The 114484-nt window shown below is 56.1% G+C and carries 114 protein-coding genes and 1 riboswitch (2 of these 115 only partly in view); of the genes, 41 read left to right on the top strand and 73 right to left on the bottom strand.

The window, feature by feature from the left end; all coding sequences use genetic code 11:
* Together nhaB and dsbB are read left to right on the top strand one after the other, a co-directional pair.
* A protein-coding gene (gene nhaB, locus I6L58_RS22520) for a Na(+)/H(+) antiporter NhaB (protein WP_088208286.1) crosses the window boundary here: on the top strand, positions 1 to 852 show its 3' portion. 687 nt of this gene lie to the left of the window's left edge; the window shows 852 of its 1539 coding nt (coding positions 688-1539); the start codon falls outside the window, past its left edge; it ends in the stop codon at positions 850 to 852.
* A gap of 143 nt (positions 853 to 995) precedes the next feature.
* Positions 996 to 1526: a disulfide bond formation protein DsbB gene (gene dsbB / locus I6L58_RS22515; RefSeq protein ID WP_088208285.1), complete on the top strand. Its 531-nt coding sequence runs from the start codon at positions 996 to 998 to the stop codon at positions 1524 to 1526.
* Between the two features lie 115 nt (positions 1527 to 1641).
* On the opposite strand, the gene I6L58_RS22510 is transcribed toward dsbB, so the two are convergent.
* From I6L58_RS22510 to I6L58_RS22500, 3 genes are all read right to left on the bottom strand, one after another.
* Positions 1642 to 2082, bottom strand: a complete 441-nt coding sequence (locus tag I6L58_RS22510; RefSeq protein ID WP_042320017.1) for a YcgN family cysteine cluster protein — start codon at positions 2080 to 2082, stop codon at positions 1642 to 1644.
* Between the two features lie 93 nt (positions 2083 to 2175).
* Positions 2176 to 2835 (bottom strand): fumarylacetoacetate hydrolase family protein, encoded by a 660-nt coding sequence (locus I6L58_RS22505; RefSeq protein WP_058610221.1) that lies wholly within the window; start codon positions 2833 to 2835, stop codon positions 2176 to 2178.
* Between the two features lie 47 nt (positions 2836 to 2882).
* Entirely contained in the window at positions 2883 to 3158 is a 276-nt protein-coding gene (locus tag I6L58_RS22500) for a YcgL domain-containing protein (protein ID WP_058610254.1), read from the bottom strand.
* Positions 3159 to 3282: 124 nt separating this feature from the next.
* Here I6L58_RS22500 and minC point away from each other — a divergent pair, with 124 nt between their 5' ends.
* The 3 genes from minC to minE are packed head-to-tail and all read left to right on the top strand — an operon-like array spanning position 3283 to position 5096.
* The gene (minC, locus tag I6L58_RS22495; protein WP_058610220.1) at positions 3283 to 3990 is read left to right on the top strand and encodes a septum site-determining protein MinC; all 708 of its coding nucleotides are present in this window, start codon (positions 3283 to 3285) and stop codon (positions 3988 to 3990) included.
* Positions 3991 to 4013: 23 nt separating this feature from the next.
* The gene (gene minD, locus I6L58_RS22490; RefSeq protein WP_006175954.1) at positions 4014 to 4826 is read left to right on the top strand and encodes a septum site-determining protein MinD; all 813 of its coding nucleotides are present in this window, start codon (positions 4014 to 4016) and stop codon (positions 4824 to 4826) included.
* A gap of 3 nt (positions 4827 to 4829) precedes the next feature.
* Positions 4830 to 5096 (top strand): cell division topological specificity factor MinE, encoded by a 267-nt coding sequence (gene minE / locus I6L58_RS22485; RefSeq protein WP_003859937.1) that lies wholly within the window; start codon positions 4830 to 4832, stop codon positions 5094 to 5096.
* An 85-nt stretch (positions 5097 to 5181) separates the two neighbouring features.
* On the opposite strand, the gene rnd is transcribed toward minE, so the two are convergent.
* The 5 genes from rnd to I6L58_RS22460 all read right to left on the bottom strand — a co-directional run bounded on the left by rnd (position 5182) and on the right by I6L58_RS22460 (position 11563).
* Positions 5182 to 6309 (bottom strand): ribonuclease D, encoded by a 1128-nt coding sequence (gene rnd / locus I6L58_RS22480; protein WP_088208411.1) that lies wholly within the window; start codon positions 6307 to 6309, stop codon positions 5182 to 5184.
* Between the two features lie 71 nt (positions 6310 to 6380).
* Complete coding sequence (gene fadD, locus I6L58_RS22475; protein ID WP_140418804.1) at positions 6381 to 8066, bottom strand: long-chain-fatty-acid--CoA ligase FadD; 1686 nt, start codon at positions 8064 to 8066, stop codon at positions 6381 to 6383.
* A gap of 203 nt (positions 8067 to 8269) precedes the next feature.
* Positions 8270 to 8851 carry a Slp family lipoprotein gene (locus I6L58_RS22470; protein WP_058610218.1) on the bottom strand — a complete coding sequence of 194 codons (582 nt, stop codon included), beginning with the start codon at positions 8849 to 8851 and terminating at the stop codon, positions 8270 to 8272.
* A 39-nt stretch (positions 8852 to 8890) separates the two neighbouring features.
* Positions 8891 to 9586 carry a tRNA (adenosine(37)-N6)-threonylcarbamoyltransferase complex dimerization subunit type 1 TsaB gene (tsaB, locus tag I6L58_RS22465; protein ID WP_006175962.1) on the bottom strand — a complete coding sequence of 232 codons (696 nt, stop codon included), beginning with the start codon at positions 9584 to 9586 and terminating at the stop codon, positions 8891 to 8893.
* Between the two features lie 66 nt (positions 9587 to 9652).
* The gene (locus tag I6L58_RS22460) at positions 9653 to 11563 is read right to left on the bottom strand and encodes an ATP-dependent DNA helicase (RefSeq protein ID WP_088208283.1); all 1911 of its coding nucleotides are present in this window, start codon (positions 11561 to 11563) and stop codon (positions 9653 to 9655) included.
* A gap of 132 nt (positions 11564 to 11695) precedes the next feature.
* On the opposite strand from I6L58_RS22460, the gene I6L58_RS22455 reads away from it, so the two are divergent.
* The gene (locus tag I6L58_RS22455; RefSeq protein WP_088208410.1) at positions 11696 to 12040 is read left to right on the top strand and encodes a RidA family protein; all 345 of its coding nucleotides are present in this window, start codon (positions 11696 to 11698) and stop codon (positions 12038 to 12040) included.
* 6 nt (positions 12041 to 12046) lie between these two features.
* Here the strand turns inward: I6L58_RS22455 and I6L58_RS22450 are convergent, their stop codons facing one another.
* Positions 12047 to 12232 carry a YoaH family protein gene (locus I6L58_RS22450; protein ID WP_088208282.1) on the bottom strand — a complete coding sequence of 62 codons (186 nt, stop codon included), beginning with the start codon at positions 12230 to 12232 and terminating at the stop codon, positions 12047 to 12049.
* A 60-nt stretch (positions 12233 to 12292) separates the two neighbouring features.
* On the opposite strand from I6L58_RS22450, the gene pabB reads away from it, so the two are divergent.
* The 4 genes from pabB (at position 12293) to I6L58_RS22430 (ending at position 17501) form a co-directional block, all read left to right on the top strand.
* Positions 12293 to 13642, top strand: coding sequence for an aminodeoxychorismate synthase component 1 (pabB, locus tag I6L58_RS22445; RefSeq protein ID WP_088208281.1), 1350 nt, complete (start codon positions 12293 to 12295; stop codon positions 13640 to 13642).
* A 36-nt stretch (positions 13643 to 13678) separates the two neighbouring features.
* Positions 13679 to 14224: a CoA pyrophosphatase gene (locus I6L58_RS22440; RefSeq protein WP_153681881.1), complete on the top strand. Its 546-nt coding sequence runs from the start codon at positions 13679 to 13681 to the stop codon at positions 14222 to 14224.
* A gap of 183 nt (positions 14225 to 14407) precedes the next feature.
* The gene (gene sdaA / locus I6L58_RS22435) at positions 14408 to 15772 is read left to right on the top strand and encodes an L-serine ammonia-lyase (RefSeq protein ID WP_042320025.1); all 1365 of its coding nucleotides are present in this window, start codon (positions 14408 to 14410) and stop codon (positions 15770 to 15772) included.
* Between the two features lie 130 nt (positions 15773 to 15902).
* Entirely contained in the window at positions 15903 to 17501 is a 1599-nt protein-coding gene (locus I6L58_RS22430; RefSeq protein WP_088208280.1) for an EAL domain-containing protein, read from the top strand.
* Between the two features lie 6 nt (positions 17502 to 17507).
* Here the strand turns inward: I6L58_RS22430 and yoaE are convergent, their stop codons facing one another.
* Positions 17508 to 19067 (bottom strand): CNNM family cation transport protein YoaE, encoded by a 1560-nt coding sequence (gene yoaE / locus I6L58_RS22425; protein ID WP_088208279.1) that lies wholly within the window; start codon positions 19065 to 19067, stop codon positions 17508 to 17510.
* Entirely contained in the window at positions 19055 to 19213 is a 159-nt protein-coding gene (locus I6L58_RS23075) for a protein YoaL (protein ID WP_390881734.1), read from the bottom strand. The genes yoaE and I6L58_RS23075 overlap by 13 nt, the downstream gene beginning before the upstream one ends.
* A 316-nt stretch (positions 19214 to 19529) precedes the next feature.
* Between I6L58_RS23075 and manX the strand changes: the two genes are divergently transcribed.
* From manX to mntP, 5 genes are all read left to right on the top strand, one after another.
* Positions 19530 to 20492, top strand: coding sequence for a PTS mannose transporter subunit IIAB (manX, locus tag I6L58_RS22420; protein ID WP_088208278.1), 963 nt, complete (start codon positions 19530 to 19532; stop codon positions 20490 to 20492).
* Positions 20493 to 20538: 46 nt separating this feature from the next.
* Positions 20539 to 21339: a PTS mannose transporter subunit IIC gene (gene manY / locus I6L58_RS22415; RefSeq protein ID WP_006175977.1), complete on the top strand. Its 801-nt coding sequence runs from the start codon at positions 20539 to 20541 to the stop codon at positions 21337 to 21339.
* A 12-nt stretch (positions 21340 to 21351) separates the two neighbouring features.
* Positions 21352 to 22203: a PTS mannose transporter subunit IID gene (locus I6L58_RS22410; protein ID WP_006175979.1), complete on the top strand. Its 852-nt coding sequence runs from the start codon at positions 21352 to 21354 to the stop codon at positions 22201 to 22203.
* Between the two features lie 53 nt (positions 22204 to 22256).
* Entirely contained in the window at positions 22257 to 22715 is a 459-nt protein-coding gene (locus tag I6L58_RS22405; RefSeq protein ID WP_006175981.1) for a DUF986 family protein, read from the top strand.
* 197 nt (positions 22716 to 22912) lie between these two features.
* Positions 22913 to 23102, top strand: a riboswitch (yybP-ykoY riboswitch).
* A gap of 10 nt (positions 23103 to 23112) precedes the next feature.
* Positions 23113 to 23679 carry a manganese efflux pump MntP gene (gene mntP, locus I6L58_RS22400; protein ID WP_137848812.1) on the top strand — a complete coding sequence of 189 codons (567 nt, stop codon included), beginning with the start codon at positions 23113 to 23115 and terminating at the stop codon, positions 23677 to 23679.
* Here mntP and rlmA read toward each other — a convergent pair.
* The 7 genes from rlmA to mgrB form a co-directional block, all read right to left on the bottom strand.
* Complete coding sequence (rlmA, locus tag I6L58_RS22395; RefSeq protein WP_088208276.1) at positions 23676 to 24491, bottom strand: 23S rRNA (guanine(745)-N(1))-methyltransferase; 816 nt, start codon at positions 24489 to 24491, stop codon at positions 23676 to 23678. The genes mntP and rlmA overlap by 4 nt on opposite strands.
* Before the next feature lie 69 nt (positions 24492 to 24560).
* Positions 24561 to 26261: a peptidoglycan glycosyltransferase FtsI gene (gene ftsI / locus I6L58_RS22390; RefSeq protein WP_006175988.1), complete on the bottom strand. Its 1701-nt coding sequence runs from the start codon at positions 26259 to 26261 to the stop codon at positions 24561 to 24563.
* A gap of 236 nt (positions 26262 to 26497) precedes the next feature.
* Entirely contained in the window at positions 26498 to 26707 is a 210-nt protein-coding gene (gene cspE / locus I6L58_RS22385; RefSeq protein WP_001062678.1) for a transcription antiterminator/RNA stability regulator CspE, read from the bottom strand.
* Between the two features lie 39 nt (positions 26708 to 26746).
* The gene (locus I6L58_RS22380) at positions 26747 to 26863 is read right to left on the bottom strand and encodes a DUF2627 domain-containing protein (RefSeq protein WP_042320041.1); all 117 of its coding nucleotides are present in this window, start codon (positions 26861 to 26863) and stop codon (positions 26747 to 26749) included.
* 525 nt (positions 26864 to 27388) lie between these two features.
* Positions 27389 to 28378 (bottom strand): MBL fold metallo-hydrolase, encoded by a 990-nt coding sequence (locus I6L58_RS22375; protein WP_088208409.1) that lies wholly within the window; start codon positions 28376 to 28378, stop codon positions 27389 to 27391.
* 22 nt (positions 28379 to 28400) lie between these two features.
* Positions 28401 to 28691: a YebO family protein gene (locus I6L58_RS22370; RefSeq protein ID WP_006175993.1), complete on the bottom strand. Its 291-nt coding sequence runs from the start codon at positions 28689 to 28691 to the stop codon at positions 28401 to 28403.
* A 74-nt stretch (positions 28692 to 28765) separates the two neighbouring features.
* A complete protein-coding gene (gene mgrB / locus I6L58_RS22365) occupies positions 28766 to 28909 on the bottom strand; it encodes a PhoP/PhoQ regulator MgrB (RefSeq protein WP_006175995.1) in 144 nt (47 codons plus the stop codon).
* A gap of 159 nt (positions 28910 to 29068) precedes the next feature.
* Between mgrB and I6L58_RS22360 the strand changes: the two genes are divergently transcribed.
* Complete coding sequence (locus I6L58_RS22360) at positions 29069 to 29308, top strand: YobH family protein (protein ID WP_042320581.1); 240 nt, start codon at positions 29069 to 29071, stop codon at positions 29306 to 29308.
* A 61-nt stretch (positions 29309 to 29369) separates the two neighbouring features.
* Here I6L58_RS22360 and kdgR read toward each other — a convergent pair whose 3' ends face one another.
* Positions 29370 to 30161 carry a DNA-binding transcriptional regulator KdgR gene (gene kdgR, locus I6L58_RS22355; protein WP_088208275.1) on the bottom strand — a complete coding sequence of 264 codons (792 nt, stop codon included), beginning with the start codon at positions 30159 to 30161 and terminating at the stop codon, positions 29370 to 29372.
* A 178-nt stretch (positions 30162 to 30339) separates the two neighbouring features.
* On the opposite strand from kdgR, the gene I6L58_RS22350 reads away from it, so the two are divergent.
* Positions 30340 to 31713 (top strand): MFS transporter, encoded by a 1374-nt coding sequence (locus tag I6L58_RS22350; RefSeq protein ID WP_088208274.1) that lies wholly within the window; start codon positions 30340 to 30342, stop codon positions 31711 to 31713.
* 51 nt (positions 31714 to 31764) lie between these two features.
* On the opposite strand, the gene htpX is transcribed toward I6L58_RS22350, so the two are convergent.
* The 4 genes from htpX to I6L58_RS22330 all read right to left on the bottom strand — a co-directional run bounded on the left by htpX (position 31765) and on the right by I6L58_RS22330 (position 36188).
* Entirely contained in the window at positions 31765 to 32646 is an 882-nt protein-coding gene (gene htpX, locus I6L58_RS22345) for a protease HtpX (protein WP_006176001.1), read from the bottom strand.
* 193 nt (positions 32647 to 32839) lie between these two features.
* Positions 32840 to 34888, bottom strand: a complete 2049-nt coding sequence (gene prc / locus I6L58_RS22340; protein ID WP_058610205.1) for a carboxy terminal-processing peptidase — start codon at positions 34886 to 34888, stop codon at positions 32840 to 32842.
* 19 nt (positions 34889 to 34907) lie between these two features.
* Positions 34908 to 35594: an RNA chaperone ProQ gene (gene proQ / locus I6L58_RS22335; RefSeq protein ID WP_014170612.1), complete on the bottom strand. Its 687-nt coding sequence runs from the start codon at positions 35592 to 35594 to the stop codon at positions 34908 to 34910.
* 96 nt (positions 35595 to 35690) lie between these two features.
* A complete protein-coding gene (locus tag I6L58_RS22330; protein ID WP_088208273.1) occupies positions 35691 to 36188 on the bottom strand; it encodes a GAF domain-containing protein in 498 nt (165 codons plus the stop codon).
* Positions 36189 to 36320: 132 nt separating this feature from the next.
* Between I6L58_RS22330 and yebS the strand changes: the two genes are divergently transcribed.
* The 4 genes from yebS to I6L58_RS22310 all read left to right on the top strand — a co-directional run bounded on the left by yebS (position 36321) and on the right by I6L58_RS22310 (position 42071).
* A complete protein-coding gene (yebS, locus tag I6L58_RS22325; RefSeq protein ID WP_088208272.1) occupies positions 36321 to 37604 on the top strand; it encodes a membrane integrity lipid transport subunit YebS in 1284 nt (427 codons plus the stop codon).
* Entirely contained in the window at positions 37573 to 40206 is a 2634-nt protein-coding gene (locus tag I6L58_RS22320; protein ID WP_088208271.1) for a PqiB family protein, read from the top strand. Before yebS ends, I6L58_RS22320 begins: the two co-directional genes overlap by 32 nt.
* A 56-nt stretch (positions 40207 to 40262) precedes the next feature.
* Complete coding sequence (rsmF, locus tag I6L58_RS22315; protein ID WP_088208270.1) at positions 40263 to 41726, top strand: 16S rRNA (cytosine(1407)-C(5))-methyltransferase RsmF; 1464 nt, start codon at positions 40263 to 40265, stop codon at positions 41724 to 41726.
* A gap of 105 nt (positions 41727 to 41831) precedes the next feature.
* Positions 41832 to 42071, top strand: coding sequence for a YebV family protein (locus tag I6L58_RS22310; protein WP_006176013.1), 240 nt, complete (start codon positions 41832 to 41834; stop codon positions 42069 to 42071).
* 34 nt (positions 42072 to 42105) lie between these two features.
* On the opposite strand, the gene pphA is transcribed toward I6L58_RS22310, so the two are convergent.
* Positions 42106 to 42750, bottom strand: a complete 645-nt coding sequence (pphA, locus tag I6L58_RS22305; protein ID WP_088208269.1) for a protein-serine/threonine phosphatase — start codon at positions 42748 to 42750, stop codon at positions 42106 to 42108.
* A gap of 169 nt (positions 42751 to 42919) precedes the next feature.
* On the opposite strand from pphA, the gene I6L58_RS22300 reads away from it, so the two are divergent.
* Entirely contained in the window at positions 42920 to 43861 is a 942-nt protein-coding gene (locus tag I6L58_RS22300) for a VirK/YbjX family protein (RefSeq protein WP_058610200.1), read from the top strand.
* Positions 43862 to 44269: 408 nt separating this feature from the next.
* Here I6L58_RS22300 and I6L58_RS22295 read toward each other — a convergent pair whose 3' ends face one another.
* From I6L58_RS22295 to yobA, 3 genes are read right to left on the bottom strand one after another with little or no spacing between them, the layout of a single operon-like run.
* Entirely contained in the window at positions 44270 to 44608 is a 339-nt protein-coding gene (locus tag I6L58_RS22295) for a YebY family protein (protein ID WP_006176023.1), read from the bottom strand.
* A 14-nt stretch (positions 44609 to 44622) separates the two neighbouring features.
* Complete coding sequence (gene copD, locus I6L58_RS22290; RefSeq protein ID WP_088208268.1) at positions 44623 to 45492, bottom strand: copper homeostasis membrane protein CopD; 870 nt, start codon at positions 45490 to 45492, stop codon at positions 44623 to 44625.
* A 1-nt stretch (position 45493) separates the two neighbouring features.
* Positions 45494 to 45865, bottom strand: a complete 372-nt coding sequence (yobA, locus tag I6L58_RS22285; RefSeq protein ID WP_088208267.1) for a CopC domain-containing protein YobA — start codon at positions 45863 to 45865, stop codon at positions 45494 to 45496.
* A 137-nt stretch (positions 45866 to 46002) separates the two neighbouring features.
* On the opposite strand from yobA, the gene I6L58_RS22280 reads away from it, so the two are divergent.
* The 3 genes from I6L58_RS22280 to exoX all read left to right on the top strand — a co-directional run bounded on the left by I6L58_RS22280 (position 46003) and on the right by exoX (position 47680).
* Positions 46003 to 46233, top strand: coding sequence for a DNA polymerase III subunit theta (locus I6L58_RS22280; protein WP_006176029.1), 231 nt, complete (start codon positions 46003 to 46005; stop codon positions 46231 to 46233).
* Positions 46234 to 46343: 110 nt separating this feature from the next.
* Entirely contained in the window at positions 46344 to 46994 is a 651-nt protein-coding gene (locus I6L58_RS22275; RefSeq protein WP_088208266.1) for a carbon-nitrogen hydrolase family protein, read from the top strand.
* A gap of 23 nt (positions 46995 to 47017) precedes the next feature.
* On the top strand, positions 47018 to 47680 hold the full coding sequence (gene exoX / locus I6L58_RS22270) for an exodeoxyribonuclease X (RefSeq protein WP_088208265.1): 663 nt from the start codon (positions 47018 to 47020) through the stop codon (positions 47678 to 47680).
* On the opposite strand, the gene ptrB is transcribed toward exoX, so the two are convergent.
* Both ptrB and I6L58_RS22260 read right to left on the bottom strand, forming a co-directional pair.
* Positions 47677 to 49737: an oligopeptidase B gene (ptrB, locus tag I6L58_RS22265; protein WP_088208264.1), complete on the bottom strand. Its 2061-nt coding sequence runs from the start codon at positions 49735 to 49737 to the stop codon at positions 47677 to 47679. The two genes, exoX and ptrB, sit on opposite strands and share 4 nt — an antisense overlap.
* Positions 49738 to 49824: 87 nt before the next feature.
* Entirely contained in the window at positions 49825 to 50481 is a 657-nt protein-coding gene (locus I6L58_RS22260; RefSeq protein ID WP_058610195.1) for a tellurite resistance TerB family protein, read from the bottom strand.
* Positions 50482 to 50652: 171 nt separating this feature from the next.
* Here I6L58_RS22260 and purT point away from each other — a divergent pair, with 171 nt between their 5' ends.
* On the top strand, positions 50653 to 51831 hold the full coding sequence (gene purT / locus I6L58_RS22255) for a formate-dependent phosphoribosylglycinamide formyltransferase (protein ID WP_088208263.1): 1179 nt from the start codon (positions 50653 to 50655) through the stop codon (positions 51829 to 51831).
* Positions 51832 to 51872: 41 nt separating this feature from the next.
* Here purT and kdgA read toward each other — a convergent pair whose 3' ends face one another.
* The 3 genes from kdgA to zwf all read right to left on the bottom strand — a co-directional run bounded on the left by kdgA (position 51873) and on the right by zwf (position 56074).
* The gene (gene kdgA / locus I6L58_RS22250) at positions 51873 to 52514 is read right to left on the bottom strand and encodes a bifunctional 4-hydroxy-2-oxoglutarate aldolase/2-dehydro-3-deoxy-phosphogluconate aldolase (protein ID WP_020883402.1); all 642 of its coding nucleotides are present in this window, start codon (positions 52512 to 52514) and stop codon (positions 51873 to 51875) included.
* A gap of 39 nt (positions 52515 to 52553) precedes the next feature.
* Complete coding sequence (gene edd / locus I6L58_RS22245) at positions 52554 to 54365, bottom strand: phosphogluconate dehydratase (RefSeq protein WP_088208262.1); 1812 nt, start codon at positions 54363 to 54365, stop codon at positions 52554 to 52556.
* A 233-nt stretch (positions 54366 to 54598) separates the two neighbouring features.
* The gene (gene zwf / locus I6L58_RS22240; protein WP_006176038.1) at positions 54599 to 56074 is read right to left on the bottom strand and encodes a glucose-6-phosphate dehydrogenase; all 1476 of its coding nucleotides are present in this window, start codon (positions 56072 to 56074) and stop codon (positions 54599 to 54601) included.
* Between the two features lie 358 nt (positions 56075 to 56432).
* Here zwf and I6L58_RS22235 point away from each other — a divergent pair, with 358 nt between their 5' ends.
* Together I6L58_RS22235 and pyk are read left to right on the top strand one after the other, a co-directional pair.
* The gene (locus tag I6L58_RS22235; protein WP_006176039.1) at positions 56433 to 57302 is read left to right on the top strand and encodes a MurR/RpiR family transcriptional regulator; all 870 of its coding nucleotides are present in this window, start codon (positions 56433 to 56435) and stop codon (positions 57300 to 57302) included.
* A 122-nt stretch (positions 57303 to 57424) separates the two neighbouring features.
* Positions 57425 to 58867, top strand: coding sequence for a pyruvate kinase (gene pyk / locus I6L58_RS22230; RefSeq protein ID WP_006176040.1), 1443 nt, complete (start codon positions 57425 to 57427; stop codon positions 58865 to 58867).
* A 59-nt stretch (positions 58868 to 58926) separates the two neighbouring features.
* Here pyk and lpxM read toward each other — a convergent pair whose 3' ends face one another.
* From lpxM to znuA, 3 genes are all read right to left on the bottom strand, one after another.
* The gene (lpxM, locus tag I6L58_RS22225) at positions 58927 to 59898 is read right to left on the bottom strand and encodes a lauroyl-Kdo(2)-lipid IV(A) myristoyltransferase (RefSeq protein WP_058610194.1); all 972 of its coding nucleotides are present in this window, start codon (positions 59896 to 59898) and stop codon (positions 58927 to 58929) included.
* 118 nt (positions 59899 to 60016) lie between these two features.
* A complete protein-coding gene (gene mepM, locus I6L58_RS22220) occupies positions 60017 to 61336 on the bottom strand; it encodes a murein DD-endopeptidase MepM (protein ID WP_088208261.1) in 1320 nt (439 codons plus the stop codon).
* A 15-nt stretch (positions 61337 to 61351) separates the two neighbouring features.
* The gene (gene znuA, locus I6L58_RS22215; protein WP_042320059.1) at positions 61352 to 62296 is read right to left on the bottom strand and encodes a zinc ABC transporter substrate-binding protein ZnuA; all 945 of its coding nucleotides are present in this window, start codon (positions 62294 to 62296) and stop codon (positions 61352 to 61354) included.
* A 77-nt stretch (positions 62297 to 62373) separates the two neighbouring features.
* On the opposite strand from znuA, the gene znuC reads away from it, so the two are divergent.
* Positions 62374 to 63129 carry a zinc ABC transporter ATP-binding protein ZnuC gene (gene znuC, locus I6L58_RS22210; protein WP_088208260.1) on the top strand — a complete coding sequence of 252 codons (756 nt, stop codon included), beginning with the start codon at positions 62374 to 62376 and terminating at the stop codon, positions 63127 to 63129.
* Entirely contained in the window at positions 63126 to 63911 is a 786-nt protein-coding gene (znuB, locus tag I6L58_RS22205; protein WP_006176045.1) for a zinc ABC transporter permease subunit ZnuB, read from the top strand. The genes znuC and znuB overlap by 4 nt, the downstream gene beginning before the upstream one ends.
* Before the next feature lie 94 nt (positions 63912 to 64005).
* Here the strand turns inward: znuB and ruvB are convergent, their stop codons facing one another.
* The 6 genes from ruvB to aspS form a co-directional block, all read right to left on the bottom strand.
* The gene (gene ruvB / locus I6L58_RS22200) at positions 64006 to 65016 is read right to left on the bottom strand and encodes a Holliday junction branch migration DNA helicase RuvB (RefSeq protein WP_058610192.1); all 1011 of its coding nucleotides are present in this window, start codon (positions 65014 to 65016) and stop codon (positions 64006 to 64008) included.
* Between the two features lie 8 nt (positions 65017 to 65024).
* On the bottom strand, positions 65025 to 65636 hold the full coding sequence (ruvA, locus tag I6L58_RS22195; protein ID WP_006176047.1) for a Holliday junction branch migration protein RuvA: 612 nt from the start codon (positions 65634 to 65636) through the stop codon (positions 65025 to 65027).
* Between the two features lie 203 nt (positions 65637 to 65839).
* Entirely contained in the window at positions 65840 to 66361 is a 522-nt protein-coding gene (ruvC, locus tag I6L58_RS22190; RefSeq protein ID WP_006176048.1) for a crossover junction endodeoxyribonuclease RuvC, read from the bottom strand.
* Positions 66362 to 66398: 37 nt separating this feature from the next.
* The gene (locus I6L58_RS22185; protein WP_006176049.1) at positions 66399 to 67139 is read right to left on the bottom strand and encodes a YebC/PmpR family DNA-binding transcriptional regulator; all 741 of its coding nucleotides are present in this window, start codon (positions 67137 to 67139) and stop codon (positions 66399 to 66401) included.
* Positions 67140 to 67166: 27 nt separating this feature from the next.
* Positions 67167 to 67610 carry a dihydroneopterin triphosphate diphosphatase gene (gene nudB / locus I6L58_RS22180; protein ID WP_006176050.1) on the bottom strand — a complete coding sequence of 148 codons (444 nt, stop codon included), beginning with the start codon at positions 67608 to 67610 and terminating at the stop codon, positions 67167 to 67169.
* Between the two features lies 1 nt (position 67611).
* On the bottom strand, positions 67612 to 69384 hold the full coding sequence (gene aspS, locus I6L58_RS22175; protein WP_006176051.1) for an aspartate--tRNA ligase: 1773 nt from the start codon (positions 69382 to 69384) through the stop codon (positions 67612 to 67614).
* Positions 69385 to 69648: 264 nt separating this feature from the next.
* Between aspS and I6L58_RS22170 the strand changes: the two genes are divergently transcribed.
* The 5 genes from I6L58_RS22170 to cmoB are packed head-to-tail and all read left to right on the top strand — an operon-like array spanning position 69649 to position 73229.
* Positions 69649 to 70215 (top strand): hydrolase, encoded by a 567-nt coding sequence (locus I6L58_RS22170; protein WP_088208259.1) that lies wholly within the window; start codon positions 69649 to 69651, stop codon positions 70213 to 70215.
* Entirely contained in the window at positions 70212 to 71030 is an 819-nt protein-coding gene (locus I6L58_RS22165) for a DUF72 domain-containing protein (protein ID WP_088208258.1), read from the top strand. The genes I6L58_RS22170 and I6L58_RS22165 overlap by 4 nt, the downstream gene beginning before the upstream one ends.
* A 51-nt stretch (positions 71031 to 71081) precedes the next feature.
* Positions 71082 to 71477, top strand: a complete 396-nt coding sequence (locus I6L58_RS22160) for an MAPEG family protein (RefSeq protein WP_006176055.1) — start codon at positions 71082 to 71084, stop codon at positions 71475 to 71477.
* A gap of 40 nt (positions 71478 to 71517) precedes the next feature.
* Positions 71518 to 72261 (top strand): carboxy-S-adenosyl-L-methionine synthase CmoA, encoded by a 744-nt coding sequence (cmoA, locus tag I6L58_RS22155; protein WP_006176056.1) that lies wholly within the window; start codon positions 71518 to 71520, stop codon positions 72259 to 72261.
* Positions 72258 to 73229 (top strand): tRNA 5-methoxyuridine(34)/uridine 5-oxyacetic acid(34) synthase CmoB, encoded by a 972-nt coding sequence (cmoB, locus tag I6L58_RS22150; RefSeq protein WP_088208257.1) that lies wholly within the window; start codon positions 72258 to 72260, stop codon positions 73227 to 73229. Before cmoA ends, cmoB begins: the two co-directional genes overlap by 4 nt.
* Positions 73230 to 73498: 269 nt before the next feature.
* On the opposite strand, the gene cutC is transcribed toward cmoB, so the two are convergent.
* Both cutC and I6L58_RS22140 read right to left on the bottom strand, forming a co-directional pair.
* Positions 73499 to 74242: a copper homeostasis protein CutC gene (cutC, locus tag I6L58_RS22145; RefSeq protein WP_088208256.1), complete on the bottom strand. Its 744-nt coding sequence runs from the start codon at positions 74240 to 74242 to the stop codon at positions 73499 to 73501.
* A gap of 69 nt (positions 74243 to 74311) precedes the next feature.
* Positions 74312 to 74881, bottom strand: a complete 570-nt coding sequence (locus I6L58_RS22140) for a VOC family protein (protein WP_006176060.1) — start codon at positions 74879 to 74881, stop codon at positions 74312 to 74314.
* A gap of 239 nt (positions 74882 to 75120) precedes the next feature.
* Between I6L58_RS22140 and argS the strand changes: the two genes are divergently transcribed.
* Positions 75121 to 76854, top strand: coding sequence for an arginine--tRNA ligase (argS, locus tag I6L58_RS22135; RefSeq protein WP_088208255.1), 1734 nt, complete (start codon positions 75121 to 75123; stop codon positions 76852 to 76854).
* A 52-nt stretch (positions 76855 to 76906) separates the two neighbouring features.
* On the opposite strand, the gene bglB is transcribed toward argS, so the two are convergent.
* The 16 genes from bglB to I6L58_RS22055 form a co-directional block, all read right to left on the bottom strand.
* Positions 76907 to 78046 (bottom strand): beta-galactosidase BglB, encoded by a 1140-nt coding sequence (gene bglB, locus I6L58_RS22130; RefSeq protein WP_088208408.1) that lies wholly within the window; start codon positions 78044 to 78046, stop codon positions 76907 to 76909.
* A 4-nt stretch (positions 78047 to 78050) separates the two neighbouring features.
* Entirely contained in the window at positions 78051 to 79634 is a 1584-nt protein-coding gene (locus I6L58_RS22125) for an MFS transporter (protein WP_006176064.1), read from the bottom strand.
* A 261-nt stretch (positions 79635 to 79895) separates the two neighbouring features.
* Positions 79896 to 80288 (bottom strand): flagellar protein FlhE, encoded by a 393-nt coding sequence (gene flhE, locus I6L58_RS22120; protein WP_088208254.1) that lies wholly within the window; start codon positions 80286 to 80288, stop codon positions 79896 to 79898.
* Positions 80288 to 82366 (bottom strand): flagellar biosynthesis protein FlhA, encoded by a 2079-nt coding sequence (flhA, locus tag I6L58_RS22115; protein WP_006176067.1) that lies wholly within the window; start codon positions 82364 to 82366, stop codon positions 80288 to 80290. The genes flhE and flhA overlap by 1 nt, the downstream gene beginning before the upstream one ends.
* The gene (gene flhB, locus I6L58_RS22110; RefSeq protein ID WP_006176068.1) at positions 82359 to 83507 is read right to left on the bottom strand and encodes a flagellar biosynthesis protein FlhB; all 1149 of its coding nucleotides are present in this window, start codon (positions 83505 to 83507) and stop codon (positions 82359 to 82361) included. The genes flhA and flhB overlap by 8 nt, the downstream gene beginning before the upstream one ends.
* Positions 83508 to 83656: 149 nt before the next feature.
* Positions 83657 to 84301 (bottom strand): protein phosphatase CheZ, encoded by a 645-nt coding sequence (cheZ, locus tag I6L58_RS22105; protein WP_058610183.1) that lies wholly within the window; start codon positions 84299 to 84301, stop codon positions 83657 to 83659.
* A gap of 10 nt (positions 84302 to 84311) precedes the next feature.
* Positions 84312 to 84701, bottom strand: coding sequence for a chemotaxis response regulator CheY (gene cheY / locus I6L58_RS22100; protein WP_088208253.1), 390 nt, complete (start codon positions 84699 to 84701; stop codon positions 84312 to 84314).
* Positions 84702 to 84717: 16 nt separating this feature from the next.
* Entirely contained in the window at positions 84718 to 85767 is a 1050-nt protein-coding gene (locus tag I6L58_RS22095) for a protein-glutamate methylesterase/protein-glutamine glutaminase (RefSeq protein WP_006176073.1), read from the bottom strand.
* Positions 85764 to 86630: a protein-glutamate O-methyltransferase CheR gene (gene cheR / locus I6L58_RS22090; RefSeq protein ID WP_088208252.1), complete on the bottom strand. Its 867-nt coding sequence runs from the start codon at positions 86628 to 86630 to the stop codon at positions 85764 to 85766. Before cheR ends, I6L58_RS22095 begins: the two co-directional genes overlap by 4 nt.
* A 19-nt stretch (positions 86631 to 86649) precedes the next feature.
* Positions 86650 to 88257 (bottom strand): methyl-accepting chemotaxis protein IV, encoded by a 1608-nt coding sequence (gene tap, locus I6L58_RS22085; RefSeq protein WP_088208251.1) that lies wholly within the window; start codon positions 88255 to 88257, stop codon positions 86650 to 86652.
* Between the two features lie 44 nt (positions 88258 to 88301).
* Entirely contained in the window at positions 88302 to 89969 is a 1668-nt protein-coding gene (gene tar, locus I6L58_RS22080; protein ID WP_088208250.1) for a methyl-accepting chemotaxis protein II, read from the bottom strand.
* 83 nt (positions 89970 to 90052) lie between these two features.
* Positions 90053 to 91015, bottom strand: coding sequence for a Csu type fimbrial protein (locus I6L58_RS22075; protein ID WP_088208249.1), 963 nt, complete (start codon positions 91013 to 91015; stop codon positions 90053 to 90055).
* Positions 91012 to 93396, bottom strand: a complete 2385-nt coding sequence (locus I6L58_RS22070; protein WP_006176078.1) for a fimbria/pilus outer membrane usher protein — start codon at positions 93394 to 93396, stop codon at positions 91012 to 91014. The genes I6L58_RS22075 and I6L58_RS22070 overlap by 4 nt, the downstream gene beginning before the upstream one ends.
* Positions 93372 to 94133 carry a fimbrial biogenesis chaperone gene (locus tag I6L58_RS22065; RefSeq protein ID WP_088208248.1) on the bottom strand — a complete coding sequence of 254 codons (762 nt, stop codon included), beginning with the start codon at positions 94131 to 94133 and terminating at the stop codon, positions 93372 to 93374. The genes I6L58_RS22070 and I6L58_RS22065 overlap by 25 nt, the downstream gene beginning before the upstream one ends.
* 16 nt (positions 94134 to 94149) lie before the next feature.
* Positions 94150 to 94698 carry a Csu type fimbrial protein gene (locus I6L58_RS22060; RefSeq protein WP_006176080.1) on the bottom strand — a complete coding sequence of 183 codons (549 nt, stop codon included), beginning with the start codon at positions 94696 to 94698 and terminating at the stop codon, positions 94150 to 94152.
* 12 nt (positions 94699 to 94710) lie between these two features.
* Entirely contained in the window at positions 94711 to 95283 is a 573-nt protein-coding gene (locus I6L58_RS22055; protein ID WP_006176081.1) for a Csu type fimbrial protein, read from the bottom strand.
* A gap of 427 nt (positions 95284 to 95710) precedes the next feature.
* Between I6L58_RS22055 and I6L58_RS22050 the strand changes: the two genes are divergently transcribed.
* Positions 95711 to 96970 (top strand): dicarboxylate/amino acid:cation symporter, encoded by a 1260-nt coding sequence (locus tag I6L58_RS22050; RefSeq protein WP_088208247.1) that lies wholly within the window; start codon positions 95711 to 95713, stop codon positions 96968 to 96970.
* A gap of 95 nt (positions 96971 to 97065) precedes the next feature.
* On the opposite strand, the gene cheW is transcribed toward I6L58_RS22050, so the two are convergent.
* From cheW to flhD, 6 genes are all read right to left on the bottom strand, one after another.
* Positions 97066 to 97569 carry a chemotaxis protein CheW gene (cheW, locus tag I6L58_RS22045; protein WP_006176083.1) on the bottom strand — a complete coding sequence of 168 codons (504 nt, stop codon included), beginning with the start codon at positions 97567 to 97569 and terminating at the stop codon, positions 97066 to 97068.
* 19 nt (positions 97570 to 97588) lie between these two features.
* On the bottom strand, positions 97589 to 99619 hold the full coding sequence (cheA, locus tag I6L58_RS22040) for a chemotaxis protein CheA (protein WP_088208246.1): 2031 nt from the start codon (positions 99617 to 99619) through the stop codon (positions 97589 to 97591).
* 4 nt (positions 99620 to 99623) lie between these two features.
* Positions 99624 to 100553, bottom strand: coding sequence for a flagellar motor protein MotB (gene motB / locus I6L58_RS22035; protein WP_006176085.1), 930 nt, complete (start codon positions 100551 to 100553; stop codon positions 99624 to 99626).
* Positions 100550 to 101437: a flagellar motor stator protein MotA gene (gene motA / locus I6L58_RS22030; protein WP_008500417.1), complete on the bottom strand. Its 888-nt coding sequence runs from the start codon at positions 101435 to 101437 to the stop codon at positions 100550 to 100552. Before motA ends, motB begins: the two co-directional genes overlap by 4 nt.
* Positions 101438 to 101559: 122 nt before the next feature.
* Complete coding sequence (gene flhC, locus I6L58_RS22025) at positions 101560 to 102138, bottom strand: flagellar transcriptional regulator FlhC (RefSeq protein ID WP_006176087.1); 579 nt, start codon at positions 102136 to 102138, stop codon at positions 101560 to 101562.
* A gap of 3 nt (positions 102139 to 102141) precedes the next feature.
* Entirely contained in the window at positions 102142 to 102492 is a 351-nt protein-coding gene (flhD, locus tag I6L58_RS22020) for a flagellar transcriptional regulator FlhD (RefSeq protein ID WP_088208407.1), read from the bottom strand.
* 803 nt (positions 102493 to 103295) lie between these two features.
* On the opposite strand from flhD, the gene uspC reads away from it, so the two are divergent.
* Positions 103296 to 103724, top strand: a complete 429-nt coding sequence (gene uspC / locus I6L58_RS22015) for a universal stress protein UspC (protein WP_006176089.1) — start codon at positions 103296 to 103298, stop codon at positions 103722 to 103724.
* A 15-nt stretch (positions 103725 to 103739) separates the two neighbouring features.
* Here the strand turns inward: uspC and otsA are convergent, their stop codons facing one another.
* From otsA to I6L58_RS21985, 6 genes are all read right to left on the bottom strand, one after another.
* Positions 103740 to 105164, bottom strand: a complete 1425-nt coding sequence (otsA, locus tag I6L58_RS22010; protein WP_006176090.1) for an alpha,alpha-trehalose-phosphate synthase — start codon at positions 105162 to 105164, stop codon at positions 103740 to 103742.
* The gene (gene otsB / locus I6L58_RS22005) at positions 105139 to 105942 is read right to left on the bottom strand and encodes a trehalose-phosphatase (protein ID WP_088208245.1); all 804 of its coding nucleotides are present in this window, start codon (positions 105940 to 105942) and stop codon (positions 105139 to 105141) included. The genes otsA and otsB overlap by 26 nt, the downstream gene beginning before the upstream one ends.
* 176 nt (positions 105943 to 106118) lie before the next feature.
* Positions 106119 to 107099 (bottom strand): arabinose ABC transporter permease AraH, encoded by a 981-nt coding sequence (araH, locus tag I6L58_RS22000; RefSeq protein WP_042320084.1) that lies wholly within the window; start codon positions 107097 to 107099, stop codon positions 106119 to 106121.
* 14 nt (positions 107100 to 107113) lie between these two features.
* Positions 107114 to 108628 carry an L-arabinose ABC transporter ATP-binding protein AraG gene (araG, locus tag I6L58_RS21995; RefSeq protein WP_006176093.1) on the bottom strand — a complete coding sequence of 505 codons (1515 nt, stop codon included), beginning with the start codon at positions 108626 to 108628 and terminating at the stop codon, positions 107114 to 107116.
* 71 nt (positions 108629 to 108699) lie between these two features.
* Positions 108700 to 109689, bottom strand: a complete 990-nt coding sequence (gene araF / locus I6L58_RS21990; RefSeq protein ID WP_006176094.1) for an arabinose ABC transporter substrate-binding protein AraF — start codon at positions 109687 to 109689, stop codon at positions 108700 to 108702.
* Between the two features lie 317 nt (positions 109690 to 110006).
* Positions 110007 to 110564 carry a DJ-1/PfpI family protein gene (locus I6L58_RS21985; RefSeq protein ID WP_058610172.1) on the bottom strand — a complete coding sequence of 186 codons (558 nt, stop codon included), beginning with the start codon at positions 110562 to 110564 and terminating at the stop codon, positions 110007 to 110009.
* Positions 110565 to 111082: 518 nt separating this feature from the next.
* Here I6L58_RS21985 and I6L58_RS21980 point away from each other — a divergent pair.
* Together I6L58_RS21980 and I6L58_RS21975 are read left to right on the top strand one after the other, a co-directional pair.
* Complete coding sequence (locus I6L58_RS21980) at positions 111083 to 111586, top strand: non-heme ferritin-like protein (protein WP_042320087.1); 504 nt, start codon at positions 111083 to 111085, stop codon at positions 111584 to 111586.
* A 156-nt stretch (positions 111587 to 111742) separates the two neighbouring features.
* Entirely contained in the window at positions 111743 to 113086 is a 1344-nt protein-coding gene (locus tag I6L58_RS21975) for an anaerobic C4-dicarboxylate transporter (protein ID WP_088208244.1), read from the top strand.
* A gap of 81 nt (positions 113087 to 113167) precedes the next feature.
* On the opposite strand, the gene I6L58_RS21970 is transcribed toward I6L58_RS21975, so the two are convergent.
* Together I6L58_RS21970 and azuC are read right to left on the bottom strand one after the other, a co-directional pair.
* On the bottom strand, positions 113168 to 113419 hold the full coding sequence (locus tag I6L58_RS21970; RefSeq protein ID WP_006176098.1) for a DUF2766 family protein: 252 nt from the start codon (positions 113417 to 113419) through the stop codon (positions 113168 to 113170).
* Positions 113420 to 113524: 105 nt separating this feature from the next.
* Positions 113525 to 113608, bottom strand: a complete 84-nt coding sequence (gene azuC / locus I6L58_RS21965; protein WP_014832437.1) for a stress response protein AzuC — start codon at positions 113606 to 113608, stop codon at positions 113525 to 113527.
* Positions 113609 to 113820: 212 nt separating this feature from the next.
* Between azuC and I6L58_RS21960 the strand changes: the two genes are divergently transcribed.
* Positions 113821 to 114484, top strand: partial view of an MFS transporter gene (locus tag I6L58_RS21960; RefSeq protein ID WP_088208243.1) — the start only. 761 nt of this gene lie beyond the right edge of the window; the window shows 664 of its 1425 coding nt (coding positions 1-664); it begins with the start codon at positions 113821 to 113823; the stop codon falls past the right edge of the window.

The raw sequence follows: 114484 nt of genomic DNA, 5'->3' as shown, positions 1-114484 counted from the left end.
GCGGGCTGGAATTTCAGCGAATTCTTCCTGCGAATGGCCCCGGTAAGCGTCCCGGTGCTGGTCTGCGGTTTTGTCACCTGCATACTTCTGGAGAAATTCCGCGTCTTTGGCTATGGCGCCCAGCTTCCTGAGCCGGTTCGCCGCGAGCTGCAAAAATTTGACCAGCAAAGCCGCAGCCAGCGCACGCGTCAGGATAAATTGCGTCTGGTGGCACAAGGGATTATCGGCCTTTGGCTTATCGCCGCGCTGGCGTTCCATCTCGCGGAAGTCGGCTTGATCGGTTTGTCGGTGATTATTCTGGCGACCACATTCACCGGCGTCACCGACGAGCATGCTATCGGCAAAGCCTTTACCGAGGCACTGCCGTTCACCGCCCTGCTGACCGTATTTTTTGCGGTCGTGGCGGTGATTATCGATCAGGAATTGTTCTCCCCGATTATCGCCTACGTTCTGAGGGCAGAAGCGGATGCGCAATTGACCTTGTTCTACCTGTTCAACGGGCTACTCTCGTCCATCTCCGATAACGTATTTGTCGGGACGGTGTACATCAACGAGGCAAAAGCGGCGCTGCAACACGGGGCCATCAACGCTGAACAGTTCGAACTGCTGGCCGTGGCTATCAATACCGGCACCAACCTGCCGTCGGTAGCAACCCCTAACGGGCAGGCCGCATTCCTGTTCCTGCTGACCTCCGCCCTCGCGCCACTCATACGACTTTCGTATGGCCGAATGGTGTGGATGGCGCTGCCTTACACGCTGGTGCTGACGCTTGTCGGGTTGCTATGCGTCAAAATTACCCTCATTCCCTATACGCAGTGGTTAATACAAGCGGGTATACTGGCCGCGCACTAAGCAGGTTTTAACGGGCAGCGCGCTGCCCGTTTACCTTTTCGCATGATAAACATCCAATTACGTTTTATTTCGTCAGGTACAGGTGGCGCATGAAACGAATTCGTTTACACTGCGCTTTCTAAGCATGTCCCAGGGAAATGATTATGTTGAGATTTTTAAACCAGTGCTCTCGCGGTCGCGGAGCGTGGTTACTGATGGCCCTGACCGCCTTTGCGCTGGAAATGGTCGCGCTGTGGTTCCAGCACGTCATGGGGCTTAAACCCTGCGTGCTGTGCATCTACGAACGCTGCGCACTGTTCGGCATTATGGGCGCAGGCCTGGTGGGTGCGATTGCCCCGAAAACGCCGCTGCGCTATGTCGGGATCGCCATCTGGCTGTACAGTGCCTGGAAAGGGATTGAGCTTTCCTGGCAGCACACCGTGATGCAGCTGCACCCATCACCGTTTATGACCTGTGATTTTGCCGCCCGCTTCCCGAGCTGGCTGCCGCTGGATAAATGGCTGCCGCAGGTGTTTGTGGCATCCGGTGACTGCTCCGTTCGTCAGTGGGAGTTCCTGACGCTGGAGATGCCGCAGTGGCTGGTGGGTATTTTTGTCGCCTACTTCGTGGTTGCGCTGCTGGTGCTGATTGCACAGCCGTTCAAGCCTAAAAAACGCGATCTCTTTGGGCGCTAATTTGCCCGGCGGCGTTTCGCTTGTGCGGCCCTGCAGTTCTGTAGGTCGTGTAAGCGCAGCGCCACCCGACACACCCGCGCACACTAAAAAACCCGCCTCGGCGGGTTTTTTAATATCAACGGTTAGGATGATTCATAATGTGGTCTTCCCAGTCGCGCACCTCGGACTCTTTCACCGCGATGTGCCGTACGGAGATACGCTCGCCGTGCATCGCCGCTTTCGACCCGGTCAGTAAAGGATGCCATTTGGGCAGGTCATGGCCTTCCGCCAGCAGGCGATACGCGCAGGTGTGCGGCAGCCACTCAAAGGTGGGCAGGTTTTCACGGGTTAACTTGATGCAGTCCGGCTCATACTCGAAGCGGCGCTCGTAGTTGCGGCACTGGCAGGTTTTGATGTTCAGCTGCTTACAGGCGACGTTGGTGAAGTAAATTTCGTCGGAATCCTCATCCATCAGCTTGTGCAGGCAGCACTGCCCGCAGCCGTCACACAGCGACTCCCACTCTGCGTCGGTCATGTCGTCGAGCGTTTTAGTTTGCCAGAAAGGGATGTCGTTCATCAGGATGTCCACACGTCAAAAGAAAGCGCACCTTATAACGAGTCTGGCACGTTGATGCAAGTTTTGCCGCCCTTTTAAGGCGGCAAGAGGCTTTTACAGTACGCGGGTTTTCAGTGACAGGCCGTTAAAACTGACCTCGAGTTCATCCCCACCGTTCAGCGGGCCAACGCCTTCCGGCGTGCCGGTGAGAATCACATCGCCCGGCTTCAGGGTGAAGAAGCGGCTCATGTAGGCGATCAGCGGAACGATCTTGTGGATCATATCTGCGGTGGTACCCTGCTGGCGGATTTCGCCGTTTACCTTCAGGCTAAGCGGCGTGTTCTGCGGATCGTCGGTGAATTCGCTTACCGGGACAAAACCGGATATCGGACAGGCGTTATCAAAGCCCTTGGCTTTTTCCCACGGCTGCCCCGCTTTCTTCATCTTGCCCTGAACGTCGCGCAGGGTCAGATCGAGCGCCACGCCGTAACCGGCAATCGCCTGCTCCACATGCGCTTCGGAAGCCTGACGCAGCGTTGCGCCAATCAGCACGGCCAGCTCCACTTCGTGATGCACCGACCCCAGCCCCTGGGGCAGCGCCAGCGGCTGACGAATGTCGCACAGCGCGGTTTCAGGCTTAATAAACAGCACCGGTTCTTCTGGCGTGGCGCTGCCCATCTCCTGAATGTGTTTTGCATAGTTGCTGCCCACGCAGACCACTTTGCTCACGGGATAATCCAGTAATGCACCTTGCCAGTTATGATGTTGATACATGGTCGCTCCCTAAACGGTTGATGTGTTGTTCCCGAATGCCTTCGGGATTATTTCTTTCCGTTCACCTCAAGATGCTGTTTTAATAAATTCTCGGGTGGGGGTGGAAGTTGTAAATAATAGCCCTGCTCGGTTAATGCTGTTTTCACTTTTTCCAGATCCGCATTAACCAGCGTCTTACGTCCATCCAGCGGCAGCAGCATAGCCAGCTGCGGGCGGCCAAAACTTTTCATTAATTCTTCCGGTACGCGGGAAAAATCGTCTTTCTTTTCGACATAAAGGTAAGTCTGGTCACGACTTGAACTTCTGTAGATCACACAAAACATGTTTTTACTCTGAATTAATGGGTGGTTGCTTGCCTCAATATACTCCTGACTATAACATGCCTGATACTCTTCGGAATATCGCAACGGCGGTGTTGCGGTTAATAGCAAATTGAGTAAGGCCAGGATGTCAAACACGCCCATCGAGCTTAAAGGCAGTAGCTTCACCTTATCAGTGGTTCATTTGCATGATGCAAAACCCGAGGTTATTCGTCAGGCGTTAGAAGACAAAATTGCGCAGGCTCCTGCGTTTCTGAAACATGCCCCCGTTGTCGTCAATGTGAGCGACCTTGAAGCGCCGGTGAACTGGAAATTGCTCCAGCAGGCCGTTGCTTCAACCGGGCTGCGTATCGTGGGTATCAGCGGATGTAAAGACGCGACGCTGAAAGCCGAAATTGATCGGGCAGGACTGCCGCTTCTGAACGAAGGCAAAGAAAAAGCCCCCCGTCCAGCTCCGGAAGCCGTGCCAACGCCCCCGCCAGCCGCTCAGAACGAAACGCCTGTCACAAAAACGCGATTGATTGATGTGCCGGTTCGTTCCGGTCAGCGCATTTATGCGCCAAACTGTGATCTGATTGTTACAAGTCACGTCAGTGCGGGCGCTGAACTGATTGCCGATGGCAACATTCACGTCTACGGTATGATGCGAGGACGCGCGCTCGCGGGCGCAAGTGGCGACAGGAACGCACAAATCTTTTGTACTCACCTGACGGCGGAGCTGGTTTCCATCGCAGGGGAATATTGGCTGAGCGACAAGATCCCAGCCGAATTTTATGGCAAAGCGGCCCGCCTGCTCCTGGCAGAAGACGCTTTGACTGTTCAACCGTTGAATTGATCCCTTTTTAACAAGGAATTTCTATGGCACGCATTATTGTTGTGACTTCGGGTAAAGGAGGCGTTGGCAAGACCACCTCCAGCGCGGCCATCGCTACAGGTTTGGCCCAGAAGGGAAAGAAAACCGTCGTTATCGACTTCGATATCGGCCTGCGTAATCTGGACCTGATCATGGGTTGTGAGCGTCGCGTCGTGTATGACTTCGTTAACGTCATTCAGGGCGATGCCACGCTTAACCAGGCGCTGATTAAAGACAAGCGCACCGAGAACCTTTACATTCTCCCGGCATCTCAGACCCGTGATAAAGATGCCCTGACCCGTGAAGGCGTTGAGAAGGTTCTCGACGAACTGAAAAAAATGGAGTTCGACTTTGTGGTCTGTGACTCCCCTGCCGGTATCGAAACCGGTGCCCTGATGGCGCTCTACTTTGCGGATGAAGCGATCATCACCACCAACCCTGAAGTCTCTTCCGTGCGTGATTCTGACCGCATTCTGGGCATTCTTGCTTCCAAATCCCGCCGCGCGGAAAATGGTCAGGAGCCGATTAAAGAACACCTGTTGCTGACCCGATACAATCCGGGCCGTGTGAGCAAAGGTGATATGCTGAGCATGGAAGACGTACTGGAAATTCTGCGCATCAAACTGGTTGGCGTTATTCCGGAAGATCAGTCCGTATTACGCGCGTCTAACCAGGGCGAGCCAGTCATTCTGGATGCAACCGCAGATGCAGGTAAAGCTTACGCCGATACCGTTGACCGTCTGCTGGGAGAAGAACGTCCTTTCCGCTTCATTGAAGAAGAGAAGAAAGGTTTCCTCAAACGCCTGTTCGGAGGATAAGTTATGGCATTACTGGACTTTTTTCTCTCGCGGAAAAAAAGCACCGCCAACATCGCTAAAGAGCGTCTGCAAATTATCGTTGCGGAGCGTCGTCGTAGCGACGCCGAGCCACACTACCTGCCGCAGCTGCGCAAGGACATTCTGGAAGTGATCTGTAAATACGTGCAGATTGACCCGGAAATGGTCACGGTACAGCTGGAGCAGAAAGACGGGGATATTTCGATTCTGGAGCTGAACGTGACGCTGCCGGAAGCGGAAGAGTCACGTTAATTACTTTGTGGTTTTGTAGGCCGGGCACGCAACGCGCCGCCCGGCACGTTCCCCGGTGGCGCTGCGCTTACCGGGGCTACATTTCTTAGCGCGGATAACCTTCCAGCAGCGTCTTCAGACGTTCGGCCAACAGTTCCCCACGCCAGCCCGACACCATTTCGGGTAAACCATTCTGCTGTTTCAGCTTCCAGTGCCAGTTCAGCAACTGGTTAATCTGACGACGGGACGCCAGCAGTTCTGCACTCAGCTTGCTTTCGCTCGCCACCGTCTGCACCAGGGCTTTGATATCTTTGAACGCCTTACGATAGCCCGGCATGTCCATCAAATTGAGCAACGGCTCCGGCAGTGCGTCGTCCGGCATGTGCTGCGCTTTTTCCACCAGCGCCAGCAGCGTCTTGCCGTGGAAGCGAATTTCACTGCCCGAAAGCCCAATGCTGTCCAGCTCGCCCAAGCTGCCCGGCATGTAGCGTGCTACCGCCCAGAGATGCTCTTCGCGCACCACAAAGTTAACGGCCAGATCGCGCTCACGCGCTTTACGCAGACGCCAGTCGGCGAGCAGCTGCAAACAGGCCAGCTGACGGGTGCGAAGCTGCCAGGCGTTGCTGATATCGCGCCAGGCTTCTTTCGGGTCGACCACTTCCTGACGACGCTGCTGTGCCTTGCGGCACTCGTCCAGCGCGGCAGAGAGCCAGCCTGAGGCTTCCGCCTCTTTCATCAGCTGTCCGGCAATCGGCAGCAGATAAAACACGTCGGCTGCCGCATACTCAAGCTGGCGAGCGGTCAATGGACGGGCCAGCCAGTCCGTGCGCGACTCGCTCTTGTCCAGCGTAAGCCCGGTGTACTCTTCGACCATCGCCGCAAATCCCCACGAGAGCGGGCGGTTGCTGAACGCGGCAAGGATCTGCGTGTCAATCAGCGGCTGCGGCATGATGCCAAAGGTGTTGAGAAACACTTCCAGATCTTCACTGCCCGCATGCAGGTATTTCGTGACGGCGGTATCAAGCAGCAGGTCGCGCATTGGCGTCCAGTCGGTAATGCCGAGCGGGTCAATCAGCGAGACGCGCTTGCCGTCGTACATCTGAATCAGCCCCAGCTGCGGGTAGTAGGTCCGCGTGCGGACAAACTCGGTATCCAGGGCGATAGCAGGGAAATCGCGCGTCACTTCGCACAGCGAAGCCAGCTCGTCGTTGGTCGTGATCATCTGGTAATTCAAAGCAGTTTCTCTTTTGTTTGCGCCCATAAAAAACGCCGGCTTAACCGGCGTCTGGGCGATTAGCGTGAAGCTCAGGCCTTATTGTCCACTTTGGCACGGGCTTCGTCACGTAATTCTCGTCGTAATATCTTCCCGACATTGGATTTTGGCAGTTCATCGCGGAATTCAACCAGCTTAGGCACTTTATAACCGGTGAGCTGGCGACGGCAGAAGGTAATAAGCTCTTCGTCAGTCAGCGACGCATCTTTCTTAACCACAAATATCTTCACCGCTTCACCGCTGCTGCCGGAAGGAACGCCCACGGCCGCCACCTCCAGCACGCCGCTGTGCTGCATCACGACGTCTTCGATTTCATTCGGATAGACGTTAAAGCCCGAGACGAGGATCATGTCTTTTTTACGATCGACAATCCGCAGGAAGCCTTCGTCATCCATCACCGCGATATCGCCGGTATGCAGCCAGCCGTCTTTGATGATTTCATCGGTGGCGTCCGGACGCTGCCAGTAGCCCAGCATCACCTGCGGCCCTTTCACACACAGCTCGCCCGGCTCGCCGTGAGCCACTTCCTTATCCTCATCATCGACCAGTTTGGCTTCCGTCGACGGCACCGGCAGACCGATGCTTCCGCTGTGATAGTCAATGTCGTGCGGGTTAACGCTTACCAGCGGCGCGCACTCCGTCAGGCCGTAGCCTTCCAGTAAATACTGGCCCGTCAGTTTTACCCAGCGCTCGGCGACCGCCTGCTGGACGGGCATGCCGCCGCCGGCAGAGAGGTGCAGCGTGGAAAAATCAAGCTGCTGGAACTCTTTGTTATTTAACAACGCATTAAACAGGGTATTCACGCCCGTCATGGCGGTGAAGGGGTATTTCGCCAGCTCTTTCACCAGGCCCGGAATATCTCGCGGGTTGGTGATCAGCAGGTTTTGCCCGCCCAGCTCAATAAACAGCAGGCAGTTCATGGTCAGGGCGAAAATGTGGTACAGCGGCAGCGCCGTGACCACCAGCTCTTTACCCGGATGCAGCAGCGGCCCGTAGGTCGCGTTAACCTGCTCAAGGTTAGCCAGCATGTTGCGGTGCGTCAGCATCGCCCCTTTGGCCACGCCGGTGGTGCCGCCAGTATATTGCAGGAAGGCGAGATCGTCCGACACTACTTCCGGTTTGACATACTGCATACGGTAGCCCGCATGGAGCGCACGACGGAAGGAGATGGCATCCGGCAGGTGATACTTCGGCACCAGGCGCTTCACGTACTTCACCACGAAGTTCACCAGCGTGCCTTTGGCCGTCGAAAGCTGATCGCCCATTCGCGTAAGAATGACGTGCTTAACCTGCGTACGCTCGACCACTTTTTCGAGCGTGTGGGCGAAGTTCGATACGATGACGATTGCCGCTGCACCGCTGTCGTTCAGCTGGTGCTCCAGCTCGCGCGGGGTATACAGCGGGTTGACGTTCACCACGATCATCCCGGCGCGCAGAATACCGAACAGCGCCACAGGATATTGCAGCAGGTTCGGCATCATCAGCGCGACGCGGTCCCCTTTTTGCAGCCCTAACCCTTCCTGCAGATAAGCAGCAAACGCCCGGCTACGCTCTTCCAGTTTGCGGAAGGTCATGACCTCGCCCATGTTCACAAAGGCGGGCTGGTCGGCGTAGCGCCGTACCGAGTGTTCAAATAATTCAACCAGGGAATGATAACGGTCAGGATTGATCTCCGCAGGAACATCCGCGGGATAACGGTTTAGCCAAACCTTTTTCAATGCATCACCTCTGAAATGAGCGTTCGTCGTCATCACAACCCCGATAATAAACAGTTCGTTAACATTATATTAACTCAGCGTACCAGTTTATTAATTACCCAGATTTAAGGTTGCGAAGCGCGTCACTCTTTTTTTTCGTTTTATCCGTAAAAAAACAGAGACAGCGGCTGAGCCGCTGTCTCTTTCATAATTAAAACAGTAAGTTACTCAGTTACGATCGTTTGAACCTGTGCCGGACCTGGGTTGTACCAGCCCCAGCCGCCGTAGCCATAGCGGTACGGATGTGGACCCCACATCCACGGATCGATCGGCTGCGGAGGCATGACAACCTGTTGGGCAATGCGCCAGCGTTTATAGCCGGTTACCTGCATGGTCATAAATTTGTACGGCGTGCTGCCGATTTTACCCTCAACCGTGCCGGTAATCGGCCCCACCACCGTCACCAGCTGCCCGCGGAAGTCGACCGGATCGAGGAAGCCGCTGACGTCAGCGTAGATGCGCCCACGAGAAGGCTCACCTAAAATCGGACGTGCGCCGCTGTCCAGTGGCACGGTGGCAATTTCCAGGCGGGTTTTACCCTGCTGGTTCACCATCTCAACCACCTTGCCACCGAAGCGCGCTTCCTGTCCCACGTACAGCTCAGGGGCATTCATTACACGCACCAGATCCTGCTGAGGCACCGGGCTGCTGCCTTTGATCGCATCAGGAACGGTTACGCAACCGCTCAGTGCTATGGCAACCGCGCCTGCCAGTAAAAGGCGTACTACGTTACTCTGAACCGCCATGATGCGACTCCTTTTTTTCTCAGTTCCTATTACTGAGATTCACTCGCGGCCAGGAAGTTTCTTCCACGCGACGGTGTTTCGTAAATAAACAGGTTCTGCATGCTCAACGGCCACGGTTTTTCCCGCCGCGAGAAGCTGACAGGCGATGGGCAGCATGTCTTCTGCAGCAGGCAGGAGCATGTTGCCCTCGACCAGCGTGATGCCCGTATTGCTTGCCATCTCCGGCCAGGCGGCCCAGCCCGTGCCGACCGTTGCCCACTCGCCGGAGAGCTGCGTCAGGCGCTCGGTCACGGCCTCGGGCTTAAGCACCGCCTCCGTCTCTTCGCCGTGCCACACGCCCTGCTCGTCGCGGGTATATTCAGCCCAGTAGACTTCGCCCATGCGGGCATCAATGGCTGCCAGCACGCGCGTTGCGCCGGTCATACGGTATGCGCCCTGCGCCATGGTCATCAGCGTGGAGACGCCAATCATCGGCAGTTCTGCACCCAGCGCCAGGCCCTGGGCAATACCAATCCCGATACGCACGCCGGTAAAACTGCCCGGCCCACGGCCATAGGCCAGCGCATCAAGATCGGTTAAGGCGGTGTGTCCCTGGTTCAGGATCGCCTTAACCAGAGGAAGAATACGTTGGGTGTGCTCTCGCGGGCACTCTTCGAAATGGGCACCGATCGCGCCATCGTTCCACAGGGCAACAGAACAGGCTTCTGTTGCCGTATCAATAGCCAGAATTCGCATTAGTCGTCGCGCTCTCGCAAGGGTCAGTCACAAAATGGCGCGCATTTTACCATACTCCGGGGCGAATTACTCCGCCGTCGGGTTCGCCAGGAAGCGAACCGCGCGTTTAATATCCCGCGTTCGGGGTGCGGGCGGCAGGCTGGCGAGAAAGGTCGCGCCGTAAGGGCGCATAACAAGGCGATTGTCGCAAATCACCAGCACGCCGCGATCGGAGACGTCGCGGATCAAACGCCCTACCCCCTGCTTCAGCGTAATGACCGCATCCGGGAGCTGAACGTCATCGAACGGATCGCCCCCGCGAAGGCGGCAATCTTCCATTCGCGCCTTGATCAGCGGATCGTCCGGCGAGGTAAACGGCAGCTTGTCGATAATGACCAGCGAAAGCGTATCACCGCGCACGTCCACCCCTTCCCAGAAGCTGCTGGTCGCCACCAGCAGGGCGTTACCCGCACTGACAAACTGCTGCAAAAGCTGCCCTTTGCTGGTCTCGCCCTGCAACAGTACCGGCAATGTCATGGTGGCGCGGAACTGCTCCGCCAGATCGCGCATCATCGCGTGGGATGTGCAGAGCATAAAGCAGCGGCCATTATTGGCCTCGATCATCGGTTTTAACATCGCCGCCAGATGACGGGCCGCCCCCGGCTGGTTGGGGAGCGGCAGGTTACGCGGCACACAGAGCAGCGCCTGTTTTTGGTAATCAAACGGGCTGGGTAACAGCAGAGATTCGGCCTGCTCAATGCCCAGGCGTTCGGTGAAGTGGTGCAGATCGTCATTCACCGACAAGGTTGCCGAGGTAAAAATCCAGCTGCCTGGCTTTTGCGCCATCACCTCCTTGAACTTGTCCGCCACGGTCAGCGGCGTCAGGGCCAGGGTGAAGTGACGCGAGGTGCATTCGTACCAGTAGCTGTATCCCGGCTGGTTGATCTCTTTGAGTCTTTTGAGCCGTGTACGATAGACCGTCGCGCGCTCAAAGGCGGCATCCAGCAGCGCAGAGCGGCCCAGCGACAGCTTCGCGACGTCGTAGCACAGCTCCAGCGCATCATCGAGCAGCAGCAGCGCACGCTGAATATTGCTGTCAGCCAGCAGTTCACGCAGGTTGCCGCGATAGCCCGGCTCACCCAGCTGCAGGCGGAAATCCTGGGCGCTTTGCGCCAGTCGATCGGCACACTTTTGCAGCTGCTGGGTATCTTTCAGTTCGGTGCGGTAGGCAATGGTGAAATCTTTTGCCAGATCCTGCAACTGGCGGCTGGAGAGCGACTGGCCGAAATACTGGCTGGCAATATCCGGCAACTGGTGGGCTTCATCGAAAATCATCACCTCGGCTTCAGGGATGAGTTCACCGAAGCCGCTGTCTTTCACCACCATATCGGCCAGAAACAGATGATGGTTGACCACCACCACGTCTGCGTCCATCGCGGTTTTACGCGCCTTGACCACAAAACACTCTTTATACAGCGGGCAATCGCTGCCAAGGCAGTTATCGTTGGTGCTGGTTACCAGCGGCCAGGCCGGGGAATCTTCCGGCACGCTCGCGCAGGTGCTGATATCCCCCTCCTCGGTCTGGTTCGCCCAGGCGCGAAGAATAATGACATCGCTCAGGGTCTGTACCGGCAGATCGCCCCCCGCCAGCGCCTGCTGCTCAAGCCGCTCGAGGCAGAGGTAGTTTGAGCGCCCTTTCAACAAGGCCAGCCGCCCTTTGTATTTCAGCGCTTTTGCCACCGTCGGCAAATCGCGGCTGTAGAGCTGGTCCTGCAGCGCTTTCGACCCGGTCGAGACGATCACCTTCTTCTTTGCACGCAGCGCAGGTGCGAGGTAAGCGTAGGTTTTCCCCGTGCCGGTACCGGCCTCAACCACCAGCGGCTGCGCCTGTTCAATTGCCTTTGCGACGGCGTGCGCCATCTGCCGCTGAGGTTCACGCGGGTTAAAGCCGGGAATGGCCTTTGCTAACTGGCCTTCTGGGGAAAAATCGTCTGCCACGGTGCTCTCTCACTGTATTTTTGCACAGGGATTATGTCAGCCCATCCCTTCCTGTGCCACCCCAAATAGTGACGAAGGGGGAACAATATGGCAGTCTTGCCGCCTGATATGAAAAATAACGAGGAAACGTTTATGTCAATTTTGCGCATTGATGCCGAAGCCCGCTGGTCTGACGTTGTGATCCATAACCAGACGCTTTACTACACCGGCGTGCCGGCCAACCTGGACGCAGATGCCTATGAGCAGACGGCTAACACCCTGGCACAAATTGATGCCGTGCTGGAGAAACAGGGCAGCGACAAATCCCGCATTCTGGATGCCACTATTTTCCTGGCGAATAAAGAAGATTTTGCGGCGATGAACAAAGCCTGGGATGCGTGGGTTGTGGCGGGTCACGCGCCTGTACGTTGCACCGTACAGGCCACGCTGATGAAACCGGAATATAAGGTTGAGATTAAGATTATCGCGGCGGTTTAAGCCCGATTACTCTTCGTCTTCTTCATCCTCGAAACGCGCCACGATCCGCTCACCGGTATGGGTGGCGCGAAGTTCTTCTGCCACCTGAGAAATAGCCTGTCCGCTGCTCATCCCCTGGGACATCAGCTCCTGAATTCGCTCAACCGCTTTCTGCTGCTGGTCGTGGCTTAGAGAAGGTAAACCTGCAAACATCGTCAACTCCTGCTAAATTATTCGCGCTCATTATTTCACGCTGCCGGTAGTATGCCACACATGAACACGCGCTTGCCCACTGTTATTACCCTGCCCTGGCGTGCTGACGCCGCCGAATTCTGGTTTGCCCGCCTGAGCCACCGTCCGTACGCCATGCTGCTGCACTCCGGCCATGCTGACCATCCTTATAGCCGGTTTGATATCCTGGTTGCTGACCCGCTGGAAACCCTGGTCACGCGGGGAAACCTCACCACGGTGGGAGGGCTGGAATCCAGCGACGATCCGCTCACCCTGCTCCAGCTGCGCCTTGATGCCCTTGGCTTATCTGCTTCGCCCCATCCTGACCTGCCCTTCCAGGGCGGCGCGCTCGGGCTGTTTGGCTACGATCTCGGGCGTCGGTATGAAACGTTGCCTGACATCGCGCAGCGGGATATTGCCATTCCGGATATGGCGGTAGGGTTGTACGACTGGGCGCTGATTGTCGATCACCACCGGCAGCGCGTCTTGCTCCTGAGCCATGCGGACGTCCACGCCCGGCTCGCCTGGCTTGAGGCGCAGACACCCGCGACACCACAGCCTTTCAGCCTGACCTCAGGCTGGCGGTCCAACATGACCGCCCCGGCGTATGCCGAGAAGTTCGCCCGCGTTCAGGCCTGGCTGCAAAGCGGCGATTGCTATCAGGTTAACCTTGCCCAGCGGTTCCAGGCGACCTATGAGGGCGACGAGTGGCAGGCGTTTTGCCATCTTAATGCCAGCAATAAAGCGCCCTTTAGCGCCTTTATCCGCCTGGACGAGGGGGCGATCCTGAGCCTTTCGCCGGAGCGTTTTATTCATCTGGCCGATCGGACTATTCAGACCCGCCCCATCAAAGGCACGCTGCCGCGCGTTGCCGACCCGGTTGCCGACCGCCAGCAGGCGGAGAAACTGGCGTCATCCCCAAAGGACCGCGCCGAAAATTTGATGATTGTCGATTTGATGCGCAACGACATTGGCCGCGTGGCCGAGCCGGGCAGCGTGCGCGTGCCTGAGCTGTTTGTGGTTGAAGCATTCCCGGCCGTTCACCATCTGGTGAGCACCATCACTGCACGACTGCCCGCTTCACGCACCGCCTGCGACCTGCTGCGCGCCGCATTCCCCGGCGGGTCGATTACCGGCGCACCAAAAGTCCGGGCGATGGAAATCATCGACGAGCTGGAGCCGCACCGCCGCAACGCCTGGTGTGGCAGCATTGGCTACATCAGCCTGTGCGGCACCATGGACACCAGCATCACCATCCGCACCGTGACCGCCTGGGACGGCAGCCTATACTGCTCTGCGGGCGGCGGCATTGTTGCAGACAGTGAGGTACAGTCGGAATATCAGGAAACCTTTGATAAAGTTAACCGTATCCTGAAGCAACTGGAGAAGTAACGGGTGAAGAATGAGAACCTGACGCTCGATGCGTTTATGTCACGCTTTCAGCTTTTGCGCCCGCAGGTGAGCCGCGAAACCCTGAATCAACGTCAGGCCGCGGTGCTGATCCCGGTGGTACGTCGCGAACAACCCGGTCTTCTGCTGACCCAGCGCTCGCCGCATATGCGCAAGCATGCCGGTCAGGTCGCGTTCCCCGGCGGGGCCGTCGACAGTACCGACGCCTCGCTGATTGCCGCTGCGCTGCGCGAAGCGCACGAAGAGGTCGCCATCCCGCCTGAGGCCGTGGAAATCATCGGGGTGCTGCCGCCCGTTGACAGCGTCACCGGATTTCAGGTCACTCCCGTCGTCGGTATTATCCCGCCCGACCTTCAGTATCACGCCAGCGTCGACGAGGTAGCCGCGGTGTTCGAAATGCCGCTGGAAGAAGCGCTGCGTCTTAGCCGCTATCACCCTCTGGATATTCAGCGCCGTGGGCACGAACATCGGGTGTGGTTATCCTGGTACCAGCATTATTTTGTCTGGGGCATGACCGCAGGCATCATTCGTGAGCTGGCTCTGCAAATCGGCCTGAAGCCTTGACTATACTTTACATTCCTGGAAACGGTGACGGTTTGCGAGGCGCGTCTCAGCATTAGTAATTCAGAGGTTAAGCATTAGTTTAATTCATGTGAATAGTTAAGCCGACACCGACGTTCCCTCATACACTATGCGCAGTTATAACATCGTTACTGGAGACCCGGTAACCCTGTCAGGAGTGTAAACGTGATTAGTATATTCGACATGTTCAAAGTGGGAATTGGTCCTTCTTCTTCCCACACTGTAGGGCCGATGAAGGCCGGTAAACAGTTCGTCGATGATCTGGTCGAAAAAGGATTACTGGAAAGCGTTACCCGTGTCGCCGTGGATGTTTACGGTTCACTGTCATTAACGGGTAAAGGCCACCACACCGATATCGCCATTATTATGGGTCTGGCAGGTAACATGCCGGACACCGTAGATATTGATGCCATTCCGGCATTTATCCGCGACGTGGAAACGCGCGGTCGCCTGCTGCTGGCCAATGGTCAGCAGGAAGTGGATTTCCCGCAAAACGACGGCATGCGTTTTCGCAGCGACAACCTGCCGCTGCATGAAAATGGCATGACCATTCACGCCTGGAGCGGTGAAAAAGAGATTTACAGCAAAACCTATTACTCCATCGGCGGTGGTTTCATCGTGGATGAAGAGCATTTCGGTAAAGATACCGCTGGCGACGTGAACGTGCCGTATCCGTTCAAGTCAGCCACTGAGATGCTGGGCTTTTGCAAAGAGACCGGCCTGTCGCTGTCCGGCATGGTGATGCAGAACGAACTGGCGCTGCACAGCAAGAAAGAGATTGAAGACTATTTTGCTAACGTCTGGCAAACCATGCGCGCCTGTATCGATCGCGGGATGAATACCGAAGGGGTGCTTCCTGGCCCGCTGCGCGTTCCGCGTCGCGCCTCTGCCCTGCGCCGCATGCTGGTTACCACCGACAAGTTCTCCAATGACCCGATGAACGTCGTGGACTGGGTGAACATGTTTGCCCTCGCGGTAAACGAAGAGAACGCCGCCGGTGGTCGCGTGGTGACGGCACCTACCAACGGTGCGTGCGGTATCGTGCCTGCCGTTCTGGCCTACTACGATCACTTCATCGAACCGGTCACGCCGGATATTTACATCCGTTACTTCCTCGCCTCGGGTGCGATTGGCGCGCTGTATAAGATGAACGCCTCAATTTCCGGTGCTGAAGTGGGTTGTCAGGGTGAAGTGGGCGTGGCCTGCTCGATGGCCGCTGCCGGTCTTGCAGAGCTGCTGGGCGCAAGCCCTGAGCAGGTGTGCGTGGCGGCAGAAATCGGCATGGAGCACAACCTCGGTCTGACCTGCGATCCGGTTGCAGGTCAGGTTCAGGTACCGTGTATTGAGCGTAACGCGATTGCTTCGGTGAAAGCGATCAACGCCTCGCGCATGGCGATGCGCCGTACCAGCGAACCGCGCGTATCGCTGGATAAGGTTATCGAAACCATGTACGAGACCGGCAAAGATATGAACGCGAAGTACCGCGAGACCTCCCGCGGCGGCCTGGCCATCAAGGTTCAGTGCGACTAATACTCCCTTACGCCCATCTGCAACAGATGGGCGAATTTTTGTCTCCCGTCTCGTCTCCTCCCGCAATCCCCACTACACTTTCTCTGTTGCTTCCGGCTTTTGGGGCTGGCAGCGTATCGGGCGACCGTTCATGCAAACTGCACAGACGATCATTAAAGACTATCGCCGAAAACGCGTTATCGTCTGTGTAACGGTTGCGCTCCTTACGCTCATCCTGACGCTGGGCATCCGGTTTATTTCCCAGCGGAACGTCAATCAGGAACGCATTCTGGACTTTACCCGCCATACCGTCGTCTCTCTCGATAACATCCTGATAGCCCTGGACAATCACCGTGAGGTGCTGCAATCCCTGGTGGGCGAACCCTGTCCGCAGGCCCATCTGGTGCTGCGCAAGCAGGCTGCGATGCTTCAGACCGTTCGCTCCATCGCCCTTGTTCAGGACGGGGTGGTCTATTGCTCCAGTATTTTTGGCAGCCGAAACCTCCCCGTGCGCGAGGTTCAGCCGATGCTGCCGGCCAGCGAACCCAGGCTGATTTTGTCCACCGACCGCTGGCTGCTGCTCGGCAGCCCGATCCTGATCCAGTGGTATCCGGTTTCTGGAAACGGCGAAAACGGGCTGATGGAAGTCGTCAATATTGAACTGCTCACCCGAATGCTTCTGGAGCCCCAGCGCCCACTGATCACTGACGTGGTGCTGACCGTAGGCGACCAGTCATTGCGTTACGGCCAACAGGTGACCGATTCGCTGATCTTTGATGATAGCGACGTACTGCTGACGCAAAATTCAGCTCGCTACCCTTTCAGCATCACCGTGAGCGGCCCCGGCCCCGGTGTCATGGCGTTGAAAAACCTCCCTACCCAACTCCCGCTGGCGTTGATGTTGAGCCTGCTGGTGGGGTACATCGCCTGGCTTGCCACCGCCCGCCGGATGAGCTTTACCTGGGAGATCAATATGGGGCTGGCGGCGCGTGAATTTGAGCTGTTCTGCCAGCCGCTGGTCAATGCCAGAACGCAGGAGTGCGTGGGCGTTGAGATCCTGCTGCGCTGGAATAACCCGCGTCAGGGCTGGATTTCGCCCGACGTGTTTATTCCCCTGGCCGAGGAGCACAACCTGATTGCCCCCCTCACCCGCTACGTCATTTTTGAAACCGTGCGCCAGCTCGGGTATTTCCCGGCGACGCCCGGTTTTCACATCGGCATTAACGTGGCTGCCAGCCATTTCCGCCGGGGCATCCTGCTACAGGATCTCAACCGCTTGTGGTTCCATTCGCACCCCATTCAGCAGCTGGTGATCGAGCTAACGGAGCGCGACGCTCTGCTGGATGTTGATTACCGCATCGTGCGCGAGCTCCACCGCAAGGGCATTAAGCTGGCGATTGATGATTTTGGTACCGGCAGTAGCTCGCTGTCATGGCTGGAAAAACTTCACCCGGACGTGCTGAAAATTGATAAGTCGTTCACCACCGCCATCGGCACTGACGCCGTAAATTCGACGGTGACGGATATTATTATCGCGCTGGGCCAGAGGCTGAACATTGAACTGGTTGCGGAAGGGGTTGAGACAGAAGAACAGTCGCGGTATCTGCGCCGTCACGGGGTGCATATTTTACAGGGGTATCTTTATGCGCGGCCAATGCCGCTGAGGGAGTTTCCGAGGTGGCTGGCGGGGAGTAGCCCCCCGCCAGCGCAGCATAACGGGCACATTGTGCCCCTGATGCCGATGCGTTAAACAGCCTTACTCTTCTTCGTCATGCGCGGACTGCTCTTTAACAATACGCACCATATCCACACGATAGTCGTTGGCTTCGACAATGGTGATATGCAGCGGCGGCAGCTCGATAACGTCACCGACGCGCGGGATTTGCCCGTTAACGGCAATCACCAGCCCGGCAACCGTTGCAGAATCGTCCTCGTCGTTGACCACGTTTTCAACGCCCAGCATGTGCGAGAGCGTATGCAGATCGGTGGTCCCTTTGACCAGCCAGCCTTCGCCGTCGTTCACGATCTCCGGGGTTTCATCCGCATCCGGGAATTCACCGGCAATCGCTTCCAGTACGTCCAGCGGCGTGACCAGCCCCTGCACCACACCAAACTCGTTGGTGACGATGACAAAGCTGCCGCGTGCGCGACGCAGTACGCCCAGCAGGTTGATCGGATCCAGCGTTTCCGGCACCACGATCGCCGGGGAGGCGGCAGCCACCGCTTCAACGTTAACCCCATCTTCCAGCGCTACCAGCATCTCTTTTGCTCGCACAACGCCAATAATTTCATCCAGTTCACCACGGCACACCGGGAACAGACTGTGCGGCGAAGAGAGCAGTTGCTGGCGAATTTCGTCGACGCTCAGGTTGGCATCCACCCAGCTGATTTCACCGCGCGGCGTCATAATACCGCGCAGAGAGCGGGAGGCCAGCGAGAGCACGCCGTTGATCATGTAGCGCTCTTCTTCAACAAACGCCCCTTCCGGGACCGGCACCGGGTTACGGTTTTCGCTGTCAGACTGCACGTTCACCTGGCGACGACCGCCCATCAGACGCAGAATGGCGTCGGCGGTGCGGGCGCGCAGCGGCAGGTTCGACTGCTGCTTGATAAAGTTCCGGCGCGCAATCTGGTTAAACAGCTCGATAATGATCGAGAAACCAATCGCGGCGTACAGGTAGCCTTTCGGAATATGGAAGCCAAAACCTTCTGCCACCAGGCTGAGACCAATCATCAGCAGGAAGCTCAGACACAGGACCACCACCGTCGGATGCTGGTTGACGAAACGCGTCAGCGGTTTAGACGCCAGCAGCATGACCGCCATAGCAATAACAACCGCCGCCATCATCACCGGCAGGTGGTTCACCATACCGACCGCCGTGATCACCGCATCCAGGGAGAAGACCGCATCCAGCACCACAATCTGCAACACCACGACCCAGAAGCTGGCATAGCCCTTCCCGTGGCCATCGTCGTGCTGGCGATTCTCCAGCCGCTCGTGAAGCTCGGTAGTCGCTTTGAAGAGCAGGAAGATACCCCCGATGAGCATAATCAAATCACGCCCGGAGAAGGTGTAGTCCATCACCGAGAATAGCGGTTTGGTCAGCGTAACCATCCACGAGATCACGGACAGCAGGCCCAGACGCATGATCAGCGCCAGCGAGAGGCCAATCAGACGTGCCTTATCGCGCTGCTTAGGCGGCAGCTTGTCGGCAAGGATGGCGATAAACACCAGGTTATCAATACCGAGAACGATTTCGAGCACGACAAGCGTGAGTAATCCTACCCAGATTGACGGGTCCATTAAGAATTCCATGACAAGCTCCTGCTAAAGGAATGACGAAACGGTGCCCCACTCAACGAGGGCAAATCAAAGGCAGACAGAGTCGGTGCGTGGCAAGAATTGCCGGTGAAAAAGGCGCAATGTGGCCTGGAGGATGACTGACGTCGGTGACGGTCCATATAGTGGGCTGCTGCCCTATACTCCTGATCGATTAAACGGAGGCTAAACATATCAGAGACAATAAGATTTTGGCAAAGATTTACTTTCTTTTGCAAAAAGGTGTTACGACTAAATTTTCGACGCGTAATTTCTCTTTTTCGAAAGCTAAATTACGGATCTTCATCACATAAATTATTTTTTCACTGTCTAAAATAAATCGCGGAAGTCTTAGTTAATTTAACTCTAACCCTTATCTGAATCGATTCGGTACACGTAAGACGATTCTCAGTACGCCTGCACCGTGGGCGTATCAATGATAATAAAAGGAGGTAGCAAGTGACCATTGCTATTGTCATAGGCACACATGGTTGGGCTGCAGAGCAGCTACTCAAAACGGCAGAAATGCTGTTGGGTGAGCAGGAAAACGTAGGCTGGATCGATTTCGTTCCCGGTGAAAACGCCGAAACGCTGATCGAGAAATATACTGCTCAGCTTGAGAAGCTGGATACCAGCAAAGGCGTGCTGTTTCTCGTTGATACATGGGGCGGCAGCCCGTTTAATGCTGCCAGCCGCATTGTCGTCGATAAAGAGCATTATGAAGTTGTCGCCGGGGTAAATATCCCGATGCTGGTGGAAACCTTCATGGCGCGCGACGACAACCCTGATTTTGACGAACTGGTCGCGCTGGCGGTTGAAACCGGCCGCGAAGGTGTGAAAGCACTGAAAGCGCAGCCGGTTGAAAAACCCGCGCCTGTTGCCGCGGCCCCTAAAGCTGCCGCACCGGCGAAACCGATGGGTGCTAACGATTACATGGTCATCGGCCTTGCGCGTATCGATGACCGCTTAATCCACGGCCAGGTCGCGACGCGCTGGACCAAAGAGACCAACGTTAAGCGCATTATCGTTGTCAGCGACGAAGTGGCCGCGGACACCGTTCGTAAAACCCTTCTCACCCAGGTAGCTCCGCCGGGCGTCACCGCCCACGTGGTGGATGTCGCCAAAATGATCCGTGTTTATAACAACCCGAAATACGCGGGCGAACGCGTGATGCTTCTGTTTACTAACCCGACAGACGTCGAGCGCATTGTTGAAGGCGGCGTGAAAATTACCTCCGTTAACATCGGTGGCATGGCTTTCCGCCAGGGCAAAACGCAGGTCAACAACGCGATTTCAGTCGATGAGAAAGATATCGAGGCGTTCAACAAACTGAATGCCCGCGGTATTGAGCTGGAAGCCCGTAAGGTTTCCACTGACCAGAAACTGAAGATGATGGATTTGATCGGCAAAGTCGGGAAATAACCCGCGCCGGTTTTTCACATAAAGCTTATGTAATAGGAGAAGTACAATGGAGATTACCACTCTTCAGATTGTGCTGGTGTTCGTCGTCGCATGTATTGCGGGTATGGAATCCGTACTTGATGAATTTCAGTTCCACCGCCCTTTGGTGGCCTGTACGCTGATTGGTGCCGTTCTCGGTGATATGAAAACCGGTATCATCATCGGGGGTACCCTGGAGATGATCGCCCTCGGCTGGATGAACATCGGTGCCGCCGTTGCGCCTGATGCCGCGCTGGCCTCTATCATCTCAACCGTTCTGGTTATTGCCGGTCATCAGAGCATCGGTGCGGGTATTGCCCTGGCGATCCCACTGGCAGCAGCAGGCCAGGTACTGACCATCATCGTTCGTACTATCACCGTGGCCTTCCAGCACGCAGCGGATAAGGCGGCGGATAATGGCAACCTGACGGCGCTCTCCTGGATCCACGTTTCGTCCCTGTTCCTGCAGGCGATGCGTATCGCGATCCCGGCGGTTATCGTTGCTATCTCCGTCGGTACCAGCGAAGTGCAGAGCATGCTGAACGCCATTCCAGAAGTGGTCACCGGTGGTCTGAACATTGCAGGCGGCATGATCGTTGTGGTCGGTTATGCGATGGTTATCAACATGATGCGTGCGGGCTACCTGATGCCGTTCTTCTACCTCGGCTTCGTGACTGCGGCCTTCACCAACTTCAACCTGGTTGCACTGGGTGTGATTGGTGCCGTCATGGCGATTCTCTATATCCAGCTGAGCCCGAAATATAACCGCGTTGCGGGTGCGCCGGTGCAGGCCGCTGGTAATAACGATCTCGATAACGAACTGGACTAGCAGGTGAGCGACATGGTTGATATGACAAAAACTACCCCTGAGAAGAAACTGACTCCGGGTGATATTCGTGGCGTGTTCATCCGTTCTAACCTGTTTCAGGGTTCATGGAACTTCGAACGTATGCAGGCGCTGGGCTTCTGCTTCTCCATGGTACCGGCGATCAAACGCCTCTACCCTGAAAACAACGAAGCGCGCCGTCAGGCGATAAAGCGTCACCTGGAATTCTTCAACACCCATCCTTACGTCGCCGCCCCGGTACTGGGCGTGACGCTGGCGATGGAAGAGCAGCGTGCAAACGGCGCAGAGATTGACGATGGTGCCATCAACGGTATCAAAGTTGGTCTGATGGGGCCGCTGGCAGGCGTGGGTGACCCTATCTTCTGGGGAACCGTGCGTCCGGTCTTTGCGGCGCTGGGTGCCGGGATCGCGATGAGCGGTAGCCTGCTCGGCCCTCTGCTGTTCTTCATCCTGTTCAATGCCGTCCGTCTGCTGACCCGTTACTACGGTGTGGCTTACGGCTACCGTAAGGGTGTGGACATCGTGAAGGACATGGGCGGCGGCTTCCTGCAGAAACTGACCGAGGGGGCGTCTATTCTCGGCCTGTTTGTCATGGGGGCATTGGTTAACAAATGGACGCACGTGAACATCCCGCTGGTGGTCTCAACCATCACCGGCCAGGATGGACAGACTCGCGTGACCACCGTGCAGACTATCCTGGACCAGCTGATGCCGGGCCTGGTACCGCTGCTGTTGACCTTCGCCTGTATGTGGCTGCTGCGCAAAAAAGTTAACCCGCTGTGGATCATCGTTGGCTTCTTTGTCATCGGTATCGCGGGCTACGCGGTCGGCCTGCTGGGTCTGTAAGAACGTGTTATAAGCCGGGGGCTTGCCCCCGGTTTTTTTTATCTGGAGGATGAATGACTGTCACGGACATCGTACTGGTTTTGTTTATTGTTGCCCTTCTGGCTTACGCGATCTATGACGAATTCATCATGCCTCGCCGTCACGGCGAGACGCTGCTTGCCCTACCCCTTTTGCGCCGTGGACGCGTTGATGCGTTTATCTTCGCGGGCCTTATCGTCATTCTTATTTACAACAACGTCATGAGCCACGGTGCATTATTAACCACATGGTTATTATGTGCGCTGGCATTGATGGCCATTTATCTTTTCTGGATCCGTACGCCTAAAATCATCTTCAAACGCAGTGGTTTTTTCTTCGCCAATGTATGGATAGAATATAACCGTATTAAAGAGATGAATTTATCCGAAGACGGCGTACTGGTGATGCAATTAGAACAGCGCCGCCTGCTTATTCGCGTGAAGAATATTGACGACCTGGAAAGAATATATCAATTACTCCTTAAAACTCAGTAAGTTATCTATATAGCCATGGCTATATCCTGTCTTTATTTCAGGACGTAAATATAGCCAAAGCTATATTCATCGCGTTATTTCCCTTATATTTATTAACGATAAATTCACTAATAAACCTAAATGAAAATCGTTATCAACAAGTTAATAAATTAATAGCGCGCCGTTGTTGTTTTATATTCTCAAATTATGTTAAGGTTGCGCCCGTCGTTGGGGAGTAGCTAATTTTCTGTTTTCAGAAAATGTACGTGTCAACATACTCGTTGAAAAACGTGGCGCGTACGGATCGTTTGTAGCACGGTTTACGTGCGTCACGGTCAGGCGAGACCATAGATACATCAACTGCTGTTTACTGGGGGCAGTGATGTGTCATATGGATATCCCCGGTCTGGATGCTGTCATGAATATCTCCGCCACAATTCTTCTCGCTTTCGGCATGTCTATGGACGCATTTGCGGTTTCCATCAGCAAAGGTGCCACGCTCCACAAACCTAAATTCTCTGAAGCACTGCGCACGGGTCTGATTTTTGGTGCTATCGAAGCGCTCACGCCGCTAATAGGCTGGGGGCTGGGTATGCTTGCCAGCCAGTTCGTGCTGGAGTGGAGCCACTGGATTGCCTTTGTCCTGCTGGTCTTTCTGGGTGGACGCATGGTGATCGAAGGCGTGCGCGGAAACAGCGACGACGACGCAGAGCCTCAGCACCGCCACGGTTTTTGGCTGTTAGTCACCACCGCGATTGCCACCAGCCTTGATGCAATGGCGGTCGGGGTGGGTCTGGCCTTCCTGCAGGTGAATATCATTGCCACCGCGCTGGCTATCGGCTGTGCGACGCTCATTATGTCTACCCTGGGCATGATGGTTGGTCGGTTTATTGGCCCGCTGCTGGGCAAGCGAGCCGAAATTTTGGGCGGGATCGTGTTGATCGGCATTGGTGCCCAAATCCTCTGGGCACACTTCGCGGGTTAATCTTCGCGCTGCCAGCAGTGGATACTGAAATCCGTCTGGCAGCAAAAGGTCGTCTGTTGCGCTAATTTTTCCCACACATCCGGCTTTGCTCGCCAGGCAAACGGCGTCATCTGCAGTAACGCCACAGCCTCTTCCCCGTTCAGGTTCATCTCATACGCTACCGCGAGCTCGTCTTTGAGCGTAAAGCCACCCAGCTGTTCCGAGTGCGGCGCATGCAGGCGCACGTCGTCATAGATGAGTCCCTTTAATTCCATGAGATGACGCGGGCCAGGCGTGACGGTTATCACCCATCCCCCCGGTTTCACCACGCGCGCCAGCTCCTCCGCCTTACAGGGCGCGTAGATTCGCACCACGGCATCCATACTCGCATTTTCAAACGGCAGGCGATGGCTTGATGCTACGCAAAACGTCACGGCCATATAGCGCTTCGCCGCGGCCCGAATCGCCACCTTTGAGACATCCAGCCCCCAGGTTTCTGCCCCTTTTGCCTTAGCTACGTCCGCAAACGCCCTCGTGTAATACCCTTCCCCGCAGCCAATATCCAGCACAGCCGTTGCGCCCTGCATCAGGTTTGCTGCCAGCAGCTGTGAAACGGTATCGCGCAGCGGCTGATAGTGTCCGGCATCAAGGAATGCACGGCGGGCCTGCATCATCTCCGCGCTGTCACCCGGATCGCGGGAGCGTTTGTGCTGCACCGGAAGAAGATTCACATACCCTTCTTTTGCCATATCAAATTGGTGTCCCTGCGGACAGGCAAAACTTTTCGCTGAGCGTGTCAACGGTGCGTGGCAAAGGGGACAGCTGAAAGACATGGTGACTCCGGGGGCATTCATCAAAGGGCGAAAGTGTACCGCTATTCGCCCTTGTAGAAAACGGCTGGGTTAACGCATGACGATCAGATGGTCAGAATCTGCCGCCAGGCCATCCGGTTTAACATTTTCGAGGCGCAGGACATTGCCCATGATTTCGCTAAACACCGGGGCTGAGACCGCCCCGCCGTAATAAGCCCCATTTTGAGGATCGTTAATCACAACGACCAGCGCAAAACGCGGATTGCTGGCGGGGGCGACGCCTGCGGTGTAGGCAACGTATTTATCGACATATTTACCGCTTTCATCAATTTTCTTCGCCGTGCCGGTTTTCACCGCCACGCGGTAGTCGCGTACCGCCGCCTTCACGCCGCCTCCGCCCGGAAGCGCAACGCTCTCCATCATATGCTCGACTTCATGGGCAATCTCTTCCGGCATCACCCGTTTGCCGATAACGGGCGGATCGATGCGGGTGATCGACAGCGGGCGTTCAAGTCCGTAACTTCCGATAGTGGCATAAACATGGGCCAGCTGCAGCGGCGTGACCATCAGTCCATAGCCAAAGGCAAACGTCGCGCGATCGAGCTGGCTCCAGTACTTGCGATTTGGCAGAAGGCCGGAACTCTCGCCGGTTAAGCCAAGGCCGGTGCTGGTGCCAAAGCCAAAGTTTTTGTAGGTATCAAGCAACCGCTGAATGGGCATCGCCAGAGACAGGCGGGATACGCCGGTATCGCTGGACTTTTGCAGGATCCCGGTCATGGTCAGCTCCGGGTAATAACCCACGTCGCGGATACGGTGACCGTCCAGCGTGTAGGGATGGGTGTCGATCACGCTGTCCGGCTGAACCAGCCCCTGCTGGAGGGCGGTCATGAGCACCAGCGGCTTGACGGTGGAGCCGGGTTCAAAGGTGTCGCTGATGGCGCGATTGCGGAAATCATTCAGCGTCGCCCCCTCGCGGTTGTTGGGGTTGAAGTCCGGGAAATTCGCCATCGCCAGAATTTCGCCGGTCTGGATATTAATCAGCACCGAAGCGCCCGATTCGGCTTTGTTCCAGGCGACGGCGTTGTCCAGCGCGTCTTCAGTGATGGTTTGCAAACGCTCATCGATACTCAGCTGGATGTTATGCGCGGGCACCGGAGCGACTTCCGTGAGGTTTTCGATAACATGGCCGTAGCGGTCTTCCCGCACCTGCCGGACACCGGGCTTGCCCGTCAGTTGCGCATTGAAGCTTTTTTCTACGCCTTCAATACCCTGACCATCAATATTGGTAAAACCGATAAGATTCGCCGCGACGTGCCCGGCGGGATAAAAACGCCGCGACTCATCACGCAGGTTAATACCCGGTAAATTGAGCTTATCGATCCACTGCGCCTGAGACGGGTCCACCTGGCGGGCGAGATAGATAAACCGCCCATGAGGATTGCTGTTAATTCGGGAGGCAAGCGTCCCGAGAGACAGATGCAGCGCTTTCGCCAGCGCCTGCCAGCGTTCATCGAACCCGACGCCGCCTTTTGCCAGCACCGTTTTCGGATCGGCCCACACGGCTCTGACAGGCACGCTCACGGCAAGGGGCCGTCCTTCGCGATCGACAATCATGCCACGCGGCGCGTCGATCGCGAGCTGTCGCAGGGAGCGCATATCTTCCTGCTTAACCAGATTATCGGGTTTGATAATTTGCAGCCAGGCCACGCGGCCCAGCAGAAAAACGAGACTACCCAGAATGGCGAGACACAGCAGAGCAAAACGCACCGGCGTGAAGTTTCCGGTGGTCATTATGGTTTTCTTTTTCACCTGAACCCCAGGACAATGAATCAACGCCCTGATTTAACGGGAAAACTTTGTCGTGAGGGGGAAAAACAATGCTAATAATGTCGAAGCTTTGCAACAAGTTGCGAACAAGGTCGCCGTCAGTCATATTCTGAAAGAAACGGCGTAAAAAAGCCCCGCACGGTGCGAGGCTTTATGTCTGATGGTGAAGCGCGATAGCACTTCTGTCAGCAGTGGTTCGATCAGATAGCAGTTACGTTAACTGCAGCTGGGCCTTTCTGGCCGTCCTGAATTTCGAACTCAACGTTCTGGCCTTCAGCCAGAGTTTTGAAGCCATTACCCTGGATTGCAGAGAAGTGTACGAACACGTCTTTGCTGCCGTCAGCAGGAGTAATGAAACCAAAACCTTTAGACTCGTTGAACCACTTAACTTGACCTTTAATCTTTGCCATTTGCAAAATTCCTTAGAGTGTTTTCTTTGCCCGCGGGCATTACCTAGATAAAACTGAGACATTACTGCATGAGGCACTAATATAAGGTTCGGCAGAGAAGCGGTATTCAACGACAACGTGTTTACTCAGGACTTCTATACTGAAAATGCCACACATAAACAGAACTGTACCTCGTTTGACCCAAACCGTGTTATCACATACAACGTTTAATATGGCAAGCCATTTTTAAACGCGTCTCGATCCGCCGCACAAATTCTGGCTCTGTCCCTGGCCATTCTGCAAAAATATGCGTCCGGCTATGGACAATGTTGCCAGCCTATACTACCGCGCCGTTGTATTCACAACCGCTGTAACCAAAGACTTTTTTAACATAGTTCACGCGTTTCGATACGTCCAGATTTCAGCCTGTTTTTCTTCATTGCAATGATTGAGTTAGAACATATTGTGAAAAGTTATGCCGAAATGATTGCAACGTACCTGAAAAGTTACATTTTAAAAACAGCTTTAATTGCCTTTGGCAAACTGTATTAAAAACCACCGTTTAATAAAAATACGTTGCACTAAAATAATGAAATATTTATGACGCTGCATCAAAAGAAGGCAAGCAAAACGTTTCGATATAATTAAAACATTCCCGGGCGATGCTCCATACCGAATATAGATAACGAACCGGCGCACGCTTTATACGGATAAATATTCGCCAATTTTCAGTATCCTGAATGAATTATTAACGGGTGCTACATTATCAAGCGCCCTTCGTAACGCCTGCACGGGTTCATCAAGAGATTCATCGGCCAGTTCGAACACGCCCCAATGAATGGGAAAAGCAGTCGGACACCCGAGGCCTTGCCACAGCGCCACGGCAGAATGGGGGTTCATATGGTGCACTGCCATGAACCATTCGGGTGCATATGCGCCAATCGGCAGTGCGGCAAAATCAATTGCGCCAAGCCGCTCCGGGATTAACAGCAGTTCCGGCGAATACCCGGTATCCCCGCTAAACCAGAACCGATGCTGTCGCCCCTCGACAACCCAGCCGCACCATAATGAACGATTACGATTCCACGGCGTGCGCATGCTCCAGTGCTGCGCCGGTACGGCGGTCAGGGTTATTCCCTGCCAGTTGGCGTTCTGCCACCAGTCGAGTTCAACCACATTTTTTGCCCCCCGCCTGAGGAACCAGTCCCCCAGGCCCAGAGGGACAAATACGATCAGGCCCGGAAAGCGCCGCAAGAGCTTTCGCACCGTTGCGGCATCAAGATGATCATAATGATTATGGGAAATCAGCAACGCATCCAGTGTCGGAAGGCTTTCGACGGTGATAGCGGGCGGGGTTTTTCGCTGTGGTCCAAGAAAGGGCACGGGTGATGCGCGATGGGAAAAAACCGGATCGGTCAGGAGGTACTTGCCGTCCATGCGCAATAACACGCTGGCATGCCCAAGCCACCATGCCCCATCCTCCGGGCGTGCGTTGAGTTCAACAGGCTGCCACCAGGTCTGGATAAAGGCGTCGTATCCAGAAGACGGGGGCTTCGGCAGGCCAGCGGCTTTACGCTCTTTCTGCCAGCGATCGACATCGCCGGGCTGATGTCCTGTGGAATGGGTATTGCGAAAACCATCCGGCGTGTGGTGTTTCAGGGAGGGGTCATACCAGGGATTTTTCCAGACCACGGCCACCTCCCATCATTGCAATCTAGCGTTCGGCCACCAGACGAATGAAATCGTCTTCATCGTCTTTAGCGTCTGGCGCACTCTCTTTCACTACCGCTTTCTCTTCAGGCTCGTTGGCTTCACACAAACGACGCAGCAGCGCATTCTGACGCTTTTGCAGATCGAGCATCGCTTCCAGCAGTTCAATCTGCTCGTTAGTCCGGGAGCTGGCACGGTTGACGAAAAACCATATGACAAGCCCTACCACCATAACAATCAACGAGATTGCCAGGGACGCCAAGCTTAGCAGCCCTGAATTCAGTAACTCACCCATTTCACCACCTCAATAAAAACGGCTATTTTACCACTGGCGCGAAGGAAGGGCATCACATTGAGAAAAAATGCGGTCTACCACGGGATAAACTTATTGATTGCGCAAACGCCGCTAAAAAACTGTACATCCTGATCGCACATCACATTGATAGTCTGCGTCCACAATACGACGCATGCTATCAGCACAATAATCAGAATCACCCAGCGTATTTTTTTCACTCCACACTCCGTCTTATGACCGTATGTTACCAGGTTAGCACGCTAATCTTAAACAGCGGCTAACTGTAACCGCATCAAATCCTTTTCGGAATAGTTCACTTGTTTCACACCGTAAACCGTTTAGGCTTAGTGCATGACAACAAAGATAAAGAGGTAATGATGCATTTTATCATTCGAACAACTATTGCACTGGCCGTTGTGTGGATTGGCCTTTTATTAACCGGATATGGTGTGCTTGTGGGGAGCACCGAAAATGCAGCGGGATTAGGCATTCAGTGTAAGTACGTCACGGCACAGGGTATGAGTACCGCCCAGTATCTGCACTCCGACAGCGGTATCATTGGATTAACCAACTGCCCGGTACTGCGTAAAACGTCCGTGGTCATCGATAACGGCTAACCGTTTAACAGTATAAAAAAAACGCCGCAGACGATGCGGCGTTTTTTATGCCTGACAGCAATCAGAACGGGTAGTCGTTGTAACCCATCTGCTCAGAGATTTTACGCGCCGCAGTGTGCAGGATAGCAACATATTCATGCAGGCGTTCTTCCGAGAAGCGCAGCGTCGGGAATGAGATACTCAGGCCCGCAATCACGACGCCAAAGCGATCAAAAACAGGTACGCCAATGCAGCGCAGCCCCTCTTCCTGCTCTTCGTTATCTTCCCCGTAGCCCTGCTCGCGAACGGTATCGAGTACCTTAAGCAGCTCATCGGTACTGGTGATGGTGCGGTTGGTGCTGCGTTTATACTCCACGCCGTCCAGAATTTGCGTCACCTCTTCGCGATCGCGCCAGGCCAGCAGCACTTTACCGATTGCCGTACTGTACAGCGGGTTACGACGTCCGATACGCGAGTACATACGTAGGTTATACATCGAGTCGATTTTGTGGATGTAAACGATACTGTCTTCATCCAGCGCGCCCAGGTGGACCGTCTCTTTCGTCAGGCGTGACAGTTCACGCATCTGAATATCTGCGCTGCGAATAAGATCCACGTTTTGTAACGCGCGGGCACCCAGCTCGAACAGCTTCAGCGTGAGAGAGTATTTCTCAGACTCGCCTTCCTGAGCGACATAGCCCAAAGACTTCATGGTCTGCAAAAAGCGATAAACGGTGCTTTTCGACATCATCACGCGCTGCGACAATTCTGTAATACCAATTTCACGCTCTTCTCCGAGCGCCTGCAAGATGCCAAACACCTTCAGCACGGAAGAAACAGAATCTGGCTGCTTATCCAAATCTGCGATTGCCATTTATCACCTCATACAGAGTGTTTTATAAAAATCAGAACCGGTTTTTATTATAAATTCGAGTCATGCTGCCTGCAATCAATCTGCGTTTACTTCGTTACAAATCTGCGACATAAAACCGAAATAACGATGCTAAAATAGTTACCCTGAGAATAATTTCATCCTGAGCATTTCATTTCCCATGGAAAAACACGCTTCCGATGGCCTGCCGTTGCCCCAGCGGTATGGTGCTATCGCCACCATTATTATTGGTATTTCGATGGCCGTCCTCGACGGCGCGATTGCCAACGTCGCATTGCCCACAATCGCCAGCGACCTCAACGCCTCTCCTGCCAGCTCCATCTGGATTGTGAATGCGTATCAAATCGCGATTGTGATCTCCTTACTTTCGCTCTCTTTTCTGGGGGATATGTTTGGCTACCGGCGGGTCTATCAGTGTGGCCTGGTGGTCTTCACGCTGACCTCGCTTTTTTGCGCCCTGTCGGACTCACTGCATACCCTGACGCTGGCCCGTATTGCTCAGGGCTTCGGCGGCGCGGCTCTGATGAGCGTGAATACGGCATTGATACGGCTTATCTATCCCCAGCGCCAGCTAGGCCGGGGGATGGGCATCAACTCGTTTATTGTGGCGGTTTCCTCGGCGGCAGGCCCCACGATTGCTGCCGCGATCCTGTCTGTTGCTTCATGGCAGTGGCTTTTTGCGATAAATGTGCCGCTCGGGATTGTGGCTATTTTCTTCGCCCTGCGTTATCTCCCGGCTAATGGCCCCAAAAGCAACAAGCCGCGCTTCGACTTACCCAGCGCGGTGATGAATGCGCTAACCTTCGGTCTACTTATCACGGCCCTGAGTGGCTTCGCGCAAGGGCAATCTCTGACGCTTATCGCAGCAGAAGTCGCCGCCATGCTGATCGTGGGTTTCTTCTTTGTCCGTCGTCAGCTGGCGCTGCCGGTGCCGTTGCTGCCGGTAGACCTGCTGCGTATTCCGCTGTTTTCGCTTTCTATTTGCACCTCAATCTGTTCGTTTTGCGCCCAGATGCTGGCGCTGGTCGCGTTGCCGTTCTTTTTGCAGAGCATCGTGGGTCGTTCCGAGGTGGAGACAGGGCTGCTGCTGACGCCATGGCCGCTGGCAACCATGGTGATGGCCCCGCTGGCAGGCTATTTAATTGAACGGGTCCATGCGGGGCTGCTGGGTGCGTTAGGGCTGGTAGTGATGGCGAGCGGCCTGTTTGCGCTGGCGCTGCTCCCCTCCACGCCTTCCGACATGGATATCATCTGGAGAATGGTCCTGTGCGGAGCCGGTTTTGGTCTGTTCCAGTCACCCAATAACCATACCATTATGACCGCTGCCCCACGCCATCGCAGCGGCGGAGCCAGCGGCATGCTGGGAACGGCGCGTCTGTTAGGGCAAAGTACCGGTGCCGCGCTGGTTGCGCTGATGTTCAACCTTGCCGGGCAGAACGGCACCCACGTTGCGCTGCTTACGGCCGGAACACTGGCGACGACTGCGGCCATTGTCAGCGGATTGCGGATCACGCAACCCCGCGCGCAGGCATAAAAAAACCGGGCGGAGGTTTACCCCGCCCGGTTTATCTTTAAACGCTCTGCGTTACTTCAGGTATTCCCCGCTGCGCAGTGCTTCGATACGCTTATCCAGCGGCGGGTGAGACATAAACAGCTCGCTCAGCGATTTTGATTTACCGTTAATGCAGAAGGCCATCATGCTGTTCGCTTCCTGCGGCTCATAGCTGGTTTTCAGACGCTGCAGGGCGGCAATCATCTTCTCGCGCCCCACCAGTTTTGCCGAGCCGGCATCCGCGTGGAATTCACGGTGACGGGAGAACCACATGGTAATGATGCTCGCCAGAATACCGAACACCAACTCCAGTACCATCGACACCGCAAAATAGATCAGCGGGTTACCGTTGCTCTCTTCACCTTCGTCACGGTTGCCGCCCATAAATCCTGCCGCAATTTGCGCCAGAATACGGGAAATGAAGATCACGAAGGTGTTCACCACCCCCTGAATCAGCGTCATCGTCACCATGTCGCCGTTAGCGATGTGGCTGATCTCATGGGCGATAACCGCTTCGGCTTCATCGCGGCTCATGTTCTGCAACAGACCGGTACTGACGGCAACCAGGGAAGCGTCACGACGCGCGCCCGTTGCAAACGCGTTGATATCAGGCGCGTGGTAGATAGCCACCTGCGGCATAGCGATGCCCGCCTGCTGTGACTGTTGGGCCACGGTGTTCATCAACCAGCGTTCCATGTCGTTACGCGGTTGTTCGATGACCTCGCCACCCACGGATTTGAGCGCCATCCACTTCGACATCAGCAGAGATATAAAGGAGCCACCAAAACCAAACAGCAGCGCCATGATCAACAAGCCTTGAACGCTGCTCGACTGAATTCCTGTCAGGCTTAGCACAAGCCCGAATACCACCATCACCGCCAGGTTGGTGAGCAGGAAGAGCGCGATTCGCATCATAATTTTCTTTTAACCTCAGTTTAACAAAGCGCACTATGCGATTACCCACATCGTATGGGTATTGTGGCTATTTTCAAGGATTCGGGGGGCGTAAGTCACCAGAAAGACACAACTTTACACAATTGAAGGTCAGTTTGACGGGAGGTTGCAGAACTAAAAAAAACAGGCACAATTTCTTGTGCCTGTTGGGTATTTATTTCGCCGGTGTCGGCTGCAGTGCTGGCTTGCCTTTTTCCAGATTCGCCAGGTCGAGCGCGATATGCACCGTCTCGTCCAGATACGGATCCGGCTCCTGGTAATCTTTCGGCAGATCGTCCAGTTTCTTAAGCAGCGGTTTGCCTTCTCGCTTGAAGCGATCGTTAACCCGCGCCAGACGCGTCGCGTCATCCTCGTTGTTCTCTTTCTCACGCTGAGCGTAGTTCAGAGAGACAATATTCCGTTTTTCTTTCAGGGCATTGAAGCGCGCAATGTCCTTCATGATGTACTGGAATTCCGGATCTTTGGCGATGCGTTCCTGATGGTCCTTAAGCAAGGCCGGGCCAAACTGCGTCATGTCGCCAGACTTGACGAAGGTGGCAGCGTTGATGCTATCCCACGGCAGCGCGTTATCCTCAAACTTCTCACCCGTTTCCGTCTCTTCCGTACCTGTTGGCATCAGAATGTCCGGCGTAACGCCTTTACGCTGCGTACTGCCGCCATTCACACGGTAGAACTTCTGGATGGTGTATTGAACCGACCCCAGTGCAGGCCATTCCGGGCGCAGCATTTGGTCGTAAATACGGTTGAGAGAACGGTACTGCTGTACGGTGCCTTTCCCGAAGGTCGGTTCACCCACAATCAGCGCACGGCCATAATCCTGCATCGCAGCGGCAAAGATTTCAGATGCAGAGGCACTGAAGCGATCCACTAAGACCACCAGCGGGCCTTTGTAGTACACCACGCCATCGGTATCGGCGTCTTCACGCACTTTACCGTTGTTATCGCGCACCTGAACCACCGGACCAGACGGAATGAACAGGCCAGACAGTGAAACGGCTTCGGTCAGCGCCCCACCGCCATTGCTGCGCAGGTCGATGATGACGCTGCTGACATTCTGCTTCTCAAGCTTTTGCAGCTGCACTTTCACATCGTCGGTCAGCCCAACATAGAAGCCCGGGATATCAAGCACGCCCACCTTCTCTTTCCCGACGGTTTTCACCGACATTTTCACCGCACGGTCTTCCAGACGAATGCGCTCGCGGGTCAGGGTAACGATACGGGTTTTGGTGCCTTTCCCGGCAGGCAGGATCTCAAGGCGCACTTTGCTGCCTTTCGGTCCCTTGATCAGCGCGACGACGTCATCAAGACGCCAGCCGATCACATCAACCATTTTTTGTCCGGTTTGACCCACGCCCACGATGCGATCGCCAACGCTAATGGCTTTGCTCTTCGCTGCAGGGCCGCCCGCCACCATGGAGTTGATCATGGTGTAATCATCGTCCATCTGCAGCACCGCGCCGATACCTTCCAGAGACAGGCTCATTTCGGTATTGAACTGCTCGGTATTACGCGGGGAGAGATAGTTGGTATGCGGATCGATTTCATGGGCAAACGCGGTCATCGCCAGTGAGAACACATCTTCACTGTTGGTCTGCGCAAGACGACGGATAGCAAATTTGTAGCGACGGTTTAACGTCTCACGAATCTCTTTCTCGTCTTTACCCGTGAGTTTGAGGCTCAGTTCGTCGTATTTGACTTTACCGTCCCACAGCGCATTCAGCTCGGCTTCGTCTTTCGGCCATGGCGCTTTGCTGCGGTCCAGATTAAAGGTGTCGTTGCCGGTAAAATCCATCGGACGTTCCAGCACTTTTAACGCGTATTGATAGCGTTCAAAACGGCGCTGCTGCGACAGATTATACAGATCGTAAAACAGGTCCAGCTTGCCGGAACGCAGTTCATCACCCACTTCGGATTTACGTTTGGCAAACTTTTCGATGTCGCTGGCCAGCAGCACGTTATGGCTGTAATCCAGCAAGTTCAGATAGCGGTCGAAAATTTTGGCCGAAAAGGCCTGATCGAGATCGAACTGACGATAGTGCGACCGAGTGAAGCGCGACGTCACGCGCTCACTCACCGTCGCGTGCTGCGTCTCTTCCTTCAACACCGGAATTTGATCAGCACGCGTAATATCGTCCACTGCGAAAGCGTGACCTGCTATAGCAAACAGGCCCGCTAACGCGGTGAGCTTAAAAAAAGTGTTCATGCCAGGCTTGGCCTCCGTTTCAGAACAACAAGTGTTCTGCGCGTACAATCATTGACATACCAGAAGTCAGCTGCACACGAACGCCATCTTTGGTGATTTCCAGAACGGTGGCATCCATTGCATTGTTACCCGCTTTCACTTTCAGTGCCTGACCCACGCTCAGCGCGTTGATGTCCGAAACCGGAGTGTGGCGCGGCTCTTCGCGAGGCGCACGCGGGGCTTTAGCTGCTGGTTTATCAGCACGCGGTTTGCGATCGTTATTATCATTGCGACGCGGTGCCGGACGCGGTTTACGCTCACGACGAGGCGCTTCTTCCTGGCCGTTTGCCGCGGCGGCTTCGCGTTTTTTCGCTTGCTGCTCAGCACGCTGTGCCTGAACGCGAGCTTTCGCTTCTTCCAGCTGTTTACGCGCGTGTTCTACGTGCTGCTCGTCCAGCTCACCGCAAGGGTTGCCGTCGAGGTCGACACGGGTAGCGCCCGCTTTGATACCGTACAGGTAACGCCAGCTCGAAGTATAAAGACGTAAGGCAGAGCGAAGCTGGGTTTTGCTGAGGTTCATCTCACCCTCAACGCGCGCGACTAAATCCTGAAAAATACCGACTTTCAGGGGGCGAGCTTCACCTTCAGCGCTGAAGCACTGTGGGAAACGCTCTGCCAGAAATGCGATAACTTCTTTACTGCTATTCAACTTAGGTTGATTTTCCATGAAATTTCCTGATTACAACGGACGTTGCCAACAAGCGCAGGCATGAACAGGCGTCATTATAATGACGCTATCAGTAAATGCTACGTTATCCGTTGATTATCCTGCGACGCTCGCAAAGAATTTTTGATAATCGGTTGTTGCCAACACGTTTTCCAGGTTCGCGACCAGCTCGCGCAGCCCCTGCTCGTCCTCAGCGCTAAAGCGGCCAAAGTCGGTACTGTCGATGTCCAGGACACCCATAATCTGCCCCTTCACGACCAGCGGAAGGACGATTTCAGAATTACTGGTAGCATCGCAGGCAATGTGGCCATCAAAAGCATGGACATCTTCTACGCGCTGGACCTGGTTTGTCGCGACCGCCGTCCCGCATACGCCACGGCCAACCGGAATACGCACACAGGCGATTTTTCCCTGGAAGGGACCCAGCACCAGCGTGTTATCTTCAAGAAGATAAAAACCGGCCCAGTTCACGCCAGAGAGACGTTCAAACAGTAATGCACTAGTATTTGCCAGAGTGGCTAAGAAGCTGGTTTCACCTGCCATCAATGCCTGAAAATCGCGATTAAGATCCGCGTAGAATTCTGATTTGTTCATTATTCAATCACTTAGTTGTCTTACAAATTTACCGCATAGGCTATTAAAATAAGCATTAAATGCGCTCATGCTCAAGATGAATCAAATCATGAGTTAATATAACGTTCAACAATACTTATCCGTGCGCGACAGATGGCCATAAAAATACCCAGGATTACGCCGACAAGAAAGATCACCGTCCATACGGTAAGCGAAGCTTTGCCCCGTGCACATTATCAGCGTTGCCCCCAGTGCGATACGCTTTTTATGCTGCCGAAGATGAAATCGCATCAAAGTGCTTTTTGCCCCCGCTGCGATGCCAAAATCCGTGACGGGCGCGACTGGTCGTTAACCCGACTCGCGGCAATGGCGACGGCCATGCTGCTGCTGATGCCGTTTGCCTGGAGCGAGCCGCTGCTGAAACTGTACCTTCTCGGCGTGCGTATCGATGCAAACGTGGTGCAGGGTATCTGGCAGATGACCCGTCAGGGCGACCCGCTCACCGCAGCGATGGTGCTGTTTTGCACCATAGGCGCCCCGCTGGTGCTGGTGGCCGCCATTGCGTATCTGTGGTTCGGCAACATTCTCGGCATGAATCTGCGGCCCGTGTTGCTCATGCTGGACAAGCTGAAAGAGTGGGTGATGCTGGACATTTACCTCGTCGGCATTGGCGTTGCTTCCATCAAGGTGCAGGATTACGCGTTTCTGCAGCCCGGCATTGGGCTTTTCGCCTTTATCTCGCTGGTACTGCTGAGCATTCTGACCCTGATTCACCTGAACGTTGAGCAGCTGTGGGAACGCTTTTATCCCCAGCGCCCCGCAACACGGGCTGATGAAAATCTTCGCGTCTGTCTGGGCTGCCATTACACCGGCCTGCCGGATGCGCGCGGTCGTTGTCCGCGCTGCCACATCCCGTTGAGGCTGCGGCGCAACAACAGCCTGCAAAAATGCTGGGCGGCGCTGATTGCCTCGATCGTGTTTTTGATCCCGGCAAATATGCTGCCTATCTCCGTGATTTATGTGAACGGTGCCCGTCAGGAAGATACTATCCTTTCCGGTATTATCTCTCTTGGCCACAGCAACGTCGGGGTGGCGGCGATTGTCTTTATCGCCAGTATTCTGGTGCCGTTTACCAAGGTGATGGTGATGTTTACGCTACTCATCAGCATTCACTTCAAATGTGAACAAGGATTACGTACGCGCATCTTGCTCCTGCGTTTCGTTACCTGGATTGGCCGCTGGTCGATGTTGGATCTGTTTGTGATTTCGTTGATGATGTCGCTCATCAATCGCGATCAGCTCCTTGCTTTTACTATGGGACCCGCAGCTTTTTATTTCGGCTCTGCGGTGATATTGACTATTCTTGCAGTGGAATGGCTGGACAGCCGCTTACTTTGGGACGCACATGAGTCAGGAAACGCCCGCTTCGCAGACTGAAGCGAGAATTAAAACAAAACGCCGTATTTCGCCCTTCTGGCTGCTGCCCGTCATCGCGTTGATGATTGCAGGCTGGCTCATCTGGACGAGTTATGAAGATCGCGGCAATACCATCACCATTGATTTCCAGTCCGCCGACGGCATCGTGGCCGGGCGCACCCCGGTGCGCTTCCAGGGGGTGGAAGTCGGAACCGTTCAGGAAATCAAGCTCGGTAAGGGGCTGAATAAAATTCAGGTCAGCGCCAGCATCAAGTCCGATATGAAGGATGCCCTGCGCAGCGAAACCCAGTTCTGGCTTGTCACGCCGAAAGCGTCGCTGGCCGGCGTATCCGGCCTGGATGCGCTCGTTGGCGGGAACTACATCGGCATGATGCCGGGCAAAGGGGAACCGCAGGATCACTTCGTCGCGCTGGACACGCAGCCGAAATACCGTCTCAACAACGGCGATTTGATGATCCACCTGCAATCCCCGGATTTGGGTTCGCTGAACAGCGGCTCGCTGGTCTATTTCCGCAAAATCCCCGTGGGCCGGGTTTACGATTACGCGATTAACCCCAACAAACAGGGCGTCACCATTGATGTGCTGATTGAGCGGCGCTTTACCAATCTGGTTAAAAAAGGCAGCCGCTTCTGGAACGTCTCTGGCGTGGATGCAGATCTGAGCCTGAGCGGCGCAAAGGTCAAACTCGAGAGTCTGGCGGCGCTGGTCAATGGCGCGATCGCCTTTGACTCGCCGGAAAACTCCAGCCCCGCCGCCGCCGATGACACCTTTGGCCTGTATGCGGACCTCGCCCACAGCCAACGCGGGGTGATCGTCAAGCTCGCCCTGCCGGATGCTAAAGGGCTGAAAGCCGGTTCCACCCCGCTGATGTATCAGGGGCTGGAGGTGGGCCAGCTCACCAAAATGACGCTCAATCCGGGTGGCTCTGTCACCGGCGAGATGACCGTCGACCCAAGCGTGGTCGATCTCCTGCGGGAGAAAACCCGTATCGAAATGCGCAGCCCCAAACTGTCCCTGAACGATGCCAGCCTCAGCAACCTGCTGACGGGCAATACCTTTGAGCTGATCCCGGGTGAAGGCCAGCCGAGCAATAACTTTGTTGTCGCTCCTGCAGATAAAGCCCTTCTGCAAAAGCCGGGCGTGGTGACGGTGACGCTGACCGCTCCGGAAAGCTACGGGATCGAAGCGGGCCAGCCGTTGATTTTACACGGCGTGCAGGTCGGTCAGGTCCTGGAGCGCAAGCTCACCGAAAAAGGCGTCTCGTTCTCTGCCGCCATCGATCCGAAGTACAGCGACCTGGTGCACGGTGACAGCAAGTTTGTCGTTAACAGCCGCGTGGACGTGAAGGTCGGCCTCGACGGCGTTGAGTTCCTTGGCGCCAGCGCCAGCGAATGGGTTAACGGCGGGGTCCGGATCCTGCCGGGTAACAAAGGGCCGCTGCGCGACAGTTATCCTCTGTATGCCAACCTGGATAAAGCCATTGAAAACAGCCTGAGCGATCTGCCGACCACCACGCTGACCTTAACGGCAGAAACCCTGCCAGACGTGCAGGCCGGCTCAGTGGTGCTTTACCGTAAGTTTGAAGTGGGCGAGGTCATTACCGTACGTCCCCGCGCCGAAGCCTTTGATATTGAACTGCACATCAAGCCCGAGTACCGCAAACTGCTGACGCCAAACAGCGTGTTCTGGGCCGAAGGCGGGGCTAAGGTGCAGCTTAACGGCAGCGGGCTGACCGTGCAGGCCTCCCCTCTTTCGCGTGCGCTACGCGGGGCAATCAGTTTCGACAATCTGACGGGTGCCGGGGGCAATTTACGCAAAGGTGACAAACGTATTCTCTTCCCGTCCGAAACGGCTGCGCGCGCCGTGGGGGGCCAGATTACGCTTCACGCTTTTGATGCGGGCAAGCTTGCCGAAGGCATGCCGATCCGCTATCTCGGCATCGATATCGGGCAGATCCAGAAGCTGACGCTGATTACTGCGCGAAATGAAGTACAGGCAACCGCCGTACTCTATCCGGAATACGTGCAGACCTTCGCCCGAACCGGCACCCGTTTCTCCGTGGTGACACCGCAAATCTCGGCGGCGGGCGTTGAACATCTTGACACCATTTTGCAGCCGTACATCAACGTCGAACCGGGGCGTGGAAATGCGCGTCGCGATTTTGAGTTGCAGGAAGCCACCATCACGGACTCCCGCTACCTTGACGGGCTGAGTATCGTGGTTGAGGTGCCGGAGGCCGGATCGCTGAACATCGGTACCCCGGTCCTGTTCCGCGGCATGGAGGTAGGCACCGTGACCGGCCTGACGCTCGGCTCGCTTGCCGATCGCGTGATGGTGACGCTGCGCATCAGCGAACGTTATCAGCATCTGGTGCGCAACAACTCGGTGTTCTGGCTGGCCTCAGGCTATTCGCTGGACTTCGGGCTGACGGGCGGCGTGGTGAAAACCGGCACCTTCAACCAGTTCATTCGTGGCGGTATTGCCTTTGCAACTCCGCCAGGCACGCCACTGGCACCGAAAGCGCAGCCGGGTAAACACTTCCTGCTGCTGGAGAGTGAACCGAAAGAGTGGCGCGAGTGGGGAACCGCTCTGCCGCGTTAATCCTGCAGGCTCCGGTGTCAACGCGCCGGAGCCTTTATGTTACACTGCGCGCCTGAATGTTTCCCTGTGGTGTGCCCGTGGCTCAAAACTCCGTATTTCTTCCTGAACAATTCCTGGCGCAGATGCGCGAGGCGCTTCCTGCTCATCTCTCCTTTGACGATTTTATCGCTGCCTGCCAGCGTCCGCTGCGCCGCAGCATTCGCGTCAATACCCTGAAAATCAGCGTCGAGGCCTTTCTTGAACTGGTTTCGCCCTACCGCTGGCAGTTGACGCCGGTTCCGTGGTGCGAAGAGGGGTTCTGGATCGAGCGCGATGACGAAGAGACCCTGCCGCTGGGCAGCACTGCCGAGCATCTGAGCGGTCTGTTTTATATTCAGGAAGCCAGCTCCATGCTGCCGGTCGCCGCGCTCTTTGCCGACGGTAATTCGCCTGCTCGCGTGATGGACGTCGCCGCTGCGCCGGGTTCCAAAACCACCCAGATAGCGGCGCGGATGGGCAATCAGGGGGCCATTCTTGCCAATGAATTCTCCGCCAGCCGCGTTAAAGTTCTGCATGCCAATATCAGCCGCTGCGGGATCCATAACGTCGCGCTGACGCACTTCGACGGCCGCGTATTTGGCGCTGCCCTGCCTGAAACCTTTGATGCGATCCTGCTGGATGCCCCCTGCTCCGGCGAAGGCGTCGTGCGTAAAGATCCCGATGCCTTAAAAAACTGGTCAGTGGAGAGCAATCTGGACATTGCCGCCACGCAGCGGGAGCTGATCGACAGCGCCTTCCACGCTCTGCGCCCCGGCGGAACGCTGGTGTACTCCACCTGTACGCTTAACCGCGACGAAAATGAAGACGTCTGCCTGTGGCTGAAAGCTCAGTATCCCGATGCTGTGGAGTTTCTCCCGCTCGACGATCTGTTTAACGCGGCAAAAGAGTCCGCAACGTCGGAAGGCTTCCTCCACGTCTTCCCACAGATTTACGACTGTGAAGGCTTCTTCGTCGCACGGTTACGCAAAACTCACGCCGTTCCTCCGTTGCCCGCGCCGTCGTTCAAGGTGGGGAAATTTCCGTTCGCCCCGCTTAAGGGCCGTGAAACCGCACAGCTTAAGGAGGCGGCAAGCCAGGTTGGCCTGGTCTGGGACGAGAGCCTGCACCTCTGGTCGCGCGACAAAGAGATTTGGCTTTTCCCGGCCAACATTGAGCCGCTGATTGGCAAAGTGCGTTTCTCCCGCCTCGGTATTCGCCTGGCGGAAGTTCACAACAAAGGCTATCGCTGGCAGCACGAAGCGGTGATTGCTCTTGCCGGAGACGAGAATACCTTTGCCCTGACGCATCAGGAAGCTGAAGAGTGGTACCGCGGGCGTGACGTTTACCCGGAAAACACTCCGGCGCGCGATGAGGTCATCGTGACTTATCAGGGCTATCCGCTGGGGCTGGCAAAAAAAGTCGGCTCGCGGCTGAAGAACAGCTACCCGCGTGAGCTGGTGCGCGACGGGCGTTTGTTTACCGGTAACGATCGCACCGACTAAAAAAAGCGCATTTTTTTACTGGCGATTTTGCTCTCCTTGGCTACGCTAAAAACTGGGTGACTGTACTGGTCATACCAGATTTTTAACCCAAACCCGGAGAGCACTATGACGAAAACCAGCGTGCGTATTGGCGCTTTCGAAATCGACGACGCAGAGTTGCGCGGCGAAGCACAAGGCGATCGAACGTTAAGTATCCCCTGCAAATCCGACCCGGATCTGTGTATGCAACTCGACGCCTGGGACGCCGACACCAGCGTGCCGGCCATTCTTGATGGCGAACATTCCGTCCTTTACCGCGAGCACTACGACAGTAAAACCGATGCCTGGGTCCTGCGTCTTGCCTGACCTAAAGAGAACCCGCCCGAAGGCGGGTTATTTATTACTGCAACTGCACCAGCGTTAAGTAACCGTCGAAGACCGCTCCCGTGTCGATGTAATGCAGATTGTGAAAATCATAGCGTCGATCAACAGGCGTATGCCCGAACCAAAAATGGTCCGCGCCGCTAATGCCCTGCCCTTTGCCTGCCATAAACCCCATCAGCCGGTCCCGATCCCACACTATGCGTTGCGCGCTGACGGGTTGGTTCCAGACATATTCTTTTGCCGGATAATCTGCATGAGCGACAACGTTCAGGCCATTCGCGCAGGGTATCTCAATAATATACGGCAGCGTTCGACACGCTTCTAATAACGTGATGGCCAGATTTTGCGAAGCTTTATCGAGCCGCGAAAACCACATTCCCCCGTTCAGCGTCCAGAGTGAAAAATCATTATTTTCCAGACTGTCGAGGGCCATTTGCTCATGATTACCCCGCACCGCGCAGAACCATTTTTCATTCAGCAGCTGGAGGCATTTTAGGCTGTCCGGACCGCGATCGATAATATCGCCCACGGAGATGAGTAAATCTTCATAAGGATTAAAATGGCGGCGCTTGAGTTCGTCCATAAGTGTCTGATAGCAGCCATGAATGTCACCCGCTACCCAGACGTGACGCCACTCCTCACCGTTTCTTCGCTGATACATAATGCCCCCTCAAAGAAAGTATAGCCGCCTCAGAAAATAGCATCAGATAAGCCTGAGATTGACAAATCCCAACAAACCGTAAACCAAACGGAAATAAAGATCCGCGCGCTATTAATCCCTTTATATCCCCCCTCTAGAATAGGAAGCGAATAAAACGAGAGGTCATCACGTGTCAAACATCCACCTGCAAAACGATGTGCTTTATCCACATCGTACTCATATCATCTCCGAACTGGTGAAAGGAAAACTCGTCCCCGGCCCCATCTGGCAAAAACGCGAATACCGGCTCAAGTTCTTTTTGCGCTCGCTCCTTTTCTGGTCATCCACCCATCGCATGCTGGAAGCATTATCCAGCCGGGATGATTTTGACAGACTTCTCGCTTCCCAGATTACGTTACCCAGCAAGACGCATCGCCAGTATCTGATGCGCGGCCTTAACGCCAGCGATCGCGCCGACGCGGTGATAAGCCACTATCACTGGATCGATGGGCTGAGCGATCCCACGCTTGCCCATGCGCTGAGTAGCCCGAAAGAGCAGACCATCGCGCAGTTTCAGGCGAAAAACGCTGCCGTTTATACCCTTAACGCTTCGTCTGCCCTGAGCGCCGAGCGTGAGGGTGAAAGCACGCTGTGGTTGCGCGACAACGACAACACGCTGCTCGCCAGCCTGACCTTCAGCGTGGCCCGCAGTAAGGGCCAACCGGTGATAGTCATTGGCGGCCTGCAGGGGCCTCGTCGCCACGTTTCCCGCGACGTGATCAAACAAGCCACCCGCGCCTGTCACGGCCTGTTCCCGAAACGCGTGCTGATGGAAGCCCTGCTGACGCTGGCTAAGCAGACACGCATTACCGCCATTTTTGCCGTCAGCGATGAGGGGCATGTGTTCCGGGCGTTGCGTTACCGGCTGAGTAAAGGGCGACATTTCCACGCCAGCTACGACGAATTCTGGGAAAGCCTGGATGCTAAAAAGGTGTCACCTTTCTGCTGGCAGCTACCGCTGGCGATCAAGCGCAAATCGCTGGACGACATTGCAAGTAAAAAACGGGCCGAATACCGCCGCCGCTTCGAGCTGCTGGATCAGATCGACGCCGCGGTAAACGCGCGCTTTTAGGTTGCCGCCCGCTTTCACCAGCCACACACAAAAATTTAACAAAACAGCTAAAAAGGGCTGGACTTCCGCCTGCCGTGTTGTGGTATGGTTGAAGCAGGCACGGTTGACGTGTCCTTTCTGTGAAAGGCGGTTATGGAATTTTATCGTTTACTTTCTTACAGATAAAAAGAGACCGAATACGATTCCTGTATTCGGTCCAGGGAAATGGCTCTTGGGAGAGAGCCGTGCGCTAAAAGTTGGCATTAATGCAGGCTCAATCGCCTTGCACTTTAAGAATAGATGACGACGCCAGGTTTTCCAGTCCACAGCAAAAGTGGCCTGAAAAAAAGCGTCAGAGCATCATTAAATACAAGAAAACCGCAGTGCTGCATCAGCGTCTGCGGTTTTTTTTTATTGGAAACCCGAGGGCTAGCAGAGCGTTTCAGCGCGTGCGATAAACGGCGCAAGGCTCATCTTTTGCCCAGGATTTGCCGGGTCATCAATTTGAATCACGCTGATGGGCTGGCCGTTGCTCTTCCCGCTGGCAACCTGCTGCTTAGCAGTATCGTTCAACGGGTACTGTACCAGCGTGCTGGGGTTAATCGCATACAGAGCGTGGCCTGGACGGCAGGTCAGCATCACCTCTTCGCGGTTAAATGCCCACTTATCCTTACCCACCTCAAAACGGCTGACGGTAATAACCTGCGGCGCCGCCAGCGCACTCCCGGTGCAGGCCAGCAGTAAAAGAGAAAGCACTGTTTTTTTCATAAGTCTTAACCTTGTCAGTAAGGTTCCCAGGTGGCAAACAGGCTGACCGTAGCCAGCACCAGCGCACCCAGAACAACCTCTGCCTGTGTCATCCTGATAAAAATCTGTTGTTCTCGCCCGGCATCCGAACGAAAGCGTGGCACCAGAAAATACCGATTCGCCAGCGCAATTACCACCATCATCGCCACCAGCGCACATTTGAACAACAAAAGCTGTCCGTACGCCGAACGCCATGGCAGATCCCATCCCAGAATAAAGAGCGCGTTGACTATCCCCGTCAGCAGGACACCCGCCACCGCATAATGTCCCACCCGGGAAAAGCGCATCATGGTGTAGATCGCAGCAACCCGCCAGCGCCCTTTCGCCAGTTGCATACAAAACAGCAGCGGGAGCAGCCCCCCAACCCAGGTGGCAGCGCATAACAGATGTACGGCATGGTTAAGCCGGTGCAATACGCCTGCAAGACCCTCGTTCATGGTTGCATGCCCGACGCCTGCCAGCAGCACGTATTGGCCCATGGCGAGCAGTAACAGCCTTGAGCCTTTCTGCGGCACAAGCCAGGCAACACCCACGGTGACAACGGCAAGGATCATCTGCCACAGCCAGACGCCGCCAAACTGCGTGGTGAGTACGCTGTGCCAGATATCCGGGTTGAGCACATCGCGCCAGCCGTTGGCCATCAGCCCCCCCTGAACCGCAAACATTAAAAGCGCAGCCGCCAGGCTGATGACGGCGGCACGCTGCTGCTGAGACTGAAAGCGTCTCGACATCAGACGATGCAGGGAGGAAGGGGCAAACCAGACGCTGTAAAGCGCGTTGCCAAAAATCAGCATCAGCGCGCCAAAATGGATAAAGCGCAGCGCAACGTAGAGCGACGCCAGCATACTATTTCACGCTAAAGTGATAGCTGCCTTTCGTTTTGTGGCCATCTACCGACACCACATGCCAGTCGACCTGATAGGTACCCGCCGTCAGCGGTTGCTCAAGCGGAACAATAAGCTGCGCCTTGTTTTTCTCATCGCGCTTCACCGCGCCCGTTTTAACCGCTTTCTGCTGGTCATCGGTTACGACCACGCCGCTGAACTGCGGTTCGATACCCTCAGAAAAACTCAGCGTCAGGAGCTGCGGTGGCGCAACCTGGGCGTTCGCTGCCGGGGTCTGTTGCTGAAGATGAGCATGAGCCAGCGCGGACGGTGCCACAACGGACGCGACCAGGAAAGCCAGCGCCTGTACTGCACGTGAAGAGGAAACGTTCATCTTATCATTCCTTTTTGTTATGCCTGTATGGCAAAGGATAACGCTGTATAATATCCGAGTCGAGGAACATCCTGCGCTGACTTGTCATCATCGTATAATCGCGGTAACGTTGCCGCCGCATAATAAAGGAGAAGGAAATGAAGACTAATCTGGCTGCCCTTCCTCAGGAGGAGATGGACAAAGTAAACGTCGATCTCGCCGCCGCTGGCGTCGCGTTCAAAGAGCGCTATAACATGCCCATCGTGGCAGAGGTGGTTGAGCGTGAACAGCCCGCACACCTGCGCGACTGGTTCCGTGAACGCTTAATTGCGCACCGTCTCGCCTCCGTAAACCTTTCCCGTCTGCCGTACGAGCCTAAAGTTAAATAACATTAAAGACTCGTTACACTTCCTTACGCGCATTGTGGCAGGATAAGAAAAACCTTATAGAAATAGGTGTATTCTTAGATCACAGCGACTCAGTGTATAAGGAAATCACGATGTCACGATGGAATATTGCTGCGGCACAGTATGCCCGACAGCACGGCAGTGTTGACGATCATGTTGAACATCACCTCCGCTTCGTCGATCGGGCGGTGCGTTTGCAATGCGATCTGCTGGTGTTCCCGGAGCTCTCGCTCACTGGCCCCGGCACGGCGACGCTTCCCCCGCCGCCGGACGATACCCAGCTTGCCCCTCTCCTTCTTGCCGCCCAGACCTACGGCATCACCATTGTTGCCGGGCTTCCGCTCGAAAAGCATGGGCAGCGCCACAAGGGGCTTGCCCTTTTCGCGCCCTACCGCGAGTCGATCCTGCGCTACCCTCAGGGCAGCGGTGCGAGCCTGACGCCGGGCGAAAAGCGGTTAACCATTATCGAAACCCCGGCAGACGCCCTCGATCTCGATCCTCAGGCGACGCTCTTTACCAGCAGTCAGGACGTGGGGGATAACCGCTGGCGTCAGTCCATCGGCACGTTACAGCGTTTTGCCCATAAATATGCCATTGCGGTCTTAATGGCTAACGCGCGCAGCGGCAGCGCACTGTGGGATGAGAGAGGGCAGCTCATCGTTCGCGCCGATAAAGGGGAACTGCTGTTAACCGGCTCACTGGACAGACGGGGTTGGCAAGGGGATATCATTCCATTAGGCTAAGCGTTTTTGGTCAGGAGCATTCAATGCTGCGCGTCATCGATACCGAAACTTGCGATCTTCAGGGCGGGATTGTGGAAGTGGCCTCTGTCGACGTTGTCGACGGACAGATAGTCAACCCAATGAGTCATCTGGTTCGCCCCGATCGCCCGATCAGCCCGCAGGCGATGGCTATCCATCGCATCACGGAATCGATGGTGGCGGATAAACCCTGGATTGAGGAGGTTATCCCTCACTATCACGGTAGCCCCTGGTATGTGGCGCACAACGCCAGCTTCGACCGTCGCGTGCTGCCGGAGATGCCCGGGGAGTGGATCTGCACCATGAAGCTCGCGCGCCGCCTGTGGCCGGGGATCAAATACAGCAATATGGCGCTGTATAAATCCCGCAAGCTCAGCGTCCAAACGCCGGAGGGGCTGCATCACCACCGCGCGCTGTATGACTGCTATATCACCGCCGCGCTGCTGATAGATATTATGAATACGTCAGGCTGGACGCCGGAAGATATGGCGACCATAACCGGTCGCCCCGCGCTGTTAACTACCTTCACCTTCGGCAAATATCGCGGCAAAGCGGTAGCCGAAGTCGCGGACAACGATCCGGGCTATCTGCGCTGGCTGTATAACAACCTCGACAGAATGAGCCCGGAGCTGCGCTTAACGCTGAAGCACTACCTCGGCGAAGCCTAACGTTCTGCACGGCCTGGCAACGTATCCTGCGCCAGGCCAATCAGAAACGCATACTCCAGCGCCACCCCTTCATAGGATTTGAAGCGCCCCGATTTCCCGCCGTGCCCGGAATCCATGTCGGTGCAGAGCAACAGCAGATTATCGTCGGTTTTCAGCTCGCGCAGTTTCGCCACCCATTTCGCCGGCTCCCAGTACTGCACCTGCGAATCATGCAGGCCCGTCGTCACCAGCATATGCGGATAGGCTTTCGCCTCAACGTTGTCGTACGGGCTGTACTCTTTCATGTAGCGATAATAAGTTTCATCCTGCGGATTTCCCCACTCTTCGAACTCCCCGGTGGTCAGCGGGATAGATTCATCCAGCATGGTGGTCACCACGTCCACGAAAGGCACCTGGGCGATAACGCCCTTAAAGCGATCGGGGCGCAGGTTGATCACCGCCCCCATCAGCATGCCACCAGCGCTGCCGCCCATGCCAAAGCAGAGATCGGGATGCCCATAGCCCTGCTCCACCAGCGCATCGCACACGTCCAGATAGTCGTAAAAGGTGTTTTTCTTTTTCAGGAACTTACCGTCTTCGTACCACTGTTGACCCAGTTCGCCGCCGCCGCGAATATGGGCGATGGCATAGACAAAACCCCGGTCGAGCAGGCTCAGCCTGCTGCTGCTAAAGTCCGCGTCCATGCTGGATCCGTAGGAACCATAGCCGTAAACCAGGAGCGGGTTTTTACCCTTACTGAAATGCGCCTTGTGATACACCAGCGACACGGGCACTTCCGCACCGTCCCGCGCGGTCACCCACAGGTGCTCGCTGCGGTAGTTGTCAGAGTCGAAGCCTTTCACCTCGGCCTGCTTGATCACCTGACGCTGCCCGGTGTCCATGTCCAGCTCAAACAGCGTATCAGGGGTGGTCATTGACGAATACCCATAGCGCAGCCGCGACGATTCAGGTTCAGGGTTAAAACCAATCCAGGTCACATAGGCCGGATCGTCAAAGGCGATACCCACCACTTCCCGCGTTTTACGGTTGATCTGCCGGATGCTGGTCAGCCCGCGCTGGCGTTCCTCCACCACCAGCCAGTCGGTAAACAGGGTAAAGCCCTCGAGCATGACCTGCTCACGCGCGGGAATAAGCACTTCCCATTTGCGCTCGTCGCGCACCTTGGTTTTATACAGCCCGAAGTTCTTACCTTCACGGTTGGAGCGCAGGTAAAAACTGTGCTGGAAATGATCGAGGCTGTATTCGTGATCTTTGCGGCGAGGCAGGAAGCAAAGCGGCTGCGCGTCGGGAAGCTCCGCATCAAGCAAGAGTACTTCCGAGGTGGTCGCACTGGCCAGGTAGATGATCACATAGTGGCGGGACGATGTTTTATGCAGGCTGACATAATACGTCTCATCTTTTTCTTCATACACCAGTTCGTCGTCGGCAGACGGGGTACCCACGGTATGCCGCCAGACCTGGTAAGGCAGCAGCGTGGAGGCATGTTTTTTTACGTAGTACACCGTTTCGGAATCGTTCGCCCAGACAAAGTCCGGCGAGACGTTGTCCAGCATTTCCGGATACCAGTTTCCGGTTTCCAGATTGCGAAAGCGCAGGCCATACTGACGGCGCGAGAGATAATCTTCCGCCAGCGCCATAATGGCGTTATCCGGCGAGATGGACATACCGCCTAATGTATAAAACTCGCTGTGGGCCGCACGCTTGTTGGCATCCAGCAAGATGTCCCACTCATCCCACTCGGCGCTGAGCACGGACTGACGCTGGTAGATAGCATACTCGTTGCCAGGCTCATAGACATGGCGATAACGATAGCCATTTTTAGTCCAGGGCGCGGAAATATCGCGCTGCGGGACACGCTGCACCATTTCGTTCAGCAAACGATCCTGCAGCGCCTGCTGGCTGGCCATGACCTTACGGCCATAGTCATTTTCCTCGTGTAGATAATCGAGGACATCCGGCTGCGAGCGCGTATCGTCCCGCAGCCAGTAATAGTGGTCGATACGCGTATCTCCATGCGTGGTGATCGCGTAAGCAGTGCGTCGGGCTTTCGGTGGCATGTTCGTTTTACTTTTGAGTTTTACACCCTATAAGGTTGGCAAAACACACGCATGATGCAAGCGAAACATGGCCAGTTTAGGAAAGCTTTAGCCCGCCAGGGCCTGTTTTTGCTGCTGAATATCCTTCTCGATGCCTTCCCGCACGTCCTGAGGGATCTTCAGGGCATCGCCCAGCGCATTAAGGTAGCTCCGCTCCATAAAGTGATCGATATCGATAGCCGCGCAGCTCAGGAAATAGAGTTCAAGCGCCTCCTCTTCATTTTTAACGCTCTGGGCCAGTCGCTGCGGGTCAAGCGGCTGTTCGATGGCCTTCGCCACCAGCGCCCTGCCCTGTGCTTCGACGCCCGCCTCGCTCAACTGTTGTTCAATTGCCGTGCGCTCCTGGTCGTCGATATGTCCGTCGCTCTTCGCGGCGAACACCAGCGCCAGAATCAGCCGTTCCGTACGAATATCCAGCGGCGAGGTATGCTCACCATAGTGCGGCTCATCGTTGTGCGCGGTACGCACCTTATCTTTGTATTTGTTCCACAGCACGGAGCCGGCGATAGCCCCTCCGCCCGCAAGCAGCGCGCCAGTGCCGTATTTGGTCAGCAGCTTGCGCGAGGATTTGTTCGCGACCAGTAGCCCTGCCAGCCCGCCCAGCGCACCGGGAACCAGAAGTTTACTGAGCCCCTGCTCGCCCGTCCCCGAAGAGGATGTTTTTTGACCCAGCATGGATTGCAATTGATTCAACCAACCTGACATGATTTCTCTCGCTTAACGGTGAACATGCTTCACAGCCTAAGCGAGTGGACGTCAGGAAATGTCTGTTGGCACTAAAGAAGCGCAAATTTCTTGCCTGTCACCTTTGCCCCTGACAAGACAGACGCAAACGTTTTCGTTTATACTGCGCGCAACTTTTTCAGGGGGATAGTTATGACACGTTTAGGAACCGCGCTGCGTCCGGCAGCGACGCGCGTAATGCTGCTGGGATCGGGTGAACTGGGTAAAGAAGTCGCCATCGAGTGCCAGCGTTTAGGCGTTGAGGTGATTGCTGTTGATCGTTATCCGGACGCGCCGGCCATGCATGTCGCGCATCGTTCTTATGTGATTAACATGCTGGACGGCGAGGCCCTGCGCGCGCTGATTGCCAAAGAAGAACCGCATTATGTGGTGCCTGAAATCGAAGCCATCGCCACCGATACGCTGGTCGCGCTTGAGCAGGAAGGCCAGCGCGTCGTACCCAGCGCAAACGCCGCGAAACTGACCATGAACCGCGAGGGCATTCGTCGCCTGGCGGCCGAAGAGTTGCAACTCCCCACCTCCAGCTACCGTTTTGCTGGCGACAAAGCCGGTTTTCTGCAGGCCGTTGAGGAGATTGGCTACCCGTGCATCATTAAGCCGGTGATGAGCTCCTCAGGGAAAGGTCAGAGCTTTATCCGTGACAGCTTACAGCTGGATAGCGCCTGGGATTATGCGCAACAGGGTGGCCGCGCAGGGGCCGGACGCGTGATTGTCGAGGGCGTGGTGAAGTTTGATTTCGAGATCACCCTCCTGACCATCAGTGCCGCAGACGGCGTACACTTCTGCGATCCGATCGGTCATCGCCAGGAAGATGGCGATTACCGTGAATCCTGGCAGCCGCAGCGAATGAGCGATCTGGCGCTGGAACGCGCGCAGGAGATCGCCCGCAAGACGGTGCTGGCGCTCGGCGGATACGGGCTGTTTGGCGTGGAACTGTTCGTCTGCGGTGACGAGGTGATTTTCAGTGAAGTCTCCCCGCGTCCGCACGATACCGGGATGGTAACCCTGATTTCACAGGATCTTTCCGAATTCGCCCTGCACGTGCGGGCTTTCCTCGGCCTGCCGGTTGGCGGCATCCGTCAGTACGGCCCGGCCGCGTCGGCGGTGATCCTGCCGCAGTTAACCAGCCAGAACGTCACGTTTGATAACGTCGAGAACGCGGTGGGTGCCGGTTTGCAGGTGCGCCTGTTTGGTAAGCCAGACATCGACGGAACGCGTCGGTTAGGCGTGGCGTTAGCCACCGGTCAGGACGTGGAGGATGCGGTCGCGAGAGCGAAAACAGCCGCAGCGAATGTGAAGGTGACGGGATAAAAAAACGGGCCATCTGGCCCGTTTTTCTTACGGCGGATAGCTTACTGCTTCGCGCCTTCAACCGCTTCGCGAGCAAGCTTCGTGATGCGATCCCAGTCTCCTGCTTCCAGCGCATCCGCCGGAACCAGCCAGGAACCGCCGATGCACAGCACGCTTTTCAGCGCCAGGTAGTCACGGTAGTTCGCCGGTGAGATACCGCCGGTCGGGCAGAAGCGAACCTGTGAGAATGGGCCTGCAATTGCCTGCAGCGCTTTGGTGCCGCCGTTGGCTTCCGCCGGGAAGAATTTAAACTCTTTCAGACCGTAGTCCATGCCCATCATCAGTTCAGAAACGGTGCTGATGCCCGGGATCAGTGGAATGGTGCCTTCGGTTGCCGCTTTCAGCAGTGGCTCAGTCAGGCCCGGGCTGATGGCAAACTGTGCGCCCGCTTCGGTAACGTCCGCCAGCTGCTGCGCGTTCAGCACGGTACCCGCGCCAATGATGGCATCCGGCACCTCTTTGGCGATAGCGCGGATCGCGTCCATCGCACATGCGGTACGCAGCGTCACTTCCAGAACACGAACACCGCCTGCAACCAGCGCTTTCGCCATCGGAACGGCGTGCTCCAGTTTGTTCACCACGATAACCGGCACTACCGGGCCTGTTGTCAGGATTGCTTCTGCACTTGTTTTCCAGTTTTTCATCAGAGTCTTCTCTCGCCAGATCGTTAAAATCAAGTCGTCTTAAAACGTAATACAGGTTGCGCCCTGCTCCGCGCCGGAAAGTTTCTCACGCAGCGCGCCAAACATTTCACGCCCGGTGCCCACGCGCGACGCGCTCAGGTCAGGAATATGCGGCTTACGTGCCGCCAGCTCGGCCTCATCCACCAGCAGGGTTAACTCACCCGTCTGGCCGTTAACGCGAATGATGTCGCCATCACGGACCTTCGCCAGCAAGCCGCCGTCGTAGGCTTCCGGGGTCACGTGGATCGCTGAAGGTACTTTACCTGATGCCCCGGAGAGGCGTCCATCGGTCACTAACGCAATTTTGAAACGGCGGTCCAATAATACACCAAGCGGCGGCATAAGTTTATGCAATTCTGGCATGCCGTTCGCTTTTGGCCCCTGATGACGGACCACCACGACGCAATCCTTATCCAGAAGACCGGCATCGAAAGCAGGCAATACGTCATGCTGGCTTTCAAACACCACGGCTGGCGCTTCGATAATCTGGTTCTCTTCCGGTACGGCGGAGGTCTTCATCACCGCGCGGCCCAGGTTGCCGCTCAGCACTTTGGTGCCGCCGTGTGGCGAGAACGGCTGTTCAAACGTCGCGATGACGTTCGCGTCGAGAGAAGCCGCCGCCCCTTCGCGCCAGTCCAGCTCGCCGTTGTTCAGCCATGGCTCCAGGGTGTAACGCTGCAAACCAAAGCCTGCTACCGTGTTCACGTCTTCATGCAGCAGCCCGCCCTTCAGCAACTCTCGCATCAGCACAGGTACACCACCGGCAGCCTGGAAGTGGTTGATATCAGCCGGGCCATTCGGGTAGAGGCGCGCCATCAGCGGCACGACGGAGGAGATGTCAGAGAAATCATCCCAGTTGATCAGAATGCCCGCCGCGCGCGCCATCGCCACCAGGTGCATGGTGTGGTTGGTCGAGCCGCCGGTTGCCAGCAGCGCAACGATGCCGTTAACGATAACCTTCTCGTCAACCATTTTGCCCAGCGGCATCCATTCGTTGCCGTTTCCGGTCAGGCGCGTTACCTGGCGTGCCGCGGCTTCGGTCAGCGCCTGACGCAGCGGTGCATCCGGCTGAATGAAGGACGACCCCGGAAGCTGCATGCCCATAAACTCCACCACCATCTGGTTGGTGTTGGCCGTTCCGTAGAAGGTGCAGGTTCCAGGGGCGTGGTAGGAGGCGGCCTCGGCTTCAAGCAGCGCCTGACGATCGGCTTTGCCCTCGGCATAGAGCTGGCGAATACGCACTTTTTCTTTGTTCGGCAGGCCACTCGCCATTGGGCCTGACGGCACGAAGATCGCAGGCAGATGACCGAAGGACAGCGCCGCCATCGCCAGGCCCGGGACGATTTTGTCACACACGCCGAGGTAGAGCGCGCCATCAAACATGTTATGGGATAAGCCGACGGCCGCCGACATGGCGATCACTTCGCGGCTCAACAGGGACAGCTCCATCCCATCCTGGCCCTGCGTGACGCCATCGCACATTGCCGGTACACCACCAGCCACCTGCCCCACCGCGTTGACGCTGTGCAGCGCTTTACGAATGATATTTGGGTAGACCTCATACGGCTGGTGCGCAGACAGCATGTCGTTATAGGAGGTAATGATGGCGATATTGTTACGCAGCATGCTTTTCAGCGAGTCTTTATCGTCAGGCTGACACGCCGCAAAACCGTGGGCCAGATTGCCGCAGGCGAGCTGAGAGCGATGTACGGTGTTACTTTTGGCCTGTTGAATGCGGGCGAGGTAGGCCGAACGGGTCTCTTTCGAGCGCTCGGTAATGCGTTGTGTTACGCGTAACAATGTCGGATTCATAAAAGCTCCTCTAATTTATCTGGCCGGGCTCGGGAGTTTGCACTATCTCTTGCGGCTGTTAACAGCGCTGAAACGCTTGGTGTCCGGAGCTCAGGGGCAAAATCACTTCCGGCAGTGTAATAAAAAAAGCTCCGCGGGTGAATCCACGCGGAGCTTAAAAGATTAAAAATTGTGCCACTAACTGTGTTAGATCATGTTACCGGTAAAATAACACCTCAGGGTTAGAGGAAATCTTACTCAAACTCGTTCCAGGAACGACCATCGCGGGTGATCATCGCAACGGAGGCAACCGGGCCCCAGGTGCCCGCCTGATACGGTTTTGGCGCATCCTGATCGGCAGCCCAGGCTTCGGTGATGGAGTCGACCCATTTCCACGCCTCTTCAACCTCATCACGACGCACGAACAGCGCCTGGATACCACGCATGGTTTCCAGCAGCAGGCGCTCGTAAGCATCCGCGAGGTGTGTTTCGTTGAAGGTTTCGGAGTAGCTCAGGTCCAGCTTGGTGGTCTGCAGGTTATGCTTGTGATCCAGCCCCGGGACTTTATTGAGGATCTGGATATCCACGCCCTCGTCTGGCTGCAGACGAATGGTCAGCTTGTTCTGCGGCAGCTCCTGCCAGGACTCTTTGAACAGGTTCAGTTCCGGGTTCTTGAAATACACCACCACTTCAGAGCATTTCGTCGGCAGACGTTTACCGGTACGCAGGTAGAACGGCACCCCAGCCCAGCGCCAGTCATCAATATCAACGCGGATCGCCACAAAGGTTTCGGTGTTACTGGCTTTGTTCGCACCCTCTTCTTCCAGGTAGCCAGGCACTTTTTTGCCCTGCGCAAAGCCTGCGGTGTACTGACCGCGAACGGTTTTCTCACGCACGTTGGAGCGGTCAATGCGACGCAGTGATTTGAGCACTTTTACTTTGGCATCGCGGATGCTGTCAGCCGTCAGGTCAGACGGCGGCGACATGGCGATCATGCAGAGGATCTGCAGCAGGTGGTTCTGGATCATGTCGCGCATCTGGCCGGCCTGGTCAAAGTAACCCCAGCGACCTTCGATACCCACCTCTTCAGCCACGGTGATCTCCACGTGGTCGATGGTGCGGTTATCCCAGTTGTTCACAAACAGTGAGTTGGCGAAACGCAGCGCCAGCAGGTTCAGAACGGTCTCTTTACCCAGATAGTGGTCGATACGGTAAACCTGGCACTCTTCGAAATACTCTCCCACCTGATCGTTGATCTCACGAGAGGTAGCCAGTGACGTGCCCAGCGGTTTTTCCATTACCACGCGCGCAGGCTTGGCATTGAGGTTTGCCTCGCCCAGACCGCGGCAGATAGCGCCGAAGGTGCTTGGCGGCATCGCGAAATAGTTGATGGTGACGCGGTTTTCCTGGTCCAGCATCTCACCTAAACGGGTAAACGCGCTCACGTCATTCACGTCCAGGTTGCAGAAATCAAGGCGTCCGCTCAGCGTATCCCACAAACGTTCGTCGACTTTCTCTTTCATGAACGTTTCGAGCGCTTCACGCACGACTTTGGTATAAGCGTCCTTGTCCCAGTCGGCGCGCCCCACGCCCAGGATACGGGTATCCGGGTGAAGTTGGCCCGCTTTCTCCAGTTGATACAGGGAAGGCAGCAATTTACGGCGTGCAAGATCGCCTTTCGCGCCGAAAATGACCAGGTCACATGCCTGGGCTGTTTGCGTTACCGCCATGTCATTCTCCTCAGTTGGAATACCCGGTGCTTCTGCCAGGTATCGTTGTAATTTTATTACAATGCACTGTACTGCTTTTACGTCATTCCCGAAACCATTAGCGCTTAACGTCGCGTGCGATACCGCGATTTTTCGCCAGTCTGCGGCAGGTGACGCAGTAATGGTGCGAAAACCGTTGATTCTTTGTACTCATTGACCGCTGTAAAACCCGACAGCGATCAAGTAATGAAAAAAAACAACATCATTTCTTATCGACTGTTACCCTTTAGGGAAGTCACAGGGGTAATATCGACGAAATCGATTCGTGATTTCATCGATTAATGAAATCGTTTCTGCCCTCACGAGCGTCTTGTTAATAATGAACATGCTGGAAAAAATCCAGTTCCAACTGGAACACCTTAGCAAATCCGAGCGAAAAGTGGCTGAAGTCATTCTCGCTTCGCCCGCTCAGGCGATTCATTCAAGCATCGCCGCTCTGGCACAGGAATCGGGCGTCAGCGAACCGACGGTTAACCGATTCTGCCGTAGCCTGGAAACGCGCGGCTTCCCTGATTTTAAACTGCATCTCGCCCAAAGTCTGGCAAACGGCACCCCGTATGTTAATCGCAATGTGGATGAAGACGACAGCGTTGATGCGTATACAGCAAAAATTTTCGAGTCGGCAATGGCCACGCTGGACCACGTCCGTCAGTCGTTAGAGATGGCTTCGGTGAATCGCGCGGTGGATTTACTGACGCAGGCCAAGCGCATCGCCTTTTTCGGGCTGGGCTCTTCCGCAGCCGTGGCGCACGACGCGATGAACAAGTTTTTCCGCTTCAACGTGCCGGTTATCTATTCCGATGACATTGTGCTGCAACGCATGAGCTGTATGAATTGTAGCGAAGATGATGTCGTGGTTCTCATCTCACACACCGGACGCACAAAAAGCCAGGTCGAACTGGCGCAGCTGGCACGTGAAAACGATGCCATGGTGATTGCGCTGACGACGGCGGGCACGCCGCTGGCGCGTGAGGCCACGCTTGCCATTACCCTTGATGTGCCAGAAGACACCGACATGTACATGCCGATGGTCTCTCGCCTGGCTCAGCTGACGGTAATTGACGTGCTGGCGACCGGTTTTACCCTCCGCCGGGGGGCAAAATTCAGGGATAACTTGAAGCGGGTCAAGGAAGCGCTGAAGGAATCGCGTTTTGATAAAGAATTGCTTATAAAGAGTAACACCCCTTAAAAGTCAAAAATGACGTTGTACGATTCACGGCAACCGGTCAGTTCTCTGATGCTTTGCAGCAGACTGAAGGCCGATTTATTGTTCACGCAACACCAAAGTTGTTTCAGTCAACGGAGTATTACATGTCCAGAAGGCTTCGCAGAACCAAGATCGTAACCACCTTAGGCCCGGCCACCGATCGCGACAATAACCTCGAAAAAATTATTGCCGCAGGCGCCAACGTGGTGCGTATGAACTTCTCTCACGGTACACCAGAAGACCATAAACTACGTGCTGACAAAGTCCGCGAAATCGCGGCTAAACTGGGCCGTCACGTTGCCATCCTCGGTGACCTGCAGGGTCCAAAAATTCGCGTATCCACCTTCAAAGAAGGGAAAGTCTTCCTCAATATTGGCGATAAGTTCCTGCTTGATGCCAACCTGAGCAAAGGCGAAGGCGACAAAGAGAAAGTCGGTATCGATTACAAAGGCCTGCCTGCAGACGTGGTGCCTGGCGACATCCTGCTGCTTGACGACGGTCGCGTGCAGCTTAAAGTGCTGGAAGTTCAGGGCATGAAGGTGTTTACCGAAGTCACCGTTGGCGGCCCACTCTCCAACAACAAAGGCATCAACAAGCTCGGCGGCGGCCTTTCTGCGGAAGCGCTGACCGAAAAAGACAAAGCCGATATCGTGACAGCCGCGCAGATTGGCGTTGACTATCTGGCCGTCTCCTTCCCGCGCTGCGGCGAAGACCTGAACTACGCGCGTCGTCTGGCACGCGATGCGGGCTGCGACGCTAAAATTGTGGCTAAAGTCGAACGCGCTGAAGCGGTGTGCGACCAGGATGCGATGGACGATGTCATTCTGGCCTCTGACGTGGTGATGGTTGCCCGTGGCGACCTGGGCGTGGAAATTGGCGATCCTGAACTCGTCGGTATCCAGAAAGCGCTGATCCGCCGTGCGCGCCAGCTGAACCGTGCGGTGATCACCGCGACCCAGATGATGGAGTCGATGATCACTAACCCAATGCCGACCCGTGCGGAAGTGATGGACGTAGCGAACGCCGTGCTCGACGGTACCGATGCGGTTATGCTGTCAGCGGAAACCGCTGCAGGTCAGTATCCTGCTGAAACCGTGGCCGCTATGGCGCGCGTCTGCCTGGGTGCTGAAAAAATCCCAAGCATCAACGTCTCCAAACACCGTCTGGATATTCAGTTCGACAACGTGGAAGAAGCGATTGCGATGTCCGCGATGTATGCCGCCAACCACCTGAAAGGGGTGACCGCGATCATCACCATGACGGAGTCTGGCCGTACCGCACTGATGACCTCCCGTATCAGCTCCGGCTTGCCTATCTTTGCGATGTCTCGCCACGAGCGCACGCTGAACCTCACGGCGCTCTATCGTGGCGTTACGCCGGTGCACTTCGACAGCGCCAACGACGGCGTTGCGGCGGCTAACGATGCGGTGAACCTGCTGCGCGATAAAGGCTATCTGGTGTCCGGCGATATCGTGATCGTTACCCAGGGTGATGTGATGAGCACCATCGGCTCCACCAACACCACCCGCGTTATGACGGTCGAGTAATCGCGACGGCAAGGACGAAACCCTCTCCCTGCGGGGAGAGAGTCAATGCGAAGTGCGATTTACTTCTTAGGGAAAAGCTCTTTGCGTTTATAAGGCTCGATTTCCCCAGGCTTACGCGTTTTGAGCAGCTTGAGTATCCACGTGTACTGTTCTTTATGCGGCCCCACCAGCAGCTCCACCTCTTCGTTCATGCGGCGCGCAATGGTCGTGTCGTCGGCGGTCAGTAAGTCATCCATCGGCGGACGCACTTCAATGCTCAGACGATGCGTTTTGCCGTCATAAACGGGGAACAGCGGGATCACACGCGCGCGGCACACTTTCATCAGGCGACCAATCGCCGGTAATGTCGCTTTATAGGTGGCGAAGAAATCCACGAACTCGCTATGCTCGGGTCCATGATCCTGATCCGGCAGATAATAACCCCAGTAGCCCTGACGCACGGACTGGATAAACGGCTTGATACCGTCGTTACGCGCATGCAGGCGACCCCCAAAGCGGCGACGCACGGTGTTCCAGACAAAATCAAAAATCTTATTGCCCTGGTTGTGGAACATGGCCGCCATCTTCTGCCCCTGAGAAGCCATCAGCATCGCGGGAATGTCCACTCCCCAGCCGTGAGGCACCAGGAAAATCACCTTCTCGTCGTTGCGACGCATTTCCTCGATGATGTCCATCCCTTTCCAGTCGACGCGCGGCAGGACCTTCTCCGGCCCTTTCAGCGCCAGCTCGGCCATCATCGCCATCGCCTGCGGCGCGGTGGTATACATGGCATCAATGATTGCCTCGCGCTCGGCCTCGCTCTTTTCCGGGAAACAGTACAGAAGATTAATCTGCGCACGGCGACGCGCGCTTTTGCCCATGCGACCAGCCAGGCGACCGACCGTACCCAGGAACGGGTCCCGCACGGATGCCGGGAGCAACGCTATCCCCGCAAACGCATAAACGCCAAGCCAGGCTCCCCAGTTTCGCGGATGGCGGAAAGATTTTTCATACTCAGGAATGTATTCAATATTGTTTTTTTTAGTTTCCATGCTGATTCCAGGGTCGGGTGACGCAAAAAATTATTCAGATAGTGTAGCGAGGCTGCGGCCCGCGCACAAAAGAAAAAGCCGGCGCACAGGGAGCCGGCTTTGCAGTAAAACAGAGGGCTTAGTCGAAGCGCAGCTGTGGCATCACCTCTTTGACCTGCGCCAGGTAGTCGGTACGATCTTTACCCGTCAGGCCTTCCGTGCGCGGCAGTTTCGCCGTCAGCGGGTTCACCGCCTGCTGGTTGATCCACACTTCATAGTGCAGGTGTGGCCCGGTTGAACGCCCGGTATTGCCTGAAAGCGCAATGCGATCTCCGCGCTTCACTTTCTGACCCGGTTTGACCAGCAGCTTACGCAGGTGCATATAGCGTGTGGTATAGGTACGACCATGACGAACCGCCACGTAATAGCCGGCCGCGCCGCTGCGTTTGGCCATAACGACCTCACCGTCGCCCACCGCCAGTACTGGCGTGCCCTGCGGCATCGCGAAGTCCACGCCACGGTGCGGCGCAATGCGGCCCGTAACCGGGTTCAGACGACGCGGGTTAAAGTTGGAGGAGACGCGGAACTGTTTCGCGGTCGGGAAACGCAGGAAACCTTTCGCAAGGCCTGTCCCGTTACGGTCGTAGAACTTACCGTCTTCGGCGCGAATAGCATAATAATCTTTGCCCGCAGAACCCAGACGCACGCCAAGCAGCTGGCTCTGTTCGCGTTTGCCGTCAAGCATCTCGCGAGACATCAGCACGGAGAACTCATCGCCTTTTTTCAGTTTGCGGAAGTCCATCTGCCACTGCATGGCTTTGATAACCGAGCTGATTTCAGCGCTGGTCAGGCCCGCATCCCGTGCCGCAGAGACGAAGCTCCCCCCAACGGTGCCTTTCATCACGCTGTTGACCCAGTCGCCCTGCTGCATTTCGCTGGTCATCTTGAAACCGTTTGCAGTGCGATCGTAGGTGCGGGTTTCCCGGCGCGACATTTCCCACGTCAGGCGCTGTAAATCACCGTCTGCGGTTAGCGTCCAGGAGAGCTGTTGACCAATCTTGAGGTTGCGTAACTCTTTATCCGAGGCCGCGAGCCGGCTGATATCACCCATATCGATGCCGTACTGGTTGAGCACGCTACTCAGCGTATCGCCCGTCGACACGACATATTCGTGAATGCCAGCTTCATTGGCGATTTTATCATCCAGCTCATCCTGAGGGATCGCTTCATCTTCCTGCGCAGCCTGATCGATAGGCTCGCTGGCTTCAGGCAGAAGAGAACGAATTTCACTCTTTTCAAGCTCGATGGTTTTGATGATAGGGGCAGAACTCGGGTGGTAAACATAGGGCCGCCAGACGGCGACCGCTAAGGTGAGAACCGTAAGCGACCCCAGCATAACGCGATGGGGTCGAGGCAAATTGTTAAATGCCAGGGCGACAGAGCGGGCTATCTGTTGCACGTATTCACTTCCTCGTTAATCTCCTTTCAGGCAGCTCGCATACTGGTTCGCCAGTTGGCTGAGGAACTGCGAATAGCTCGCTTTGCTCAACTGGATGTTCGTTCCTAGCGGGTCAAGGGTACCCATGCGCACGGATGTTCCCCTGGCCACGGCTTCTACGACCGCTGGCCTGAACTGTGGCTCAGCAAAAACGCATGTCGCTTTTTGCTCAACCAACTGTGTTCTGATTTCATGTAAACGCTGCGCACCAGGCTGAATTTCCGGGTTAACGGTGAAATGCCCCAGCGGGGTCAGACCGTAATGTTTTTCGTAATAGCCGTAGGCGTCATGAAAAACGAAATACCCTTTTCCTTTCAGCGGCGCGAGCTCGTTACCCACCTGTTTATCGGTTGCGGCTAATTGTGCCTCAAAATCCTTCAGGTTGGCGTCAAGTTTGGCTCGACTTTGCGGCATAAGTTCCACTAATTTGTCGTGGATTGCAACCGCGGACAGGCGCGCTATCTCAGGGGAAAGCCACAGGTGCATGTTGTATTCACCATGATGGTGATCGCCGTCACCTTTTTCGCCGTGAGCATGATCGTGACCGTGTTCGTCGCCATCGTCGTCAGACCCTTTCATGAGTAACGGTTTCACGCCAGCAAGTTCAGCAATGGTGACCTGTTTCTGCGCAGGCACCTGTTTAGCCGTCTTCTGCATGAAGGCTTCCATCTCAGGACCAATCCACACAACTAAGTCCGCGTTTTGTAAGCGTTTTACATCAGAAGGACGCAAAGAATAGTCATGCTCAGAGGCACCGTCAGGCAGTAAAACCTGCGTCTCCGTGACACCATCAGCAATGGCGGAGGCGATGAATCCAAGCGGTTTAAGCGAAGCGACAACAGCGGCGTTAACATCTTGTGCTGTTGTACCCCAAAGGGCAGCGGATAATGCTGCGAAAAGAAGCGTATTTTTCTGTAACATAATGCGACTAATCATCGTAATGAATGCGGGAAATGTGATATTATAACATTTCACGACTTCTGCAAGCGTAAATTGACATGACGACTTTGGTTTCTCTCGAAAAAATTTCGGTCTCCTTTGGTCAGCGCCGCGTCCTCTCTGACGTGTCGCTTGACCTGAAGCCCGGTAAAATTTTAACGCTACTCGGCCCCAACGGCGCGGGTAAATCGACGCTTGTGCGCGTGGTGCTCGGCCTGATAGCACCTGATGAAGGGGTTATCAAGCGCGACGGACAGCTGCGTATTGGCTATGTGCCGCAGAAATTACACCTGGACGCGACCCTGCCGCTGACGGTCAGCCGCTTTTTGCGCCTTCGGCCCGGTACGCGTAAAGACGATATTCTGCCTGCGCTCAAACATGTCCAGGCCGGTCATCTGATTGACGCCCCCCTGCAAAAACTCTCGGGTGGCGAAACCCAGCGTGTCTTGCTGGCGCGGGCATTGTTAAGCAGCCCGCAGCTGCTGGTGCTTGATGAACCGACGCAGGGTGTTGACGTCAATGGCCAGGTTGCCCTCTACGATCTGATCGACCAGCTGCGCCGCGAGCTAAACTGCGCGGTACTCATGGTATCGCACGATCTGCATCTGGTCATGGCGAAGACCGACGAAGTGCTGTGTCTGAACCATCACATCTGCTGTTCCGGCACGCCAGAGGTCGTTTCAATGCACCCGGAGTTTATCTCAATGTTTGGACACCGGGGTGCCGAACAGCTGGGCATTTATCGCCATAATCACAACCACCGCCATGATTTACAGGGACGAATTGTCCTGCGTCGGGGAAATGGACACTCATGATTGAATTGTTACTGCCCGGCTGGCTGGCCGGGGTTATGCTTGCCTGCGCCGCCGGGCCTTTAGGCTCATTCGTTGTCTGGCGCAGAATGTCTTACTTCGGCGATACCCTGGCACACGCCTCGTTGCTGGGCGTGGCCTTTGGCTTGCTGCTGAATATCAATCCGTTTTACGCCGTGATAGTGGTCACGCTGCTGCTGGCCGCCGGGCTGGTCTGGTTGGAAAAACGCCCTCACCTCGCTATTGATACGCTGCTCGGCATTATGGCGCACAGCGCCCTGTCGCTGGGTCTGGTCGTCGTGAGCCTGATGTCAAACATCCGCGTGGATTTAATGGCCTACCTGTTCGGCGATCTCCTCGCGGTGACGCCGGAAGACCTGATCTCGATCGCCATTGGCGTGGTGGTTGTGCTGGGGATCCTCTTCTGGCAGTGGCGCAACCTTCTGGCGATGACCATCAGCCCGGATCTGGCCTTCGTCGATGGAGTGAAGCTTCAGCGCGTGAAGCTGCTGCTGATGCTGGTCACGGCGTTAACCATCGGCGTGGCAATGAAGTTTGTTGGTGCGTTGATCATTACGTCCCTGCTGATTATCCCCGCCGCCACCGCGCGTCGTTTTGCCCGTACGCCGGAGCAGATGGCAGGCATTGCGGTGATTATCGGGATGATTGCGGTCACGGGCGGGTTAACCTTCTCCGCGTTCTACGACACGCCAGCAGGCCCTTCTGTGGTATTAAGTGCGGCGGTGCTGTTTGTCTTCAGTATGATGAAGAAAACCGCACAGTAGTCAGTATTTCCCCGGTGACGCTTCGCTTACCGGGGCGTCAAAATCAACAGAATACCCGTAAGCCGGATAAGGCGAAGCCGCCATCCGGCATGATTTATGGCATTGCCGGCGGCGTAATCCCGAAATGATCCCACGCCCGCACCGTCGCCATTCGCCCGCGCGGGGTGCGCTGTAAGAACCCCTGCTGGATCAGATACGGCTCGAGCACGTCCTCAATCGTTTCACGCTCTTCCCCGATTGCCGCGGCAAGGTTATCCAGCCCCACCGGCCCACCGAAGAATTTATCCAGGATCGCCAGCAGCAGCTTGCGGTCCATGTAGTCAAAGCCTTCTGCATCGACATTCAGCATATCCAGCGCCTGGGCTGCAATATCGGCTGAGATCGAGCCATCGTGCTTCACTTCAGCGAAATCACGCACGCGACGCAGCAGACGGTTAGCGATTCGCGGCGTGCCACGGGAGCGTTTCGCCACTTCATAGGCCCCTTCTTCGCTCATCTCCAGCCCCATAAAGCGCGCGCTGCGCCCCACGATGTGCTGGAGATCCGGCACCTGGTAAAACTCCAGACGCTGAACAATGCCGAAGCGGTCACGCAGGGGCGACGTCAGGGAGCCGGCGCGGGTGGTTGCGCCAATCAGGGTGAACGGCGGCAGGTCAATCTTGATTGAGCGCGCCGCCGGGCCTTCGCCGATCATGATATCCAGCTGATAATCTTCCATCGCCGGATAGAGCACCTCTTCCACCACCGGTGACAGACGGTGGATCTCATCGATAAACAGGACGTCGTGCGGTTCGAGGTTGGTGAGCATCGCCGCGAGATCGCCCGCTTTCTCCAGCACCGGGCCGGAGGTGGTGCGCAGGTTGACGCCCATTTCGTTGGCGACGATGTTCGCCAGCGTGGTTTTCCCTAACCCCGGCGGGCCAAAAATCAGCAGGTGATCGAGCGCGTCGCCGCGCAGTTTGGCCGCCTGGATGAAGATTTCCATCTGAGAGCGAACCTGCGGCTGGCCGATATATTCATCCAGCAATTTGGGGCGGATCGCGCGGTCCACCACATCTTCTGGCATGCTGCTGACGGCCGATACCAGACGGTCTGCTTCAATCATCCTTTACCTCACAATGCAGCGCGCAGCGCTTCACGAATCAGAGTTTCACTGCCGGCATCCGGTTTGGCCACTTTACTTACCATACGGCTGGCTTCCTGAGGTTTATAGCCCAGCGCCACCAGCGCGGCAACTGCTTCCTGTTCCGCATCATCCGATGACGGCGCGCCCGGCGAGGTGAGTACCAGGTCAGCGGCAGGGGTAAACAGGTCGCCATGCAGGCCTTTGAAGCGGTCTTTCATTTCGACAATCAGGCGTTCTGCGGTTTTTTTACCGATACCCGGCAGCTTAATCAGCGCGGCGGGATCTTCACGCTCAACGGCATTCACAAACTGCGGCGCAGACATCCCGGACAGGATCGCCAGCGCCAGTTTTGGGCCCACGCCGTTGGTTTTAATTAACTCACGGAACAGCATCCGCTCTTGTTTGTTGTTGAAGCCATAGAGCAGCTGAGCATCTTCACGCACCACGAACTGCGTAAAAACTATCGCCTCTTTACCTGCGTCAGGCAGCTCATAGAAGCAGGTCATCGGCATATGGACTTCATAGCCCACGCCACCCACTTCCAGCAGCACTAACGGGGGTTGTTTTTCAAGGATGATGCCTCTGAGTCTGCCTATCACATGACGCTCCTGCGTTCTGGAAAATGTTTGCTGGACATATACCCTAAATAATTCGAGTTGTAGGAAGGCGGCAAGGGAGTGAATCCCCAGGAGCTTACATGAGTAAGTGACTGGGGTGAACGAGTGCAGCCAACGCACATACAACTTGAAGTATGACGGGTATAATAAAAAAAGGCTGGATAAACATCCAGCCTGATTTCTCTTTATCGTAACCTGCCTCTCGCCAGATTAAGCCGCGACTCGCTCATCTGCATCGCATTCTGGCTGACGTGGCAATGGGTTATTGCAATCGCCAGCGCATCGGCGGCATCGGCCTGCGGGTTAGCGGGAAGCTTCAGCAAGGTACGTACCATGTGCTGCACCTGGCTTTTCTCCGCGCTACCTATGCCGACCACCGTCTGCTTGACCTGTCTTGCCGCATACTCGAACACGGGCAAATCCTGGTTCACGGCGGCAACAATTGCCACACCGCGAGCCTGGCCCAGCTTGAGTGCTGAATCGGCGTTTTTCGCCATAAAGACCTGCTCGATGGCGAAATAGTCAGGCTGGAACTGGGTGATAATCTCCGATACGCCTGCATAAATCAGCTTCAGGCGTGACGGCAAATCGTCGACCTTTGTGCGAATGCAGCCGCTGCCCAGATAGGTTAACTGGCGTCCAACCTGACGGATGACGCCATAACCGGTGATGCGCGAGCCGGGGTCAATCCCAAGGATTATCGACATCGCGCGTCTCCACTTACGACAAGGTTAAGCCACGCCATTACAGCGTTGCCGCCACCTCATCAGAGATTTCACCGTTGTGGTACACTTCCTGCACGTCGTCGCAATCTTCAAGCATGTCGATCAGACGCAGCAGTTTTGGTGCCGTTTCAGCATCCATGTCTGCTTTGGTAGACGGGATCATAGAGACTTCAGCGTTGTCCGCTTTCAGGCCCGCCGCTTCCAGCGCATCACGCACGGCCCCCATCTCTTCCCACGCGGTATACACGTCGATAGCGCCGTCGTCGTAGGTCACCACGTCTTCCGCACCCGCTTCCAGCGCAGCTTCCATGATCACATCTTCATCGCCTTTCTCAAACGAGATCACGCCTTTTTTGCTGAACAGGTAAGCCACGGAGCCGTCGGTACCCAGGTTGCCACCGGTTTTGGTGAACGCATGGCGCACTTCGGCAACGGTACGGTTACGGTTGTCGGACAGGCATTCCACCATGACCGCAGTACCGCCAGGGCCGTAACCTTCATAAATGATGGTTTCCATGTTCGCGTCTTCATCACCGCCCACGCCGCGTGCGATAGCACGGTTCAGGGTGTCACGCGTCATGTTGTTGGACAGCGCTTTATCAACCGCTGCGCGCAGGCGTGGGTTAGACGCCGGATCGCCGCCGCCCAGACGTGCTGCCGTTACCAGCTCACGAATGATTTTGGTAAAGATTTTACCGCGCTTGGCATCCTGTGCCGCTTTGCGGTGTTTGGTGTTGGCCCACTTACTATGACCTGCCATAAAAAGTTCTCCAAAAATCGCGCCTTCTCAGGCAGCGTTAATTACAAATTCTTCAATCGCCTGCCGGTTGCTCCACGACTTGGTCAGCGCGGCGGCATCCGTCGCGTTCACCCAGCGGTAGGTCAGGTGTTCCGTGAACACGATCTCCCGTTCGTGGGGGAGCGCGAGACAGAACCACGATTCCGTATTGCGCTCAATCCCCGGCGCATAGCGATGACGTAAATGGCTAAAAATTTCAAACTCCACCGTGCGCTGACAGTCCTTCAGGGTCAGTTGCTCACTGGCAACGTCAATCGTGACCTCTTCCTTTACTTCACGCGCGGCGGCCTGCGACGCGGTCTCCCCCTCTTCCAGGCTGCCGGTAACCGACTGCCAGAAATCAGGGTCGTCACGCCGCTGCAACATCAGCACCCGCTTCGTATCTTCTGCATAAATGACCACCAGAACAGAAACGGGACGCTTATATGCCATATCAGTTTTTCTCGTCCTTCTTCACCACTTCAATGCCTAACTCAGCCAGTGAAGCTGGGTTAGCAAAGCTTGGTGCTTCGGTCATCAGACACGCAGCAGCCGTGGTTTTCGGGAAGGCGATAACATCGCGAATGTTGTCGGTGCCGGTCAGCAGCATGGTCAGACGGTCAAGACCGAATGCCAGACCCGCGTGCGGCGGCGTACCGTATTTCAGGGCGTCCAGCAGGAAGCCGAACTTCTCGCGCTGCTCCTGCTCGTTAATGCCAAGAATACCGAACACGGTCTGCTGCATCTCGCCGCTGTGAATACGCACGGAACCCCCGCCCACTTCGTAGCCGTTGATGACCATGTCATAGGCGTTCGCTACCGCCTCTTCCGGGGCCGCTTTCAGCTCTGCCGCCGTCATGTCTTTTGGCGAGGTGAACGGGTGGTGCATTGCGGTCAGGCCGCCTTCGCCGTCGTCTTCAAACATCGGGAAGTCGATAACCCACAGCGGTGCCCATTTGGTTTCGTCGGTCAGACTCAGGTCTTTGCCGAGCTTCAGACGCAGCGCGCCCATCGCATCCGCAACGACTTTTTTGTTGTCTGCGCCGAAGAAGATCATATCGCCGTCCTGCGCGCCAGTGCGCTCAAGGATCGCTTCTACAATGTCCGCGTTCAGGAACTTCGCCACCGGGCTGGTGATACCGTCCAGGCCTTTCGCGCGTTCGGTCACTTTAATATAGGCCAGGCCTTTCGCGCCGTAGATTTTGATGAAATTGCCGTAGTCGTCAATCTGCTTACGGCTCAAGCTGGCACCGCCCGGTACGCGCAGGGCAGCCACACGGCCTTTGGCATCGTTAGCCGGGCCAGCAAAGACCGCGAACTCAACGGATTTCACCAGGTCCGCCACGTCCACCAGCTCCATCGGGTTACGCAGGTCTGGTTTGTCGGAGCCGTAGCGACGCTCGGCTTCGGCGAAGGTCATGACAGGGAAGTCGCCCAGCTCAACGCCTTTGACGTCGTTCCACAGGCCGCGCACCAGCGCTTCCATCACTTCACGCACCTGCTCGGCGGTCATGAAGGAGGTTTCCACATCGATCTGGGTAAATTCTGGCTGACGGTCAGCACGCAGGTCTTCGTCGCGGAAGCATTTTACAATCTGATAGTAGCGATCGAAGCCGGACATCATCAGCAGCTGTTTGAACAGCTGAGGAGACTGCGGCAGCGCGTAGAACTTGCCTTTATGAACGCGGGACGGGACCAGGTAATCGCGCGCGCCTTCCGGCGTGGCTTTGGTCAGCATCGGTGTTTCGATATCCAGGAAACCGTGGTCATCCATAAAGCGGCGCACCAGGCTGGTGATTTTCGCACGGGTCTTCAGGCGCTGAGCCATTTCCGGGCGACGCAGATCCAGGTAGCGGTATTTCAGGCGTGCTTCTTCGGTGTTGACATGGTTGGAGTCCAGCGGCAACGCTTCGGCACGGTTGATGATGACCAGATCGGAGGCCAGCACTTCAACTGCGCCCGTCGCCATCTCTGCATTGACGTTTTTCTCGTCACGCGCACGCACGGTGCCGGTTACCTGGATGCAGAACTCATTACGCAGCTCAGACGCCAGCTTCAACGCCTCTGCGCGATCGGGATCGAAGAACACCTGAACAATACCTTCGCGGTCGCGCATATCAATAAAGATAAGGCTACCGAGATCGCGACGGCGATTGACCCAACCACACAGGGTTACCTGCTGCCCGACGTGGGACTGACGCAGCTGCCCGCAATATTCTGTACGCATGAGATATCCCTTAATTAGCCGCAGGCTAAATGTTGCCTGATGTACAGGCTACTATGTCGCAGCTTTCTGTATGTCACAACTGGATGAAAAAAGGCGGCTATTATACTGGAAATTCCGCCCGACGATAAGAGCGAAGCACGGTCTGACGGTGGTTTGCTGCGCTCTAATTGCGCATTCTCACAAAAATTAACAAAATTATCCGCCCGATAACAGGGAATAACGTCGTAAGGTGTAACCAAAGCGATTCATTTAACTGGAGTTACTATGTTCACACTTGATGCCACCAAAACTGCACTTGTCGTCATTGATTTGCAGGAAGGGATCCTCCCTTTTGCCGGTGGTCCGCATACTGCTGACGAGGTGGTGAGCCGTGCCGCTCGCCTGGCGGAAAAATGCCGCGCCAGCGGTGCGCCCGTGGTCATGGTGCGCGTAGGCTGGTCAGCCGACTTCGCCGAAGCGCTGAAGCAACCTGTCGACGCGCAGGCCCCGGCCCACGCGCTGCCGGAAAACTGGTGGGCCTATCCAGAGTCTCTCGGTAAACGCGACAGCGACCTTGAAGTCACCAAACGCCAGTGGGGCGCGTTCTACGGTACCGATCTTGAGCTGCAGCTGCGCCGCCGCGGGATCGACACCATCATCCTGTGCGGGATCTCCACCAATATCGGCGTGGAATCCACCGCGCGCAACGCCTGGGAGCTGGGTTTTAACCTGGTCATCGCTGAGGATGCCTGTAGCGCCGCCTCTTCCGAGCAACATCAGGGCAGCATGACCCACATCTTCCCGCGCATTGGCCGCGTGCGCAGCACGGACGAGATTTTAAACGCGCTATGATGTACGTGGGCTTGCCTCAGTGGTCGCACCCGAAGTGGGTGCGCCTTGGCATCACCAGCCTTGAAGAGTATGCCCGACACTTCAACTGCGTGGAGGGAAATACCACGCTTTATGCCCTGCCTCGCGCCGAGATTGTCGCGCGCTGGCGCGAGCAGACCACCGACGCGTTTCGCTTCTGCTTTAAATTCCCGGCAACCATCTCGCACACCGCCGCCCTGCGCAACTGCGGTGATTTAACCGAAGAGTTTTTCACCCGGATGTCGCCTCTGGCTAACCGCATCGGGCAGTACTGGCTCCAGCTTCCCGCGGTCTTTGGCCCGCGCGATCTGCCTGCGCTGTGGCAGTTTCTTGATGCCCTGCCCCGGGAATTCACCTACGGTGTAGAGGTCAGGCATCCCGAGTTCTTTGCCAAAGGCGAGGCGGAGAAAGCGCTGAACCGCGGGCTGCACGACCGGGGCATTAACCGCGTCATTCTCGATTCCAGACCGGTACACAGCGCGATCCCCCAGAGTGAAGCCATTATTGACGCCCAACGTAAAAAGCCCAAAGTCCCGGTGCATGCGGTGCTGACCGCCGCTAACCCGATGGTCCGGTTTATCGGCAGCGATAACATGCAGCAAAATCGTGAATTGTTTAGCGTCTGGCTGCAAACGTTGCCGAAATGGGAGCAAGCCACCACGCCGTATCTGTTTTTACACACCCCCGATATCGCCCAGGCCCCTGAACTGGTCGATGCTCTCTGGCAGGCCTTGCAGGCTGCGGTTCCGTCTGTCGGCAGCGCCCCCGCCATTCCACAACAATCTTCTCTTTTCTGAAATCACCCCCTATCATAGAGACGTACCATCTGCCAAAAACAGGGAGTTAGTATGGTCAGCGCGCTGTATGCGGTGTTAGGTGCATTACTGCTGATTAAGTTTTCATTTGATGTTGTGCGCCTGAGAATGCAATACCGCGTCTCCTACGGTGACGGTGGGTTCTCTGAACTGCAAAGCGCCATCCGCATTCACGGCAATGCGGTCGAGTACATCCCCGTGGCATTAATTATGCTGCTGTTTATGGAGATGAACGGTGCGGAGACCTGGATGGTTCACGTCTGTGGTTTACTGCTAATTGCGGGCCGGTTGATGCACTACTACGGCTTCCACCAGCGCCTGTTCCGCTGGCGTCGTTCCGGCATGAGCGCGACATGGGCCTCGCTTTTGCTGATGGTGCTGGCTAACCTTTGGTATATGCCGTGGGAGTTGGTTTTCTCCTTGCGTTAGCGCACAATACGCCCCTTTATTTTTCCCGGATTTTTACGTTATGTCAGATCGCGACACGCTTTTTTCCGCGCCTATCGCCAGCCTGGGCGACTGGACCTTTGATGAACGGGTAGCCGAAGTCTTCCCGGATATGATCCAGCGCTCTGTTCCCGGATATTCCAATATCATCTCGATGATCGGCATGCTGGCTGAACGCTTCGTTCAACCCGGCACGCAGGTCTATGACCTGGGCTGTTCGCTCGGCGCGGCAACGCTGTCGGTACGTCGTAACGTTCGCCATGACGGATGCAAAATCATTGCCGTCGACAACTCGCCTGCCATGGTGGAACGCTGCCGCCGACACATCGACGCATATAAAGCCCCGACGCCGGTAGAGGTTGTGGAAGGTGATATTCGCGATATCGACATCTCGAATGCGTCGATGGTGGTACTGAATTTTACCCTGCAGTTCCTGGTGCCTGAAGACCGCCAGCTGTTGCTGGATAAAATTTATCAGGGTCTGAATCCGGGCGGCGCGCTGGTGCTCTCTGAGAAGTTTAGCTTTGAAGACAAGGACGTAGGCGAGCTGCTGTTCAATATGCACCACGATTTTAAACGTGCGAACGGCTACAGCGAGCTGGAGATCAGCCAGAAGCGCAGCATGCTCGAAAACGTCATGCTCACGGATTCCGTTGAAACACACAAAGCCCGGCTGCGTCAGTCAGGGTTTGAGCACAGCGAACTGTGGTTCCAGTGCTTTAACTTTGGCTCGCTGGTCGCTCTGAAAGCTGAGGATGTCGCATGATCGAGTTCGGCAATTTCTATCAGCTGATTGCGAAAAGTCATCTCTCCCACTGGCTGGAAACCCTGCCTGCGCAGATCGCTACCTGGCAGCGGGACCAGCAGCACGGCCTGCTGAAGCAGTGGTCTAACGCGGTGGAGTTTCTGCCGGAGCTGACGCCGCACCGTCTGGACCTGCTGCACAGCGTCACCGCAGAAAGCGACGCACCGCTGTCCGAGGGGCAACGAAACCGTATTGAAACGCTGATGCGTAACCTGATGCCGTGGCGCAAAGGGCCGTTCTCGCTGTATGGCGTGAACATTAATACCGAATGGCGTTCTGACTGGAAATGGGATCGCGTTCTGCCCCACCTGTCGGACCTCACCGGGCGCACGATCCTGGACGTCGGCTGTGGCAGCGGCTATCACATGTGGCGCATGATTGGCGCAGGCGCGCACCTGGCGGTGGGTATCGACCCGATGCAGCTGTTCCTGTGCCAGTTCGAAGCGGTGCGTAAACTGCTGGGCAACGACCAGCGCGCCCACCTGCTGCCGCTGGGCATTGAGCAACTCCCTGCCCTGAAAGCGTTCGACACGGTGTTCTCCATGGGCGTGCTGTATCACCGTCGCTCCCCACTGGAGCACCTGTGGCAGCTGAAAGATCAGCTGGTCAGCGGCGGCGAACTGGTGCTGGAAACGCTGGTGGTGGAAGGCGACGAGCACACCGTGCTGGTTCCGGGCGATCGTTATGCGCAGATGCGAAACGTCTACTTTATTCCGTCCGCGCTGGCGCTGAAAAACTGGCTCGAGAAGTGCGGGTTTGTGGATGTGCGTATTGCGGATGTCTGCGTGACCTCCATCGAAGAGCAGCGCCGCACCGACTGGATGATCACCGAATCGCTGGAGCAGTTCCTCGACCCGGACGACCACAGCAAGACCGTCGAAGGCTATCCGGCACCGATGCGCGCGGTGTTGATAGCGACGAAGCCGTAGCCTTGATGCCGGGTGGCGGCTACGCCTTACCCGGCCTACTCGCCTCATCGGGCACTATTTTTCCAAAATATTTCACGTTGCAGCAAGGCGGCAACGCAGCGAATCCCCGGGAGCTTACATCGGTAAGTGACTGGGGTGAGCGAGGCGGCCAACGCCGCTGCGGCTTGAAATATGACGGAGAAAAAAAGGCCCCTGTTGAAATTGCAGGGGCCTGGTACAAGCAAGCATCATATTGGGCGACATGATGCGCGGTAAAAATCGGTACGTTGCTACACGTGATGACGTTCAATCAGCGATTTCATTACCGCAACCGACTCTCCATCTACACCGTAGCGCGAGTACTCATCCGCTTCAGCATCCGTCGACATAGACAACCCTGTATTGCGATAACGCATAGGTGACGGTATCCATTTCCCCGCTGAGCTGTGAAGCTCTTCTACCCCTGCGTTTAAAAACAGTTCCAGCTTGCTGGCGCGTACTCCTGCGCCCGCCATAATGATTGGAACACCGGAATGTGCTTTTAGTTCCGTAATTAATTGCAGTCCTTTTTCAGCTGATGCTTGCTGGCCGGACGTCAGAACGCGGGCTACGCCAAGTTCCGCCAGCGTATCAAAGGCTTGAAGAGGTGCTTTACACATATCAAACGCGCGATGAAAGGTGACGGCCATACCCTTTGCGGCCGCCATCACCTGGCGCATGCGGGGAAGATCGACATTGCCGTCTTCATCAAGCAGGCCGGTCACCAGCCCAGGGAAGCCCAGGTCGCGCACGAGGGCGATATCATCAAGCATGGCACTGAATTCACCCGCTGTGTAACAAAAATCACCGCCGCGCGGGCGGACGATCGGGTGTACCGGGATCGTGACGTCCCGGCGGGCAGATTTCAGCACGCCGTACGACGGCGTCAGCCCGCCCTCTTTCGGTGCCGCACAAAGTTCAATGCGATCGGCCCCGTGCTTTTGCGCCGTAACGGCACACTCCACGCTGTAACAACAAATCTCCAGCAGCGCCATCTTTTCCTCCCTAAAATCGATTCAACACGCTATCGTGACACGCTGCCCGCACGGGGTCTTCGCGTAGCGTCACAACTCTGAAGCTTCGCTGGCGACAATCTGCTCTATCGTCCACGGATGAAATTTCACCGTCACCTGTCCGTCGGTGACCGCCAGCGTCGGGTTAGGCAAACGCTCGCGTTCGCCTTTCGGGGAACTCGTTTTGACAAAGATCCCCGGCTTGCTTAAGCCTTCGTCAGATAACAGCGCCAGCGCACGGGCATTCAGGCCGTCAGGCTCGCCCGGCAGAACAATTTCGATATGCTCCCAGCCTTCGTGCGGATAGCGTTTTTCACCCGGCCAGGGCAGTTCCACCACCGTGAAGCGCCAGTGCGCCACACAGACCGGTTCATGCAGTTTGAACAGACAAATTGGCCGCCCGTTAATGATGTTTTCAGAAAGCAACTCGCCGCACTGTTCAAATCCACGACGCCAGCGCTCGGCCGTCGCGTTTTGATGGCAGCGTAAAGAGATGTGATCGGCCTCAAGCGGTGCAATATCCAGACCGAGGCGGGTGGCAAGTTCTGTGAACGCCTGGGTGAAGCGCGGTAAATCTGCGGAAATATCATGCAGTTCGTCAATCGAGTGCCAGTTCGCCATACGTCAGTCTCTTATCGGGTCGCAAAGCCGCTAATTTACTCTGTTGCCTGCCGTCAACCAACCGCAGATTCGGGGTTTTTATTACTGCATGATTATGCACACCTTCTTAGCCTGGATTCTGAGCAATCTTCAGCCCCCGCAGGGCTGACGCACGCGGGCATTTGCAGTATACTCGCGCCCTAAATTCTTTAACTGGTGTGGGTGGATGTTAACCCGCAGCAAAAACGTAAGGTATCCAGGTGAATATTCAGGCTCTTCTCTCAGAAAAAGTCAGTCAGGCACTGATTGCCGCAGGTGCGCCTGCGGATTGCGAACCGCAGGTTCGTCAGTCAGCAAAAGTACAGTTTGGCGACTATCAGGCTAACGGCGTGATGGCAGTGGCTAAAAAACTGGGCATGCCACCGCGACAGCTCGCTGAGCAGGTACTGACGCATCTGGATCTCACCGGCATTGCCAGCAAAACCGAAATTGCCGGCCCGGGCTTTATCAATATCTTCCTGGAGCCTGCGTTCCTGGCAAGCCACGTTGACGCGGCCCTGAAATCTGACCGTCTGGGTGTTTCCCAACCAGAGCCGCAGACCATCGTGATCGACTACTCCGCCCCGAACGTGGCGAAAGAGATGCACGTGGGCCACCTGCGCTCCACCATCATCGGTGATGCCGCCGTGCGCACCAACGAGTTCCTCGGCCACAAGGTGATCCGTGCGAACCACGTGGGCGACTGGGGTACACAGTTCGGCATGCTGATTGCTTACCTGGAAAAACAGCAGCAGGAAAATGCGGGTGAAATGGCGCTGGCAGACCTGGAAGGGTTCTACCGTGAAGCCAAAAAGCACTACGATGAAGACGAAGCCTTCGCCGAGCGCGCGCGCAGCTACGTAGTAAAACTGCAGGGCGGCGATCAATACTTCCTCGAGATGTGGCGCAAGCTGGTGGATATCACCATGTCCCAGAACCAGCTCACCTACAACCGCCTGAACGTCACGCTGACCCGTGACGACGTGATGGGTGAAAGCCTGTACAACCCAATGCTGCCGGGTATTGTGGCGGATCTGAAAGCCAAAAACCTGGCGGTTGAGAGCGAAGGCGCAACGGTGGTGTTCCTTGATGAGTACAAAAACAAGGAAGGCGAACCGATGGGCGTGATCATCCAGAAAAAGGATGGCGGCTACCTCTACACCACTACCGATATCGCCTGCGCAAAATACCGCTACGAAACCCTGCACGCCGACCGCGTGCTGTACTACATCGATTCCCGTCAGCACCAGCACCTGATGCAGGCGTGGACTATCGTGCGTAAAGCGGGCTACGTGCCTGATTCCGTTCCGCTGGAACACCACATGTTCGGCATGATGCTGGGCAAAGACGGCAAGCCGTTCAAAACCCGCGCCGGTGGCACGGTTAAACTTTCTGACCTGCTGGACGAAGCGCTGGAACGCGCCCGCCGTCTGGTGGCCGAGAAGAACCCGGACATGCCTGCCGATGAGCTGGAAAAACTGGCGAACGCCGTCGGTATCGGTGCGGTGAAATACGCGGATCTCTCCAAGAACCGCACCACCGACTACATCTTCGACTGGGATAACATGCTGGCGTTTGAAGGTAACACGGCACCGTACATGCAGTACGCTTACACCCGTGTGCTCTCGGTGTTCCGCAAAGCCAATATCGACGAAAGCGCGCTGGCTAACGCCACGGTCACCATCACGGAAGATCGTGAAGCGCAGCTGGCCGCGCGTCTGCTGCAGTTCGAAGAGACGCTGGCGGTTGTCGCGCGTGACGGCACCCCGCACGTAATGTGTTCCTATCTGTACGATCTCGCAGGCCTGTTCTCTGGCTTCTACGAGCACTGCCCTATCCTGTCGGCAGAGAGCGACTCGGTACGCAACAGCCGCCTGAAGCTGGCGCAGCTTACGGCGAAGACCCTGAAGCTGGGTCTGGATACCCTGGGTATCGAAACCGTAGAACGTATGTAAAAGCAGAACGTATGTAAAAAAAGAAACCCGGCCATGGCCGGGTTTTTTATTATCAGAAGTACTTTCGCAAATATTCCGTTAAACACAAAATCGCCATCGCCTGCCCGTACGGCATCGACGTCAGCGGGATCTGCCGGTAGAACTCAAGATCGCTGCCCATCCCCGTCCCGAACGACGTTTGCAGCAGCTCCCCTTCCGGCGAGATATTGTTCACGATACCGCGAATCGCTTTATCGGCGACCTCCGCATACTCCGCGCCGACATAGCGCTTACGCACCGCTTTGAGGATCCCGTAGGCAAACCCTGCCGTGGCCGACGCCTCCAGATACGAGTCCGGATCGTCGAGCAGCGTATGCCATAGTCCGCTGTCGTCCTGACATTGCGCCAGCGCCGCAATTTGTGCATTCAGCACCTGCACCAGATACCGACGCACAGCGTTGTTTTCAGGCAGATCGACCAGCTCAAGGAAGTCCGGGATGACGATAGTCAGCCAGCTGTTGCCGCGCGCCCAGCGGGCACGGGCAAAGTTGTGGTTGCCGTCGAAGTTCCAGCCGTGGAACCACAGGCCGGTTTCCCTGTCCATCAGGTTCTGGACGTGCAGCAGGAACTGATACACCGCCTCTTCCACATACTCCGGCTTGTTGAGCAGCTTGCCGATTTTCGCCAGCGGTAGCACCGTCATCATCAGCGTGTCGTCCCACATCTGCTGGTGGTTCTCTTCCGCCAGCGTGATGTGTTGCATACCGCCATGCTCGGTACGCGGCATCTCATTCATCGCCCACTCCGCCCAGCTCTCCAGCCACGGCAGCCAGGCCGGATTGCGCGTCTCTTCATAGCGGTAGGCCAGGGTCAGGAATGGCGACATGGTATTGACGTTTTTGGTGGTCGCGCCTTCGGCAAAACGCGCGGCAAACCAGCCGTCAATAATGTCGCGCATCGTCTCGTCGCCGGTCTGGCAGTAGTACTGCCAGATTCCGTACAGCCCCACGCCGTGCGTCCACTCCCAGCCTGCCCAGCCTTTGGTATCGATCACGCGCCCGTCGTCCAGCCGCAGCAAAAACTCGCCGGTTTTGTCGTGGATGTTCACCAGGTTATGGGTCACCTTGTGAATCAACGATTTCAGTTCATCCCGCGCGATAAAACGCACAGGCTGACACAGTAATGGGCTATGTTTGACAGGCCAAACTTTCATCATCTTAACCTCTGTTGTATGTCGAATTCAGTACCGCGCGATCCTTCAGCGAAGGGGCCGCCGGCTTATTGCGATTCAGATAACCGATGTTGTTATTGCCCCACAGCGATTCGTACGGCATACCGGCCAGCATCTCGACGGTTGCGCGGGCCTGCGGCGTGGCCGTCTCCGGCATGGCGCGCCCCGTCTCGCGCATTTTGGCGGTCTCTTCGCGCAGCGTGCTGTGCGTCTGCAAATTCAGTCTGAAGCGCAGGGAAACCAGGAAACCGCAGAACAGCACCAGAATGGTTCCCACGCTCAGGATCATCAGAATGGTGTGGCTCACTTCGGCAGGCTGCACCTTCTGCCCGCTCACAAAGCCGGACATTTGCATCACGATACCCACCAGCATCACCGCACCGGCCTGGGAGGCTTTACGGGTCAGGGTCATGATCCCGGCAAAAATCCCCTCACGGCGCTGGCCGGTGATCACTTCATCCACGTCAGCAATGTAGGTGTAAGTGTTCCACGGAACGTAGTTGATGCCCCCGCGCCCCAGACCGGCCACGGCCGAGACCAGCAACAGCAGCGAGTAGATATCGCTCAGCCCGGCGTAATAAAGCATCGCGTAGGAGAGCGAGGCCAGCCCAAAGAGCACCACCACCATCCGGTAAGACGGCGCAGGACCAAAACGGATGCACAGCGGGATCATCGCTATCACGGCGATAAACTGGAAAATCGCCATGGTGCCCAGCAGGTTAGAGGCCATTGACGCCTCCTGCATCAGCACGAACACCACGTAATAGGTGAAGACGGCGTTGAACACGTCCTGGGCGATGTAGCCGCCCAGATACATCCCCAGATGCTGGCGGAAAATTTTGATGCGCAGGGTCGAACTTAACTCGACGAAAAGGCGGTTGAGGCTCTGCCCGAGCGTCAGCTTTTTCTTCTCTTCTTCGGCGCGCAGTGCCGCTTCTGACCACTCCTCACGCGGGCGCTCCCAGGTGAAGAACCAGACGAAAATCAGCATCAGCGCGCACAGCACGGAGAAGACCAGGCTTGCATAGAAGAAGGAGACGGCGTTGTCTTTACCGAAGTGGGTCAGCAGAATACCCGGCAGGAAGGAGGCCAGAATGGCGGACATCTGCGCCATAGAGATACGCGCGCCGGAGAACTTGGTTTTCTGTTTGAAGTCATCGGTCATTTCCGGCACCAGCGTTTCGTACGGCACCAGAATCATGGTGTAGACAATATCAAACACCAGGTAGGTCAGCAGGTAGTACCAGAAGCTCATATCCCCGATCCACATCAGGGAGTAGCTGAACACGCACGGAATACCCAGCAGGATAAAGAACTTACGGCGGCCAAAGCGTTTGCCAAGCCAGGTGGTGCCAAAGTTATCGGTCATAAAGCCCATCAGCGGGCTGACAACGGCGTCCAGCACCCTTGCCGCAGCAAAGATAAAGGTCGCCTCGATAGGGGAAAGTCCGCAGAAGGTCGTATAAAAATATAAAAGCCAGGCAGCCGTCAGCGCAGTCGTCCCTGCCCCGAGGAAATCACCTGACCCATAAGCAAGATAATTTGCGAGTCCGATTTTACGTGTTTTCATTGCCGTCAGCCCTAATCAGTTTTAGGAGACTCCCTGTAAGCAAACCTCGTCCGGGAGTTTTTACACGGCTACAGTAAAAGTATCGACCTGTTGAAACCTTTCTGTTTCTGCCATCGCTTCGTCGCGGATGGCAAAAATGCAAAGAGTGTCGTCACGCGTGTCACTGATTTATAAAACAGCGTTTCTATTGCATCAAAAGGCGAGGTCATTTTTGCGAGCCAGCCATCAGAATCGCGCCATGGCTGGCTAAAAGACAGGCAGTTAGCGGTAGTTAACGATGACGGACGTACGCTGAACCTTCAGCGCCGGGATCAAACGCCCACCGCCCGGCACTTCCCAGATAAAGCGTAATGGTTCCACCGCCGGTACGCCGTTGAACGCCTGGGTCGTGCCATTTTCACCGTCGATTTCGGTACAGCGCGTCTGGGAGCACAGACGCACCCGCAGCCCGGCAGGCGTTGGGCCGATCAGCGTGTAATCCCACACCACCAGGGTCATCAGGCCGGAGGCCGGTTCAGGGGGTGCCAGCGGACGTGAGGACATCGCCTCCCCGCGATGGTTCAGCGTCACGCCAACGCTGCTGGCCTGCCACGACCCTTCGCCAGCGGCCTGCGCCACCAGCGGGAAAAGCATGATCCATAGCCACTTACCCATCAGTTCCCTCCTATGGTCGCCGTCATGCGAATATGGCGATTATCCGACAGCTCAAGGTTTGACAGCACGACCAGCTGATTCAGGCTACGACGCAGGAAGCGAGACAGCAGCGGACGCAGCGCGTGGTTAACCAGCAGAACCGGCGGCGCACCCAGCATCTCCTGGCGCGCCAGCGCCTCCTGCGTCTGGGCCAGCAGACGGTCGGCGAGACCCGGCTCCAGCCCGCCACCGCCCTGCAGGGCCTGCAGCAGCAGACGTTCAAGCGGCGTATCGAGGCCGATAACCTGCACTTCACCGGTACCCGGGAACCACTGCTGGGTAATCGCGCGGCCCAGCGCCACACGCACCACTGCCGTCAGCTCGTGCGGGTCGCTCTGAAGCGGCGCATGCTCGGCCAGGGTTTCCAGAATGGTACGCATGTCGCGGATCGGCACCTTTTCGTCGAGCAGGTTTTGCAGCACCTTGTGCAGGGTTGTCAGCGTCAGCACGCCAGGCACCAGGTCTTCGGTCAGCTTCGGCATCTCCTGGGTAACGCGATCCAGCAGCTGCTGCGCCTCCTGACGGCCAAACAGTTCGGCGGAGAACTGGCCGATAAGATGGTTAAGGTGGGTCGCCACCACGGTACTGGCTTCCACCACCGTGTAGCCCTGGATCTGCGCCTGCTCTTTCAGCGCGCTCTCGATCCAGATTGCCGCCAGCCCGAAGGCCGGGTCGATAGTCTGCTCTCCGGGCAGCGTGCCCGCCGCCGTGCCGGGGTTGATCGCCAGCCAGCGGCCAGGGTAGGCATCCCCGCTGCCAATCTCCACCCCTTTCATCAGGATGCGATAGCGCGCAGGCGGAAGATCCATGTTGTCACGAATATGAACAACCGGCGGCAGGAAGCCCATGTCCTGAGCGAATTTCTTACGAATACTGCGAATGCGGCCCAGCAGCTCGCCGTCCTGCTGGAAATCGACCATAGGGATCAGGCGATAACCCACCTCCATGCCCAGCGAATCTTCCAGCTGCACGTCGTTCCAGGTTGCCTCCACCGCCTGCGTGTTTTCCGGCATTTTGACCGGCGCAGGTTCGGCGGCAGGCGTCATTTCACGCCCGCGCATCCACCAGGCCAGGCCCAGCAGCGCGGCGGTAAACAGCAGGAACACCAGGTTCGGCATTCCCGGCACCAGGCCCAGGAGGCCCAGTACCGCAGCAGCCAGCAGCATTACGCGCGGGTTGCTGAACAACTGCCCCACCATCTGCTCGCCCACGTCCTGATCGGTGCTGACGCGAGTGACGATAACGCCCGCTGCCGTTGAGATCACCAGCGCCGGGATCTGCGCAACCAGGCCGTCACCGATGGTCAGCAGCGTGTAGCTTTCTGCCGCGTGGCCCATGTCCATGCCGTGCTGCAAAACGCCCACCAGCAGGCCGCCCACGACGTTAATCACCATGATCAGGATGCCGGCGATGGCATCTCCGCGCACGAACTTACTCGCACCGTCCATCGAGCCGTAGAAGTCCGCCTCCTGCGTCACCTCCGAGCGGCGCTTTTTGGCCTCATCTTCGGCGATCAGTCCGGCGTTCAGGTCGGCATCGATCGCCATCTGTTTGCCCGGCATCCCGTCCAGGACGAAACGCGCGCCCACTTCTGCGATACGCCCGGCACCTTTGGTGATGACCATAAAGTTGATGATCACCAGAATGACGAACACCACAATACCGATGGCGAAATTGCCGCCCACGAGGAAGTGGCCGAACGCCTCAACAACCTTACCCGCCGCCGCCGCGCCGGTATGCCCTTCCATCAGGATAATACGGGTGGATGCCACGTTCAGCGCCAGGCGCAGCAGCGTGGTAAACAGCAGAATGGTCGGGAACGCCGCGAACTCCAGGGTGCGCTGGGTGAACATCGCCACCAGCAGCACCATGATGGACAACGCAATGTTGAATGTGAACAGCAGATCGAGGATGAATGCCGGCAGCGGCAGCACCATCATCGACAGAATTAGCAGGATCAGAATCGGTCCGGCAAGGATCTGCCATTGGGTCGATTTCAGGTTGCCGGGCAGGCGCAACATTGCCACCAGATTAGCCATCAGTGTCCTTCTCGTTCAAAAAATCCAGCGCTTCAGGCACCGGTAGGTTCTCAGGTTTCACAGGCCGCTGACCACCGGCTAAACGCCAGCGCTTCAGCTGCCATACCCAGGCCAGCACTTCCGCGACAGCGGCGTAGAGTTGGCCGGGGATCTGTTGTCCAATCTCCGCATGACGGTACAACGCACGCGCCAGCGGAGGCGCTTCAAGAATGGGAACACGGTTTTCCGTGCCGATTTCACGTATACGCAGCGCAATCAGGCCCGCCCCTTTTGCCACCACCTTCGGCGCGCTCATTTTATTTTCGTCGTAGCGCAGCGCCACCGAGTAGTGGGTCGGGTTGGTCACAATGACATCGGCTTTCGGGACATCTTCCATCATGCGGCGACGGGCAGCCGCGCGCTGCATCTGGCGGATACGCCCCTTAACGTGCGGGTCGCCTTCCATCTGTTTGTATTCGTCGCGGATATCCTGGCGCGACATGCGCAGTTTTTTGAAGTGGCTGTACATCTGGAAGATGACGTCAAACCCCACCATCGGAATGATGCTGAGCACCACCAGCAGGGCGCACAATCCCACCAGGTTCATCGCATTATTCATGGCGTTGAAGGGGGATTCACTGATAAGGCGCATCATTTCAGGCCAGTGGTGCCAGAGGAAAAACCCGGCGGTACTGCCCATCAGGGCCGATTTCAGGATCGCCTTTACCAGCTCCGCGCCCGTCTGGGCAGAAAACATTTTGGCGATCCCGGGCAGCGGGTTGAGCTTGGAAAATTTGGGTTGCAGCGATTTGCCGCTAAAGACCAGCCCGCCAAGCATCACCGGCGAGACCAGCGCCACCAGCACAACCCCGGAAATCAGCGGAAGCAGCGCAATCATGGCATTTTTCACCAGCAGAATAATTTGGCTCAGGATCAGGTTGGGATCGTTAACCATGCTGTGGTCAAAACGTAACCCGGCAGAGAGCATCCCCGCCAGCCTGCGGGCGAACGACTCCCCTCCCCACCAGATAATGCACACGCCCACCACCAGTATCAGCAGGGATGTCAGTTCTCGGGATCGGGGGACCTGCCCTTCCTCACGCGCTTTTTCAAGTCGGTGGGGTGTGGGGGCTTCCGTTTTGTCGTCGTTATCTTCTGCCACAGTGCCTGCTCGCAGCCCATTAAGTCACGGGTATCATGCCAGCGCAGAAAGAATCCAATGGCGGGAAAAGCCCGTTTATTCGGGCTCTTTTCGGTGATTCCGGGTGGGAATCGTCTCAGGCTGCTCGCACAACCTGAGACGAAAGGCCGTCAGAAGCCGAGGCTGTCCAGCAGGTCGTCGACCTGATCCTGGCTCGCCACCACGCCCGCTTTAGATGCGTCGAGCTGTGGGCCGTTAAGCAGGCTTTCATTGTCGCGCTTTGGACGCGCAGCCGGTTCTGGCATGTTCTCCAGCAGCACCATCAGCAGCTGACGCTCAATCTCCTGAATCACATCCATCATGCGTTTGATCACCTGACCGGTAAGGTCCTGGAAATCCTGCGCCATCATGATGTCCAGAAGTTGGGCGTTGGTGAAGCTGGTGTGGCCCGGCACATCCCCCAGATACTGGCGGGTATCGGTCACCAGTTCGCGGGCATCCGCCAGTTCGATAGGGTTCTCGAACCATTCATCCCAGCGTTTGGTCAGCGCCTTCGCGCCCTTTTCCATCGCATCCTGATGCGGCTGTGACGCTTCAACGCTGTTCAGCGCACGTTCTGCCGCCTGAGCAGTCATCTGCACCACATAGTCCAGACGATCGCGCGCGTCCGGAATCGCTTCCGCCGCTTCGGCAATGGCCTGATCCAGCCCCAGTTCACGCAGGCTGTCGCGCAGCATGCGCGTAAGGCTGCCGATGCGGGCAATGATGTCGCTGGGCGAATGTTCTTCAACGGGTTTCATAGCAGGTTGCATCATAACCATCACCTCACATGCCGAGTTTCTCGAAGATCTTGCCGAGCTTCTCTTCCAGGGTTGCAGCGGTGAACGGTTTCACCACATAGCCGCTTGCGCCTGCCTGTGCCGCAGCAATGATGTTCTCTTTCTTGGCTTCTGCGGTCACCATCAATACGGGCAGAGTGGCCATAGCGGCGTCCGCGCGGATCGTTTTCAGCAGTTCCAGACCATCCATGTTAGGCATGTTCCAGTCGGAGATAACAAAACCAAACCCGCCAGCCTGCAGTTTGTTCAGCGCATCCACGCCGTCTTCTGCTTCTTCAACGTTGTTGAAGCCCAGCTCTTTCAGCAGGTTGCGCACGATGCGACGCATGGTGGAAAAGTCATCCACAACCAAAAATCTGAGCTCTTTGTCCGCCATAAAACTACACTCCTCATTAAATACGTATTGCCTGTCCGGCACTGATTTTCGCCAGCATCTGCTGGCTTACCTGGCTAAGATCGACCACTTCGCTCACGCCACCCATATTGATGGCCTCGCGCGGCATGCCGAACACCACACAACTTGCTTCATTCTGCGCGATGGTCCAGGCACCTGCCTGGTGCATCGCAAGCATTCCGGCGGCACCGTCGTTGCCCATCCCCGTCAGGATCACCCCAACGGCGTTGCGCCCCGCATGTTTCGCCACCGAATGAAACAGCACATCCACCGACGGACGGTGCCGGTTAACCGGCGGCCCGTCATGAATTTTGATTTGATAGTTCGCGCCACTGCGCGCCAGCTCCATATGCTTATCCCCCGGGGCAATGTACGCATGGCCCGGCAGCACGCGCTCGCCGTCTTCCGCCTCTTTCACGCTGATTTGACACAGTTTGTTCAGGCGTTCTGCGAACGAGCGGGTAAAGCCTGGCGGCATGTGCTGGGTAATCAGAATACCCGGGCTTGAGAGCGGCAATGGCTGGAGTACATGGCGAATTGCCTCTGTTCCCCCGGTTGACGCGCCAATCACCAGCAGTTTTTCCGAGCTGAGTAGCGGGCCTGCTTTCAGGGTCACTGGGGCCGCCATCGGTTTATGGGCGGCCAGCTTCGCGCGCGATGCGGTGCGAATTTTTTCCGCAATCAGCTCGCTGTACGCCAGCATCCCTTCGCGGATGCCCAGTTGCGGCTTGGTGACAAAGTCCACCGCTCCCAGCTCCAGCGCACGCAGGGTGATCTCTGAGCCTTTTCCCGTCAGGGACGAGACCATTACCACCGGCATCGGGCGCAGCCGCATCAGTTTTTCCAGAAAATCGATGCCGTCCATGCGCGGCATTTCGACATCCAGCGTCAGCACGTCGGGGTTATATTTTTTGATTAAGTCCCGCGCGACCAGCGGATCGGGCGCTGTCGCCACCATTTCCATATCGCTGTGGCTATTGATGATTTCCGTCATGATCTGGCGCATCAGCGCCGAATCATCAACGGACAATACCCTGATTTTACTCATGCTTTTTCCTTACTCAGCGCATAAACCGTCTGCCCACGGAGGCTAAACTCGCGCGCGAGGTTGCTAAAGTTTTCCGAGTGCCCGGCAAACAGTAAACCGTCAGGCTTGAGCAACGGAACAAAGCGACGCAGAATCTCCTGTTGCGTCGTTTTATCAAAATAAATCATCACGTTACGGCAAAAGATGGCGTCAAACGGCCCCGGCACGTTGTACTGCTTGTCCAGCAGGTTGACCGGCGCAAACTCAACGCAGTTCGCCAGCTCCTGACGAACGCGCACCAGCCCTTCGTGCGGGCCGGTACCGCGCATGAAATAGCGCTGTAACTGCTGCGGTGACAGGGTTTTCAGTTCGTCCTGGCGATAGACGCCGTTGCGCGCTTTTTCCAGCACCTCGGTGTCGATGTCGCTGGCGTACACTTTCCAGCGCCCCGGCGCCATGCCGAGCGTATCGGCCAGGGTGATCGCCAGCGAATACGGCTCCTCGCCGGTAGACGCCGCCGCACTCCAGACGCGGTACTCCCCGGTACGACGGCGCGCGTGCTCCGCCAGCACCGGGAAGTGATGCGCTTCGCGGAAAAACGCGGTCAGGTTGGTGGTTAATGAGTTAATAAAGGCCTGCCATTCAGCGCTGTTCTGGTTCGCTTCGAGCATGCTCAGATAGCGACCAAAATCAACCAGCCCGAGCGTGCGCAAGCGCCGCACCAGTCGGTTGTAAACCATGTCTCGCTTATGATCCGCAAGCACAATTCCCGCACGCTGGTAGATCAACTGACATATCCGACGAAAATGCGCGTCGGACAGCGCGAGGCGCTGTGTCATCTGCTGCAATAATGACGTTTGCCCTGAGGGCATGGGTGATGTCATAGCGCCTTCTATATTACTTTCAGGATACAACCGGTACGGCCTGCGACCGTCCGACATCTGTTTCTGCTTCTGTTTCAACGTGCTCTTTAACCGTAAATACCGCCACCAGCCCGGTCAGATGATCAGCCTGATTGGCCAGCTGATCGGTGGCGGCGGCCGCTTCTTCTACCAGCGAGGCGTTCTGCTGCGTCACCTGATCCATCTGACTCACCGCCTGGGCAACTTGCTCAATGCCACGACGTTGTTCATCGGACGCGGAGGCAATTTCGCCCATGATGTCGTTCACCCGGGTGACGGAGGTGACGATCTCGTTCATGGTCTGCGCCGCCGTATCCACCAGCGCGGAGCCTTGCTGAACGCGTGAGACCGACTCTTCAATCAGCCCCTTGATCTCTTTCGCCGCGTTCGCACTGCGGCTCGCCAGGTTGCGTACTTCGCCGGCGACCACGGCAAACCCACGCCCCTGCTCGCCTGCCCGCGCAGCCTCCACGGCGGCGTTGAGCGCCAGGATATTGGTCTGGAAGGCGATGCCATCGATAACGCTAATGATGTCGCCAATTTTTTGTGAGCTGGCGGCAATCTCCTGCATGGTACTGGCAACGTGAGATGCCTGATCGCCCCCTTTCTTCGCCGTGGTTGCCGCCTGTTTTGACAGCTCCGACGCCTGACGCGCGTTGTCGGCGTTCTGGCTTACCGTCGCGGTCAGCTGCTCCATGCTGGCCGCCGTCTGCGCCAGCGAGGCCGCCTGCTGCTCGGTACGGGAAGAGAGATCGTTGTTGCCCGCCGCTATCTCTGAGATCCCGGTGTGCATGGCGTAACTGCCCTGCCGCACCTCGCTAACCGTTTCCCGCAGCGCCCCTTGCATGGCCTTGAGGCTGGCAAAAATCGCTGAAATCTCGTTCTTCCCGTACACCGCCACCGGGCGCGCCAGGTTGCCCTTCGCAATGCTGTCAAAGTGGCTGCTGATGATCGCCAGCGGTTGCACAATCATCCGGCGCGACCAGAGCAGCGCGCCGTCGGTCAGGAGTGCCGCCAGGATCACCACCGCGGCAAAAATGGCCCCCGACATGTGGTAGCTTTTACGGCTGTCGGTTCCGGCACGTTCAACAAACTGGTTAATGTCCTGCTGCCAGGCGTTAAAACTGCCGTCAAACGCCGCCTGCGACTCCTGCACCGGCGCGGTCAGGAAGTCAGAAAGCTGGTTGTTCTCAAGCCAGGTCGCCTGGTGCTCCAGATCCGTATGCCACGCGGTGAAGTTCTTCTGCATCGCGGCCTTCAGCGCCTTGCCTTTCTCACTGACCGTCTCCTGCGAGGTGAAGGCGCTAAACTGCGCGTTGGCCTGTTTAAGGCTGTCGCGCGCCGTCACCATCAGCGCTTTGATATCATCCGGCGGATAGCTCAGCGCCGTTAAGGTTCCCGCCTTGTTCAGCGCCGTACTTGCCTGCAAAAGCACGGCACGCGTTTGTGCCAGTGCGGAGCGCTGCTGATTACTCGTCTCGACTTCCTGCAAATTCTGATAACCATCGCGAAACGCCCAAAAAGACAACCCGTTACTGCCAACCTGCAAAACACCACTCAGGATCAGAATCAAAAACAGAGTGGTCGAGATACGAATACGATTTAACATCCACGCTCCCATCAAGCGGCCAGCAGCCGCGGTTCAATTGTCAGTCAAAATGTTTCCCAGTTTTCATCTTGTCCGGCTACCGCTGCGCGAGGGCGAGACGCCACCGTCACAGGGGCTGACTCGCTGAGCAATGCACGCGAGCTGGCCGGGTGTTGTGTTTTGGAAGTAAGACGAAACGCCGAGACGGCCATCTTGAGACGGCTCGCCTGGTCCTCCAGCGCAGCGGCCGCCGCGGCGGACTCCTGCACCAGCGCGGCGTTTTGCTGTGTCACACGATCCATTTCCGATACCGCCAGGGCGACCTGGTCAATACCCCGACTCTGCTCATCCGATGCAGAGGCGATTTCACCCATGATGTCCGTCACGCGGGTGACGGCATTCACGATGTCATTCATGGTCTCACCCGCGCTTTCCACCAGCACCGAGCCGGTATCCACGCGGGAGACTGAATCTTCAATTAACGCTTTGATCTCTTTCGCGGCGTTGGCGCTGCGGCTCGCCAGGTTGCGCACTTCGCCTGCCACCACCGCAAAACCGCGGCCCTGCTCGCCCGCACGCGCCGCTTCTACCGCCGCGTTAAGCGCCAGGATGTTGGTCTGGAAGGCGATGCCGTCGATAACGCTGGTGATATCGGCGATTTTCTTCGAGCTGTCGGCGATGTCGTGCATCGTTTTCACGACGCCATCCACCACGCGTCCGCCGCGCTGCGCCGTTTCGGAGGCGCTTTCGGCAAGCTTAGAGGCCTGACGGGCGTTATCCGCATTCTGCTTCACGGTGGCGGTGAGTTGTTCCATGCTGGCCGCCGTCTCCTCGAGGGCGGACGCCTGCTGTTCGGTGCGGGAAGAGAGGTCATTGTTGCCCGTCGCGATTTCGCTGGTACCGGTGTAAATCGCCTCGGAACCTTCGCGCACGTTGGCGACGGTATCGATTAACGAGCGCTGCATATGGTCGACGCTGCTGGCCAGCTCGCCGATCTCATTGCGCCCGGAAACGGTCAGCGTTTTGGTCAGGTCGCCGCCGGCGATGTCGCGAATATGGCTAATCACGCGGCTCAGCGGGTTAAGCAGGATGTGTCGGATGCCGTACCACACCGCCACCAGCACGATCGCCAGCGCCAGAGCCAGCACCGCCATCTGCGCTTTGGCAAAGCGGTAGTCGTTCTGACTTTCGGTAAACGCCGTGTGATACAGCTCGCTGCTGGCTTTGGCATACTCGCCGAGCGCCGCACCAAGGGCGTTTTGCATACCCTGGGTAGGCTGCGCAAAATAGGCGTCCATGTTGCCGTTCTCCAGGAACTGCACCAGTTCGGTTAGCCCGGCAAAGTAGGCCGCGTATTTTTCATCAATATTCTGGCTCACCTGCTCCATCGCAGGCTGCGGCGCAATCTGTTTAAAGGCTTCGTAGTGTTTCGCGGCGTCGGCAAGGGTGGTACGCGCGTTTTTCAGCAGATCCGTTTTCGCGCTGCTCTGCTGGTTGGCGGGGTCCATCATCATACGTGCAGACGAGCGGCTCAGGTTGATGCGCGTTTGCAGCATCAAATCCCAGGTCGAGGTGAGCTCACTTTGCTGCATGCGCAGGTCATTCGAGGCGGCAAAACTCGCCTGATTCTGTTTTAACGACGAAAAAAATAGCCCACCAGAAACGAGCTGAAGAAGTGCGAAAATGACCAGCACCATCATCAGCAGTGTGACAACGCGGATACGGTTCAACATACAACACCTTCTCTTAGATTTATTAACGGTGTTATCGGCACAGGGCGCAGGAACTTTACATTTGCGAAAGGGAAAAGCGGGACTCAGAAGGCGACGTCAACGATCAGGGTGTCGCTGTAGGTTCCGGCAGGGGGTGTTGCCTGGTTGGTGAGCACTTTTGCAGTGTAGTTATAGGTACGCAGAAGCCCATCGGAGCTGACCTGCGAGGAAGCCGCGCTGGCCCAGCGCTCGGTTCCGCTGCCGCCCCAGCGATTGGTGGTGGCCTCTTTGTAGATGTCATAACTCATATAGTTGCTGCCGCTGACCATCCTGCGCACGTTGTTCAGGGCGTTTGCACCATTGTTAATACCGATGGTGTACGTGCTGCCTTTGGTGCAGGTGACCACGATGGCCTGCGAGACAGTCGGGAAATTTTGCACCAGCGGCGCGCTGTTGAAACTGACGTCCGGCGTGGACATCGTGCTGCAATCATTGGTGACGTTCATGTTGAGCAAAATACTGGTCGTCGCCGTACCGGTTTGCGGCGTCAGGCAGAGTCCAACAGCGCCAACCGAGCAGACGTTGTAGTTGATGCTGAAGGTAAGCAGAACCTGATACGGCCCTGCCGAAACGTTTTGCCCGGGCACCGTGCGGAAATAGAGCGGAATATTGTACTGCTTCGCCCCCAACAGGCTGAGCAGCGAGTTGCCGCTCCAGGTGTAGGCTTTGCCGATCTGCACTTCACTGCTGGTTGCGCAGCCGGACAGGCCACACAGGCGCGTGGGGATCACATCGGTGATGGTGGCGTTGTCGGTGCGCTTCATGGTAGCCCGACTGCTGCCGGAGACCGAGGCGGTGGTGTAGTTCAGCGTCACTGAATCGTTAGTCAGCAAATTAAGCACCGCATCGCAGGCGACCACCAGCGTACCGGTAGTTTGCACTTCCCCCGTCCCGCTAAGGGCAAACGAGGTGACGCTGCCAAAGGAGGCATTGACCGTGCTGACGGTACAGGCGGCCCAGCTGCCGCCGGAAAACAGCAGCAGGAGCCCCAGCAGCAGGCGCATCACGGTGCCTCCCGGCAGACCAGCGGGCCGTAGGTTTGCAGCTTGTGTTGCGGATTCGCGCCGACGGTCAACGTGGCGGTGCACTGTTTTCCGTCAGGCAGGGTCACGTCGAGCGCGTTCACATCGCTGAGGTTCTCAAGCCAGGCAATGCCGTCGTATCCCACCACGGCGCTACTGCGCGACGCGCGTCTCACCTGGCTTCCCACCGGGATCGCCTGGCCCCGCACATCGTGCAGAATGACGCTCGCCACCCGCTCCTGCTCCATCGGGAAGTCCACCAGATAGCCGCTGTGGCGGCGGATAGCGATGCGACGCTCGGTTTCTTTCAGCCGGGTATCGGCCGGAAGGTTCAGGGTATCGATGCTGTAGCTGGCCGGATAGTAGGCCGACACGCCGCTCACCAGCAGATAACCATTGTTATTGGTTTTGCCTACCGGCTGGTTTTCATAGTTTACCGGCACGTCCGGATGACCATCGGTACTGATCACCACGAACGCATCGTTGATTTTATTGGCCGCAAACAGCTCGCCGTCCATCAGCACCAGCGAGCCCATCGCCTCGCCCCACCAGGTCATCATATCCTTCTCACCGTAACCGCCGCCCTGCAGCTCGATGTTATTGTTGCGCCAGCCCAGCGTCGCCTGCTGATAGCTTCTGGACTGCGACTGGTTGGCCCACGCCATGTTCCAGCCAAATCCACCGTCGGACGGCATGGAATGGTTATAGTTGATGCGCTGCGTGCTGCCCGAATCGGGCGTTTTCTCGAAGGTGACGGCGGCGCTGTCCCGTTCGCCCAGCGGCACCTGCAACGACAGCGCAAAGGTCCAGTCTCCCTGCTGCTGATCGCGGCTGGCAGCCAGATAGATACTGCTGGCGCCCCACAGGTTGCGGCTCCAGGAGAGGTTGAGTAGCTCGGTTTTTTGATTGTCGAAGCTCTCAACGCCTATCCATGCGGCGCCGATATTGCCGTATTGTCCCATGTTGAAGGTCAAAGAATACTGGTCGGTATTGCGGCTGAAGCTGGCGATGGGTTTGTCATTTGTATCGTAGACGGTGGGCTGGTCATACAGCGCCAGGTTGCCAAATTTCTGGTCACGCCGGGAGTGCTGGGTCGCCACGCTGAATGCGCTGGTGCTGTACTGGTACCCCCAGCCAACTTGTCCGCCGCTGCCCCCACGCATTCGGCTGCGGGTATATGACGAGTTCACCACGCCAAAACGCCCCAGCTTAAGCACGGTTCCCGCGCCGGTGAGCGCCAGATCTTCTGCCGCTTCGCCATGGCCTTCCAGGGTTAACCAGTCCGTCAGACCATAGCGATATGAGCCGCTTCCCGCAGCCGGGCCATAGTCAAAATTCTTGATCCCGTAGTTGCGTCGCAGGCTACCCAGCGTGACCGCGCCGTCGCTCAGCCCCTGTTTGAGTAAATCGCTGGTGACGTAAAACGGCAGCGTGGTGCTCACCTGGCGGCCCAGCGCATCGGTGGTGATCAGCACCGCGTCGCCCGCGCCGTTGATATAAGGCAGATTAGTCAGGGTAAACGGCCCCGGCTGCAGCTGCGTGGAGCCGGAGCGGTAGCCGTTGATAAACAGATCGACGGAGGTGGGCACCGCCGCTTCCCCCGAGAACGCCGGTAGCGGCCAGGTCACCAGATCCGGGCGCAGTGAGAAATCCCGGCCATAGCTAATGCCGCCCATGCGCACGCTGGTGCTCCAGCTCAGGGCATCGCTGATCACATCCCCCACGCTCCAGGTGGTGGCTTCATCTTCATTGGTGACGAGCAGCGTGGTGTCGTAGCGGACGTACCCCTCCTGCTGTCCGTTATTACCGCTGAAATCTTCCCGGGCATAGCCCGTAGAAGAGAACGAGCCGTTCTCATCGAAGTAACGAAATTCGTGCCATATCGAGGCCTGGCCGCCGATATGATCCGTGTGGTTGGTGTAAAAGTCGTAGTTCAGTAGCGCCCCGCGACCATAGTGGGGCTTGCTCTGGGCGTTACCTCCGCCAAAAGAGGTCACGCGCGCCGCAACCCAGTCGCGGGGTACCGACAATAAAAGACGCTGTGCGGCGCTGTCGTACTCCACCCGCACCTGCGAGAGCGTGGAAAGATTCACTTCACCCGTGGGGACATGCTCCGGCGGAAGACCGGCGCGCAGCAAATCGGCGCTGGAAATATAAAACGCCCCTTCCCGCTGCGTGACGGGCACCACCAGTCCCGTGTCGTAGTGGTTCAACACGAGAGAGAGCTGGAATACCGCCTCGCTGTTTATCGCCTGTGCTTCAGGAGGAGGCGGTAAACTGTCATCGCCGGGTTCGGCCCAGACGCTGGTACTGACGCAAAGCAGGATCATCATCGTCGGTTTCAGTTGACGGGCGTCGACTGCCATTGCGTATCCCTGGCATTAATTTGCGCACTCATCTGGTTCGGCTGGCGTATTCCCGCCGGGATCGGCCAGCTACGCGTGCTGTTCGGCAGGACATAGCCCAGCAGCCCGTCCGCAACCGTACGTTTCTGGCCGCCCTGCTCCAGTGCGACCTGGCTTAGCCTGACGTGTACATCCCCCCGATTACGGACCTCAAGCTCGGGCTGGCCCCCGTCCTGCCTGACGCGCCAGCTCAGGTTTCGGGTATCCACCAGTGCATGGTGTGCGCCCTCTTTGATAGTCGGGATCCCCTGCCCGTACACGAACAGCGGAATGGAATAGCGCATCTGCAGTTTTAGCCCGATGGTCGGTTCGGCTTTGGCGCCAGGCTGAGGGATTTCGTCCACGATGATCCGGTAGGCTTGCTCGACGCCCAACGGGATAGTGCCCTGTTTAATCAGGCGGATAAGCTGCTTACTGCCCTTGCCGATGGTGACAATCGGCGGGCTGGCGACCACCTCCTGCTGGGCGGTATAGCGTTCGTATCCGCCCTCCTGTTTCCAGCGCACAATGCGCACCTGCATTGTCGTGGCGCTGTTACCCTGATTCTGGATCCACAGTTCCGTTGCGTTGGCGTCGGCGGGAAGCCAGGGGTCGATGGGCCATAACAGAATCGTCGCTGCGGCGTGAGCCTGCCCCGTCGCAACGGCCGACATCCCAAACATACTCACCAGGCAAAGTTGCCTGAAAAATGGCCTCATCGAACGTTCTCCCTTTTCACCATGACAAGGTCACGGTGAGTTGATCTGAATACGTACCTGCCGGGCTAAACCCGGTCAGAAGCGCCACGCCAAAAAGCGGCAGCGCAATGTTATTGCTGTTGGTATAGGTCACCGGAATCGCCTGGTTGACCCCTATTTCACTGTTCGCGGCCAGAGAGCTGCTGCTGTAGAGGCGATAGGCCACCACATCGGTTCCGCCGCTGCGCGTCATCCGTCGCACCGAGGCGTAGTTTTGCCCGCCGTTGATGCTCATGCTCAGCGCCACCCCCGGCGTGCAGGCAATCGACAACGCGCCGTTGGGGACGAAGCTGGTGTTCACCGGCGCACGCTCAACGCCGGTGTGCGTGCCGAAATCGAGCCGGCCTAGCACCCCGCCCGTGCCGGTGGTCACCGAGCAGCCCGGCACAATCGTCGCGCTCACCCTGAACGATTGTGACGTGACTGCCCCGGCAGAAGGCACCGCCAGCACACCCACCAGGAGCGCAAAAAACGGCTGCACGATCCCCTCTGCGCGCGGGCGCAGACACAGCAAGGATGCCCTCATGGCTGCGTTGGACTAGTAAGTCACGCTAACGTTAATGGTGTCGGTATAGGTGCCCGGCACGACGGTCACGCTGTTGCCCCCGCCGGTGATCCGCCCGTACAGGGTATAGCTGTCGATCCCGTTTGCCGTTGAGGCGACGGGCAACGCCGCATTGTTGGCAATAACGTTATTGAAACCGCTGTCGCTGTAGAGGCTGTAGGCCACGCCCTGCGCCGCATTCGCGGAGTTGATCAGGTAGCGCGCAGGCGTGCCTGGCGTCCCCACAACGGTGCCGGGCGCGGTGGAGTTGGTATTACCGGTAATCGCCACCGTATAGCTGGCGGTCGTACACTGAATGGTAAAGGTGTTTCCCCCGCTGGCACCGGTCAGCTGCGTGGTGAGCGTGGAAAACGTTGCGGGATGGGTCCCAAAATCCAGGGTCCCGAAGTTAATGCCGTTTTGCGTTGGCGAGCCGTTAATCAGACAGCCATTCGTGAGTGTCAGCGTCGCACCGATAGTCCCGTTACTGGTGACCGCCAGCGCCTGATGGGCCGGGATAATTGACAGCAGCGTACCTGCACAGATTAAAAGGCGTATTCTTTTCATTGACCACCCTCCAGAAGATGTCGCCATTCGCTTTCCACATTTTATTTAATGCACTCAATATGTTAGCCCCGCTTAACATTCCACCGAGGGGGTTATGGAGAATTTAGTTTATGGCGTTCGCTTCAACCACTTTTGCCATTTACCCCCATACCTTTGCCGTATTGACAGACTATTTCATTTAAATACAAACGATTACCTTCTCTATGCAGAGTTTTTATAGTCATTTCCCGAGGATATATCGCCTACAGCGTGATGTACGTCACAATATATCGTCAGGCGTTGCACAACTAATTTAATAAAAATTAAAAAGGAGTTGTAACTCCCTCCGCTTTAATCCAATTTATGTGCCGAATCTTTTCCTGCGCTTAAATAAAAAATTCATATGCATAAGCGCCGGTGAAACCTTAAGCACACAGAGGGTCTTTTCGTGGCAAGTGCAAATAAACTCACGCTCTTCATCGTGATATTCATGCTGGCGGGTATTCTTTCAGGGGCGGTTATTCATGAATATGCGCCAGCGGAGGCGGTGAAAACCTGGTCGGAGAACATTACGCTGCTGACCGATATTTTCCTGCGGCTGATTAAAATGGTGATTGCGCCGCTGGTGTTCAGCACCTTAACGGTCGGGATCATGAAGCTCGGCGAAACCTCAACCATCGGGCGCGTCGGCGGTAAAGCGATGGTCTGGTTTATCAGCTCCTCCGTGCTGTCTATTCTGGTGGGGTTATTTATCGTCACCCTGGAACGTCCCGGCAGCGGCCTGAATCTCACCATTCCGACAGAAGCGGTGGATACCGGTCTGGCGGTGGGCGGCATGACGCTGAAAGCGTTTCTCTCCCACACCATCCCGACCAGCATCGCCGGGGCGATGGCGGATAACGAGATCCTGCAAATTGTCGTGTTCTCGCTGTTCTTCGGCATTGGTGGCGCGTCGCTGGGGCAAAAATTCAACGCTCCGCTGGTTGCCGCGCTTGATGTGGTCTCCCATATCATGCTGAAGGTAACCGGCTACGTCATGTACGTCGCCCCGCTGGCTATTTTTGCGGCTATCTCGTCGGTGATTGCCACCCAGGGGCTTGGGATCCTGCTGAACTATGCCTCGTTCATCGGCGGCTACTATGTGGCTATCCTCCTCACCTGCCTGGTGCTGCTGGCGGTGGGCTATATGGTGCTGAAAAAAGAGATATTCCGCCTGGTCAGCATGCTGAAAGATCCGGTGCTGGTGGCGTTTACCACCAGCAGTTCTGAAGCGGCATACCCTAAAACGCTGGAACAGCTGGAACGTTTTGGCTGCTCGCGCAATATTGCCTCGTTCGTCCTGCCGATCGGTTACTCCTTTAACCTGGTGGGATCGATGGTGTACTGCTCATTTGCCTCAATGTTTATCGCCCAGGCTTACAATATTCACCTGAGCTTTACGGAAGTGACGGTGCTGATGCTGACCCTGATGCTGGCCTCAAAAGGGATCGCGGGCGTACCGCGTTCTTCGCTGGTGGTGCTGGCCGCAACGATCCCGAGCTTCAATATTCCGGTTGCCGGTATTCTGCTGCTGATGGGTATCGATCACTTCCTCGATATGGGGCGTTCAGCCATTAACGTGCTGGGGAACGGGATTGCTACGGCGATGCTGTCGCAAAACGAAGGTGCGCGGGAAGCGGAGGCTGAGCTGGTGGAACAGGAAGCGTAAGGGTGTAAAAAAGCCGGGTGGCGGCTTCGCCTTACCCGGCCTAAAAATGCTCGAACGTATAAGCCGGGTAAGCGTGAGCGCCACCCGGTATCGTTTTAGGCCACGTGGCTCGCCGCGATATCCAGCAGCGCCATCTCATCGCTGTTCAGCAGCTTCTCAATGTTCACCAGAATCAGCATACGTTCGCCGAGCGCGCCCAGCCCCGTCAGGTATTCGGTGGACAGCGTGACCGCAAACTCCGGTGCCGGACGGATTTGATCGGCGGTGAGTGACAGAACATCGGACACGCCATCAACCACAATCCCCACCACGCGCTGGCCGAGGTTCAGCACAATCACCACGGTATTATCGTTGTATTCTACGTCGCCCTGGCTGAACTTCACGCGCAGGTCAACGATAGGCACAATGACGCCGCGCAGGTTAGTCACGCCCTTGATAAAAGCAGGCGTGTTGGCAATGCGCGTAACCTGATCGTAACCGCGGATCTCCTGCACCTTAAGGATGTCGATACCGTACTCTTCATCACCTAACGTGAAAACCAGGAATTCCTGTCCTGATGGCTCGCCCGCCAGTTTCGTTACATTACTCATACCGGTCATGTTTTTACCTTCTACTTAATCAGGCGGCTGTGTACGCCACACGTTGTTCACGATTTAATCCCTGAAGCGCCGACACATCGACGATCAGCGCCACGCTGCCATCCCCGAGAATGGTGGCAGCAGAAATGCCTGGCACTTTGCGATAGTTGCTTTCGAGGTTCTTCACCACCACCTGGTGCTGACCAATCAGCTGATCGACCAGCAGCGCATAGCGGCGACCGGCGCTTTGCAAAATCACCACGATACCCTGCGTGGCCTCGGTTTTTGCACCGTCCACTTCAAATACTTTCCACAGCTCGACCAGCGGCAGGTACTCCCCGCGCACTTCGAGCACGCGCTCGCCGCCCGCCAGCGGATGCAGATCTTCTTCGCGCGGCTGCAGCGATTCCATCACCGCGTTCAGCGGTAGAATAAAGACCTCGTCGGCCACCTTAACGGACATGCCGTCGAGGATCGCCAGCGTCAGCGGCAGCAGGATGCGGATGGTGGTGCCGGCCCCCTGCTTAGACTTGATCTCGACGTGGCCGCCCATCTCCTGGATGTTACGTTTCACCACGTCCATGCCCACGCCACGCCCGGAGACATCCGTCACCTGCTCGGCGGTGGAGAAGCCCGGCGCGAAGATCAGCATGCCAACCTCTTCATCGGTCATGTTTTCGTTCACCGCCATGCCCTGCGATACCGCTTTCGCCAGGATACGCTCACGGTTCAGACCGGCACCGTCGTCGGTCACTTCAATGCAGATGTTACCGCCCTGGTGTTCCGCAGAAAGAATCAGGTTGCCCACCGGAGATTTCCCCGCTGCGATGCGGTTTTCCGGCAATTCAATACCGTGGTCAAGGCTGTTACGCACCAGGTGCGTCAGCGGATCGATAATGCGTTCGATCAGGCTCTTATCCAGTTCGGTTGAGCTGCCCATCAGCGTCAGCTCAATCTGCTTATTGAGCTTACCGGCCAGATCGCGCACCAGGCGCGGGAAGCGGCTGAAGACATACTCCATCGGCATCATACGAATGGACATCACCGATTCCTGCAGATCGCGGGCGTTACGTTGTAACTGACCCATGCTGGTAATGAGATCGCCGTGGGTGACCGGGTCCAGCTCGTTAGAGCGCTGGGCCAGCATAGACTGGGTGATCACCAGTTCGCCCACAAGGTTAATCAGCTGGTCGACCTTCTCAACGGCCACGCGGATGCTGGTGGATTCACTGGAGCGCGCCGCCGGTTTTTCACCGCGGCCAGGCGCAGCCGGCTCTTTCGGCACGGCTTTCAGCGCAGGCGCTGCAGGCACTACTGCAGGCGCAGCGACCTCAGCAACACCCTCTTCCACTGGCGCCGGGGCGTCAGCAACGGACGTTTCGGTTTCAAAGGCAATCTGGTCGGCTTCGATAACAAAGCACAGGACCGCCACGATGTCGTCCTGGCCGATCCCGTCGTCCAGCGTCGCCGCCAGGCTGTCTTTGCCTTTCACCACGTTGCTTAAGGTCGCCAGGTTACCCAGCTCTTCTTCCAGCAGATTGACTTCATTCTCTTTCAGACGAGAGAGAACCACGCGCAGTTTTGCGGGCTGCCCGGCGGCAGGCGTGGCATCGGCTGGCGAAACCGCATCGACAACGCTCAGTTTCGCAGCAGGGACGGCAGGCGCGGCGGCCTCGCCTTTTGCTTCCAGCGCAAGCTGGCGAAGCGCATTGCAGATGTATTCAAAGCTTGCTGCATCAGGCTCTGTCGAACTTTTATAGGCGTCGAGCTGTTCCTGCATAATATCTTTGGTTTCCAAAAACAGGTTGATAATATCGGTATTGAGCTGCATCTCACCGCGTCGTGCTTCATCGAGCAGGTTTTCCATTAAATGGGTCGTTTCCTGCAGGATGGTAAAACCAAAGGTTCCGGCGCCGCCTTTAATGGAGTGCGCTGCCCGGAAGATGGCATTCAGCTGCTCTGAATCCGGTGCTTCAGGCACCAGATCCAGCAGGTGTTGCTCCATATCAGCCAACAACTCGTCGGCTTCATCAAAGAATGTCTGGTAAAAATCGCTAATATCCATGCTCACGCTATCACCTCGGATTGGCTGGTGGCGATGTTGGAACGGCAGCCGAAGGGACGGCCCCAGGCTGTTTTAAATCGTCCAGTGACTCATTCTGACTTTCGGCGTTTTCATGCAGGATGGCCTGCTCCGCCTGCTGGTTCAGCACTAAAAGACTGATACGACGGTTGATGGCGTCATCCGGCCCGCGGTCGGTGAGGCGCATGGTTGCTGCCATGCCGACCACGCGCAGGACCTTGCCATCATCAAGCCCACCCGCCACCAGCTCGCGACGCGAGGCGTTGGCACGATCGGCAGAAAGCTCCCAGTTGCTGTACCCTTTCTCGCCATTAGCATAGGGGAAATCATCCGTGTGCCCGGAGAGGCTGACCCGGTTAGGGATGCCGTTCAGCACTGGCGCAATCGCCCGCAGAATGTCGCGCATATAGGGTTCCACTTCCGCGCTGCCGGTTTTAAACATCGGGCGGTTCTGGCTGTCGATGATCTGAATGCGCAGCCCTTCCTGCACCAGGTCAATCTTCAGGTGCGGACGTAACGCGCGCAGCTTCGGATCGGCTTCAATCAGTTGATCCAGATCCCCGCGCACTTTTTTCAGGCGCGCCTGCTCCATCCGTTTTTTCAGCTCGTCGATGTTCGGCTCTTTTTTCACCTCACCCTTTTGCTGGGTGTAATCATCGCCGCCGCCCGGGATGGGGCTATCACTGTTAGAAATACGCTGCCCACCGGTCACTGCCGTCGCCAGCGGTGTTCTGAAATATTCCGCAATCTGAATCAGCTCTTTCGGGCTGGAGATGGAGATCAGCCACATCACCAGAAAGAAGGCCATCATGGCGGTCATAAAATCGGCGTAAGCAATTTTCCAGGAGCCGTGCGAGCCGTGCCCGTGCCCCTTATGCTTGCGCTTTTTTACGATGACGATCGGATGGGACTGGTTTTTCATGCGTCCTCAGTGGTCGTCTGTTGGTTTGGATTTTTCACCGCGCGTACATGTTCTTCCAGCTCGATGAACGACGGACGTTCGCTGGAGTACAGGGTTTTACGTCCGAATTCCACGGCGATAGGCGGCGCGTAACCGTTGAGGTTGGAGAGCAAGGTTATCTTCACGCACTGCATCATTTTGGTGGTTTCGGCGCTTTTCTGGCGCAGCACGCTGGCCAGCGGGGAGATAAAACCGTACGCCAGTAAAATACCGAGGAAAGTGCCCACCATAGCGTGGGCAATCAGCGCCCCCAGCTCTGCCGCCGGGCGATCCGCCGAGGCCAGCGCGTGAACCACGCCCATTACCGCCGCGACGATACCGAATGCAGGCAGCGAGTCACCCACCAGCGCCAGGCTGTTCGCCGGCACTTCGGATTCACTTTCGTGGGTCTCGATCTCTTCGTCCATCAGCGCTTCGATTTCGAAGGTGTTCATGTTGCCGCTGATGATCAGGCGCAGGTAATCGACGATGAAATCCAGCATCATGGCATCGGCCAGAATACGTGGGTAGCTGGCGAAGATTTCGCTCTCTTTCGGGTTTTCGATATCACGCTCCAGCGAGAACATCCCCTGCTGACGCGACTTCGCCATCAGGCGATAGAGCAGTGCCAGCAGGTCCATGTACATGCTTTTGGTGTATTTCGAGCGACGGAACAGCAGTGGAATAGCTTTCAGCGTCCCCTTGATCGATTTACCGTTGTTGCCAACGATAAAAGCCCCTACCCCTGCGCCGCCGATGATAATAAGTTCAGCCGGTTGATAGAGTGCTCCAAGGTGCCCGCCGGTCATCATGTAACCGCCGAAAACTGTACCGAGAACTACCAGGTAACCTAATAAGATAAGCACGACATCATCCTTCCGCTAGTGACTATGGCAGGATGTTCATTTCGACAGTGTGCCCAAAATGCGGGTAAAAAAAAGCAGCGGTAATGACTTACCGCTGCTGGAATCTTGCCCACAAGGTCGGGTTAAACAGCCTGTTCGATCTGTTCATCCAGCAGTTGTGGAATAATATCGGCAGCATCCCGGGAAAGTTTACGTCTTTTTACTGCCCTGGAAGGCGGCTGACATAAACTGCAGGCAAAGCTGCCTACGGGCTGATGTGCATGGGTGATAAAATTGCCGTCGCAGCAGTTGCAGCGCGACAGTTGCAGCATTCCGCTTTCAACAAAACGCACCAGCGTCCATGCGCGGGTTAACGCCAGCAGAGGACCTTCTTCCTGCTGTGGGCATTGCTCAAGGTAAAGCTTATAGGCTTTGATCACGGCGTCGACGCCGGTGCACAGCCCCGTCTTCAGAAGATACTGCCATGCGTTGCAGAACATAGACGCATGAATGTTCTGCTCCCAGGTCATAAACCAGTCGGTCGAAAACGGCAGCATGCCTTTCGGCGGTGGGCTACCACGTAACTCTTTATACAGTTTAATAAGACGGCCACGGCTCAGCTGCGTTTCGCTTTCCAGCATCTGTAAACGCGCACCCAGCGTAATGAGTTCCATTGCCAGCTGTATGTCACGGGCTTCCTGAACAATGCTTTTCTCGCTCATTTTTTATGCCCTTTTCTTACGGGCAGCGTCATCAGGCTGGCTGATTTCGGTGAGCAAGCGGGTGGAAAGGAGAATACCGGTGTGGATCTGCTGGAGATCGTCTACGCGGGAATCCTGGGTCAGACGCGTAATGGTCTGCGGACTGTCAAAGCGGAACTGGCAAACAAGCTGATTGGTCTCTGCCAGTTTTACCATTTGCGGGAGCGTTAATCCGCCCAACATGGTGGCTATCTCTTCGTTAATACCCAGACGAAACATTGCGGATGCTTTGTCCTGACTAATCAAACGCTGTGCCAGCAATAAATACGACAAGTTGATGTCATAGATATGTTTTAGCAACTCGGATGTATGCATTTTCCCCATCCCGAATAACCAACTATTATTTTTATGCGGACAGACCGCACCCCGTGATGTCGCCGGGAAATCACCCGGTATAAAAGAAAAGGCCAAATGCATAGTTGAATTAAGATTTGTATGCTTATGCAGTAAAACGCGCAGTGACCCCGACACGTCTTTACGCATCGCTTACGCCTTTTATCATTTCTTACAAATAACTAAGATTTTTCCTAATTCGACGCAAACTCTACTCGTCAGTTTTGCCACATACAATCCAGCCTCCCCCGAATTTTAAAAAAAATGTGATCCACATCACATAAATTGAGTGAATATACTCCATAAACCCATCAGCGAGGCTTGTAAGTTGGTTAATAATTGAGCAAATCACACTGTTTTATATTCTTTATGATCGAATACTCATGCAGAAGTGTGAACAAATGGGTATGTGGAAGGGCTTTTTAGTGCTGTTAAAGTTGCATTAATGTTAAAAACGTCTACCCCCTCACACGTGTTACTCTTTATTACTGTTAATCAGTAAGTTACACATCTACGCTCTACAGGTAATATCATCAGGCAATTATCACCCATGCGTTAATAACGCTTCAGAATGATTCAGCCGCACAAGCATTTAATTTTGTGATTTGTATTAAGTTGTTAATTTTTTTCATTTAGACATACTTTTCAGTTATTCTTCTTATAAGAATAATTAATGAATAATTATGATAAGCGTCACACTAATGACATGGTCCCCTCTTGCAGACTCGGGCGTTTCGCGGTAATGCTGAACGCATACCGTTTCTCAGACGCCAAAGGAGTGTGTGATGAGTTACTCCCATCTTCTTGTTTCCGTTGCTGTTTCCCCGGAAAGCCACCAGCTTGTTGCCCGTGCGGTCTCTATCGCCCGGCCCAACAACGCCCGCATCAGCCTGATTACCCTTGCCGCCGAGCCGGAAATGTATAACCAGATGGCCGCCCCGATGCTCGAAGATATTCGCGACGTGCTGCAGGAAGAAACAAAAGCCTTTCTGCGGGAGCTGGTAGAGAAAGCGAATTATCCGGTTCATGAAACCGTCATTGCCACAGGCGAATTAAACGAACACATACTGAGCATGTGTCGTCATCAAAATATTGATTTGGTGATTTGCGGGAATCATAACCAGAGCTTTTTTTCCCGGGCAGCCTGCTCGGCGAAATCGATTGTTGGCTCAAGTCTGGTAGATGTTTTGCTGGTGCCTCTCGGGGGCAGTTAATGCCCCCGAGAATAATCACGCCAGTTTAGGGAAGGTCGCGATCTTTTTTTGCAGATGTCCCTCGCTGTCCTGCGGGGTAATGGCGCGTAAATCCTCAATGAACCGCGCCTGCCAGTGATTGATATCATTCTTGCGAATGGTTTCCATCATCTCAGCGTGGCGTGAAATACGTTCCGTCAGCGGCATGGTCAGAGCGCGATCCAGCGCGTTGGCGACGTCATCCCGGTCGTAAGGGTTGACGATAAGCGCAGAGGTGAGCTCATTGGCCGCACCGGCAAATTGCGACAGCACCAGCACGCCAGGGTCGGCAGGATCTTGTGCTGCGACATACTCTTTTGCCACCAGATTCATCCCGTCACGCAGCGGCGTGACCAGGCCGACATCCGCATAGCGGAAGACCTTCATCAGGATCTTACGATCGAAGTGCTGATTGAGATAGAACAGCGGCGTCCAGCCCAGTTGCCCGTAGCGGCCGTTAATCCGTCCGGCTTCGGTTTCTAACTGGTGACGAATATCCTGATAGGCCTGCACTTCCCCGCGCGAGGTTGGCGCAATCTGCGTATAGCGGATCTTACCGTGGTGCTGCGGGAATTTTTCCAGCAGGGTCTCGTAGGCCAGGAAACGCTCCGGCAGCCCTTTGGAGTAATCCAGACGCTCTACCGAAAAGATGTTTTTCACGTGCTTGAGTTCGTTCTTCAGCTGCGCCAGTTTTGGCGGCAGCGGCCCGGATGCCTGTTCGGCAATCTCGTCAGGCTCAATTCCGATAGGATACACCTCGGTGTGGAAGGCTTTGCCCCACGCGGTGTGGGATTTGCCCTCGTGGGTCACCAGACGCGTTTTACCCGAGATGCTGTCGAGGAAGGCCAGCCTGTCGTTTTCGGTCTGGAAGCCGAGCAGATCGTAATCCGCCAGTGCCTCAAGGATCTCGTCGTGCTGAGGCAGCGCGGTGAAGATTTCCGGCGTCGGGAACGGGATATGCAGGAAGAAGCCAATCCGGTTATTGACGCCCCGTTTACGCAACTCTCTGGCAAAGGGCAGAAGATGATAATCGTGGATCCATAAAATATCGTCTTCCTCGATTAAAGGCAGCAGTTTATCCGCCAGCAGGGCGTTCACCCGCATGTAGCCTTCAAAGCCCTCGCGCTGAAACTTAACGAGGTCCAGACGATAGTGAAAAGCGGGCCACAGCACGGCGTTGGAAAACTCCGAGTAGTACTCGTCATAGTCTTTTTCGTTCAGGGCGAACGAGGCCCATGTGATGTTGCCGCGCGTGACTTTCTTCAGCGGTTTCTCTTCATTACTGATATCCCCACTCCAGCCGAACCAGAGGCCACCGGCGGCTTTCAGGGCACCTAACACCCCTACCGCCAGGCCACCTGCGCTGGCTTTTTTATCATCCGGCGGTGCGATGCGATTAGAGACGACGACTAAGCGACCCATAATGATTTCTCCCGTTGTTTTGCGCTATTTGTTGTTGTTGCTGGTTAGCGACGTCAGATATCCACTGCCAGACGCTGGCGACACTTTCCAGCCGCCATTTGGCACGTGTTTCTCCAGGGCCGACTTTGACAGATATCCCTCCGGCCTGGTTTACCACACTGAACCCGGCCTCATCGGTCAGGTCATCCCCAAAAAATACCGGCGTCCTGCCTTTAAACGGTGGCTCAGCCATAAATGCAGCAATGGCGGCGCCTTTATTTATCCCTTCAGGTTTGATTTCTACCACGCATTTACCCGGCTGGAGCGCAAGCTGAGGGTGTGCATCAGCCAGGCTACGGGCAATGGAAAATATCGCCGCTTCATGGTGAGGTGCCTGGCGATAGTGCAGCGCAAAGGCCATGCCTTTGGCTTCCAGTTCGGTGCCCGGAAGCTGTGCCAGCGACGCGATAAGCTCCGCATGCAGCGTGTTAATCAACGCCTCAGGAAGCGAGACAATATGCAATTGATCATGGATGTCGCGGCGCTCCGCTCCGTGTACTCCAGCCAGCGGAAAGTGGTAAGGCCCGGCGAGCATATCCAGCTCAGCCATAGAGCGCCCTGAAATCAATGCCAGTGCTCCAGCGTTCATCTGCGAGAGCTGATGCAAATCCTCTAACACCGTATCCGGGACCACGACATCGTCAGGATGCGGCTGGATCCCGGCGAGCGTGCCGTCGAGATCAAAAAACCAGGCATATTTACCGGGTAGTACAGGCGGTGCAGTTAACAAGTCAGCCACCCTTTTCCTCCTTACAGTTGACGAGGGGCAAACGCCTTTCCCCCTTTCATAGCCATGTAAGTATAGACAGTGTGACGTCGCTCGCCATTTAGCAACCGCCCCGCCAGCAAAACTGGCGGGGCGGCAGGAGGCTCAACTATGGTTAATAGTTGAGCAGGCTTACGCCAGGAAAAAACTCAGACCGTGCGCTTCGCTTTTTGCTTGTAACGGTCGAATATCACGGCTGCCAGCAGGATCAGGCCACGCACCACATACTGCGAGAACGGTGAAATATTCAACAGGTTCATGGCGTTCTCCACCGTCCCCAAAATCAATATCCCCGCCACCACATATGAGATTTTTCCGATGCCTCCTTTCAGCGAAACCCCGCCCAACACGCAGGCTGAGATGACAATCAGCTCATAACCGATGGAGGTCATTGGCTGGCCGCTGGTCATGCGCGAGGCCAGAATAATCCCCGCAGCCGCCGAGACCAGCCCCGAGAGCACAAAGATGATGATTTTGGTGCGCACCACAGGTACGCCCGCCAGACGCGCCGCCTCTTCATTACCGCCAATCGCCAGGGTATTGCGGCCAAAGGTGGTGCGGTTCAGCAGGAAACCAAACAGGATCAGGCAAGCAACGGTCAGCCAGATGGGCGCAGGCAGGCCCAGCCAGTTGGCATAGCCCAGGGTGAAGAAACGCTCGTCTTCAATCCCGACAGCTTTACCGTCAGAGATAATGTAGGCCAGGCCGCGAACGATCTGCATGGTGGCAAGGGTGGTGATCAGCGCGTTGATCTTCAGCCGGGCGATAACAAACCCGTTCACCAGACCGCTCAACACGCCCAGCATCAGCCCTGCCAGCACGCCGATCCACAGGCTTTCGGTCAGGTTGATCACCACCGCGGCGGTCACCCCCGCACAGGCAATGACCGAGGCCACAGACAGGTCAAAATCGCCGGAGGCCAGACAAAATAGCATTCCGCAGGCCACCATACCGGACATTGAGATAGCCAGCCCGAGTCCCTTCATATTGATGAAGGTAGCGAAGTTTGGAACGAATATGGCGCAGGCGAGGAACAGCACGGCAAAGACCACCAGCATGCCGTACTGATCCCAGATGCGCCCAAAACTGAATGCCGTCTTCGGCGCTCCGGATGTAGTAACAGAGGACATCATTGACTCCTTACTCAGGCGACAGCCTGGCTAACTTTAGGCATGGCGAGACTCAACGCCAGTTGTTCATTCGCCTGTTCATGCAGCAATTCACCGGCAATTTCCCCTTCACGCATCACAACGATGCGATCGGCAACGCCGAGGACCTCTGGCAGATCGCTTGAGGCGAATAGCACCGCCACGCCCCGTTTTGCCAGCTCATAAATGACGTTATAGATTTCGTGCTTCGCCCCCACGTCGATGCCGCGCGTCGGCTCGTCGAGCATAATCACCTTCATGTCTTCCGACAGCCAGCGGCCCAGGATCGCCTTCTGCTGGTTTCCGCCTGAAAGGTTCATGATCAGCTGTTCGGCACCCGGCGTTTTGATATTCAGCGAACGGATGTGGTGTTCGGCGTTGCTCGACTCCCAGCCGTCGTTGATCAGGCATCCGGCGCGGATAAACTTGCGGCGAGCAGAGATATTGATGTTGTCGCGAACCGAGTGCACCGGAATAATCCCTTCTGCCTTGCGATCTTCCGGGCAGAGCATGATGCCGGCGGTGATGGCGTGGGCAGGCTTCTGAATATCGACTTTTTTCCCGTCGACCAGAATCTGCCCCTGGGTAATGCGCGTACCGCCAAACAGCCCTTTCAGCAGCTCGCTGCGCCCTGCCCCCACCAGGCCAAACAGCCCGACAATTTCACCGCTGCGCACCGAAAGCGAAATGGGCGTGCGCACGCCGGGCGCTTTCACCGTATCCAGACGCAGGCGTTCCGGCCCGTACTCGCGCGGTTTCCAGTGGTAGATATCCCCGAGATCGCGCCCGACCATCGCCTGTACCAGCTGGTCATGGTTGACCTGCTGCATATCGGTGAAGGTGCGCACGTAGCGGCCATCTTTGAATACCGTGATGGCATCGCTTAAGGCGAAAATCTCCTCCATGCGGTGAGATACATACAAAATGATGCGGCCTTCTTTACGCAGCTCGCGGATCACCCGGAAAAGATTGTCGATTTCCCGCGCGGATAACGAACTGGTTGGCTCGTCAAAGGCGATGATTTTGGCGTTACGCGCCAGCGCTTTGGCGATTTCCACCATTTGCCACTGGCCGATGGAGAGATACTTCAGGGGCGTTTGCGGATCGACGTCCAGCCCGAGGTGTTTTAACTGCAGGCCCGCTTCATAGTTCAGCAGCGAGCGATTGACCACGCCGCTTTTATGCGGCAGCTGGCCTAAATAGATGTTTTCCGCCACGGTCATCTCAGGAATAAGGTGCAGCTCCTGATAGATGATGGCAACGCCCGCGTTGAGCGCCGCCGTGGTGTCGGCAAAGGCGACCTCTTCGCCGCGAATAGCCAGCGTGCCGGTGGTGGGCGTGTAGTTACCGCTGAGAATTTTGAGCAGCGTGGATTTTCCCGCGCCGTTCTCCCCCATCAGGGCGTGAACCTGGCCGGGATAGCAGTCGAAGCTGATATCGGTCAGCGCGTTTACACCGGGGAAGGTTTTACCGATGCCGCGAAAAGAGAGATACGGTAAGGACTGTTGCATAACGACTCCGTGATACCTGTTGTGTGTACGTCAGGCCCCTTACGGCAAGTAAGGGGCACAATCACAGCCTGTTATTTACCGCCCAGTCCTTTTTTCGCCAGCTCCTCTTTGAAGTTATCGCGGGTGATCAGCACCACGTCGGTCACTTCGGTGAATTTCGGCGGCTCAGCCCCTTTGGTCACCCAGTTGTAGAGCATCTCGCTGGATTTGTAGCCGTGAACGTCCGGGCTTGGCAGCAGAGAACCGTAGAAGCCCGTCGCCTGCGCTTTCGACAGCTCGCTGACGGCATCGACACCGTTAATACCAATGCCAATCACGTCAGGTGCTTTGAAGCCCTGGCCTTCGGTTGCACGCACGCCGCCCAACACGGTGTTGTCGTTCATGCCGACCACCAGCCAGTGTTTAACCTCCGGATGCTGCACCAGCATTGAGTTCGCCGCATCGAATGCGCCTGGGATATCGTTAGATTTGGTGGGCACTTTGTAGATCTGTTTTTCCGGGAAGCCGGCGGCTTTCAGGGCATCCATAGAGCCGGTAGTACGACGACGCGCGGTATCCAGCTCGTCGGCGGTAATGGCCATTACGCCGGTCTCTTTAACGTCCCAGCCGCGTTTTTGCATCTCTTTATATAATTCCTGGCCCTGGCGCTCGCCGATTTTAGTCGCGGCCATCATCACCAGCGGGACGGTATCCATCGGTTTGCCTTTGGCATTGACGAACTGGTCATCAACCGCAATCACCTTCATGTCGTACCCGCGCGCCTTGGCGACAATCGCGGACCCAAGCTTAGGATCGGGCGTACAGATAACGAACCCTTTCGCGCCGCTGGCCGCCAGGCTGTCGATAGCGTTCAGCGTTTTTTCACCGTCCGGCACGGCGATTTTGATCACCTCAAAGCCTAAATCTTTCCCGGCTTTATCGGCGAATTTCCACTCGGTCTGGAACCAGGGTTCTTCAGGTTGTTTAACCAGAAAACCGAGTTTTACATTTTCTGCCATAGCGGATTGTGACATAACGGCAGCCAGGCCGATGGCCGCCAGCGCTTTAGTAAATTTGTGCATGGTAAACTCCAGCTTTAATATTCTTTTCTGTAGGGATTAACAGCGTGCTTTTTATTTAATCGGACATAAAACAAGACATTAGCGCTTACCTCGTCATAAGCGGTCGTGCTGCAGATAGTTTTAGCGGGAAATTAATCATCCATAAGAGAGCAATATCACACCGCAGAATTACAGTAATTGCGTACATAAATTCAGCGAAAAAAGACATAAAAACGGCAGGAATTGTCTGACAAATCGGAAGGGGCTAAGCAGAATAATCCATAAGACCAGCTCAGAAGTCCCTGTAGGCCGGATGCCCTTAGCATCCGGCACGGACATTACCAGGTGTAGTAGATGTGTTCAGCGTGATCGCGAACGGGCGCCTCGTCGCCCAGCAGGCGAGCAGACAGCGTTAGCGCAAAGTCGAACGCATGGCCCAGACCTTTGCCGCTCAGCAGATTTTTATCTTCCACCACCGGCGCATCAACGTATTCACCGTCTTCAACCGATTGCCATAAATCGCCGGAGCAGACGTAGCGGCGGCCCTTCAGCAGCCCGTTGCCGCCCAGCACGCGCGCGGCTGCCGAACAGAGAGGGCAAATCCACTTTCCACACTCATCGTGCAGGGAAATGAAACGGATAACCTCGCGATCGGCCGCAAGGTTCACGCTGCCCTGCGGCCCGCCGGGGATCACCACGGCGTCATACAGGGTGTCGCGGCGCTCAGAAAGCGTGCTGTCGGCCACCATGGGAATGTTGTGGTAACTCACGACCGCGCGGGACTCTGCACACGCCAGGGTGTCGACGTCGATTGCCAAACGGCGCAGAATATCAATGGTGATGATGGCTTCCGCTTCTTCAAAACCGGGTGCCAGCAGAACTGCAACTCTTGCCATGTCAAACCTCTGTAGTTTTCACAATTAAAACATTGTTTCACTTTCCCACATCTGGCAAGAACAAACTTTCGCGACGATCACAGTTCAGGTGAACGCGACAAAACTGATCTGACTCAATAAGAACAAGCTCAATATATTCTCAAGAATTAACCTGGATAAGGTTTCAAAAAAAGCGCCCTTTAACCTGAGATAAATTATTAATTAGCACAATCTCCACCATATTTTTTAAAATCTTTATATATCAACCACTTATTAAATTAAAATTTTCCCGTCACGTTTAAAAATTTGAACTATATTAAACTTTGTAATGTTAGGTTAACACCACGTGATTAAGAGTTTTCTTAATCCAGCGACAGGGCTATGCTTTTTATATCGAACACAGGAAGTGAACATTCGGTCAGTACGCGCCACAGCAGAAAACCTGTTTCTGAAAATAAGATCTCTTTGGTCTGTATCACAACCTGCCGGGTCAGGTTAAGCAGCGGACGTTATGTCCCAGCATCAATAAGGATATGAGTATGGCTACCCAAACGATGATTCAAAAACTGAATGCCCAGATGAACCTTGAGTTTTATGCCTCTAATCTGCATCTTCATCTGAGCGAGTGGTGTTCTGAAAAAAGCCTCAACGGTACGGCTACCTTTTTCCGTAGCCAGGCGCAGAATAACGTCACCCATATGATGCGCGTCTTCGACTTTATGAAGGATGTCGGGGCAAATCCCATCGTCACCGCGCGCGCAATGACGGAAGAACACTACGCCTCCCTCGAAGAACTCTTCCAGAAAACGCTGCAGGAATATGAGCAGCGTTGCGACACCTTAAGCAAACTGGCGGAAGAAGCGAAGGCGCAGCAGGACAGCACCACGCTGAATTTCCTGCGCGACATGAACAAAGAGCAGCAGCAGGACGGCATGCTGCTGAAGGCGCTGGCGGATGAGATTCGCAACGCCAAACGTGAAGGTCTGTGCCTCGAACAAACCGATCGTCACCTGCTCGACATTGTTACCTGCCAACAGCACTGAGTCGTCATTGCCTGCCCCCGCAATAGGGGCAGGCTCCCCTCTCACAGCAACTCCCTGCTTTCTTTAAGATTTAACAAATCCGATCCCGCTCCCAATGAATAACCCTGCTTCGTGTAATGATTTAGCCAGAGACTTTATCATTGACGAGGGAGCATCATGATCACCATTGAGTTTGTTGTCATTATCCTCTGCCTGCTGGTCGGCACCCGCTTCGGCGGGATGGGGCTTGGGCTGATAAGCGGGATTGGCCTGTTTATTCTCAGTTTCGTGTTTGGGCTTCAGCCCGGCAAACCGCCGGTCGACGTGATGCTGACCATCCTGGCGGTTATCGGCTGCGCCGCCACGCTGCAAACTGCGGGCGGCCTGAACGTGATGATGCAGTTCGCCGAGCGGCTTTTGCGCAAACACCCGCAGCACATTACCCTCCTCGCGCCCTTTACCACCTGGACGCTGACGTTTCTCTGCGGCACCGGGCATGTGGTGTACACCATGTTTCCGATTGTGGCCGATATCGCGCTGAAAAAAGGGATACGGCCAGAGCGCCCGATGGCCGTGGCATCGGTTGCCTCTCAAATGGCGATCACCGCCTCCCCCGTTTCGGTAGCCGTCGTTTCACTGGTGTCGATCCTCGGCGCCCAGCACGGGATTGGGCACGCGTGGGGGATCCTCGAAATCCTGGCGGTGTCCGTTCCCGCATCGCTGTTCGGGGTAGCCGTCGCGGCCCTGTGGAGCCTGCGTCGCGGTAAAGATTTGGCGGATGACGCCGAGTTTCAGAAAAAGTTAAGCGATCCGAAACAACGCGAGTTTATCTACGGCGGAACGGAAACGTTGATGAATCAGCGTTTTCCAAAACAGGCCTACTGGTCGACATGGATCTTCTTTGCCGGGATCGCGGTGGTTGTCCTGCTGGGTGCGCTGCCAGAACTGCGGCCGGCCTTCGAGGTAAAAGGCAAATTAACCGCCCTGTCGATGAACCTCGTCATCCAGATGATGATGCTGATTGCCGGGGCGGTGATGCTGATAGCCTGCAAGGTCAACGCCTCTGACATTTCTAACGGTGCGGTCTTTAAAGCGGGGATGGTCGCCATTTTCTCGGTGTTTGGCGTTGCGTGGATGAGCGACACCTTCTTTCAGGCGCATCTTGATGAGCTGAAAATGGCGCTGGAGGGGGTGGTCAAAAGCCATCCGTGGACCTACGCCATCGTCCTGTTTCTGGTGTCGAAGCTGGTGAACAGCCAGGCGGCGGCACTCACCGCCGTCGCCCCGATGGGGCTAATGCTGGGCATCGATCCGAAAATGCTGATCGCCTTCTTCCCGGCCTCCTATGGTTACTTCGTGCTGCCAACCTACCCGAGCGATCTGGCCTGCATCGGGTTCGACAGGTCAGGAACGACCCGCATCGGCAAATTCATCATCAACCACAGTTTTATTCTGCCTGGACTTATCGGCGTGAGCTGCGCGTGTGCGGCCAGCTATCTGCTGGTACAAACGTTCTTCTGAATCCTTCTCCGGGCGACGTTCAGCGTCGCCCTTCGCCGTTTGAGCAGAAAACGGTTTCTAAATTCAAAACATCGGTTTATTTTAGTGAGACTCACCCTGCGGCGTGAAACGCAACTCGATCAGCGCGATGGCTTTTTGGATCGCGCGAAGAGTGACCGGATCGGCCGCAGCAGGATGGCTGGTGAAATCGATGTTTTTCAGTTGGGTGGACATCTTCTCGCGCACTTCTACCGGCGCGATAACGTCAATCACATCAAGGATTTGTTTGATAACCAACTGGCATGCGACGACGTCAGATACCAGTTCCTGATCGGCGCTCAGGTTTTGTGACATGGGGTTTCTCCTTTTTTAAAGGCCGCCATAGTAGCAAAACGTACGCCCTTTCATCTCCCTCTCGTCGCCAGCAGACATAAAAAAACCTGCCGAAGCAGGTTTTTATCAGAACATCGCACCCGGTGGGACGTCTTTGAAGGTGTTGCAGTAGTTTGCCCACATGCTTTTCAGGATTTTGCGCAGTTTCATTTGATGCTCCAGTAACGTGTTATGCAGGTGTTATTTTCTCTGCGCTTATAATATGACCACCATCACAAAAATCAATGATTTTGTGATGCATATCACAGTCAAAAACGGGCGCAATGCTGCTGTATTGTTAAAAAAGCATTGGTAAATCCGTGAGTTATGGTTCTATAAATTCCAGTAAATTTTTATCATTTTTTTTGATACGGCAGGACAGGATGAGTGAAAACATCACCGGGAAAGCGAACCGAGGCTTATCGCCTGCGGCGCTTTTAGTTGCCGGCGCGTTCTTTATGGAGTTTCTTGACGGCACGGTCATTGCCACCGCCCTGCCGGACATGGCAAAAAGCTTCGGCGTGCAGGCCGTGGATCTGAATATCGGAATCAGCGCATACCTTATTACCCTGGCGGTGTTGATCCCCGCCAGCGGCTGGATTGCGGACCGTTTCGGTGCGCGCAAAGTCTTTGCCCTCGCGCTGGCGATCTTCACCCTGGCCTCGGTTTTTTGCGGTCTGTCGACAACCGTTGATGCGTTTGTGGCGATGCGGGTGCTTCAGGGGATGGGCGGCGCGCTGATGGTTCCCGTCGGACGCCTGGCCGTACTGCGCACCACGCCGAAACACCAGCTGATCGCCGCCATCGCCACCCTCACCTGGCCGGCACTGGTTGCCCCGATTATTGGCCCGCCGCTGGGCGGGTTTATCACCCACTTTGCTGACTGGCGCTGGATTTTCTTCATCAACGTCCCGTTAGGCATTGCGGCTATTCTTCTGGCGCTGCGAATTATTCCCGATCTGCGGGATGAGAGCCGTCGTCCGTTCGATACACCGGGGTTTATAGCCACCACTGTTGCCATGGTGAGCCTGGTTTACGCCATGGAAC

It is taken from the genome of Enterobacter cancerogenus (assembly GCF_019047785.1).
Lineage (GTDB): Bacteria > Pseudomonadota > Gammaproteobacteria > Enterobacterales > Enterobacteriaceae > Enterobacter > Enterobacter cancerogenus.
The sequence above is the reverse complement of the archived record's forward strand: the minus strand, read 5'-3'. Positions and strand labels throughout refer to the sequence as shown.

Coding starts and splice junctions, on each gene's coding strand:
- dsbB (WP_088208285.1), top strand. CDS start 996: ATGTTGAGATTTTTAAACCAGTGCTCTCGCGGTCGCGGAGCGTGGTTA.
- I6L58_RS22510 (WP_042320017.1), bottom strand. CDS start 2,082: ATGAACGACATCCCTTTCTGGCAAACTAAAACGCTCGACGACATGACC.
- I6L58_RS22505 (WP_058610221.1), bottom strand. CDS start 2,835: ATGTATCAACATCATAACTGGCAAGGTGCATTACTGGATTATCCCGTG.
- I6L58_RS22500 (WP_058610254.1), bottom strand. CDS start 3,158: ATGTTTTGTGTGATCTACAGAAGTTCAAGTCGTGACCAGACTTACCTT.
- minC (WP_058610220.1), top strand. CDS start 3,283: ATGTCAAACACGCCCATCGAGCTTAAAGGCAGTAGCTTCACCTTATCA.
- minD (WP_006175954.1), top strand. CDS start 4,014: ATGGCACGCATTATTGTTGTGACTTCGGGTAAAGGAGGCGTTGGCAAG.
- minE (WP_003859937.1), top strand. CDS start 4,830: ATGGCATTACTGGACTTTTTTCTCTCGCGGAAAAAAAGCACCGCCAAC.
- I6L58_RS22470 (WP_058610218.1), bottom strand. CDS start 8,851: ATGGCGGTTCAGAGTAACGTAGTACGCCTTTTACTGGCAGGCGCGGTT.
- tsaB (WP_006175962.1), bottom strand. CDS start 9,586: ATGCGAATTCTGGCTATTGATACGGCAACAGAAGCCTGTTCTGTTGCC.
- I6L58_RS22455 (WP_088208410.1), top strand. CDS start 11,696: ATGTCAATTTTGCGCATTGATGCCGAAGCCCGCTGGTCTGACGTTGTG.
- I6L58_RS22450 (WP_088208282.1), bottom strand. CDS start 12,232: ATGTTTGCAGGTTTACCTTCTCTAAGCCACGACCAGCAGCAGAAAGCG.
- pabB (WP_088208281.1), top strand. CDS start 12,293: ATGAACACGCGCTTGCCCACTGTTATTACCCTGCCCTGGCGTGCTGAC.
- I6L58_RS22440 (WP_153681881.1), top strand. CDS start 13,679: ATGTCACGCTTTCAGCTTTTGCGCCCGCAGGTGAGCCGCGAAACCCTG.
- I6L58_RS22430 (WP_088208280.1), top strand. CDS start 15,903: ATGCAAACTGCACAGACGATCATTAAAGACTATCGCCGAAAACGCGTT.
- yoaE (WP_088208279.1), bottom strand. CDS start 19,067: ATGGAATTCTTAATGGACCCGTCAATCTGGGTAGGATTACTCACGCTT.
- I6L58_RS23075 (WP_390881734.1), bottom strand. CDS start 19,213: ATGGACCGTCACCGACGTCAGTCATCCTCCAGGCCACATTGCGCCTTT.
- manY (WP_006175977.1), top strand. CDS start 20,539: ATGGAGATTACCACTCTTCAGATTGTGCTGGTGTTCGTCGTCGCATGT.
- I6L58_RS22410 (WP_006175979.1), top strand. CDS start 21,352: ATGGTTGATATGACAAAAACTACCCCTGAGAAGAAACTGACTCCGGGT.
- I6L58_RS22405 (WP_006175981.1), top strand. CDS start 22,257: ATGACTGTCACGGACATCGTACTGGTTTTGTTTATTGTTGCCCTTCTG.
- mntP (WP_137848812.1), top strand. CDS start 23,113: ATGAATATCTCCGCCACAATTCTTCTCGCTTTCGGCATGTCTATGGAC.
- rlmA (WP_088208276.1), bottom strand. CDS start 24,491: ATGTCTTTCAGCTGTCCCCTTTGCCACGCACCGTTGACACGCTCAGCG.
- ftsI (WP_006175988.1), bottom strand. CDS start 26,261: ATGACCACCGGAAACTTCACGCCGGTGCGTTTTGCTCTGCTGTGTCTC.
- cspE (WP_001062678.1), bottom strand. CDS start 26,707: ATGGCAAAGATTAAAGGTCAAGTTAAGTGGTTCAACGAGTCTAAAGGT.
- I6L58_RS22380 (WP_042320041.1), bottom strand. CDS start 26,863: ATGTGTGGCATTTTCAGTATAGAAGTCCTGAGTAAACACGTTGTCGTT.
- I6L58_RS22370 (WP_006175993.1), bottom strand. CDS start 28,691: ATGGGTGAGTTACTGAATTCAGGGCTGCTAAGCTTGGCGTCCCTGGCA.
- I6L58_RS22360 (WP_042320581.1), top strand. CDS start 29,069: ATGCATTTTATCATTCGAACAACTATTGCACTGGCCGTTGTGTGGATT.
- kdgR (WP_088208275.1), bottom strand. CDS start 30,161: ATGGCAATCGCAGATTTGGATAAGCAGCCAGATTCTGTTTCTTCCGTG.
- I6L58_RS22350 (WP_088208274.1), top strand. CDS start 30,340: ATGGAAAAACACGCTTCCGATGGCCTGCCGTTGCCCCAGCGGTATGGT.
- htpX (WP_006176001.1), bottom strand. CDS start 32,646: ATGATGCGAATCGCGCTCTTCCTGCTCACCAACCTGGCGGTGATGGTG.
- prc (WP_058610205.1), bottom strand. CDS start 34,888: ATGAACACTTTTTTTAAGCTCACCGCGTTAGCGGGCCTGTTTGCTATA.
- proQ (WP_014170612.1), bottom strand. CDS start 35,594: ATGGAAAATCAACCTAAGTTGAATAGCAGTAAAGAAGTTATCGCATTT.
- I6L58_RS22330 (WP_088208273.1), bottom strand. CDS start 36,188: ATGAACAAATCAGAATTCTACGCGGATCTTAATCGCGATTTTCAGGCA.
- yebS (WP_088208272.1), top strand. CDS start 36,321: ATGGCCATAAAAATACCCAGGATTACGCCGACAAGAAAGATCACCGTC.
- I6L58_RS22320 (WP_088208271.1), top strand. CDS start 37,573: ATGAGTCAGGAAACGCCCGCTTCGCAGACTGAAGCGAGAATTAAAACA.
- rsmF (WP_088208270.1), top strand. CDS start 40,263: ATGTTTCCCTGTGGTGTGCCCGTGGCTCAAAACTCCGTATTTCTTCCT.
- I6L58_RS22310 (WP_006176013.1), top strand. CDS start 41,832: ATGACGAAAACCAGCGTGCGTATTGGCGCTTTCGAAATCGACGACGCA.
- pphA (WP_088208269.1), bottom strand. CDS start 42,750: ATGTATCAGCGAAGAAACGGTGAGGAGTGGCGTCACGTCTGGGTAGCG.
- I6L58_RS22295 (WP_006176023.1), bottom strand. CDS start 44,608: ATGAAAAAAACAGTGCTTTCTCTTTTACTGCTGGCCTGCACCGGGAGT.
- copD (WP_088208268.1), bottom strand. CDS start 45,492: ATGCTGGCGTCGCTCTACGTTGCGCTGCGCTTTATCCATTTTGGCGCG.
- yobA (WP_088208267.1), bottom strand. CDS start 45,865: ATGAACGTTTCCTCTTCACGTGCAGTACAGGCGCTGGCTTTCCTGGTC.
- I6L58_RS22280 (WP_006176029.1), top strand. CDS start 46,003: ATGAAGACTAATCTGGCTGCCCTTCCTCAGGAGGAGATGGACAAAGTA.
- I6L58_RS22275 (WP_088208266.1), top strand. CDS start 46,344: ATGTCACGATGGAATATTGCTGCGGCACAGTATGCCCGACAGCACGGC.
- exoX (WP_088208265.1), top strand. CDS start 47,018: ATGCTGCGCGTCATCGATACCGAAACTTGCGATCTTCAGGGCGGGATT.
- ptrB (WP_088208264.1), bottom strand. CDS start 49,737: ATGCCACCGAAAGCCCGACGCACTGCTTACGCGATCACCACGCATGGA.
- I6L58_RS22260 (WP_058610195.1), bottom strand. CDS start 50,481: ATGTCAGGTTGGTTGAATCAATTGCAATCCATGCTGGGTCAAAAAACA.
- purT (WP_088208263.1), top strand. CDS start 50,653: ATGACACGTTTAGGAACCGCGCTGCGTCCGGCAGCGACGCGCGTAATG.
- kdgA (WP_020883402.1), bottom strand. CDS start 52,514: ATGAAAAACTGGAAAACAAGTGCAGAAGCAATCCTGACAACAGGCCCG.
- edd (WP_088208262.1), bottom strand. CDS start 54,365: ATGAATCCGACATTGTTACGCGTAACACAACGCATTACCGAGCGCTCG.
- zwf (WP_006176038.1), bottom strand. CDS start 56,074: ATGGCGGTAACGCAAACAGCCCAGGCATGTGACCTGGTCATTTTCGGC.
- I6L58_RS22235 (WP_006176039.1), top strand. CDS start 56,433: ATGAACATGCTGGAAAAAATCCAGTTCCAACTGGAACACCTTAGCAAA.
- pyk (WP_006176040.1), top strand. CDS start 57,425: ATGTCCAGAAGGCTTCGCAGAACCAAGATCGTAACCACCTTAGGCCCG.
- lpxM (WP_058610194.1), bottom strand. CDS start 59,898: ATGGAAACTAAAAAAAACAATATTGAATACATTCCTGAGTATGAAAAA.
- znuA (WP_042320059.1), bottom strand. CDS start 62,296: ATGTTACAGAAAAATACGCTTCTTTTCGCAGCATTATCCGCTGCCCTT.
- znuC (WP_088208260.1), top strand. CDS start 62,374: ATGACGACTTTGGTTTCTCTCGAAAAAATTTCGGTCTCCTTTGGTCAG.
- znuB (WP_006176045.1), top strand. CDS start 63,126: ATGATTGAATTGTTACTGCCCGGCTGGCTGGCCGGGGTTATGCTTGCC.
- ruvB (WP_058610192.1), bottom strand. CDS start 65,016: ATGATTGAAGCAGACCGTCTGGTATCGGCCGTCAGCAGCATGCCAGAA.
- ruvC (WP_006176048.1), bottom strand. CDS start 66,361: ATGTCGATAATCCTTGGGATTGACCCCGGCTCGCGCATCACCGGTTAT.
- I6L58_RS22185 (WP_006176049.1), bottom strand. CDS start 67,139: ATGGCAGGTCATAGTAAGTGGGCCAACACCAAACACCGCAAAGCGGCA.
- nudB (WP_006176050.1), bottom strand. CDS start 67,610: ATGGCATATAAGCGTCCCGTTTCTGTTCTGGTGGTCATTTATGCAGAA.
- aspS (WP_006176051.1), bottom strand. CDS start 69,384: ATGCGTACAGAATATTGCGGGCAGCTGCGTCAGTCCCACGTCGGGCAG.
- I6L58_RS22170 (WP_088208259.1), top strand. CDS start 69,649: ATGTTCACACTTGATGCCACCAAAACTGCACTTGTCGTCATTGATTTG.
- I6L58_RS22165 (WP_088208258.1), top strand. CDS start 70,212: ATGATGTACGTGGGCTTGCCTCAGTGGTCGCACCCGAAGTGGGTGCGC.
- I6L58_RS22160 (WP_006176055.1), top strand. CDS start 71,082: ATGGTCAGCGCGCTGTATGCGGTGTTAGGTGCATTACTGCTGATTAAG.
- cmoA (WP_006176056.1), top strand. CDS start 71,518: ATGTCAGATCGCGACACGCTTTTTTCCGCGCCTATCGCCAGCCTGGGC.
- cmoB (WP_088208257.1), top strand. CDS start 72,258: ATGATCGAGTTCGGCAATTTCTATCAGCTGATTGCGAAAAGTCATCTC.
- cutC (WP_088208256.1), bottom strand. CDS start 74,242: ATGGCGCTGCTGGAGATTTGTTGTTACAGCGTGGAGTGTGCCGTTACG.
- I6L58_RS22140 (WP_006176060.1), bottom strand. CDS start 74,881: ATGGCGAACTGGCACTCGATTGACGAACTGCATGATATTTCCGCAGAT.
- bglB (WP_088208408.1), bottom strand. CDS start 78,046: ATGAAAGTTTGGCCTGTCAAACATAGCCCATTACTGTGTCAGCCTGTG.
- I6L58_RS22125 (WP_006176064.1), bottom strand. CDS start 79,634: ATGAAAACACGTAAAATCGGACTCGCAAATTATCTTGCTTATGGGTCA.
- flhE (WP_088208254.1), bottom strand. CDS start 80,288: ATGGGTAAGTGGCTATGGATCATGCTTTTCCCGCTGGTGGCGCAGGCC.
- flhA (WP_006176067.1), bottom strand. CDS start 82,366: ATGGCTAATCTGGTGGCAATGTTGCGCCTGCCCGGCAACCTGAAATCG.
- cheZ (WP_058610183.1), bottom strand. CDS start 84,301: ATGATGCAACCTGCTATGAAACCCGTTGAAGAACATTCGCCCAGCGAC.
- cheY (WP_088208253.1), bottom strand. CDS start 84,701: ATGGCGGACAAAGAGCTCAGATTTTTGGTTGTGGATGACTTTTCCACC.
- I6L58_RS22095 (WP_006176073.1), bottom strand. CDS start 85,767: ATGAGTAAAATCAGGGTATTGTCCGTTGATGATTCGGCGCTGATGCGC.
- cheR (WP_088208252.1), bottom strand. CDS start 86,630: ATGACATCACCCATGCCCTCAGGGCAAACGTCATTATTGCAGCAGATG.
- tap (WP_088208251.1), bottom strand. CDS start 88,257: ATGTTAAATCGTATTCGTATCTCGACCACTCTGTTTTTGATTCTGATC.
- tar (WP_088208250.1), bottom strand. CDS start 89,969: ATGTTGAACCGTATCCGCGTTGTCACACTGCTGATGATGGTGCTGGTC.
- I6L58_RS22070 (WP_006176078.1), bottom strand. CDS start 93,396: ATGGCAGTCGACGCCCGTCAACTGAAACCGACGATGATGATCCTGCTT.
- I6L58_RS22065 (WP_088208248.1), bottom strand. CDS start 94,133: ATGAGGCCATTTTTCAGGCAACTTTGCCTGGTGAGTATGTTTGGGATG.
- I6L58_RS22060 (WP_006176080.1), bottom strand. CDS start 94,698: ATGAGGGCATCCTTGCTGTGTCTGCGCCCGCGCGCAGAGGGGATCGTG.
- I6L58_RS22055 (WP_006176081.1), bottom strand. CDS start 95,283: ATGAAAAGAATACGCCTTTTAATCTGTGCAGGTACGCTGCTGTCAATT.
- cheW (WP_006176083.1), bottom strand. CDS start 97,569: ATGACCGGTATGAGTAATGTAACGAAACTGGCGGGCGAGCCATCAGGA.
- motB (WP_006176085.1), bottom strand. CDS start 100,553: ATGAAAAACCAGTCCCATCCGATCGTCATCGTAAAAAAGCGCAAGCAT.
- flhC (WP_006176087.1), bottom strand. CDS start 102,138: ATGAGCGAGAAAAGCATTGTTCAGGAAGCCCGTGACATACAGCTGGCA.
- flhD (WP_088208407.1), bottom strand. CDS start 102,492: ATGCATACATCCGAGTTGCTAAAACATATCTATGACATCAACTTGTCG.
- uspC (WP_006176089.1), top strand. CDS start 103,296: ATGAGTTACTCCCATCTTCTTGTTTCCGTTGCTGTTTCCCCGGAAAGC.
- otsA (WP_006176090.1), bottom strand. CDS start 105,164: ATGGGTCGCTTAGTCGTCGTCTCTAATCGCATCGCACCGCCGGATGAT.
- araH (WP_042320084.1), bottom strand. CDS start 107,099: ATGTCCTCTGTTACTACATCCGGAGCGCCGAAGACGGCATTCAGTTTT.
- araG (WP_006176093.1), bottom strand. CDS start 108,628: ATGCAACAGTCCTTACCGTATCTCTCTTTTCGCGGCATCGGTAAAACC.
- araF (WP_006176094.1), bottom strand. CDS start 109,689: ATGCACAAATTTACTAAAGCGCTGGCGGCCATCGGCCTGGCTGCCGTT.
- I6L58_RS21985 (WP_058610172.1), bottom strand. CDS start 110,564: ATGGCAAGAGTTGCAGTTCTGCTGGCACCCGGTTTTGAAGAAGCGGAA.
- I6L58_RS21980 (WP_042320087.1), top strand. CDS start 111,083: ATGGCTACCCAAACGATGATTCAAAAACTGAATGCCCAGATGAACCTT.
- I6L58_RS21975 (WP_088208244.1), top strand. CDS start 111,743: ATGATCACCATTGAGTTTGTTGTCATTATCCTCTGCCTGCTGGTCGGC.
- I6L58_RS21970 (WP_006176098.1), bottom strand. CDS start 113,419: ATGTCACAAAACCTGAGCGCCGATCAGGAACTGGTATCTGACGTCGTC.
- azuC (WP_014832437.1), bottom strand. CDS start 113,608: ATGAAACTGCGCAAAATCCTGAAAAGCATGTGGGCAAACTACTGCAAC.